Annotated in this window: 113 protein-coding genes and 3 pseudogenes (2 of these 116 running past the window's edge); 47 read left to right on the plus strand and 69 right to left on the minus strand. The window is 68.2% G+C overall.

Going from position 1 to position 114,659, the window contains the following annotated elements; genetic code table 11:
• Positions 1-256 carry the end of an EI24 domain-containing protein gene (locus C5E41_RS10880; protein WP_104375847.1) on the plus strand. 521 nt of this gene lie to the left of the window's left edge, so only the last 256 of its 777 coding nucleotides appear in the window; its start codon lies off the left edge, out of view; its stop codon occupies positions 254-256.
• Positions 257-329: 73 nt separating this feature from the next.
• On the opposite strand, the gene C5E41_RS10885 is transcribed toward C5E41_RS10880, so the two are convergent.
• Positions 330-779 (minus strand): GNAT family N-acetyltransferase, encoded by a 450-nt coding sequence (locus tag C5E41_RS10885; RefSeq protein ID WP_104375697.1) that lies wholly within the window; start codon positions 777-779, stop codon positions 330-332.
• Positions 780-800: 21 nt separating this feature from the next.
• Positions 801-2,366, minus strand: coding sequence for a malate dehydrogenase (quinone) (gene mqo, locus C5E41_RS10890; RefSeq protein WP_104375698.1), 1,566 nt, complete (start codon positions 2,364-2,366; stop codon positions 801-803).
• Between the two features lie 141 nt (positions 2,367-2,507).
• Here mqo and C5E41_RS10895 point away from each other — a divergent pair, with 141 nt between their 5' ends.
• The gene (locus C5E41_RS10895) at positions 2,508-3,521 is read left to right on the plus strand and encodes an alpha/beta hydrolase (protein ID WP_258080891.1); all 1,014 of its coding nucleotides are present in this window, start codon (positions 2,508-2,510) and stop codon (positions 3,519-3,521) included.
• Positions 3,522-3,548: 27 nt separating this feature from the next.
• Here the strand turns inward: C5E41_RS10895 and C5E41_RS10900 are convergent, their stop codons facing one another.
• From C5E41_RS10900 to C5E41_RS10920, 5 genes are all read right to left on the minus strand, one after another.
• Positions 3,549-4,109 (minus strand): hypothetical protein, encoded by a 561-nt coding sequence (locus C5E41_RS10900; protein WP_104375699.1) that lies wholly within the window; start codon positions 4,107-4,109, stop codon positions 3,549-3,551.
• A 155-nt stretch (positions 4,110-4,264) separates the two neighbouring features.
• Positions 4,265-5,827, minus strand: a complete 1,563-nt coding sequence (locus C5E41_RS10905) for a cobyric acid synthase (RefSeq protein WP_104375849.1) — start codon at positions 5,825-5,827, stop codon at positions 4,265-4,267.
• A 31-nt stretch (positions 5,828-5,858) separates the two neighbouring features.
• Positions 5,859-6,722, minus strand: a complete 864-nt coding sequence (gene map, locus C5E41_RS10910) for a type I methionyl aminopeptidase (protein ID WP_104375700.1) — start codon at positions 6,720-6,722, stop codon at positions 5,859-5,861.
• A 60-nt stretch (positions 6,723-6,782) separates the two neighbouring features.
• Complete coding sequence (locus C5E41_RS10915; RefSeq protein ID WP_258080892.1) at positions 6,783-7,214, minus strand: hypothetical protein; 432 nt, start codon at positions 7,212-7,214, stop codon at positions 6,783-6,785.
• Between the two features lie 280 nt (positions 7,215-7,494).
• Positions 7,495-8,109: a TetR/AcrR family transcriptional regulator gene (locus C5E41_RS10920; RefSeq protein WP_104375701.1), complete on the minus strand. Its 615-nt coding sequence runs from the start codon at positions 8,107-8,109 to the stop codon at positions 7,495-7,497.
• 75 nt (positions 8,110-8,184) lie between these two features.
• Here C5E41_RS10920 and C5E41_RS10925 point away from each other — a divergent pair, with 75 nt between their 5' ends.
• Positions 8,185-8,739, plus strand: a complete 555-nt coding sequence (locus C5E41_RS10925) for a peroxiredoxin-like family protein (RefSeq protein ID WP_104375702.1) — start codon at positions 8,185-8,187, stop codon at positions 8,737-8,739.
• A 26-nt stretch (positions 8,740-8,765) separates the two neighbouring features.
• Here C5E41_RS10925 and C5E41_RS10930 read toward each other — a convergent pair.
• Positions 8,766-9,047 (minus strand): annotated as a pseudogene (locus C5E41_RS10930) (pirin family protein); the annotation flags it as partial.
• Positions 9,048-9,225: 178 nt separating this feature from the next.
• On the opposite strand from C5E41_RS10930, the gene C5E41_RS10935 reads away from it, so the two are divergent.
• The gene (locus tag C5E41_RS10935) at positions 9,226-10,089 is read left to right on the plus strand and encodes a helix-turn-helix domain-containing protein (RefSeq protein WP_104375704.1); all 864 of its coding nucleotides are present in this window, start codon (positions 9,226-9,228) and stop codon (positions 10,087-10,089) included.
• 21 nt (positions 10,090-10,110) lie between these two features.
• On the opposite strand, the gene C5E41_RS10940 is transcribed toward C5E41_RS10935, so the two are convergent.
• Complete coding sequence (locus tag C5E41_RS10940; protein ID WP_104375705.1) at positions 10,111-10,932, minus strand: ABC transporter permease; 822 nt, start codon at positions 10,930-10,932, stop codon at positions 10,111-10,113.
• A complete protein-coding gene (locus tag C5E41_RS10945) occupies positions 10,929-11,762 on the minus strand; it encodes an ABC transporter permease (protein ID WP_104375706.1) in 834 nt (277 codons plus the stop codon). The genes C5E41_RS10940 and C5E41_RS10945 overlap by 4 nt, the downstream gene beginning before the upstream one ends.
• A gap of 180 nt (positions 11,763-11,942) precedes the next feature.
• On the opposite strand from C5E41_RS10945, the gene C5E41_RS10950 reads away from it, so the two are divergent.
• Positions 11,943-12,476: a peroxynitrite isomerase gene (locus tag C5E41_RS10950; protein WP_104375707.1), complete on the plus strand. Its 534-nt coding sequence runs from the start codon at positions 11,943-11,945 to the stop codon at positions 12,474-12,476.
• Between the two features lie 152 nt (positions 12,477-12,628).
• Positions 12,629-12,784, plus strand: coding sequence for a hypothetical protein (locus C5E41_RS33800; protein WP_156055460.1), 156 nt, complete (start codon positions 12,629-12,631; stop codon positions 12,782-12,784).
• A 116-nt stretch (positions 12,785-12,900) separates the two neighbouring features.
• Here C5E41_RS33800 and C5E41_RS10955 read toward each other — a convergent pair whose 3' ends face one another.
• The 3 genes from C5E41_RS10955 to ispG (C5E41_RS10965) form a co-directional block, all read right to left on the minus strand.
• Positions 12,901-14,706 (minus strand): penicillin-binding transpeptidase domain-containing protein, encoded by a 1,806-nt coding sequence (locus C5E41_RS10955; RefSeq protein WP_104375708.1) that lies wholly within the window; start codon positions 14,704-14,706, stop codon positions 12,901-12,903.
• Positions 14,707-14,787: 81 nt separating this feature from the next.
• Positions 14,788-15,648, minus strand: a complete 861-nt coding sequence (locus tag C5E41_RS10960; RefSeq protein WP_104375709.1) for a GNAT family N-acetyltransferase — start codon at positions 15,646-15,648, stop codon at positions 14,788-14,790.
• 108 nt (positions 15,649-15,756) lie between these two features.
• Complete coding sequence (ispG, locus tag C5E41_RS10965; RefSeq protein WP_439956396.1) at positions 15,757-16,890, minus strand: flavodoxin-dependent (E)-4-hydroxy-3-methylbut-2-enyl-diphosphate synthase; 1,134 nt, start codon at positions 16,888-16,890, stop codon at positions 15,757-15,759.
• Positions 16,891-17,153: 263 nt separating this feature from the next.
• Between ispG (C5E41_RS10965) and nfi the strand changes: the two genes are divergently transcribed.
• The 4 genes and pseudogenes from nfi to C5E41_RS10985 all read left to right on the plus strand — a co-directional run bounded on the left by nfi (position 17,154) and on the right by C5E41_RS10985 (position 20,462).
• A complete protein-coding gene (gene nfi / locus C5E41_RS10970; RefSeq protein ID WP_258080893.1) occupies positions 17,154-17,927 on the plus strand; it encodes a deoxyribonuclease V in 774 nt (257 codons plus the stop codon).
• Between the two features lie 514 nt (positions 17,928-18,441).
• A complete protein-coding gene (locus C5E41_RS10975; RefSeq protein WP_104375711.1) occupies positions 18,442-18,702 on the plus strand; it encodes a three-helix bundle dimerization domain-containing protein in 261 nt (86 codons plus the stop codon).
• Between the two features lie 46 nt (positions 18,703-18,748).
• Positions 18,749-19,009, plus strand: a pseudogene (locus tag C5E41_RS10980) (SulP family inorganic anion transporter); the annotation flags it as partial.
• Between the two features lie 67 nt (positions 19,010-19,076).
• Positions 19,077-20,462, plus strand: a complete 1,386-nt coding sequence (locus C5E41_RS10985; protein ID WP_104375712.1) for a diacylglycerol/lipid kinase family protein — start codon at positions 19,077-19,079, stop codon at positions 20,460-20,462.
• Here C5E41_RS10985 and C5E41_RS10990 read toward each other — a convergent pair.
• Entirely contained in the window at positions 20,446-21,669 is a 1,224-nt protein-coding gene (locus C5E41_RS10990; RefSeq protein WP_104375713.1) for a M50 family metallopeptidase, read from the minus strand. The two genes, C5E41_RS10985 and C5E41_RS10990, sit on opposite strands and share 17 nt — an antisense overlap.
• Before the next feature lie 21 nt (positions 21,670-21,690).
• The gene (dxr, locus tag C5E41_RS10995; RefSeq protein ID WP_104375852.1) at positions 21,691-22,830 is read right to left on the minus strand and encodes a 1-deoxy-D-xylulose-5-phosphate reductoisomerase; all 1,140 of its coding nucleotides are present in this window, start codon (positions 22,828-22,830) and stop codon (positions 21,691-21,693) included.
• Between the two features lie 162 nt (positions 22,831-22,992).
• On the opposite strand from dxr, the gene C5E41_RS11000 reads away from it, so the two are divergent.
• Positions 22,993-23,277 carry a DUF2631 domain-containing protein gene (locus C5E41_RS11000; protein ID WP_104375853.1) on the plus strand — a complete coding sequence of 95 codons (285 nt, stop codon included), beginning with the start codon at positions 22,993-22,995 and terminating at the stop codon, positions 23,275-23,277.
• Between the two features lie 47 nt (positions 23,278-23,324).
• Here the strand turns inward: C5E41_RS11000 and C5E41_RS11005 are convergent, their stop codons facing one another.
• Positions 23,325-24,059 (minus strand): LysR substrate-binding domain-containing protein, encoded by a 735-nt coding sequence (locus tag C5E41_RS11005; protein WP_104375714.1) that lies wholly within the window; start codon positions 24,057-24,059, stop codon positions 23,325-23,327.
• A gap of 193 nt (positions 24,060-24,252) precedes the next feature.
• Here C5E41_RS11005 and C5E41_RS11010 point away from each other — a divergent pair, with 193 nt between their 5' ends.
• From C5E41_RS11010 to crcB (C5E41_RS11020), 3 genes are all read left to right on the plus strand, one after another.
• A complete protein-coding gene (locus tag C5E41_RS11010; protein ID WP_219823136.1) occupies positions 24,253-24,900 on the plus strand; it encodes a phosphatase PAP2 family protein in 648 nt (215 codons plus the stop codon).
• 191 nt (positions 24,901-25,091) lie between these two features.
• Positions 25,092-25,610: a fluoride efflux transporter CrcB gene (crcB, locus tag C5E41_RS11015; RefSeq protein ID WP_104375716.1), complete on the plus strand. Its 519-nt coding sequence runs from the start codon at positions 25,092-25,094 to the stop codon at positions 25,608-25,610.
• The gene (crcB, locus tag C5E41_RS11020) at positions 25,607-25,969 is read left to right on the plus strand and encodes a fluoride efflux transporter CrcB (RefSeq protein ID WP_104375717.1); all 363 of its coding nucleotides are present in this window, start codon (positions 25,607-25,609) and stop codon (positions 25,967-25,969) included. Before crcB (C5E41_RS11015) ends, crcB (C5E41_RS11020) begins: the two co-directional genes overlap by 4 nt.
• A 12-nt stretch (positions 25,970-25,981) precedes the next feature.
• Here crcB (C5E41_RS11020) and C5E41_RS11025 read toward each other — a convergent pair whose 3' ends face one another.
• Complete coding sequence (locus C5E41_RS11025; RefSeq protein ID WP_104375718.1) at positions 25,982-27,199, minus strand: PucR family transcriptional regulator; 1,218 nt, start codon at positions 27,197-27,199, stop codon at positions 25,982-25,984.
• 104 nt (positions 27,200-27,303) lie between these two features.
• On the opposite strand from C5E41_RS11025, the gene hpnC reads away from it, so the two are divergent.
• From hpnC to C5E41_RS11085, 12 genes are all read left to right on the plus strand, one after another.
• Positions 27,304-28,158 (plus strand): squalene synthase HpnC, encoded by an 855-nt coding sequence (gene hpnC, locus C5E41_RS34985; RefSeq protein ID WP_104375719.1) that lies wholly within the window; start codon positions 27,304-27,306, stop codon positions 28,156-28,158.
• A gap of 2 nt (positions 28,159-28,160) precedes the next feature.
• Positions 28,161-29,063 (plus strand): presqualene diphosphate synthase HpnD, encoded by a 903-nt coding sequence (gene hpnD / locus C5E41_RS11035; RefSeq protein ID WP_308706049.1) that lies wholly within the window; start codon positions 28,161-28,163, stop codon positions 29,061-29,063.
• Positions 29,060-30,571: a hydroxysqualene dehydroxylase HpnE gene (gene hpnE, locus C5E41_RS11040; protein ID WP_104375721.1), complete on the plus strand. Its 1,512-nt coding sequence runs from the start codon at positions 29,060-29,062 to the stop codon at positions 30,569-30,571. The genes hpnD and hpnE overlap by 4 nt, the downstream gene beginning before the upstream one ends.
• Positions 30,568-31,584 carry a polyprenyl synthetase family protein gene (locus C5E41_RS11045; RefSeq protein ID WP_104375722.1) on the plus strand — a complete coding sequence of 339 codons (1,017 nt, stop codon included), beginning with the start codon at positions 30,568-30,570 and terminating at the stop codon, positions 31,582-31,584. Before hpnE ends, C5E41_RS11045 begins: the two co-directional genes overlap by 4 nt.
• 2 nt (positions 31,585-31,586) lie before the next feature.
• Complete coding sequence (gene shc / locus C5E41_RS11050; protein ID WP_104375723.1) at positions 31,587-33,554, plus strand: squalene--hopene cyclase; 1,968 nt, start codon at positions 31,587-31,589, stop codon at positions 33,552-33,554.
• Positions 33,555-33,558: 4 nt separating this feature from the next.
• Entirely contained in the window at positions 33,559-35,034 is a 1,476-nt protein-coding gene (gene ispH / locus C5E41_RS11055; protein ID WP_104375724.1) for a 4-hydroxy-3-methylbut-2-enyl diphosphate reductase, read from the plus strand.
• The gene (gene hpnH, locus C5E41_RS11060) at positions 35,035-36,036 is read left to right on the plus strand and encodes an adenosyl-hopene transferase HpnH (protein ID WP_104375725.1); all 1,002 of its coding nucleotides are present in this window, start codon (positions 35,035-35,037) and stop codon (positions 36,034-36,036) included.
• A gap of 64 nt (positions 36,037-36,100) precedes the next feature.
• Positions 36,101-37,894 carry a 1-deoxy-D-xylulose-5-phosphate synthase gene (locus C5E41_RS11065; protein WP_104375726.1) on the plus strand — a complete coding sequence of 598 codons (1,794 nt, stop codon included), beginning with the start codon at positions 36,101-36,103 and terminating at the stop codon, positions 37,892-37,894.
• Entirely contained in the window at positions 37,891-39,009 is a 1,119-nt protein-coding gene (gene ispG / locus C5E41_RS11070) for a flavodoxin-dependent (E)-4-hydroxy-3-methylbut-2-enyl-diphosphate synthase (RefSeq protein ID WP_104375727.1), read from the plus strand. The genes C5E41_RS11065 and ispG (C5E41_RS11070) overlap by 4 nt, the downstream gene beginning before the upstream one ends.
• A gap of 96 nt (positions 39,010-39,105) precedes the next feature.
• Positions 39,106-41,358: an iron uptake transporter permease EfeU gene (efeU, locus tag C5E41_RS35715; protein ID WP_104375728.1), complete on the plus strand. Its 2,253-nt coding sequence runs from the start codon at positions 39,106-39,108 to the stop codon at positions 41,356-41,358.
• A gap of 36 nt (positions 41,359-41,394) precedes the next feature.
• On the plus strand, positions 41,395-42,630 hold the full coding sequence (efeB, locus tag C5E41_RS11080) for an iron uptake transporter deferrochelatase/peroxidase subunit (protein WP_104375729.1): 1,236 nt from the start codon (positions 41,395-41,397) through the stop codon (positions 42,628-42,630).
• Between the two features lie 194 nt (positions 42,631-42,824).
• Positions 42,825-43,247, plus strand: a complete 423-nt coding sequence (locus tag C5E41_RS11085) for a hypothetical protein (RefSeq protein ID WP_219823137.1) — start codon at positions 42,825-42,827, stop codon at positions 43,245-43,247.
• Here C5E41_RS11085 and rlmN read toward each other — a convergent pair.
• Entirely contained in the window at positions 43,202-44,311 is a 1,110-nt protein-coding gene (gene rlmN, locus C5E41_RS11090; protein ID WP_104375730.1) for a 23S rRNA (adenine(2503)-C(2))-methyltransferase RlmN, read from the minus strand. The genes C5E41_RS11085 and rlmN overlap by 46 nt on opposite strands.
• A 135-nt stretch (positions 44,312-44,446) precedes the next feature.
• On the opposite strand from rlmN, the gene C5E41_RS11095 reads away from it, so the two are divergent.
• Positions 44,447-44,794: a LapA family protein gene (locus C5E41_RS11095; protein WP_258080894.1), complete on the plus strand. Its 348-nt coding sequence runs from the start codon at positions 44,447-44,449 to the stop codon at positions 44,792-44,794.
• A gap of 1 nt (position 44,795) precedes the next feature.
• Here C5E41_RS11095 and C5E41_RS11100 read toward each other — a convergent pair whose 3' ends face one another.
• The 7 genes from C5E41_RS11100 to C5E41_RS11130 form a co-directional block, all read right to left on the minus strand.
• Positions 44,796-45,716, minus strand: coding sequence for a phosphatidate cytidylyltransferase (locus C5E41_RS11100; RefSeq protein WP_439956397.1), 921 nt, complete (start codon positions 45,714-45,716; stop codon positions 44,796-44,798).
• A gap of 70 nt (positions 45,717-45,786) precedes the next feature.
• Entirely contained in the window at positions 45,787-46,344 is a 558-nt protein-coding gene (gene frr, locus C5E41_RS11105) for a ribosome recycling factor (protein ID WP_062962886.1), read from the minus strand.
• A gap of 63 nt (positions 46,345-46,407) precedes the next feature.
• Positions 46,408-47,142 carry a UMP kinase gene (pyrH, locus tag C5E41_RS11110; protein WP_030513088.1) on the minus strand — a complete coding sequence of 245 codons (735 nt, stop codon included), beginning with the start codon at positions 47,140-47,142 and terminating at the stop codon, positions 46,408-46,410.
• Positions 47,143-47,480: 338 nt separating this feature from the next.
• Complete coding sequence (gene tsf, locus C5E41_RS11115; RefSeq protein WP_104375732.1) at positions 47,481-48,305, minus strand: translation elongation factor Ts; 825 nt, start codon at positions 48,303-48,305, stop codon at positions 47,481-47,483.
• Between the two features lie 123 nt (positions 48,306-48,428).
• Positions 48,429-49,307, minus strand: coding sequence for a 30S ribosomal protein S2 (gene rpsB, locus C5E41_RS11120; RefSeq protein WP_030513085.1), 879 nt, complete (start codon positions 49,305-49,307; stop codon positions 48,429-48,431).
• A 268-nt stretch (positions 49,308-49,575) separates the two neighbouring features.
• Complete coding sequence (locus C5E41_RS11125; RefSeq protein WP_104375733.1) at positions 49,576-49,941, minus strand: DUF202 domain-containing protein; 366 nt, start codon at positions 49,939-49,941, stop codon at positions 49,576-49,578.
• A complete protein-coding gene (locus tag C5E41_RS11130) occupies positions 49,938-50,300 on the minus strand; it encodes a YidH family protein (RefSeq protein ID WP_104375855.1) in 363 nt (120 codons plus the stop codon). Before C5E41_RS11130 ends, C5E41_RS11125 begins: the two co-directional genes overlap by 4 nt.
• Positions 50,301-50,968: 668 nt before the next feature.
• On the opposite strand from C5E41_RS11130, the pseudogene C5E41_RS35000 reads away from it, so the two are divergent.
• A pseudogene (locus C5E41_RS35000) lies at positions 50,969-51,418 on the plus strand (M23 family metallopeptidase); the annotation flags it as partial.
• Positions 51,419-51,472: 54 nt separating this feature from the next.
• Here C5E41_RS35000 and C5E41_RS35005 read toward each other — a convergent pair.
• Positions 51,473-52,243 carry a siderophore-interacting protein gene (locus C5E41_RS35005; protein WP_258080895.1) on the minus strand — a complete coding sequence of 257 codons (771 nt, stop codon included), beginning with the start codon at positions 52,241-52,243 and terminating at the stop codon, positions 51,473-51,475.
• Positions 52,244-52,391: 148 nt separating this feature from the next.
• Between C5E41_RS35005 and C5E41_RS11145 the strand changes: the two genes are divergently transcribed.
• Complete coding sequence (locus C5E41_RS11145) at positions 52,392-52,904, plus strand: DUF1990 family protein (protein ID WP_104375736.1); 513 nt, start codon at positions 52,392-52,394, stop codon at positions 52,902-52,904.
• Positions 52,905-53,133: 229 nt separating this feature from the next.
• Here C5E41_RS11145 and C5E41_RS11150 read toward each other — a convergent pair whose 3' ends face one another.
• The 21 genes from C5E41_RS11150 to ftsY form a co-directional block, all read right to left on the minus strand.
• Entirely contained in the window at positions 53,134-54,057 is a 924-nt protein-coding gene (locus tag C5E41_RS11150) for a tyrosine recombinase XerC (RefSeq protein ID WP_104375737.1), read from the minus strand.
• Between the two features lie 196 nt (positions 54,058-54,253).
• Complete coding sequence (gene dprA / locus C5E41_RS11155) at positions 54,254-55,423, minus strand: DNA-processing protein DprA (protein ID WP_104375856.1); 1,170 nt, start codon at positions 55,421-55,423, stop codon at positions 54,254-54,256.
• Positions 55,424-55,717: 294 nt separating this feature from the next.
• Positions 55,718-57,226 carry a YifB family Mg chelatase-like AAA ATPase gene (locus tag C5E41_RS11160; protein WP_104375738.1) on the minus strand — a complete coding sequence of 503 codons (1,509 nt, stop codon included), beginning with the start codon at positions 57,224-57,226 and terminating at the stop codon, positions 55,718-55,720.
• Positions 57,226-57,582 (minus strand): YraN family protein, encoded by a 357-nt coding sequence (locus C5E41_RS11165; RefSeq protein WP_104375739.1) that lies wholly within the window; start codon positions 57,580-57,582, stop codon positions 57,226-57,228. Before C5E41_RS11165 ends, C5E41_RS11160 begins: the two co-directional genes overlap by 1 nt.
• 145 nt (positions 57,583-57,727) lie before the next feature.
• Positions 57,728-58,033: a DUF2469 domain-containing protein gene (locus tag C5E41_RS11170; RefSeq protein WP_011210678.1), complete on the minus strand. Its 306-nt coding sequence runs from the start codon at positions 58,031-58,033 to the stop codon at positions 57,728-57,730.
• 70 nt (positions 58,034-58,103) lie between these two features.
• Positions 58,104-58,805 (minus strand): ribonuclease HII, encoded by a 702-nt coding sequence (locus C5E41_RS11175; protein WP_258080913.1) that lies wholly within the window; start codon positions 58,803-58,805, stop codon positions 58,104-58,106.
• A 111-nt stretch (positions 58,806-58,916) separates the two neighbouring features.
• Positions 58,917-59,753 (minus strand): signal peptidase I, encoded by an 837-nt coding sequence (gene lepB, locus C5E41_RS11180; RefSeq protein ID WP_258080896.1) that lies wholly within the window; start codon positions 59,751-59,753, stop codon positions 58,917-58,919.
• A gap of 153 nt (positions 59,754-59,906) precedes the next feature.
• Positions 59,907-60,248 (minus strand): 50S ribosomal protein L19, encoded by a 342-nt coding sequence (gene rplS, locus C5E41_RS11185; protein ID WP_030513071.1) that lies wholly within the window; start codon positions 60,246-60,248, stop codon positions 59,907-59,909.
• A 176-nt stretch (positions 60,249-60,424) separates the two neighbouring features.
• Positions 60,425-61,387, minus strand: a complete 963-nt coding sequence (locus tag C5E41_RS11190) for a hypothetical protein (RefSeq protein ID WP_104375740.1) — start codon at positions 61,385-61,387, stop codon at positions 60,425-60,427.
• 141 nt (positions 61,388-61,528) lie between these two features.
• Positions 61,529-63,982 (minus strand): Tex family protein, encoded by a 2,454-nt coding sequence (locus tag C5E41_RS11195; RefSeq protein ID WP_104375741.1) that lies wholly within the window; start codon positions 63,980-63,982, stop codon positions 61,529-61,531.
• Between the two features lie 269 nt (positions 63,983-64,251).
• A complete protein-coding gene (gene trmD, locus C5E41_RS11200; RefSeq protein WP_104375859.1) occupies positions 64,252-64,935 on the minus strand; it encodes a tRNA (guanosine(37)-N1)-methyltransferase TrmD in 684 nt (227 codons plus the stop codon).
• Between the two features lie 44 nt (positions 64,936-64,979).
• On the minus strand, positions 64,980-65,519 hold the full coding sequence (rimM, locus tag C5E41_RS11205; protein ID WP_104375742.1) for a ribosome maturation factor RimM: 540 nt from the start codon (positions 65,517-65,519) through the stop codon (positions 64,980-64,982).
• Entirely contained in the window at positions 65,520-65,762 is a 243-nt protein-coding gene (locus C5E41_RS11210) for an RNA-binding protein (protein ID WP_036503663.1), read from the minus strand.
• Positions 65,762-66,202 (minus strand): 30S ribosomal protein S16, encoded by a 441-nt coding sequence (gene rpsP, locus C5E41_RS11215; RefSeq protein ID WP_062962501.1) that lies wholly within the window; start codon positions 66,200-66,202, stop codon positions 65,762-65,764. The genes C5E41_RS11210 and rpsP overlap by 1 nt, the downstream gene beginning before the upstream one ends.
• Before the next feature lie 320 nt (positions 66,203-66,522).
• Positions 66,523-67,623: an amidohydrolase family protein gene (locus tag C5E41_RS11220; RefSeq protein WP_258080897.1), complete on the minus strand. Its 1,101-nt coding sequence runs from the start codon at positions 67,621-67,623 to the stop codon at positions 66,523-66,525.
• Between the two features lie 254 nt (positions 67,624-67,877).
• On the minus strand, positions 67,878-69,461 hold the full coding sequence (gene ffh / locus C5E41_RS11225; RefSeq protein ID WP_104375743.1) for a signal recognition particle protein: 1,584 nt from the start codon (positions 69,459-69,461) through the stop codon (positions 67,878-67,880).
• 132 nt (positions 69,462-69,593) lie between these two features.
• Entirely contained in the window at positions 69,594-69,905 is a 312-nt protein-coding gene (locus C5E41_RS11230) for a hypothetical protein (protein ID WP_063018393.1), read from the minus strand.
• Between the two features lie 203 nt (positions 69,906-70,108).
• A complete protein-coding gene (locus C5E41_RS11235) occupies positions 70,109-72,547 on the minus strand; it encodes a [protein-PII] uridylyltransferase (RefSeq protein ID WP_104375744.1) in 2,439 nt (812 codons plus the stop codon).
• Positions 72,548-72,629: 82 nt separating this feature from the next.
• Positions 72,630-72,968: a P-II family nitrogen regulator gene (locus tag C5E41_RS11240; RefSeq protein ID WP_030513058.1), complete on the minus strand. Its 339-nt coding sequence runs from the start codon at positions 72,966-72,968 to the stop codon at positions 72,630-72,632.
• A gap of 4 nt (positions 72,969-72,972) precedes the next feature.
• Positions 72,973-74,382, minus strand: a complete 1,410-nt coding sequence (locus C5E41_RS11245; protein WP_104375745.1) for an ammonium transporter — start codon at positions 74,380-74,382, stop codon at positions 72,973-72,975.
• Positions 74,383-74,586: 204 nt separating this feature from the next.
• On the minus strand, positions 74,587-76,158 hold the full coding sequence (gene ftsY / locus C5E41_RS11250) for a signal recognition particle-docking protein FtsY (RefSeq protein WP_439956392.1): 1,572 nt from the start codon (positions 76,156-76,158) through the stop codon (positions 74,587-74,589).
• A 205-nt stretch (positions 76,159-76,363) separates the two neighbouring features.
• On the opposite strand from ftsY, the gene C5E41_RS11255 reads away from it, so the two are divergent.
• A complete protein-coding gene (locus tag C5E41_RS11255; RefSeq protein WP_030513055.1) occupies positions 76,364-76,753 on the plus strand; it encodes a DUF2237 family protein in 390 nt (129 codons plus the stop codon).
• Positions 76,754-77,028: 275 nt separating this feature from the next.
• Positions 77,029-77,265 (plus strand): hypothetical protein, encoded by a 237-nt coding sequence (locus tag C5E41_RS33245; RefSeq protein ID WP_146097518.1) that lies wholly within the window; start codon positions 77,029-77,031, stop codon positions 77,263-77,265.
• A gap of 47 nt (positions 77,266-77,312) precedes the next feature.
• Here C5E41_RS33245 and C5E41_RS11265 read toward each other — a convergent pair whose 3' ends face one another.
• A complete protein-coding gene (locus C5E41_RS11265; protein WP_258080898.1) occupies positions 77,313-78,149 on the minus strand; it encodes a TetR/AcrR family transcriptional regulator in 837 nt (278 codons plus the stop codon).
• Between the two features lie 62 nt (positions 78,150-78,211).
• Here C5E41_RS11265 and C5E41_RS11270 point away from each other — a divergent pair, with 62 nt between their 5' ends.
• Positions 78,212-79,114 carry an NmrA family NAD(P)-binding protein gene (locus C5E41_RS11270; RefSeq protein WP_104375748.1) on the plus strand — a complete coding sequence of 301 codons (903 nt, stop codon included), beginning with the start codon at positions 78,212-78,214 and terminating at the stop codon, positions 79,112-79,114.
• On the opposite strand, the gene smc is transcribed toward C5E41_RS11270, so the two are convergent.
• Together smc and C5E41_RS11280 are read right to left on the minus strand one after the other, a co-directional pair.
• Positions 79,111-82,719, minus strand: coding sequence for a chromosome segregation protein SMC (smc, locus tag C5E41_RS11275; protein ID WP_104375749.1), 3,609 nt, complete (start codon positions 82,717-82,719; stop codon positions 79,111-79,113). The two genes, C5E41_RS11270 and smc, sit on opposite strands and share 4 nt — an antisense overlap.
• Before the next feature lie 88 nt (positions 82,720-82,807).
• Positions 82,808-83,245, minus strand: coding sequence for a hypothetical protein (locus C5E41_RS11280; RefSeq protein ID WP_104375750.1), 438 nt, complete (start codon positions 83,243-83,245; stop codon positions 82,808-82,810).
• A gap of 195 nt (positions 83,246-83,440) precedes the next feature.
• Here C5E41_RS11280 and C5E41_RS11285 point away from each other — a divergent pair, with 195 nt between their 5' ends.
• Complete coding sequence (locus tag C5E41_RS11285) at positions 83,441-84,673, plus strand: acyl-CoA dehydrogenase family protein (RefSeq protein ID WP_104375751.1); 1,233 nt, start codon at positions 83,441-83,443, stop codon at positions 84,671-84,673.
• Between the two features lie 3 nt (positions 84,674-84,676).
• Positions 84,677-85,801, plus strand: a complete 1,125-nt coding sequence (locus C5E41_RS11290) for an acyl-CoA dehydrogenase family protein (protein WP_104375752.1) — start codon at positions 84,677-84,679, stop codon at positions 85,799-85,801.
• Positions 85,802-85,978: 177 nt separating this feature from the next.
• On the opposite strand, the gene thpD is transcribed toward C5E41_RS11290, so the two are convergent.
• The 6 genes from thpD to C5E41_RS11320 all read right to left on the minus strand — a co-directional run bounded on the left by thpD (position 85,979) and on the right by C5E41_RS11320 (position 90,911).
• Positions 85,979-86,860, minus strand: a complete 882-nt coding sequence (thpD, locus tag C5E41_RS11295; protein WP_104375753.1) for an ectoine hydroxylase — start codon at positions 86,858-86,860, stop codon at positions 85,979-85,981.
• 27 nt (positions 86,861-86,887) lie between these two features.
• Positions 86,888-87,280 carry an ectoine synthase gene (locus C5E41_RS11300; RefSeq protein ID WP_030513045.1) on the minus strand — a complete coding sequence of 131 codons (393 nt, stop codon included), beginning with the start codon at positions 87,278-87,280 and terminating at the stop codon, positions 86,888-86,890.
• A 2-nt stretch (positions 87,281-87,282) separates the two neighbouring features.
• Positions 87,283-88,545, minus strand: a complete 1,263-nt coding sequence (ectB, locus tag C5E41_RS11305) for a diaminobutyrate--2-oxoglutarate transaminase (protein WP_030513044.1) — start codon at positions 88,543-88,545, stop codon at positions 87,283-87,285.
• Between the two features lie 12 nt (positions 88,546-88,557).
• Positions 88,558-89,106: a diaminobutyrate acetyltransferase gene (gene ectA / locus C5E41_RS11310; RefSeq protein WP_104375754.1), complete on the minus strand. Its 549-nt coding sequence runs from the start codon at positions 89,104-89,106 to the stop codon at positions 88,558-88,560.
• A 70-nt stretch (positions 89,107-89,176) separates the two neighbouring features.
• Positions 89,177-90,214, minus strand: coding sequence for a HAMP domain-containing sensor histidine kinase (locus tag C5E41_RS11315; protein WP_104375755.1), 1,038 nt, complete (start codon positions 90,212-90,214; stop codon positions 89,177-89,179).
• A complete protein-coding gene (locus C5E41_RS11320; RefSeq protein ID WP_104375756.1) occupies positions 90,201-90,911 on the minus strand; it encodes a response regulator transcription factor in 711 nt (236 codons plus the stop codon). Before C5E41_RS11320 ends, C5E41_RS11315 begins: the two co-directional genes overlap by 14 nt.
• A 348-nt stretch (positions 90,912-91,259) precedes the next feature.
• Between C5E41_RS11320 and C5E41_RS11325 the strand changes: the two genes are divergently transcribed.
• Positions 91,260-92,492, plus strand: coding sequence for a L,D-transpeptidase (locus C5E41_RS11325; RefSeq protein WP_104375757.1), 1,233 nt, complete (start codon positions 91,260-91,262; stop codon positions 92,490-92,492).
• 51 nt (positions 92,493-92,543) lie between these two features.
• Here C5E41_RS11325 and C5E41_RS11330 read toward each other — a convergent pair whose 3' ends face one another.
• From C5E41_RS11330 to kdpF, 4 genes are read right to left on the minus strand one after another with little or no spacing between them, the layout of a single operon-like run.
• Positions 92,544-93,452 (minus strand): potassium-transporting ATPase subunit C, encoded by a 909-nt coding sequence (locus C5E41_RS11330; protein WP_104375862.1) that lies wholly within the window; start codon positions 93,450-93,452, stop codon positions 92,544-92,546.
• A 16-nt stretch (positions 93,453-93,468) separates the two neighbouring features.
• Positions 93,469-95,622, minus strand: coding sequence for a potassium-transporting ATPase subunit KdpB (gene kdpB / locus C5E41_RS11335; RefSeq protein WP_104375758.1), 2,154 nt, complete (start codon positions 95,620-95,622; stop codon positions 93,469-93,471).
• A 1-nt stretch (position 95,623) separates the two neighbouring features.
• A complete protein-coding gene (gene kdpA / locus C5E41_RS11340; protein ID WP_104375759.1) occupies positions 95,624-97,294 on the minus strand; it encodes a potassium-transporting ATPase subunit KdpA in 1,671 nt (556 codons plus the stop codon).
• Complete coding sequence (kdpF, locus tag C5E41_RS35010) at positions 97,295-97,381, minus strand: K(+)-transporting ATPase subunit F (protein ID WP_128145776.1); 87 nt, start codon at positions 97,379-97,381, stop codon at positions 97,295-97,297.
• Between the two features lie 374 nt (positions 97,382-97,755).
• On the opposite strand from kdpF, the gene C5E41_RS33805 reads away from it, so the two are divergent.
• The 9 genes from C5E41_RS33805 (at position 97,756) to C5E41_RS11380 (ending at position 104,852) form a co-directional block, all read left to right on the plus strand.
• Complete coding sequence (locus tag C5E41_RS33805; RefSeq protein ID WP_181063200.1) at positions 97,756-97,902, plus strand: hypothetical protein; 147 nt, start codon at positions 97,756-97,758, stop codon at positions 97,900-97,902.
• Positions 97,899-100,421, plus strand: a complete 2,523-nt coding sequence (locus C5E41_RS11350; RefSeq protein ID WP_104375761.1) for a sensor histidine kinase — start codon at positions 97,899-97,901, stop codon at positions 100,419-100,421. The genes C5E41_RS33805 and C5E41_RS11350 overlap by 4 nt, the downstream gene beginning before the upstream one ends.
• Positions 100,418-100,564, plus strand: a complete 147-nt coding sequence (locus C5E41_RS33810) for a hypothetical protein (protein WP_181063201.1) — start codon at positions 100,418-100,420, stop codon at positions 100,562-100,564. The genes C5E41_RS11350 and C5E41_RS33810 overlap by 4 nt, the downstream gene beginning before the upstream one ends.
• Positions 100,561-101,268, plus strand: a complete 708-nt coding sequence (locus C5E41_RS11355; RefSeq protein WP_308706047.1) for a response regulator — start codon at positions 100,561-100,563, stop codon at positions 101,266-101,268. The genes C5E41_RS33810 and C5E41_RS11355 overlap by 4 nt, the downstream gene beginning before the upstream one ends.
• Before the next feature lie 117 nt (positions 101,269-101,385).
• Complete coding sequence (locus tag C5E41_RS11360; RefSeq protein WP_104375864.1) at positions 101,386-101,901, plus strand: OsmC family protein; 516 nt, start codon at positions 101,386-101,388, stop codon at positions 101,899-101,901.
• Entirely contained in the window at positions 101,898-102,179 is a 282-nt protein-coding gene (locus C5E41_RS11365) for an acylphosphatase (protein ID WP_030513032.1), read from the plus strand. The genes C5E41_RS11360 and C5E41_RS11365 overlap by 4 nt, the downstream gene beginning before the upstream one ends.
• Positions 102,180-102,203: 24 nt before the next feature.
• Positions 102,204-103,196, plus strand: coding sequence for a hypothetical protein (locus C5E41_RS35015; RefSeq protein ID WP_258080900.1), 993 nt, complete (start codon positions 102,204-102,206; stop codon positions 103,194-103,196).
• Positions 103,197-104,363: a glutathionylspermidine synthase family protein gene (locus tag C5E41_RS11375; protein WP_104375762.1), complete on the plus strand. Its 1,167-nt coding sequence runs from the start codon at positions 103,197-103,199 to the stop codon at positions 104,361-104,363.
• Positions 104,364-104,399: 36 nt separating this feature from the next.
• On the plus strand, positions 104,400-104,852 hold the full coding sequence (locus C5E41_RS11380; RefSeq protein ID WP_104375763.1) for a DUF350 domain-containing protein: 453 nt from the start codon (positions 104,400-104,402) through the stop codon (positions 104,850-104,852).
• A 24-nt stretch (positions 104,853-104,876) separates the two neighbouring features.
• Here the strand turns inward: C5E41_RS11380 and C5E41_RS11385 are convergent, their stop codons facing one another.
• From C5E41_RS11385 to C5E41_RS11415, 7 genes are all read right to left on the minus strand, one after another.
• Positions 104,877-105,902 carry a PHP domain-containing protein gene (locus C5E41_RS11385; protein ID WP_104375764.1) on the minus strand — a complete coding sequence of 342 codons (1,026 nt, stop codon included), beginning with the start codon at positions 105,900-105,902 and terminating at the stop codon, positions 104,877-104,879.
• Positions 105,902-106,483 (minus strand): dihydrofolate reductase family protein, encoded by a 582-nt coding sequence (locus tag C5E41_RS11390; RefSeq protein ID WP_104375765.1) that lies wholly within the window; start codon positions 106,481-106,483, stop codon positions 105,902-105,904. Before C5E41_RS11390 ends, C5E41_RS11385 begins: the two co-directional genes overlap by 1 nt.
• 63 nt (positions 106,484-106,546) lie before the next feature.
• Complete coding sequence (gene mutM, locus C5E41_RS11395; RefSeq protein WP_104375766.1) at positions 106,547-107,404, minus strand: bifunctional DNA-formamidopyrimidine glycosylase/DNA-(apurinic or apyrimidinic site) lyase; 858 nt, start codon at positions 107,402-107,404, stop codon at positions 106,547-106,549.
• Complete coding sequence (gene rnc / locus C5E41_RS11400; protein WP_104375767.1) at positions 107,404-108,159, minus strand: ribonuclease III; 756 nt, start codon at positions 108,157-108,159, stop codon at positions 107,404-107,406. Before rnc ends, mutM begins: the two co-directional genes overlap by 1 nt.
• Before the next feature lie 23 nt (positions 108,160-108,182).
• Positions 108,183-108,365, minus strand: coding sequence for a 50S ribosomal protein L32 (rpmF, locus tag C5E41_RS11405; protein ID WP_030513024.1), 183 nt, complete (start codon positions 108,363-108,365; stop codon positions 108,183-108,185).
• Between the two features lie 2 nt (positions 108,366-108,367).
• On the minus strand, positions 108,368-109,027 hold the full coding sequence (locus C5E41_RS11410) for a YceD family protein (RefSeq protein WP_181063202.1): 660 nt from the start codon (positions 109,025-109,027) through the stop codon (positions 108,368-108,370).
• A gap of 96 nt (positions 109,028-109,123) precedes the next feature.
• Positions 109,124-109,870, minus strand: coding sequence for a DivIVA domain-containing protein (locus C5E41_RS11415; RefSeq protein ID WP_104375768.1), 747 nt, complete (start codon positions 109,868-109,870; stop codon positions 109,124-109,126).
• 256 nt (positions 109,871-110,126) lie between these two features.
• On the opposite strand from C5E41_RS11415, the gene C5E41_RS11420 reads away from it, so the two are divergent.
• The 3 genes from C5E41_RS11420 (at position 110,127) to coaD (ending at position 112,489) form a co-directional block, all read left to right on the plus strand.
• Positions 110,127-110,636: a GtrA family protein gene (locus C5E41_RS11420; protein ID WP_258080901.1), complete on the plus strand. Its 510-nt coding sequence runs from the start codon at positions 110,127-110,129 to the stop codon at positions 110,634-110,636.
• 299 nt (positions 110,637-110,935) lie between these two features.
• Positions 110,936-111,958 (plus strand): hypothetical protein, encoded by a 1,023-nt coding sequence (locus C5E41_RS11425; RefSeq protein ID WP_258080902.1) that lies wholly within the window; start codon positions 110,936-110,938, stop codon positions 111,956-111,958.
• Positions 111,959-112,003: 45 nt separating this feature from the next.
• Positions 112,004-112,489, plus strand: coding sequence for a pantetheine-phosphate adenylyltransferase (gene coaD / locus C5E41_RS11430; RefSeq protein ID WP_030513019.1), 486 nt, complete (start codon positions 112,004-112,006; stop codon positions 112,487-112,489).
• 158 nt (positions 112,490-112,647) lie between these two features.
• Here the strand turns inward: coaD and rsmD are convergent, their stop codons facing one another.
• Together rsmD and C5E41_RS11440 are read right to left on the minus strand one after the other, a co-directional pair.
• Complete coding sequence (gene rsmD / locus C5E41_RS11435; RefSeq protein ID WP_104375770.1) at positions 112,648-113,205, minus strand: 16S rRNA (guanine(966)-N(2))-methyltransferase RsmD; 558 nt, start codon at positions 113,203-113,205, stop codon at positions 112,648-112,650.
• Between the two features lie 156 nt (positions 113,206-113,361).
• Positions 113,362-114,659: the 3' end of a pyruvate carboxylase gene (locus tag C5E41_RS11440; protein ID WP_104375771.1), read on the minus strand. 2,107 nt of this gene lie beyond the right edge of the window; the window shows 1,298 of its 3,405 coding nt (coding positions 2,108-3,405); its start codon lies beyond the right edge, outside the window; it ends in the stop codon at positions 113,362-113,364.

Genomic DNA, 114,659 nt, shown 5'->3' on the forward strand with positions numbered 1-114,659 from the left:
GGCCGGGTTCTTCCTGGCCCAGGAACTGACCGCGGTCGCGATGCTGCGCCGCGGAATCGAGTTGCGCGACCATCTGACGATGCTGCGATCGCATCGAATGCTCGTGTGGGGCTTTGGCATTCCGCTGGCGGCCGCATTCCTCGTGCCGTTCGTAGCCGTGGTCCTCATGCCGGGCGCGGTCGCCGGCGCCACGATGCTCGCCCGCGAATTGTGCGGCGCGGACAGCGATCCGGCACCGAATTCGTTGCACGACTGACGCGCCGCGACACGAGAGGGCCCCGCGCCCGACGAAGGGTACGGGGCCGAAATCTCCGTGGTGGATTCGCCACTCAGCCCCGGCGCATGGGGATGTGCGCGATCCCGTCCTCCTCGTACTCCTCGCCGTCGGGCTTGAACCCGTGCTTGGTGTAGAGGTCGACCAGATAGGTCTGGGCGTTCAAACGCACTGTCGCCGAACCGGCTTCGGCGATGGCGGCCCGCAGCACCCGGGTGGTGTAGCCGTGACCACGCGCCTCGGGAGTGGTACACAACCGGCCGATGCGGAACGACTTCACGCCGTTGTCGTGCTCCTCCAGCAACCGCAGGGTGCAGATGATCTCACCCTCGTCGTCGAGCCAGAAGTGACGTGTCTCGGGGAGCAGATCGAGCCCGTCCAGTTCCGGATAAGCGCATTTCTGCTCCACGACGAACACTTCGACGCGCAGTTTCAACAGCTTGTACAGCGTCGCGGTATCGAGATCCGCGGCCCACGACCGTTTGAGCGCAACCGTTGACATCATCGCGTCTTGCTATCACATGATTCAGCTGTGCGCGACCCCTGCGGCGATCGGCGTGTTGTCGGCCCGGCCGCTGCCGTTGAGATGGAGCGCCTTGGTCGACCAGTCCCACACCTCGTGGAACAGCGCCTGGTCCTCCGACAGCTTCACACCCAGCGACGGCACCATTTCCTTGAGTTTCGGTGTCCAATCGGCGTATTCGCGCGGGAAGCAGCGCTGCAGCACGTCGATCATCGCGCTGACACAGGTGGAGGCGCCGGGCGAGGCGCCGAGCAGTCCGGCGATGGAACCGTCACCGGCGGCGATCACCGCGGTGCCGAGCTCCAGGACGCCGCCGGCGCCCTTGCGCCGGATGATCTGCACGCGTTGACCGGCGGTGATCAGCTCCCAGTCGTGACCGTCGGCCCGCGGGATGAACTCCTCCATGGTGTTCACCTTGCCCGCCGGCGACTTCAGCAGCTCGCTGACGAGGTACTTCACCAGGCCGAGTTCGGTGACGCCGACACCCAGTATCGGGGTGACGTTGCCGGGCCGCACCGACTTGAGCAGATCGCTGAACTTACCGTCCTTGAGGAACTTCGGGGTCCAGCCGGCATAGGGGCCGAACAGCAGGCCCGGCTTGCCGGCGATGACGCGAGTGTCCAAGTGCGGCACCGACATCGGCGGCGCACCGACGGCGGCCTTACCGTAGACCTTGGCTTCGTGCTTGGTGATGAGTTCGGGGCTGGTGCAACGCAGGAACTGGCCGCTGACCGGGAACCCGGCGAAACCCTGGATCTCCTTGATGCCGGACTTCTGCAGCAGCGGCAGTGCGTATCCGCCCGCGCCGACGAAGACGAACTTGGCGTTGATCGTGCGCGAGGTCCGGGTGCGGGTGTTGCGGACCTTGACCGTCCAGCTGCCGTCGGACTGCTTGGACAGGTTGCGCACCTCGTTGCCGAACGCGATCTCCACGCCCGAGGAACCGAGGTAGGCCAGCAACTGCTTGGTCAGCGATCCGAAGTCGATATCGGTACCGGTCTGGGTCCAGTTCAGCGCGACCGGCTCGGAGAAGTCGCGGCCGCGGGCCATCAGCGGCAGGCGGCGGGTGAACTCGTCCGGGCTGTCGATGAATTCCATGCCCTCGAACAGCGGGTGCCGCGCCAGCGCCGCGTGGCGCTTGCGCAGATACTCCACGCCGTCGGCACCGTGGCAGAAGCTCACGTGCGGAATGGGATTGATGAAGCCCGACGGGTCGGCGAGCACACCGTTCTCGGCGCCGTAGGCCCAGAACTGGCGCGACACCTGGAAGCGCTCGTTGATATCGATCGCCTTCGTGATGTCGACCGAACCGTCGGCGGCCTGCGGCGTGTAGTTCAGCTCGCACAGCGCCGAGTGGCCGGTGCCCGCGTTGTTCCACGGGTCGCTGCTCTCGGGCGCAGCCGCGTCCAGCCGCTCGAACATGGTGATCGACCAGTCGGGCTGCAACTGGCGAAGCAGTGCGCCCAGAGTGGCACTCATGATGCCGGCACCGATGAGGACTACATCGGTCTTTTCAGTCATCGCAGCGTTCGGCACGGGGTGATCGACTTCCTTGTCCAGCGCGGGCATGTTAGGCGGGTAATGAGGTTACCCGCCGTTCACTTCAACTTGATTCTGCCCCTCACCATGCCCGTTTCCGAAACCATCACACACGCACGCTCGGAACGGCTCGCCGTGCAGGCCCCTGAGCGGGTCGAATATCGTGAAGCTGTGACGAACGAGACGCCGCTGGCCCCGTCGACCACCCACGCCTGGCAGCCCGATGTCCTGGGCGAGGGATACCGGCAGCTGACCATTCCACTCGGCCCCGATCCCGACGGTGAGGGCGTCGTCGAGGCGACCCTGGTCCGCCACGAGCCCGCTATCGCCGAGCCGGCCGCCGGCGCCGTGCTGTACGTGCACGGTTTCACCGACTACTTCTTCCAGAAGCACCTCGCCGAGCACATGAGTGCGCGCGGATACCGCTTCTACGCCCTCGACCTGCGCAAGTGCGGGCGCTCCCGGCGCCCCGGGCAGACCGCGCACTACGTCAGCGACCTGCGGCTCTACGACGCGGAACTGGACCGCGCGGTCGAGATCGTGCGCGAGGAGACCGGGTTGCCGGTGCTGCTGATGGCTCACTCCACCGGCGGTCTGGTGCTACCGCTGTGGCTGAACCGCCGCGACGCCGCAGCCCAGGACATCACCGGACTCGTGCTCAACAGCCCCTGGTTCGATCTCCAGGGCCCGGCCTACTACCGCCACATCGGCACCGCCGTGATCGACGGCGTGGGCCGGTTGCGCGCGATGACGCGCCTGCCCGGCGGTGAGCTGAGCACCTACGGCGATAGCCTGCACACCAGCGTCTCCGGCGAATGGGACTACAACCTGGATTGGAAGCCGCTGGGTGGGTTCCCGGTCCATCTAGGCTGGTTGCGCGCCATCCGCAGGGGCCATGCGGAGCTGCATCGCGGGCTCGATGTCGGCGTTCCCGCGCTGATCCTGCGTTCGAAGGTGACGAAGTTCATGCGCCAGTACGGCCCCGCCGCCGATGTGTCGGATGTGGTGCTCGACGTTCGCCAAATTCAGCGCTGGTCGGGATGTCTGGGCGGTCGCACGAATATCGTGCCGATCGAGGGCGCCCGCCACGACGTGTTCCTGTCGGCACCGCAGGTGCGCGCACACGCTTTCACCGAACTGGACGCGTGGCTGGGCTGGCTGCGGGATTTCCGCGACGCACACTGAATCACGCAGCGGCACAAGCGGTCACGCTCACCACAGACCGGAGCGCAGTACGATCTCGGTGGCGAATTCGTGATCGGCTTTGATCGGCACGTCGGCGGTGTCGACCTGGGTGACGCGGAACTCGCCGAAGACGTGGCGACCGCAGGAATCGGCGACCGCCCGCGGCAGGTCATCGGTGGCGATGACGGTGGTGGGCAGCTCCACGGCCGGGCAAGTGGCGTCGGCAACGGTCCCGTCCACGGCGACGGCCGGATGCGGTCGCCCGGCCACCACCAGTCCGACGAAGCGGCCGAAACCACGCGCGCCCAGCTGCCAGGCCAGTTCCGCACCCGCGCCGTAACCGGCCAGGTTGGCCCAGGCCACGCCGAGATCGTCGAGGATCGCATAGACCGCGGCCTTGTCCAAGCCGTCGATCGACTCCACCGTGATGGTGCGCAGATCGGAATTGTGCAGTCGCTCGCACACCTGGTCGTAGACGTCGGCCGGAGCTCCGGCGTCGGGTAGCAGCAGCACCGTATGCCTGGACTCCGGCCCGCCGACTCGTACGGTCCAGGCGCGGTCACCGACCGCGATTTGCCGGGTCTCCATGCCGATCAACGCTACACGGGAGCGAGCGGGCGCACGCCATGTCCTCGGCGACGTTCATCGCCCGGTGATGACTCCGATCGCGGCGCTGTGAGGTGGGCGGCGCAAGCCCCGGGATCCGGTCCGCGGCACACCCGGCGGCCGGTCGCCGGCCGTGTTCAGCGGCCCACGGTCAATGTGGGCAGGCCCGCGGGCGCCCCGCCGCTGATCAGCCGCTCGAGAGCCGCGACGTCGAGATGTTTCTCCATAAGATCGGCCAGCAGGTCCAATTGCGCGGTCCGCACCGCCTCCACACTCGTGTCCGGCGCGACGACGAATCCGGTGCGCCCGGCTTGCTCGGCGGCCTCACGCAGCCAGGCGCGGCGGAACTCGTCGGATTCGAGCAGCCCGTGCAGGTGAGTGCCCCGCACGGCACCGCACACGCTGCCTTCCGCGTCGCCGCGACGGTCGGCGTCGGAGGCGGCTCCGGCTACCTCGACCCAGGCCGGATCGCCGCTGCGCCGGACGCGGCCGTGGTGAATCTCATAGCCCGACACCGGAATTCCAGCCACGTCGCCACCGGTTATCGCGCCTCGGCCGGCGCTGCGCCGCAGCACCTTGGGTTCGGCGAACTCGATCTCGAGGTCGAGCAGCCCGAGGCCCGCGACCTGCCCGGTCGAGGACTCGACCTCGTCGTCGATGCGGCGACCCAGCATCTGGTATCCGCCGCAGATCCCGAGGACCGGCTTGCCCGACGCGGCGTGGGCGCACACGGCATCGGCGATTCCGGTGCGGCGCAACCAGTTCAGGTCCGAGACCGTGGATTTGCTGCCGGGCACGACGACGACGTCGATACCGGTCAAGCGCGACGGATCGCTCACCCAGCGCACCGCGACCCCTGGCTCACACGCCAAAGCCTCGATATCGGTGGAATTGGAGATGCGCGGCAGCCGGATCGCGCCGACGGTCAGCCATTCGGTGCCCACCGGCGGACGAGGCCGGCCGACCGGGGCGTCGGCGACGGTGCCCAGGGAGTCCTCCGCGTCGATCCACAGCTCGTCGCTGAAGGGCAGGACACCGAGTGTGGGGCGGCCGGTGAGCGCGGTGAGCTGGTCCAGGCCCGGGCGCAGCAATTCCGCGTCGCCGCGGAACTTGTTGACGATGTAGCCCGAGATCAGCTGCTGATCCTCGGGTTCGAGAATCGCCACGGTGCCGAACAGATGCGCCAGTACCCCGCCGCGATCGATATCGCCCACCAGCAGTACCGGCAGCTGCGCCGCCCGCGCGAGACCCATGTTCGCCAGATCGGTTGCGCGCAAATTGATCTCGGCGGGCGAGCCGGCGCCCTCGCAGATCACGACATCGAATTCGGCGCGCAAGGCGGCCAGTTCCCCGGCGACCACCTCGCGCAACCGCCGCCGGTGCCGGAAATAGTCGCGGGCTCCCACGGTGTCGACGGCGATGCCCCGCACCACCAGCTGTGAGCGCCGATCGCTGCCGGGTTTGAGCAGGACCGGATTGAACCGCACGCTGGGTTCGAGTCCGCAGGCGCGCGCCTGCAATGCCTGCGCCCGTCCGATCTCGCCCCCGTCCAGGGTGACAACCGAATTGTTGGACATGTTCTGCGCCTTGAACGGCGCCACCCGCACGCCGCGCCGCGCCAGCATGCGGCAGATCCCGGCCACCACCACGCTTTTTCCGGCATCGGAGGTGGTGCCGGCGATCAACAGCGCGCCGTTCACCGGACCACCGCGGCGACCACACCCGCGCACCTCATGGGAGCGTGAGGATTTCGGCGCCTTCCTCGGTCACGACCAGCGTGTGCTCGAATTGCGCGGTCCACTTGCGGTCCTTGGTGACCACGGTCCAGCCGTCGTCCCAGATCTCGTAATCTATGCCGCCGAGGTTGATCATCGGCTCGATGGTGAAGGTCATGCCCGGCTCGATGACCGACTCGATGGCGGGCTGATCGTAGTGCAGGATCACCAGGCCGCTGTGGAAGGTGGGGCCCACGCCGTGGCCGGTGAAGTCGCGGACGACGCCGTAGCCGAAACGGTTCGCATACGACTCGATAACGCGCCCGATCACGTTCAGCGCCCGCCCCGGTCGCACCGCCTTGATGGCCCGCATGGTGGCCTCGTGGGTGCGCTCCACCAGCAGCCGGGCCTCCTCGTCGACGTCACCGGCGAGGAAGGTGGCGTTGGTATCGCCGTGCACACCGTTGACGTAGGCCGTGACGTCGATATTGACGATGTCGCCGTCCTCGATCACGGTGGAGTCCGGAATGCCGTGGCAGATCACCTCGTTCAGCGAGGTGCAGCAGGATTTGGGGAAGCCCTTGTAACCCAGGGTCGACGGGTAGGCCCCGTGATCGCAGAGATATTCGTGCACGACCGCGTCGAGGTGATCGGTGGTGACGCCCGGGGCGACGGCTTTACCGGCCTCTTGCAGCGCCTGGGCGGCCAGTTTGCTCGCCAGCCGCATCTTCTCGATGGTCTCCGGCGTCTGCACCCACGGCTCGCGGCCCTCGTTGACGGTCTTCTTCCAGGCGTACTCCGGCCGCTCGATCGAGCGCGGCACCTCGCGGACGGGCGAGAGCGTTCCGGGGACGAGCGGCTTGCGGGTGCGCACAGACATGTATTCAGACTATCCGCCCCCGGAGGCGGCCACGGCGGCGACGCCCGCTGTGCGCTGCGGTTACCGGGCGGGCGGCGTGGCGACGCCGCTGACGAGGTCGGTGTAGCCGTCGACCAGTTCGGCGAGGTGGTACCAGTGCTTGTGGGTGGTGTCGCTGCGGGCGCCGTCGCGGTCGATGGCGCGGTTGGCGGCGACCCAGCTACCGGCCATGCGATCGACCATCGGCCCGAGGACATCGGTGCGCAGCGCGACCCCGGTGCGATAGCCCGGCAGTTCGCGTTCGACCCATTCGTTGATGTCGTCGATGAGTTCACCCCGGCGGCAGTCGATTTCCGCGATGAGAATCGGGTCGGCGACCTGCGCGCGCCGGGTGTGCAGTTCGGCCAGCGCCCGGGCCGATCGCAGCAGTTCGCGGTCCTGGAATCGCCGACCTTGGAAGGCGCACAACAATTGCGGGGCTGCGGGTAACGCACTGGCAATCGAAGTCGTCATCGTCGCACCGTCATCACTGATCTCCGGATTTCGCTTGTCCGTACGTCGGATCGAATGTGGCGAATTCAAGGGTAGATCGGATTCTGCTCTTGCATATGCAAGAACGCAAGATTGCGTCCGCATTGCTGGAATCACGGTGTGGTCACAGTCTTCCCGATGTCAGGATACGCCCGCGACATGCAGTGATGCCTCGAGAACGACTGTGCTGGCAATCATTTCACGGGCCTGCCGTGCGTGGCCGGAACCCGCGACGGCGCGTCGGCGCGGTCTCGCGTCCCGCTCAGCCCGTCGCCAAACCACGCAAAACGATCTCCATACCGCCGCGAAATTCCTCCTCGGCCGAGATTTCCCGAGCCTGCGTGGCGGTTTCGACGAGGTACGGATAGTCGGCCGACGGCAACGTCGCGATCGCCGCGGTACCCGCCCCGCCGATCGCCGCATAGTGCTCGTTCTCCAGACAGCCGAGCAGGAAGGCCACCAGCGTCCGCTGAGCTATCACTCGCTCCCGGCCCGTGAAACCACCCGCGGTGAGTGCGGCGAGGGTGGCGTCCATCCATCGCAGTGCGGCCGGACTCGCGTGCCGATGCCGCGGCACCAGCGGGACCGTCGCCGGGTGCGCCGCGACCGCCGCCCGCATGCGTTCGAGCAGTAACGCGAGTTTCGCCAGCCACTGCCCGTCGACGGGGGTGGACACGTCGATCTCACCGAGCACCCGGTCGACGATCAGCACTTCGAGGGCCTCACGGTCGGCGACGTAGCGATACAGCGCCATGGTGGCCATGCCCAATTCGGCGGCCACCGCACGCATGGTCAGACCGGGCAAGCCTGCGCGGTCGATGACCGCCAGCGCCGCCGCCGACAGGTCCGCGGCGGTCAGTGAACGAGGACGGGGCACGGATTGACAGCGTACAAGATACGCGCATACTGATCGTAGGCGTACGAGGTACACCTACAAACTTAGGGAGCTTTCATGTCGGTACCCACCACCGTCGCGAGCCGGACCCTGACCGCGGTCACCGGCACCGAGATTCCCGTCCCGGATCCCGACCGCCTGATTCACCTGCAATTCCGCCGGTTCGCCGGATGTCCCATCTGTCACCGGCATCTGCGCACCGTCATCACCCGGCACGCCGAGATCGCCGCCGCCGGAATCCGCGAGGTCGCGGTATTCCATTCCCCGGCGGACGAATTGACCGACTACGCCGCCGATATCCCGCTGGACCTGATCGCCGATCCGGACAAGACGCTGTATCGCGAATTCGGTGTGGAATCCGCACCTCGCGCACTGCTGCACCCGCGGGCGTGGCCGGGGATCGCGCTGGCGGTCGGCAGTGCCGTCGGCCCGCTGGCACGCGGCGAACAACCCACGCCCCGCGGCACGCCACAGGGCGGTCGTCTCGGCCTGCCCGCCGATTTCCTCATCGCCTCCGACGGCTCCATCGCCGCCGCCCATTACGGCTCACACGCCGACGACCAGTGGTCGGTCGACGAATTGCTCTCCTACGCAGGGAATTACCGCCGATGATGACCATGTCGGCGGCTGCGGCGGTCCGGACGGATCAGCCCCGAATGGTGTTCCGAATCCTGATGCACCACAGTGCCTTCCAGCACCCAGGTCACGATCTCGGTATTCAGATGCTGATGGGTGTCGAAACCCGCACCGGCCTCGACGACATCCTCGTTGTGCACCAGCAACATTCCGTGCGCATGGGCGGCGAGATCGAAATCCCCGGTCGCGGGAAACGACTGCCGGGAATCGAGCCATTCGTTCCTCCAGCCGTATCGCTGGTCGGACCGTATGATCCGCACCGCCTCCACTGCCGTCGGCGACATGGCGATCGACCTCCGTTCCACCTGCGTTCTGCTGCTGCAATCCCCGGGCAATCGCCGATATTCCCGTGCGGGGACGATCGCGCCGGAACCTGCGGAGCGGGCGGTATGCTCGCCCGACCGTTCCCGTATCCGTGGAACGTGCTCGAGCGTCCCGAATCTCACAAGGAGTACGCGCCCGATGGCAGGTAAACGCACGGTGCTGACGGTTCAGTTGCGGCGGCTGGCCGCACTGCTGTCGGAGATGCGTGAGCAGGCGGGGATCAGCAAGGAGGTGGTCAGCTCCCGCACCGGCATCAACGTCACCACGCTCTACCGGATCGAAACCGCGCAGGCGCGCCCGCAGCGGCGCACCCTCACCGCGATGCTCGACCTGTACGGCATCGGCGAGCCGCAACGCTCCGATGCGGTGCAGTTGCTCATGGAAGCACAGAAACCGGGCATGTCGCGTCCGTTCGAGGCGGCCGTCTCGGAGGTGTACGCCGCCTACATCAATTTCGAGACCGAGGCGCTGTCGGCGCGACTGTTCCAGACCTCGTTCATCCCCGGCCTGCTGCAGACCGAACGCTACGCGTGGGCGGTCCTGGACACCGCGATGCCCAAGGTCGAGACGTCGGTGATCGAGCAGCGCCTGCGGGCCCGGGTGGAGCGCTCGAAGGTGCTGACCCGCGACGGTAATCCACTGGAGTTGTGGGTGGTCCTCGACGAGGCCGCGATCCGGCGGGTGGTCGGCGGGCCCGAGGTCATGCGCGAACAGTTGCTGCGGCTCACCGAGGACACCGACAAGCGCAATGTCATCCTGCAAGTGCTGCCGTTCGGCGCGGGTGCGCACCCGGCGATGGTCGGGTCCTTCGTCGTCCTCGACTTCCCCGATCCGGCCGACCCCGAACTGGTCTACGTCGAAGGGATCGCCGGCGACGATATCCTGGAGGGCCACAACGAGATTCGCCGCTTCGGCGTGATGTTCGACCAGCTGCGCGCGATGGCACTGAGTCCGCGCGACTCCGCGGAGATGATCAACGAGATCGCCGAGGGCCTGCGCTGAGCGACGCCGGCGCGGCGCCGTTCACTGCCTGCTGGCGCGCCGGAATCCGACCGCCGCCGGCACGGCGAAGACGACCATCGCACCGACCGACCATCCCCCCGTCGCCCACAGCGGCCCGCGCGCCGGCTCGCCGAGCGCCAGCGCGCGCATCGAGTCGATCGCCACGGACATCGGCTGATGCGCCACGATCGGCTGCGCCCAGTCGGGATAGGCGGCCAGCGGAACGAATCCGGTGCTGAAGAACATCAGCAGCGACGATCCGAGCGAAATGGCCTCCACCACGAACGTCTTCGCCGAATACACCGCCACCGCCGTCACCATGGTGGCGAATCCGAGTCCGTAGAGGATCGGCACCCCGAGCACCGCGATCGCGGCCGCGGGCCGGTGGAACCGGAAACCGAGTGCCATACCCACCGCGAACAGCACCAGCGTGCACAGCACGATCCGGGCGACCTCGGCGAGCAGCCGGGACAACAGCCCCGAGGCACGATGTACCGGCAGCGCCCAGAAGCGTCCCAGCAGGCCCGCATCACGCTCGCGCCCCAGCGTGACCGCCCCGGCCAGCGAACCCCCCATCACCGACACCACCGTCACCATCGGCACCGAACCGTAGAGCGCGTTCACACCGGAGAAGGCCGAGATCTGGCGTCCCAGCACGGTATTCAGCATCACCAGCAGCAGCGCCGGGAAGACCAGGATCTGCGCCGTCGTGAGCGGATCGCGCCGCCACCGCCGCAACAGCCGACCGGTCTGCACCAGGGTCTGCGGCAGCAGATAGCGCCCACGCTCGGTATCCGCGTGCACGGTCGCCAACTCGCGCACTGCGGTGTCCGCCCGTGTCATCGCTGCCGCCGCACGGCCAGCACCACCGAACTACCGCCGAAGACCAGCAGGCCGCCAACCGTCCACACCACACCCGGCCCGATCGTCGACCGGTCCACCGCCGTCGCGAACCCTGGTTGGTCACCCGCGAGCGCCCGCATCGTGTCGACGAACTGCGATATCGGCTGATTCCGCGCGAAACCTTGGATCCACGGCGGGAATTGCGAGGCCGGGGCGAACCCGGTGGACACCATGCCGAGGATCAACTGCGGCAGCATCAGCACCTGAGTGGTCGCCTCCGGCGATTTCGACAAAGCACCCAGCAGATCGCCGAACAGTCCGAGCGACACCCCCACGGAGACCGCGAACAAGACGAACCCCAGCGTTTCCCATGGGCTTCCGTAAAATCGGAAACCGATCACGTGGGCCGCCAGCAGCGCCGCCACCAAGGCGATCACGATCCGGTACCCGGTGGCGGCGGTGCGAGCCGCCAACGGCGCGATCGGTGGAATCGGCATGGTCGCCAGCCGGGCATCGAGACCGTCGCGGGCATCGACCGCCGCGCGAAGCGCTGCCGCGGTGGCACAGAACGACACCGCCTGCATGACGATCATCGGCATCAGGAATTGGGCGTAGCTGCTGGCGCCGTGCCCGGCGAAACTCATCACGCGATTCAGCGGCACGTAGAAGCCGAGGGTGAACACCGTCGGCGCCAGCACCGCGGTGAGTACCTCGCCGTTGCGCAGCGAGGGCCGGATCTGGCGCCGGGTGAGCACCCAGCACGGCAGCAACCAGCCGCGCAGCACGGCATGCGTGCTCCGCCGCGGCACCGGCTGGATTCGCACTGTCATCGCACGCTCCGTTCGCACGCGGTCGGCATCTGTCCATCACACCAGACGCCGAGCCGCCGCGGTGCGATCTCGGCACGAGCGGGGTCCGATTCGCGACGTATGTCGCGGACTAACCGGTCTCGTCCCGGACGAACCGGGCCTCGCCGCGTGGTCCCCCCACCCTCGGCGCCGCGGGGAACTATGCTGTGCGCCGTGCTCGAACCCCAGCCCGCCGTCGCGCCCCATCCGGATATCGCCCATCTGGCTCCGCTGCTGGGCACCTGGCGCGGCTCCGGTCACGGGGAGTATCCGACCATCGAGCCGTTCGACTATTACGAGGAAATCCGGTTCGGCCACGTCGGCCGGCCGTTCCTCACCTATCGGCAGCGCACCCGCCACGCCGGCGACGGTCGCTCGCTGCATGCCGAAACCGGCTATCTGCGCTCGACGGGCGCGGACCGGGTGGAGCTGATCCTCGCCCACCCCACCGGTATCACCGAGATCTGCGAAGGGCGGATCGCCGTCGCGGAGGACGGGCTGCGACTCGAGCTCGATTCCACTCATATCGGCACCTCGAGTACGGCGAAATCGGTCACCGCGCTGAGCCGCTCGATCCATCTGTCCGGGGACACGATCGACTACACGCTGCGAATGGCGGCCGTCGGGCAATCAACGCACCATCACTTGTCGGCCAGCTTGCACCGAGCTGAACAGAACGAGAAATTGACGGTGTAACCGGGCTTTTCATGGCCTTTTCCGCTGTGCGTTCCGGCACAGGGGGTTGTCGGCGCGCGGTTCTCCGGTTTACGGTTTTCCGGGTCGGCTAATAGTCGGCGAACCGATGGCTCGATGCCAGTGGCTCTCACTCACCGATAAGGGAGAAGACCATGAAGCGTTCGACGCTCACGCTGATCACCGCGGGGATGATCCTCGCCGGGACCGGGGCCGTGGAGATTCTGGGAGACGGTTCGGCCGGGGCTTCACCCCCGACCGAGCACGCGACCTCGGCCACCGTCGGTGGAACGGAGGTGCAGGGACAATAAACGGCGCACGAACTTCACAGTTTTCACCCCCGTGACCGGACGCCACCGAGCGTCCGGTCACGTGTATTCGGGAGGCTCGCCGAAATTTTCGACCGCACGGCGCGCACATGCCCGGCTCAGGCGCTCCCTGGCGGCAGAGCTGCCAGCATATCCCTGGTCACCGCGACCGCATTGTCGGAACTCCCGCCGCGTACCAGCAGCGTCGCCCAGGCGAGATCGCCGCGATATCCGATGAACCACGAATGCGATCCGCCGTCGACCTCCGCCTCACCGGTCTTGCCGAACACCTCGCCCTGGTCGGCGATCCGCTCGGCGGTACCGCCGGTGACCACCTTGCGCATCATCGTCCGCAGGCCCTCCACCACCTGCGGCGACAGGCTCGGCCGGTCGCCGTGAACGGCCGTCTCGTGCCCGGAGATCAGGTACGGCGTCGGCGCCGATCCGTGCGCGACCGTCGCCGCCACCAGCGCCATGCCGAACGGGCTGACCACCACCTTGCCCTGGCCGATCCCGTCTTCGGTGCGAACCACCTCGTCGTCGGCGCGCGGCACCGAACCCGACACGGTCGGCAACCCGGCGACGGTGTAGTCCGGGCCCACGCCCATCCGCGCCGCCGCGTCGGTCAGCGCCGTACCGGGCAGTTCGCTGGCCAGTTTCGCGAAGGCCGTATTGCACGAACGCTCGTACGCCGTCGACATCGGCACATCACCGAGGGAGAACAGGTCGTAGTTGGGAATTGTCCGCTCCCCCACCACGATCCGGCTCGGACACGGCACGACGGTGTCCGGGTTGGCGATGTCCGCGGTCATCGCGGCGGCGGCGGTGACGGTTTTGAAGGTGGAGCCGGGCGGATACAGCCCGGTCGTCGCGACCGGGCCGTCGGTATCGGCGGCCTCGTTCTGCGCCACCGCGAGAATCGCTCCGGTGGAGGGCTGGATCACCACCATCATGGTCTGCTCGCGGCGCGGGTCGACGGCCCGCTGCGCGGCGTTCTGCACGGTGCGGTCGATACTCAGCGAGAACGACGGCGCCGGTTGCGGCACAACCTCTTTCAGCACATCGGTATCGACGCCGTCGGCATTGACGGTGACCACACTCCAGCCCGCCTTGCCGTCGACCTCGTCGATGACGGTCTGGCGGATCTGCGTCATCAGATCGGGCGCGAAATGCCGGTCGGCGGGAAGAAGGTCCCACTGCCGGTCGGTGCTCACCCCGGGCAGGCCCAGCAACTGTCCGCTGACCTGGTCGAATTCCCAATCGCTCAGGCCCAGGACGAGGCTGGGCCCGTGTTGTTTCCGGGCGGCGGCCAGGAGAGCGTCGGTGGTCAGGGTGTCGTCGAACTGTTTCAGCGCGGCCGACAGTGCACCGGCCACATAGCCGGGGTCCGGGGCGTCGGAGACCGTGAACGAAATCCGGTGCACCACACCCGGAACCAGGACGTCGCTGCCGGACCGTTCGTTGACCCGAGCCCGCGGAGCGGGGGTGGTGCGTAGGTGCAGGCTCTGGGTGTCACCCAGCTTCGGATGGATGTCGGAGGCGCTCCAGCGCACCTTCCACTGCCCGCCGCTGCGGCCCATCTGCAGCTGGCCGGAGTAGCTCCAGACGCGGTCCTTCGGAAGGGTCCACTCGTAGGTGTAGTCGACGGTGGCGGTGTCGCCGGTGACGCGCGCGGCTCCGGTGTGCGCGGTCAGATGCTGCGCCTGCAGGTTCTGCCACGCCGAACCCAATGCCGCCGAGGCCTTCTCGGGCTGTGTGGTCAGATCGCCGGCGTGCGCCGCGTCCTGCCGGGCGAAGGCGGACAGGAAGGAGTCGGCGGCGGCGACCGGACCCCGCGGTCCGGACGAACACGCGCTCGCCGTCACGACGACGGCGGCGGCCGCACCCAGCACCAGTGCGCGCGGCGCACATCTCGACTTCCACATCGCCACCGATGGTAGCCAGCCGGTCGCTGGTAAATGTTGCGACACACTGGTTTTGCACGGTGGGCAAAGACACCCGGGCGCTCAGTCCACGAGGATCGTCGCGAATGTCGCGACCTGGTGGAAGCCGACCTTGGCGTAGGCGCGGCGCGCGACCTCGTTGTAGGAGTTCACGTACAGGCTCGCGGTCCGCCCCGCCGCGACCACGGCGTCGGCGACCGCGGCCGTCCCGGCGGTGCCCAGACCGCGACCACGCCACTGCGGATGGACCCACACGCCCTGGATCTGACCGGTCCGCCGCGACATCGCCCCGACCTCGGCCTTGTAGACGACCTGACCGTCCTCGAAGCGTGCCCACGCGCGGCCGGCTTCGATGAGGCTCGCCACCCGGCGCCGGTATCCACGCCCACCGTCGCCGGCCCGCGGATCGACGCCGATCTCCTCGGTGAACATCGCGACCGCGGCGACCAGATAGCGTTCCAGCTCGTCACTGCGCACGCGGCGCACCTTCGGATCGGGGACGGCGTGCGCGCGGCCGTCGAGGGCCAGCAGCGGCTGATCGGAGCGGATCTCACGCGGCGGACCCCACCGCTGTTCCAGTGTCTCCCACAGCGGCAGCGCCAACTCCTGGCGGCCCACCACCGAGGAGCACACCCGCGGCCAGCGTGCCGCGCGGTCGGCGAAGGCGCGCATATCGTCGGTCGTCCCGCGCAGCGGCACCAGATTGGCGCCGGAGAAACACAGCGAATCCGCCGGGGTGCCCCGCGACCACAGCTCCCCGCCACCGCGGTTGTCCAGGCCGTATTCCTGCAGGCGCGCGGCGACCATGCACCCGGCCACCGGATCGGTGTCCAGCACCTCCAGCACTTGCGCCAGATCGCGATCCGCGAGCTGACGAGCACCGGAAATACGTGACCGGCGCGACGGTTCCAGCACACTCCGCACGCTCCCAGCCTGCCATGAACGACGCCTGCGTGCGGGGACTTTGCTCGGCTCCAAGGGCAGAATGCGCCCGACGCGGGACACGCCTGCTCCCCTATCCGCGTCCGGCGGTCAGCCGACGGTCACGACGGGCTCGCCGGTCTCGGCGTCGGTACCCATCTCGTCGGCGATGCGCATGGCCTCTTCGATCAGCGTCTCCACGATCTGGTGTTCGGGCACGGTCTTGATGACCTCGCCCTTCACGAAGATCTGCCCCTTGCCGTTGCCGGAGGCGACACCCAGATCGGCCTCGCGCGCCTCACCCGGACCGTTGACCACACAGCCCATGACCGCCACCCGCAGCGGCACCTCGAGGCCCTCCAGACCCGCGGTGACCTCGTTGGCGAGGGTGTAGACGTCGACCTGCGCACGTCCGCAGGACGGGCAGGACACGATCTCGAGTTTGCGTGGACGCAGATTCAGCGACTGCAGAATCTGCCCACCGACCTTGACCTCCTCGGCGGGCGGCGCGGACAGCGAGACCCGGATGGTGTCGCCGATGCCCTCGCTGAGCAGGGCGCCGAAGGCCACCGCCGATTTGATCGTGCCCTGGAAGGCCGGCCCGGCCTCGGTGACGCCCAGGTGCAGCGGGTAGTCGCACTGTGCGGCCAGCTGCCGGTAGGCCTCGACCATGACCACCGGATCGTTGTGCTTGACCGAGATCTTGATATCGCCGAAGCCGTGCTCCTCGAACAGGCTCGCCTCCCACAGCGCCGACTCCACCAGCGCCTCGGGGGTGGCCTTGCCGTACTTCTCGAGCATGCGCTTGTCCAGCGAGCCCGCGTTGACGCCGATCCGGATCGGGATCCCGGCGGCACCGGCGGCCTTGGCGACCTCCTTGACCCGGCCGTCGAACTCCTTGATGTTGCCCGGATTGACGCGCACGGCGGCACAGCCGGCATCGATCGCGGCGAAGATGTAGCGGGGCTGGAAGTGGATGTCCGCGATCACCGGGATCTGCGACTTCTTCGCGATCATCGGCAGCGCGTCGGCATCCTCCTGCCGCGGGCAGGCCACGCGCACGATGTCACAGCCCGACGCGGTCAATTCCGCGATCTGCTGCAGCGTGGCGTTCACGTCGTGGGTCTTGGTCGTGGTCATCGACTGGACGGAGATGGGGTGATCACTGCCCACTCCCACTGTGCCCACCATCAGCTGGCGCGTCTTACGCCGCGGTGCGAGGACCGCCGCCGGTGTGGCCGGCATCCCCAGAGTGATGGCTGTGCTCACGTTCGGCTGCCTACTTTCGTCTGCGTCTGGTGCACCCGTTCGTTGCCGAGTCTAGTGCGGGCTGTAGAAGAGCGATCTGTGAGAGCACCGACACCACGGCCGGTGCGGGAGGCACTCGCGGTCCACCACCACCGGGAACGACTGTGACCAGGACCGCACTGCCCTCGGGCCGACCTGCCCGGCACACCCGGTATGCCCGCTCATCCGGGTTTTTCCACTCGGATGCCGAGGTGGCTACCGTGGATGAGCCGAAGACCGGCAAGCACCGTCGCGTTCAGGAGGATTCACCGAATGTACATCCCGCGACCACATGTCGGGCGGCGCTGACCGTGCGCTTGGCGATGACTCCCGAACTGCCCGCCGACCCGGAAGCGGCTGCGGCACTGCAGGAACGATTGCGCGATTCGGTGCTCACACGGGACCAGCGGCCACCGCAATTTCGCACCGTGGCCGGCCTGGATTCGGCGTACGACGAGTCCGGCGCGGTCGTCGCCGCCGTCGTGGTCCTCGATAGCGACACCATGGAGACCGTCGACACCGCCGTCGCCCACGGCACGACGCGGTTTCCGTACGTGCCGGGCCTGCTCGCGTTCCGGGAACTGCCGACCACCCTGGCCGCGCTGGAACGCCTCGGAACCACCCCCGACCTGCTGGTGTGCGACGGCCAGGGCATCGCCCACCCGCGGCGCTTCGGGCTGGCGTGCCACCTGGGGGTGCTGACCGGCCTGCCGTCGATCGGTGTCGCCAAGACGGTGTGGGGTGCATGCGACGAGCCCGATGCCGCGCGGGGTTCGGTCTCCGACATCACCGTGGACGGCGAGGTGGTCGGCCGGGCGCTGCGCACCCAGCCCTGCATCAAACCGGTGTACGTGTCGGTGGGCCATCGCATTTCCCTCGACACGGCATGCGCCCAGGTTCTCGCGCTCGCGCCGACGTACCGCCAGCCGGAAACCACCCGCCGCGCCGACCATCTGTGCCGAGCCCTGTTGCGCGACACCGTCGCTCGCGGCTAGGGAACCGTCCGCGCACATACGGCGACCAGCGCCGGGCGGCAGCATCGAAAGATCCCGCGATGACTACGTTCGGCAACTTCATCGCTAATTGGCGATCCGCGTTGTACGCACCCGCGAGACACGCCGAACGCCACCGCTACCCGAGGCGCCGGACCCACCCCCTTCCGGGTGCGCCAGAGGCGAATGGCACCTTCTTTCGAATATTCGGTCTCGAATGACCATCGCACTCGATGCGGCCGATTGATTCTCGTTTCCTCGCACACGATCGAAGTAGCCGGAATGGGATCACGATTCGCCCATCGCCACCGGACGCGAACCCTTTACTCCGATCCGCGACGGCGACAGCCGATCGCTACGAACACCGCGTACGGAGCCGAATACCGCAGATCAGAAGGTATGACAGAGGAACGGCACGAGAGGCGGATATGACGAACCACGAAAGAGCAAGGCACGGTCGAATTTCGCGCCCAATTCGTGCCTTGACGACCATCGCCGCCGGGCAGACGATAGACCGATGACCGGCGATGAGGAATTGATTCAGGTCGAACAAGTCATCGAGCGACTGATCGCACGTCACCCGTCCGTCCCGCCCGGGGACATAGAACTCATCGTGCGCGACATCCACAAGCGCTTCTCCGATGCGCGAGTACACGACTTCGTCCCTCTGCTCGTCGAGAAGGCGGCGTGGCAAGCGATCAGCATCCGGGCAGCAGGAACACCGGCACCCTCGTCTCGCACCCGTCCGCGCGGCACCCACGCAGTGACGGTCATCTGAGGAGACGAGTGCGTGGGGAAGAAGTCCCGCCACGACGAGCGCCGGTCTGATCGGGCCCGCGGCGGGTATCGCGCTGATCGCCTTCGCCGGCAGCGGCGTCCTGCCGCGCACGTTCGCCTCGCGCCACGGCGAGGATGTCGGCGGCAGTACCGAAATGACAGCGATCGGCGTCGCCGATGTGGCCGGCGGGCGGTTCGGCGGATTTCCCGTCTCCGCGAACGGCTCTCGCACCCCGGGCGCCGAACACAACAGCGCACATACGCAATCGGCGGTGGTGATCGTCGCGGCCACCGCCTTGATCGATGTTCGCAGCCCGGTCTGAATGTGCTCTAGATCACACAAGCGATACCTGAGCGCCCGGGCGGAGGCCTGCCATGAACCACAGCTACGCCGACGAGCCACATTCGCACCGTCGATCCGCCGGCGCTACCAACGACGGTCGCGAACTGCGCGGCCGATCACGCTGGGCGCGAACAGCATTCGTCTTCGCCGGCGCGGTCGTCGTGGTGCCGGTCGTATTCGCCGGCGTGCTGGGCACACTCGCGCTGCTGAGCATCGGTGCGGGCGGGGCGGTGGTGACGGTGGCCGCGCTGTACTGGTTCGTGAGCGACCGTGGGGCCATCCGCTGGATGTCGGCGATCGTGGCGGTGGCGGCGCCGATCGTGGTTCTCGTGATGTTCGTACGCGCCGGCCTGCTGTGGGTCGTCCTGGTGACAGGTGCGCTGGCCTTGGCATCCATGTTCTGTGCTCGCGCCGCGCTGCGGCCACGCGACTCCCACACGACGGCGATCGAATACTCCGCACCGCCACCGCGACGACCGTTCCTGATCATGAATCCCCGCTCCGGTGGAGGGAAAGTCGCGAGGTTCGACCTGCGGCGCCGGGCCGAAGAGCTCGGTGCAGAGGTTGTGCTGATGGAGGGCCGCGTCGATGTCGCCGCCCTGGCTCGGGAGGCCGTCGAACGAGGTGCGGACCTGCTGGGCGTCGCGGGCGGCGACGGAACCCAAGCCCTCGTGGCCGGTGTCGCCGCAGCGCACCACCTGCCGTTCCTCGTGCTCAGCGCGGGCACGCGCAATCATTTCGCGCTGGACCTCGGCCTAGACCGCACCGATCCGGCGACCGGACTCGACGCCTTGCGCGACGGCGTGGAGATGCGCGTCGACCTGGGCCGGATCAACGGCCGGCCGTTCGTCAACAACGCCTCGTTCGGTGTCTACGCCGAGATCGTGCGCAGCCCCGCCTATCGCGACGACAAGACCGCGACTGTCCTGCGCCTGCTCCCCGATCTGCTCGCCGGCCACAGCGGGACCCCGCTGGTGGCGCGGATCGGTGCCCTCACCGTCGCCGGCCCGCAAGCGGTGCTGGTGAGCAACAATCCCTACGGGACCAGCGATCTCGCCGGGCTGAGCCGCCGTGACCGGCTCGACCGGGGCGTGCTCGGGGCGGTCACGGTCTCGGTCTCCGATACCCGTGCGGCAGTGGGGCTGATCCGTCGCACACACAGTCGCGGGCTGACCCAGCAAACCGCGTCCGAAGTCGTCGTCGAGGCCGGGAGCTCACCGATCCCTGTCGGCGTCGACGGAGAATCGCTGCTGCTCGACACACCGGTGCGCTGTGTCGTGGAACCGGGCGCCCTGCGCGTGCGCGTTCCGCGCAATCGCCCCGAAACCCGCCCCGTAGCAGCCGCCCTGGACTGGCTGCGCCTGCGCGATCTGGCGCTCGGTCGCGCGCGCACCTCATCCGCTACGGGAACAGTTTGATCGGGTTCACGATGTCGGCGACCAGGGTGAGGATCATGTACGCCCCGCCGATCACCACCACCACGTAGGTGGCGGGCAGCAGTTTCATGTAGTCGACCGGAGCGCCGTTGGGCAGACCCTTGCGGTTGCGCCACAGGTTGCGCAGCTTCTCGAAGATCACCACCGCGATATGGCCGCCGTCCAGCGGTAGCAGGGGTAGCAGGTTGAACGCGCCGAGGAAGAAATTCAGACTGGCCAGCACCAGCACGAACATGTTCCAGTATCCGTGTTCGGCCGTCTCGCCGCCGATCTTGCTGGCGCCGTAGACGCTCACCGGTGTGTCGGCGTCACGCTGGCCGCCGGTCACGGCGTGCCAGAGACTGACCACTTTGCCCGGCATCTGCGCGAGCGAGGCGAAGGTACGGCCGAACATATCGCCGGTGAAGGCCGCTGACGCCGGAACCGCCGCGATCAGGTTGTACTTCACCGGGCTGTACACATCCTGTGCCACACCGACTTTGCTCACGTACACCGGCGTGGTGACACGCTCGGAACTGTCGGTGGACTTCAGCGGATAGGTCGCCACGCGCTCCGGGGTCACCGGAATTTGCAGGGTCTGGTCGTCGCGTTTCACCGTGTAGACGACCGGACCGTTGGCGTTCTCGGTGATCGAGCGAAAGTCGTTCCAGGTCTTCACGGGCTTACCGTCGATCGCCGTCACCAGGTCGCCGCGCTTCAGACCGGCGCGTTCGGCCGGGCCGGGACCAGTGCACTTCTGCATCGACCCGTCGGGGTTCTGCGCGGGCACGCAGCCGGCCGGATAGATCTGGGTGGCGGGCGGCGAATCCAGCCGCGGCAGCCCCCAGGCCACCGCGAGCACCATGATCAGCAGGAAGCCCAGGATGAAGTTCATCGCGATGCCGCCGAACATCACCACCAGCCGCTTCCAGGTGGCCTGCCGGTACATCGCGCGATGCAGATCCTCGGGTGGGACCTCGTCCAGCGCGGTCATACCCGCGATATCGCAGAAACCGCCCAGCGGCAGCGCCTTGAGGCCGTATTCGGTCTCACCGCGGCGGAATGAGAACACCTTCGGCCCGAAGCCGACGAAGTAGCGGCGCACCTGCATGCCGGTGGCCTGCGCCGCCCACATGTGGCCACATTCGTGTAGCGCCACCGATACCGTGATGCCGAGGGCGAACAGCACGAATCCGATCGCGAAGCCCATGCGGTATGGAACCCTCCTGAATCAGTTGCTCACGAGCGTGCGCGCACGCTGTCGCGCCCACGCATCCGCCGCGAGCACCTCGTCCAAGGTACTGGGTTCTGCGGCCCAGCGGTCGGCCGACTCGACCACCCGCGCGACCGTGCGCACGATATCCGGGAATCGCAGCCCACCGTCGAGGAATGCCTGCACCGCGATCTCGTTGGCGGCGTTGTACACCGCGGTGACGCTGCCGCCGGCCTTGCCCGCCGCGCGAGCCAGTTCGACCGCGGGGAAGATCTCGTTGTCGACCGGCTCGAATTCCCAGGTGAACGCGGTGCCGAAGTCGATCGGGGCGAGGGCGCCCGGGACTCGCTCGGGCCAGCCCAGGGCCAGCGCGATCGGCAGCTTCATATCGGGCGGGCTGGCCTGTGCGAGCGTGGAGCCGTCGGCGAAGGTCGCCATCGAATGCACGATCGACTGCGGATGCACCGTGACGTCGATCTTGTCGTAGTCGATGCCGAACAGCATGTGCGCCTCGATCAGTTCGAGGCCCTTGTTCACCAGCGTGGCCGAATTGAGGGTGTTCATCAAACCCATCGACCAGGTGGGATGAGCCTTGGCCTCGTCGGGGCCCACCGATTCCAGCATCTCGGCGGTCCAGCCCCGGAACGGGCCGCCGGAGGCGGTGAGCACCAGCCGCGCGACCTCGTCCGCGCGCCCACCGCGCAGGCACTGTGCCATCGCGGAGTGCTCGGAGTCGACCGGGACGATCTGCCCGGGAGTGGCGGCCCGGGTCACCAGGCTGCCGCCCGCCACCAGTGATTCCTTGTTGGCCAGGGCCAGGCGCCGCCCCGATTCCAGAGTCGCGAGCGTCGGCCGCAGCCCCAGCGCGCCGACCAGGGCGTTGAGCACCACATCGGCGTCGGTGCGACGCACGAGTTCGGTCACCGCGTCCGGACCGGCCAGGGCCACACCAAGTTTCGCGGCCGCGGCCGGATCGGCGACGGCCACGTTGTCGGTACCGGTGGCGCGGATCTGCTCGGCCAGCAGGTCGGTATTGCCGCCGCGCGCGGCCAGTCCGACCACCTGGAATCGGTCCGGATTGGCGGCGACGACCTCCAACGCCTGGGTGCCGATGGAGCCGGTGCTGCCCAGCAGCAGAACTTTCACGATGTCGGACACGCACTCATTGTCCACGGTGAATCGCCGCAGACGTCACCCCGCTGGCTACGACGCCCGGTCGTATGCAAACATATTCTCGACAGTCACCTTCACGACCTGCGGACCTCGCGGTGCACTCCGCGCACCCGAACCGCAGCGAACACGGAAATGATGGGAGCGAACGTGGCCGCCACGGAACTGGAACCCGCCAAGAGCGCCGGCGTCGTCACCAAGGTCGATCCCGCCGAGGTTCCCTCCGCCGCCTGGGGCTGGAGTGGTGAATCGCGGCGCGCCTTCCGTATCGCCGGATGGGTCGTCGTCCTGCTCCTGCTGGCCATGCTGTTCGAGAATCAGCAGGGCCACACCTCGGGCACCGGCTACACCGGGTACATCTTCCTGATCGGTTTCGCCGTCGCGCTGGCGGCCGTGCTGATCCGCGATTCGATCATCCGGCGCAAGCCGCGCTGAATCATCGTCGCGCAGTCCATCGTTCGACCGGCCGCTGAGGTGCTACCTCAGCGGCCGCGTCGTTTCCGCGGGCCGCCGGCCTTACCCGCCCGTCCCGGCTTCGCCGCGCTACCCCGGCGCGCGGCCGGTTTCGCACCACCGTCGCCCCGGTCCCTACCGCGCTGTGCCGCAACGCCTTCGGCGCGCGCACCGGAATCCTGCCGGCCGCGCCGATCGCGTTCGCCGGCGGTCCGGGAACTGCGTGCCGTGCGGCCACGCACGACGCCGATGAATTCCTCGGCGAGTTCGACCGCGTCCTCGGTCGGCCACGACAGCGCGATCTGCGTCGGATCGACATCGGTGAGCGGACGATAGATCAGGTCGCGGCGGTGATGCAGCCGTGCCAGCGATTGCGGCACCACCGCCGCCCCGCCGACCGCGGCCACCAATTCGACGGTATCGCCCACGGCGTCCAGATCGGTCGCGTCCTGCATCCGCTCGTCTTCCAGATCGGCCAGGCTCACCTCGTCGAACAGCCCGATCGGATGATCCTTCTGCACCACCGCCACGGCGACCTCGTGGTAGAGCGGAATCGCGTGCAGCCCGTCGCGATCGATCGGCAACCGGACGAAGCACATGTCGACCCGCCCCTGTACCAGGGCGTCGCGCTGCCGCGCCTGCGGCACGGCGAGCAACTCGAGCGGGACATCGGGGAACCGTTCGGCCCACACCCGCGCCCACTTGGCTACGGTGACGCCCGGGACGTAGCCGATGCGCAGCGCGGCGGGAGCAGACTCGGTCATGCGGCCAGCGTATGGCACCGAGCGGTCCGGTCCGGCATCCACCGCGAACCACGGCGGCCTGATACACGATCGAGGTGACGCGGAGTTCGACGGCAGTGGTCGAAACCGTGCCCACCGGGCGAACACGGTAGAAATGATCGCAGTACGTTTCCCATCCTCCCCGGCGTTCCGGGCAGACCAGATCGGATATGCGTTGACGACCCCCTCCCCGGCCCCGATGGCATCCGGCGGCCCCGGATTCGATCGGCCGCTGTTCACCGCCATCACCGATTTCGCCGACCACACCCGGTGGCTCAACGACGCGATGCTGTGGTGGACCGATGCCGGTTTGGCGGTGTTCGCGGTGCTGATGGTGATCGGGTGGTGGCAGGCCCGCCGCCGCGACGACCGGTCGATGGCGCTGGCGCTGCTGGCTCCGGTCAGTGTGGTGGTCGCCTATCTGGTCGCCGAGGTGGTGAAGGTGATCGTCGCCGAACCGCGCCCGTGCCGGGGCGTGCCGACCGCCTACATCATCGAGACCTGTCCGGTACCGAGCGACTACTCGTTTCCCAGCGGTCACACCACAACCGCCGCCGCGACCGTCGCGGCGCTGTTTCTTCTGAATCGGCGGCTGGGCTGGATCACGGCCGTATTCGCGGTCGTCCTGGCCTTCAGCCGGATCTACGTCGGCGGTCATTACCCGCACGACGTCGTGGCGTCGGCGATCCTGGCCATTCCGGTCGCCGCTGCCGTCAGTCTGCTGCTGGCCCGCCCCGCCACGGCGGTAGTGACGCGCATGCGGTCCTCCGCACTGGCGCCGCTGGTCGCCGACACCTCGACGACACCGGCATCCCGGGTGTGAGCATCGCGAAGGAAGTTCTCGGTGAGGCCGCGCACAGCCCCGGTAACCGTCGGACGTCATTCGCTATTCTGTCCGACGTGGCGGTGGGGCTCGCCACTTCGGCGCAGCGGCCGGAGCAACCGTGATCGGACGATCGCCAACAGTCCCTACTCGAGGTACCACCATGTTCGTGTTCGAGTAGGAGTCCGTCGTTGACCGAGCTACGCCGTGAGGAGCCCCGGCCCGGTGAGTCCGCCGACCGGCCGGTCGATCCCGATGTCGATCTGCACGTCCCGTCGCAACGCCGCGAACTGCTGCGCGAACACGGCGCGGTGCTGGCGGTGATCGGGCTGGGTGGCGGATTGGGCGGTCTGTCCCGCTACGGCCTCAGCCAGCTCCTGCCGACTCGCCCCGGGCAGTTCCCGTGGGGCACCTTCACCGCGAATGTGCTCGGCTGCCTCGCGATCGGCGTGCTGATGGTGCTGATCACCGAGGTGTGGTCGGCGCATCGACTGGTGCGGCCGTTCCTCGGGGTCGGATTTCTGGGCGGGTTCACCACCTTCTCCACCTACGCTGTCGAAATCCGCAATCTGCTGCAACCCGGTTCGGCCGTGACAGCGTTCGTCTATCTGGCCGCGACCCTGCTGAGCGCGCTGCTCGCGGTGCTCGCCGGGGTGACGGTGGCGCGGATAACGCTGCTCCGCAAGGTGATTCGAGCGGAGGCGCGATGACCGTAGTCCTGGTCTTCGTCGGTGCGGTGCTCGGCGCCCCGGCCCGCTACCTCACCGATCGGTTCGTACAGGCACGCCACGACAGTCTGTTTCCCTGGGGCACGCTGACCGTCAACATCGTCGGCTGCCTCATCCTGGGCGCGCTCACCGGCGGTGCGGCCGGCAGTCCGGTGCTGGCGTTCGCCGGCACCGGATTCTGCGGAGCGCTCACCACCTACAGCACCTTCGGCTACGAGACCATTCGGCTGCTCGAACAGCGCGCCGTGTTCTACGCCGCGATGAACGTGGTGATCAGCGTGATCGCCGGACTCGGCGCCGCACTGCTCGGCTATGCCGTGACGCACGCGCTGCTCGGCTGAGATGTCGCGTACTCAACCGGCTCGTCCGTGCGGCTGGTCCCAGACCAGCGCCAGATACATCCGGGCCCGCTCGCGCGGCGAATCCAGGCGCTCTCCGAGCAGGTCGTGCAGCCGGTCCATGCGATAACGCACGGTCTGCGGGTGGATGTGCAGATCGTCGGCGACCGCATGCCGGTCGCCCATGTTCCAGAGCCAGCTGCGCAGCGTTTCGACCAGCCGGTCGCGTTTACCGTCGGGCAGTTCCCGAAGTGGTCGCAGCACTTGGGCGCGCAGCGTTTCCAGCAGCCATTCGTCGCGATTGGCGATGATGGTGTCGAGTTCGTCCGCGACCACCACCGGCGACCCGGACAGCACGCCGGCCTTGCGCAACCGCAGCGCGGTGCGGGCGATCCGCATACCGGTCGGCAGCAGATCCAACGTGAGCGGATGACCGATCACGGCGTCACAACCCCGCAGCGCGGCGATCAACCGGGTGATCCGCCCGCCCAGCATCGGACTGGGCACGATCGCCCCGACCGCGTCGTCGCGGCGGATCGGCAGGCAGTGACCGCCGAGATGTTCCACCACGCCGCGGGAGCGCGCATCGGCCGGATCGGCGAGCACCACCGCGACCTCGGGAGGCAGTTGCCAGCCCGCGCGTTCGGCGGCCAGCCGGATTCCGATGGTGTCGGAACGTCCGGAAAGCAACATTTCGGCCAATTCCTCGCGGTGCCGTTCCCGGGCCGCACTGGATGCGGACTGTTCGAGCACATAACCGTGCGCGGAGGCCGCGGAGAATTCGTCGACGAAGGCGAAAACGGCCTCCGCCAGCACCGCGAGCACCTCCGGTCCGAGGTCGAGTTTCAGCGCTGTTTCCGCGACGTGATGCCAGGCCGCGCGGGCGCCGACCTGGTAGGCGCCGAGCAGATCGGACAGGTCCGCGCCGTCCTGCAATTGCTGGCGGCCCACCTGCTCGAAGACCAGCTGAGTCGGCGGCGGAACGCCCTCACCGGCGGAATCGCCTGTGCGCGGGCCGTGTTCGGCCAGGTCCAGGAGCCGATGGACGAACAACACCCCGACCTCGGCGACCTCGGGGCGGTGTTCGTCGAGATAGCGCGCGTAGTCGGGCCACTCGGCAGCGAGCAGATCACGGACCTCGTCCAGGAGATCGGGCATCCTAGCGTCGAGCTCGCCCGAAAGCTGCTCCAATGCCTCCGGTGTTATCGGAATTTCATTATGGGAATCGCTCATTCGAGTCCTTTCCGACTCGATTATCTTCCGGATACAAAAAACGCCAACCGGAATCACCTCGGCGGTTGAAGATTTGCGCCCTGTGTTGCGTTCACCATCGAATCATGGACGCGGCGACAGCTCCGGCCCGCTGGCTGCGGGCCCGTGAAAAGGACGAGAACTTTCCCGTGGCGCTGCGGTGGTTGCCGCGCGAACCACGCCGACACCTGCACGCGGTCTACGCAGCCACCAGGTTAATCGACCAGGTCGGCGACGAAGCCCCCGGCGATCGTGTGTCGCAACTGCTGACGCTGCGTGCCGACCTCGCCGGTCTCTACCAGGGTCGCACGCCCGACGATCCGGTGCTCCAGATGCTCGCCCCCACCGTGGCGGCGTGCGATCTGCCACAGGAGGCGTTCCAGGAACTGATCGAGGCGAATCTGCTCGATCAACGCGTCGGCCGCTACGCCACCTTCGAGGATCTGCTCGGCTACTGCCGGCTGTCGGCGAATCCGGTGGGCCGCCTGGTCCTGGCGGTCTTCGATCAGGCGACTCCGGACAGGCTGGCACTGTCGGATCGGGTGTGTTCGGCACTGCAGGTGCTCGAGCACTGCCAGGACGTGGCCGAGGACCACGCGGCCGGACGCATCTACCTGCCGCAGGACGATCTGGCCGCGGCCGGGGTGGCGGAAGCGGCGCTGGCCACCGGCGGACCGGGCGATCCGGCGTGCCGGGCGGTGGTGCTGACCCAGGTCGAACGCTGCGAAGCGATGCTCGGCGAAGGAGCCCCGCTGGTCGCCCGGCTCACCGGATGGGCCCGGCTCGCGGTCGCGGGATATCTCGCGGGCGGATGCGCGACCGCGCGGGCGCTGCGCGTGGCCGAGGGCGACGTGTGGACCCAGCCGGTGCGGCCCCGCCACGTCGACACCGTGGCCTCGATGGTCACGCTACTCGGCAAGGCCACGGTGGTGCCGCAGTGAGCATCATCGCGACCGGGCCGACCACCGCGGCGGCCTACGACACCTGTGAACGGATCACCCGCACCGAGGCCAAGAATTTCTACTACGGCATCCGGCTGCTGCCCCCGGAGAAGCGCTCGGCGCTGTGCGCGCTCTACGCGCTGGCCCGCCGCATCGACGATATCGGCGACGAGCGGGGCGAACCGGCCGCCAAAACCGAGGCTCTGACGCTGTTGCGCAAGGAACTGGACAAGGTCACCGGCGGCGCCGGCACCGATGATCCGGTGCTGTTCGCCGTCGCCGACACCGCGCGGCGCTATCCGGTGCCGCTCGGCGCGTTCGGCGAACTGATCGACGGGGTGCAGGCCGATGTCGACGGCGTCACCTACGCCGACTTCGACGAGCTGACCCACTACTGCCGCTGCGTGGCCGGGGCGGTGGGCCGCTTGTGCCTGTCGATCTTCGGCTCCGGCGGCGATCCGTGCGCGCCGCTGTATGCCGATCAGCTCGGGATCGCGTTGCAGCAGACCAATATTCTGCGCGATATCCGCGAGGACCTCGGCAACGGCCGGGTCTATCTGCCCCGGGACGAGCTGCGGCGCTTCGGCGTCCGGCTGGAACTCGACGCCGGTGGAGCGCTCGACGATCCCAACGGCGGACTGGCCGCCCTGATCCGCACCGGCGCCGAGCGAGCCGAGAACTGGTATTGCCTGGGACTGCGGCTGATTCCGCATTTGGACGGCCGCAGCGCCGCCTGCTGCGCGGCGATGGCGGGCATCTACCGGCGGCTCAACGAGCGCATCCGCGCCAATCCGGTGGCCGTCTACGACCGGCGGCTGTCGTTGAGCGCCCGGGAGAAGACCCGCGTCGCCTCCGGCGCCCTGCTGCAGTACTCGATGACGGCATTCGGGTGGGGCCAGCGATGACGGGGCGGGTGGCCGTGGTGGGCGGCGGGCTCGCGGGGATCACCGCGGCCCTGCGTTGCGCGGACGCCGGATATGCGGTGCGGCTGTCCGAATCCCGGCCCTGGCTGGGCGGTTTGACACATTCGTTTCCTCGTGGCGATCTGTGGATCGACAACGGACAGCACGTATTCCTGCGGTGTTGCGACCGCTATCTCGCACTGCTGGATCGGCTCGGCATGCGGGATGCGGTCCGGCTGCAACCGCGCTTGGACATCCCCGTCTCCGGTGGTGGCCGTGCGGGCAGGTTGCGGCGGCTGCCGTTGCCGGCACCCTTACATCTGAGCTGGGCGCTGCTGCGCTATCCGTGGTTGTCGCAGGGCGCGCGGTTGCGGTTCGTCCGGGCCGCACTGGCCCTGCGGGCGGTCGATCCCGCCGATCCACGGACGGACGCGACCAGTTTCGGGGACTGGTTGCGGGCGCACGGCCAGGATCGCGACGCCGTGGACAGTCTGTGGGATCTGGTCGGCATCGCCACCCTCAACGCGCGCGCGGACGACGTATCGCTGGCGCTGGCCGCGACCGTCTTCCAGATCGGCCTGCTCACCGATGCCGATGCCGCCGATATCGGGTGGTCGCGGATCCCATTGCGGCAGTTGCACGGTGAGGCCGGGCTGACCGCCCTCACCGCGGCCGGGGTCACGGTCGTCCACGAGCGGGTCACGGCCGTCCGGCGGGAAGCGAACGGATGGGCGGTGTGTACTCGGGACGGCGAGTGCGCCGCCGACGCCGTCGTCTCGGCTGTGCCCCCTGCCGCGGCACAGGCGCTGTTGCCCGCCGGCGCAGTGGATCTGCCCGCGAATTGGGCTGTGGCCCTCGGTAGTTCGCCGATCGTCAACATCCATGTGATCTACGACCGGCCGGTGATGGACGAACCGCTGCGCGCGGGCGTCGGCTCGGTCGTGCAGTGGGTCTTCGACCGCACCGACGCCGCGGGACTGCGCGCGGCGTCGGGTCGCGGCAGCGCGGACGTCGCCGGCGGGCCGGAAAACAGTCCGGTGCTGGTCGAGACTGCGGCGGCCGCACCGGGCACATCGGTAGCACCTGCCCAGTTCCCTGCCGGCGCGCAGTATCTGGCTGTCTCCGTCTCCGCCGCCGACGCGTTCGTCGATCGCCCCGTCGCCGAGCTGCGCCGGGAATTCCTGCCCGCCCTCGAACAGCTGCTGCCCGCCGCCCGCACGGCACACGTGGTCGACTTCTTCGTCACTCGCGAACGCCATGCGACGTTCCGGCCCGCACCGGGCAGCGCGCGGCTGCGCCCGCCCGCGGCCACCGCGTTGCCCGGCCTGGCGCTGGCCGGGGCGTGGACCGACACCGGCTGGCCCGCGACCATGGAGGGCGCCGTCCGCAGTGGGGAATCCGCTGCGGCCGAGATCATTTCGCATCTGGCGGGGATTCGCCCCCGCGCCGGTGCCGCCGAGCGCACCGGTATGCCCGAACCCCGCACGCGGATATCGGAGGTGATCAGATGACGGTAACCATCCTGTCCACGGTCGACGCCGACGGCCAGGCCGTCCGGTCGGCGCTGTCCGACGCCGTCGGACGGCTCGACGATGCGATCCGGCCGGTGGTCGCCTATCACCTCGGCTTCTGCGACGAACACGGCCGCCCGGCCGTCGCCGACAGCGGCAAATCGGTGCGGTCGCGGCTGACCATGCTCGCCGCTCACGCCGCGGGCGGTGACGGACTCTGCGGGATTCCGGGCGCGGTGGCGGTCGAACTCGTGCACAACTTCTCGCTCGTGCACGACGACCTGATGGATCGCGACGCCACCCGCCGCCATCGGCCCACGGTCTGGGCGGTGTGGGGCGATCCGGTCGCCGTGCTGGCCGGCGACGCCATGCTCTCGCTGTCCCACGAGGTGCTGCTCGATTCCGGCTCACCGCACGCGGTGGCGGCGGCCCGGCTGCTCGGGAAGGCGACCCAGGACCTGATCATCGGCCAGGCCGCCGACGTCGACTTCGAACACCGCAACGACGTGACCCTCGCCGAATGTATCCGCATGGCCATGGGCAAGACCGCGGCGCTGCTCTCGGCGAGTGCCGCGGTCGGCGGTGTACTGGCCGGGGCGCCGCCGGCGACAGTCGCGGCGCTGCACACCTACGGCGACAACATCGGTCTGGCCTTCCAGCTCGTCGACGATCTGCTCGGCATCTGGGGCGATCCGGCGGTGACCGGCAAGCCGGTGTTCTCGGATCTGCGTTCGCGCAAGAAGTCGCTGCCGGTCACCTGGAGCGTGGAATCCGGCCGCCCGGCCGGCCAGGCGCTGGCGCAGTGGCTCGCCCAATCGGGCGAGCCGAGCGAGAACGATCTACGGGCCGCCGCCGACATGGTCGAGACCGCGGGTGGCCGGCGCTGGGCCCGCGCCGAGGCCCGGCGGCGGGTGCGCACCGCGCAGCAGGCCCTCGCCGCGGTAACCATCACCCCCGAATACCGCCGGGAGCTCTGTGACCTGGCGGATTTCATCGTGGAACGGAGTGCATAGGAATGACAGTCACCCAAACCGGCAATGCGGCAGCGCACCGCCGAGCAGCGGTCGATCCGGCGCGCGGCGCCGACGAACTGAGCGCGGTCCGCGCGGCCACCGACGCGGCGGTGCGGCTGTTGCGCTCGTCCCAGCACGAACAGGGCTGGTGGAAGGGCGAATTGACGACCAACGTCACGATGGACGCCGAAGATCTGCTGCTGCGGGAGTTCCTCGGCATCTCCACCCCGGACGTGACAGAGCCGGCGGCGCGCTGGATCCGATCACAGCAGCGCCCCGACGGAACCTGGGCGACCTTCCACGGTGGCCCCGGCGATCTGTCGACCACCGCCGAGGCGTGGGTGGCTCTGCGACTCGCCGGTGACGACCCGGCCGCGCCGCATATGCGCGCCGCGGCCGAGTTCGTGCGCGCCGAGGGCGGGATCGAGGCGTCGCGGGTCTTCACCCGAATCTGGTTGGCGCTGTTCGGCTTGTGGTCCTGGGACGATCTGCCGAATCTGCCCCCCGAGCTCGTGCTGTTCCCGTCCTGGTTCCCGCTCAACATCTACGACTGGGGATGCTGGGCCCGCCAGACCGTGGTGCCGTTGACCGTGGTCGCCACGCTGCGGCCGTGTCGCCCACTGCCGTTCGGCATCGACGAGTTGCGTACGGGCGCGCCCGCGCCCCGCCGCGCGCCGATCACCTCCCTCGCCGGAGTGTTCCAGCGCGTGGACACGGTGCTGCACACCTACGCGCGACTGCCGCTGAATCCGCTGCGCGATCTGGCGATGCGGCACGCCGCGGAGTGGATTCTGGCCCGCCAGGAGGCCGATGGCGGCTGGGGCGGAATTCAGCCGCCGTGGGTGTATTCGCTGCTGGCACTGCACCTGCTGGGCTATTCGCTCGATCATCCGGCAATGCGCGCGGCCATCGCGGGCCTGGACGGATTCGTCGTCCGGGAACACACCCCGGACGGTGAGGTACGGCGGCTCGAGGCCTGTCAGTCACCGGTGTGGGATACCGCGTTGGCGGCGGCCGCGCTGCTGGACGGCGGGGTGGCGCCGGACGATCCGGCGGTGCTGCGGGCCACCGACTGGCTGCTGGGTGAGCAGATCACCGCCGGCGGCGACTGGCAGGTTCGCAGGCCACATCTGGAACCCGGGGGCTGGGCGTTCGAATTCGCCAACGACGTCTACCCCGACACCGACGACACCGCGGAGATCATCATTGCGCTGCACCAGGTTTCGCACCCGGATCGCACGCGGCTGGACGCGGCGATCGAGCGCGCGGTGCGCTGGACGATCGGCATGCAGTCCGCCGACGGCGGGTGGGGCGCCTTCGACGCCGACAACACCTCGATCCTCCCGACGAAACTGCCGTTCTGCGATTTCGGCGCCGTCACCGATCCGCCCTCGGCCGATGTGACCGCGCACGTAGTGGAGATGCTGGCGGTGCTCGGCCGCGGCGGCGATCGCGCATGCCGCCGCGGTGTGCGCTGGCTGCTCGACCATCAGGAATCCGACGGGTCCTGGTTCGGCCGCTGGGGCGCCAACCACATCTACGGCACGGGTGCGGCGGTTCCGGCATTGGTCGCGGCGGGCACGAGTCCGCGGTCCACGGCGATCCGGGCGGCGGTGCGCTGGCTGGAGGCTCATCAGAACGCCGACGGCGGATGGGGTGAGGATCTGCGCTCCTACCGGGAGCCGGAATGGGTCGGCCGCGGCGACTCCACCGCCTCGCAGACCGCGTGGGCACTGCTGGCCCTGCTGGCCGCCGAGGAGCACGACTCCTCTGCCGTGCGCCGCGGCATCGACTGGCTGGTGCGCACGCAGCGACCCGACGGCGGCTGGGACGAGGACCTGTTCACCGGCACCGGTTTCCCCGGCGATTTCTATATCAACTACCACCTGTACCGCTTGGTGTTCCCGATCTGGGCGTTGGGGCGGTACCTGCGGCGTCGAACGGCCACTGCCGATCGAAGCGGGAGCTGACGGCATGCCCCGTCCCGGAACGGTCTGTGCCCCATTGCGTTCGGAGTGGGCCGCGTTGCGCGGTGCCGCCACGGCGCCCATGGTCCACACCGGGCGCGGTCCGCGGCGGCGCTACGACGCCGCCGCGGCCGGTCCGGTCGCGGTCGCGGGAGTCGCGGGTGCGCTGACCACGGAGCTGCGCCCCGGTGATCTCGTGGTGGCCAGCGAGATCCGGCGCGACGGTACCGAATTGCCCAGTCCCGCAGCGGTATTGCTGCACGGTGAACTGCTGCGACTGGGGCTGCCCGCACGGCTCGGGCCGGTGTACTCCGCCGAGCGCGTCGTCACCGGCCGGGCGCGCGCCGAACTGGCGGAGTCCGGTGCGCTCGCGGTCGACACCGAAACGGCGTTCCTCGCCGCCGATGCCCCCGACGGGCAGGCCGTCGCACTCCGGGCGATCGTCGACACCCCCGACGCGCCGCTGCTACGCCCGGGCACGATGTGGCGCGGAATGCGGGCACTGCGGTCGCTGCGGGCGGCGGCGCCGGCGCTGGACCGATGGTCGGCGGCAACCGGCGAGCGCGAGATACTGCTCGCCGGTCCGCGCTCGTTCTGCGCCGGGGTCGAGCGAGCGATCGAGATCGTCGAGCAGGCGCTGCTCCGCTTCGGCGCACCGGTGTACGTGCGGCGTCAGATCGTGCACAACAGCCACGTGGTGGGCGAATTGGCCGGCCGCGGAGCGGTTTTCGTCGAGGAGCTCGATCATGTGCCCGAGGGCGCGGTGGTCGTGCTCGCCGCGCACGGCGTGACCCCGGAGGTCCGCCGCCAGGCCGAACGCCGCCGCCTGCGCGTGGTCGACGGCACCTGTCCGCTGGTGTCGAAGGTGCATGCGGAGGTGCGCACCTTCGCCGCCGCCGACAAGACCGTCTTCCTGATCGGGCACGCCGACCACGAGGAGGTGGTGGGCACCCGCGGCGAGGCGCCCGGCAACGTGATCGTGGTCGCCGATCCGGACGCGGCCGCCCGGGTGTCGCCACCGGATCCCGAGCGGGTCGCCTACGTCACGCAGACCACCCTGGCCGTCGCGGAGGCCGAGGCCACGGCCGCCGTTCTGCGGCAACGGTTTCCGGCGTTGAGCGGGCCGCGCAGGGACGACATCTGTTACGCCACCACCAACCGCCAGCAGGCGGTGCGGGCGGTGGCCCGGGAATCGGACCTGGTGCTCGTGCTGGGTTCGCGCAACTCCTCCAATTCGCTGCGGCTGGCCGAGGTCGCCGCGGCCGAGGGTGTGGCGGCACATCTGGTGGAGGACGCCGGCGAGGTCGAATTGAACTGGCTGGCCGGCACCCGCCGCATCGGCGTCACCGCCGGCGCGTCGGCACCGCCGCATCTGGTGGACGACCTGGTCGAGGCCCTGTCCGGGCTCGGCGCCCTCCGGGTCCGCCACACCACCGTGACCGAAGAGAGTATTCGATTCAACCTGCCTCGGGAGGTGAGCTGAATGGCCATGCCATTCCGTCAATCCGTACGTCTGGGAGCGTATCTCGCAAAACAGAAGCTGCTGCGTCGCGAGAAGTTCCCCATCCTGGTCGAATTGGAGCCGCTGTTCGCCTGCAATCTGAAATGCGCGGGCTGCGGCAAGATTCAGCATCCGCATACGCTGCTCAAACAGCGCATGCCGGTCGAACAGGCCGTCGGCGCGATCGAAGAATGCGGCGCCCCGATGGTCTCGATCGCCGGTGGCGAACCGCTGATGCATCCGCAGATCGACGAGATCGTGCGGCAACTGCTCGACCGTAACAAGATCGTCTTTTTGTGCACGAATGCCGTACTGCTGCCCAAACATCTGCACAAGTTCACCCCGCACCGCAATTTCGCGTGGATGGTGCATCTGGACGGACTGCGCGAACGCCACGACGCCTCGGTCTGCAAGGACGGTGTCTTCGATCAGGCCGTGGCTGCTATCCGCGAGGCCAAGGCCGCCGGATTCCGGGTGATGACGAATACCACCTTCTTCGATCTGGATTCGCCACAGGACGTGATCGACATCCTGGACTATCTCAACGACGAGCTCGAGATCGACCACATGCAGATCGCGCCCGGTTACGCCTACGAGAAGGCCCCCGATCAAGAGCACTGGCTCGGGGTGAAGCAGACCCATCAGCTGTTCGCCAAGGCCTTCGCCGACGGGCGCCGGAAGAAGTGGCGGCTCAACCACTCCCCGCTGTACCTGGACTTCCTCGAGGGCAAGGTCGACTTCGACTGCACCGCCTGGGCGATTCCGTCGTATTCGCTCAAGGGATGGCAACGGCCGTGTTATCTGCTCGACGACGGCTATGTCTCCACCTATCGGGAATTGATCGACGACACCGACTGGAGCGCCTTCGGCCGCGGCAACGATCCGCGCTGCTCGAATTGCATGGCGCACTGCGGATACGAGCCGACCGCGGTGGTCGCGACCCTGGGTTCACTGAAGGAGACGATCCGCGCCGCCGTCAACTGAGTCGAATCAACACCGGGTCGAATCAACACGGGGTCGAATTTTCACACCGGAAGGTGAGTCACGCATGAAACCCTCGCCGCGCGGGCCGGACCCGCTCGCCGCCCTCACCGGACCCGACGCGCTGGCCGCGTTGTCCGACGACGAACTGCCCGCGCTGGCGCAGCGGTTACGCGATCGCCTCGTCGAAACCGTCACCGGAACCGGCGGGCACCTCGGCGCCAGTCTCGGGACGGTGGAACTGACCATCGCGCTGCATCGCGTATTCCGTTCGCCCACCGATGTTCTCGTCTTCGACACCGGACATCAGAGTTATGCGCACAAGTTGCTCACCGGGCGATCGCACACCTTCGACACGCTGCGGAAGGCCGGTGGGATCGCGGGGTATCCGAATCGCACCGAATCCGCGCACGACTGGGTGGAGAACTCCCACGCCTCGGTCAGCCTGGCGTGGGCCGACGGCATCGCCAAGGCCTTTCAGCTGCGCGGCGAACACGACCGGCGGGTGGTGGCGGTGATCGGCGACGGCGCGCTGACCGGCGGTGTGGCCTGGGAAGGCCTGAACAATCTGGGCGCGGGCGGGCGGCCGGTCGTGGTGGTGCTCAACGACAACGGGCGCTCCTACGATCCGACCGTCGGTGCCCTGGCCGGCCACCTCACCGGACTGCGCGACGGCGACACCGTCTCCGGAAATCTGTTCGACGCCTTGGGTTTCACCTATCTGGGCCCCGTGGACGGCCACGATATCGTCGCCTTGTGCACGGCCCTGCACAAGGCGGCCGAACTCGCCAAACCGGTTGTCGTGCACGCGGTGACGGTGAAAGGCCGCGGCTTCGGCCCGGCCGAGGCGGACGAGGCCGACCGCATGCACGCGTGCGGGGTGATCGATCCGGTCACCGGTGTGCCGCGGAAACAGCCCGTCCCCACCTGGACCGATATCGTCGAATCGGAACTGGCCGCTATCGCCCGCGACCATCCGGGTGTGGTCGCCATGACCGCGGCGATGCGGCTGCCCACCGGACTCGGCGAATTCTCCCGGAGCGCCCCGGAGCGGGTGTTCGATTCCGGGATAGCCGAACAGCACCTGCTGGCCTCCGCCGCGGGATTGGCGTCGGCCGGTATGCATCCCGTGGTGGCGGTGTACTCGACCTTCCTCAACCGCGCGATCGACCAGGTACTGCTCGATATCGCGCTGCACGAACTGCCCGTCACACTGGCCGTGGACCGCGCCGGCGTCACCGGTCCGGACGGGCCCAGCCATCACGGGATGTGGGATCTGGCGCTGCTCACCTGCGTGCCGGGGATGCGGATCGCCTGCCCGCGCGATCCCGGCCGGGTCCGCGAACTCCTGCGCGAAGCCGTCGCCACGGCCGGGCCCACCACTGTGCGTTATCCGAAAGCCACTGCCGGAGAGAATATTTCGCCGCTGGCACGGATGGACGGGATGGATATTCTGCACCGCGGGCCACGCAGTCCGCTCGATATTCTGCTGGTGGCGATCGGGCCGATGGCCGGGCCGTGCCTGCGCGCCGCGGAACTGCTGACCGACAGCGGTTTCGGCGCCACCGTGGTCGACCCGCGCTGGGTGTGGCCGATCAACCCGGGGCTGCCGGCGATCGCGGCCCGGCATCGGCTCACCGTCTGTGTGGAAGACGGCATCGCCGCCGGCGGGATCGGCTCCCACCTCGTCCACGCGATCGCCCGCGACCCCGACGCCACCCCCGTCCACGCGCTCGGCCTGCCCACCGCCTTCATCGCCCACGCCTCCCGCGACAGCATCCTGGCCGAGTACGGCCTCACCGGCGAGGGCATCGCCGCCGCCTGCGCGGAGTGGTTACCCGCGACCGAGAGGATCTCATGACCGCCGTATTCCTGTCCGAGCCCGCGACTCCGACGCTGCGACCGCGCCGGGAGAGCCGGCGCATCCAGGTCGGCTCGGTGCCGGTGGGCGGCGGCGCACCCATTTCGGTGCAGTCGATGACCACCACCGTCACCGCTGATGTCGAGGCGACGCTGCGCCAGATCGCCGAATTGACCGCTGCCGGTTGCGATATCGTCCGCGTGGCGGTGCCCACCCAGGACGACTGCGCGGCACTGCCGACGATCGCCCGCCGCTCGGCCATCCCGGTGATCGCCGATATTCACTTCAATCCGCGGTACGTCTTCGCCGCCATCGACGCCGGCTGCGCCGGAGTGCGGGTGAATCCGGGCAATATCCGCACCTTCGACGACAAGGTCCGCGAGATCGCCGCCGCGGCCGGTGCTGCGGGGGTGCCGATCCGCATCGGCGTGAACGCCGGTTCCCTGGATCGGCGCATCCTGGATCGGCACGGCGGTCGCGCGACGGCCTCCGCACTGATCGAATCGGCGCTGTGGGAGGCCCGGCTGTTCGAGGAGCACGGTTTCACCGATCTGAAGATCTCGGTGAAACACAACGATCCGCTGACGATGATCCAGGCCTACCGGCTGCTCGCCCAGCGCTGTGACTATCCGCTGCATCTCGGGGTCACCGAGGCCGGTCCCCCGCTGCAAGGGACCGCGAAATCGGCCACCGCGTTCGGAATCCTGCTGTCCGAGGGGATCGGCGACACGATCCGGGTCTCGCTGTCCGCGCCGCCGGTCGAGGAGATCAAGGTCGGTCACCACATCCTGGCCGGGCTCGGGCTGCGGCCCCGCACCCTCGACATCGTGTCGTGCCCGACCTGCGGCCGCTGCCAGGTCGACGTCTTCGAGTTGACGAAGAAGGTCGAGGCGGCTTTCCGGGACTTCCCCGCCCCGCTACGCGTCGCGGTGATGGGCTGCGTCGTCAACGGTCCCGGCGAGTCGCGGGAAGCCGACATCGGGGTCTCGGCGGGCAATCACAAGGGTCAGATCTTCGTCCGCGGCGAAGTGGTGCGGACCGTGTCGGAATCGATGATCGTGGAGGCGTTGCTCGAGGAGGCGCTGACTCTGATCGAGGATGCGCCGGAGAGTTAGTTCAGCCCGGCAAATCCGTACATTATTCGCATATCGCCCCACCTGCGGTAACGGCTACTCGCTACAGGCATGCAGGATTGGACCTGGGGTATAGGTATGCCTTACCTTTGGACGGTGAGCTGGGCCGAGGCTGTACCGAATCTACTGATCTGCCTGCGGGAGGGCCTCGAGGCGGGACTCGTGGTGACGATCCTGCTGGCTGCCGTGCGCAAGACGTCGACCCCGCAGCGTCCGGTCTCCTCGACCCCGGTCTGGCTCGGCCTGCTCGGGGCGGTATCGGTGGCGGCCAGCTTCGCGGCGGTGCTCACCTATTCGACGAGCGTGCTCTCCAACTCCGGCCAGGAAATCGTCGGCGGCACCCTGAGTGTGATCGCGGTCGGTCTGGTGACGGCGATGGTCTTCTGGATGCGGCGCACCGCCGCGTCACTGTCGGGCCAGCTTCGCGGTGAGGTCGCCCGTGCCACCGCGATCGGGGCGGGAGCGCTGGCCATCACGGCCTTCATGGCCGTCGGGCGCGAAGGCCTGGAATCGACGCTGTTCGTGTGGACCGCGGTGAAAGCCTCGGGCACCACCGTTGCCCCGCTGGTCGGCGCCACGCTCGGTTTCGCGGCCGCGGTGGTGCTGTGCTGGCTGCTCTACCGGCAATCGGTGAAACTCAACCTCGGCGTGTTCTTCAACCGCACCGCGCTCGCGCTGATCGTGATCGCCGCCGGCGTGCTGTCCTACGGCCTCGGCGATCTGCAGGACGCCGGAATTCTGCCCGGCCGCCACTGGGTCGCCTTCGACCTGTCCGCGCATATCGACCCGAACTCCTGGTGGGTCTCGATCATCACCGGCATCACCGAATTGACCCCGCGGATGACCGTGCTGCAGGTCGTGGCGTGGGTGGTTTACCTGGCCGTGGTGATCCCGCTGTTCATCCGTGCGGGACGCCAGGCGCCCGCGAAGCGTCCAGAGCAGGCCGCGCCCGCCACGGCGGATGCGAGCGCCGGGGCCGCCACGGCGAGCGGCTCCGGCGCCACCGGCTCCGGCGCGAGCGCGGACGATTCCGGTTCGACTCCGTCACCGGCAGCCGCGCCGGCCGAGGCGGCAGCCGCCGTCGCTTCGACCCCCGTGGCGACGTCGAATGCGGCGCACGCCGTCCCCGAGCACACGCCCGACTGGTGGGAGCGGGTCGCCGGGCCGCGACCGTTGCTGGTGGGTGCGGTGCTGGTGCTGGTGCCCGCGGTGGCCGCCGGGGTGGCGATCGCGCTGCTGCCGTCGAGCGGTTCCGGTCAGGCGCAGGCGGTGTCGGTCACCGACAGTTCGTGCGCCTCGGAATGGAAGTCCGGGCGGGCCGGCACGCAGACGTTCGAGGTGCAGAACAAGACGTCCAAGGCCGGGGAGATCAACCTGGTCGATTCCGGTGGCGCGGTCGTCGGCGAGATCGAGACGATCGGCCCGGCGACCACCGCCACCCTGACCGCCACCTTGAGCAACGGCAGCTACACCGTGCAATGCCTGATGTCCGGAAAACCGGTGACCTCGTCGGCGGCAGTGCAGGTCAGCGGCGAGGCGGGCGACACCCCGCCGGCCGTCAAACGCGTCACCGAGGACGATCTGCGCGGACCCAACGACGCCTATCAGGCCTACGCCGGCGGCGTGCTGACCCGGCTCTCCGACGCCGTCACCGCGATCGGCAACGATCTGCGCGGCGGCAATATCGCTGCCGCACAGGCGGATTGGCTCAACGCCCAGTTGGAATGGGAACGGGTCGGCGCCTCGTACAACAGCTTCGGCGACGCCGGCACCGCGGTCTCGGGTCTGCCCGACGGCCTGCCGGGTGGGGTGAACGATCCCGGATTCACCGGTCTGCACCGGCTGGAATACGGCCTGTGGCACGGACAGCGGCCGGATCAGCTGCTGCCGGTGGTCGATCGGCTCGGTGGCGATATCGCGAACATCCGCAAGAACCTCGGCAGCGACGACCTCGCCGGCGATCCGAAGAAGCTCCCGCTGCGGGCGCACGAAATCCTGGAAGACGCCCTGCGCGATCATCTTTCGGGCATCGACGACCAGGGCGCGGGGGCCGCGTATCCGATGACACTCGCCGACATCGACGTGACTCGCGCGGTCCTCGATCAGCTCGGCCCACTGATCGACGCGCGGGCGCCACAACTGCGCGCCACCCTGCGCACCCGCCTCGACGAGTTGCAGGCCACCCTGCTCGCCACCCAGGACCACGGACACTGGCAGTCGCCGGACCGGACCCCGCCGGCCGCCCGGCAAGCTGTCAACGCACGCCTCGGCGCCGCCCTCGAGGATCTCGCCAAAGTGCCGCGATTGCTCGAAGTGCCGATCTCCCACTGACATGCCGAACCACCGACCGACCAGTAAGGCTTCACGATGAACGTCAGCCGCCGCCGCTTCCTCTCCGGCGCCGCCGCCGGTGCCGCCGGAACCGCGCTGACCGCGGGCATCCTCGCCGAGGGCGCCCGCCAGGACGCCGACGCCGCCACCGTGGGGACGCCGAAGGCCGAGCCGACCTACCCCTTCCACGGCAAGCACCAGTCCGGCATCCTCACGCCCGGCCCGTCCGCCAAACAGAACGCCGCCTGCTTCGCCGCCTTCGACGTCACCACCGCGAACCGCGCGGAACTGGTCGAGGCCATGAAAACTCTCACCGCGCGTGCCCGCTTCCTCACCGCCGGTGGAACGCCGACGGACCTCGGCCTCGGTCAGCCCCCGTCCGACAGTGCGGTTCTCGGCCCCGAGGTGATCGCCGACGGGCTCACCGTCACCACCGGTGTGGGCGCGAGCCTGTTCGACGGCCGATTCGGTCTGGCCGCGGCCAAGCCCGCCCGGCTCACGCCCATGCGGACCTTCCCCAATGACACCCCAGACCCGGCCTGGATGCACGGCGACCTGCTGATCCAGCTGTGTGCCCACCATCCCGACACGGTCCACCACGCACTGCGCGACATCACCCGCCAGACCCGCGGTGCATTGCAACTGCGCTGGAAGATCGACGGCTACAACTCCCCGCCGCGCCCCTCCGGCACCGGCCGGAACCTGTTGGGCTTCAAGGACGGAACGGCCAACCCGACCGGCGCCGATGCCGAATCGCTCATCTGGACCGACGGCGGCGGCGAACCGGAATGGACCCGCGGCGGCACCTACCAGGTGGTCCGGCTGATCCGCATGCTGGTCGAGTTCTGGGACCGCGTCTCGATCAACGAGCAGGAGAACATGTTCGGGCGCCGTCGCGACTCCGGCGCACCGCTCGACGGCAATCAGGAATTCGACACCCCCGACTACGCCGCCGACCCCGAGGGTTCGGTCATCCCCCTGGATTCTCATATCCGGCTGGCCAATCCGCGGACTCCGGAAACCGCCCGCGAGCAGCTGGTCCGCCGCTCCTACAACTACGACCTCGGCGTGGAGCGCAACGGCAACATGGCCTCGGGCCACATCTTCACCTGCTTCCAGCAGGACGTCGCCCGCCAGTTCGAGGCCATCCAGACCCGGCTGATCAACGAACCCCTCACCGACTACGTGCAGCCCTTCGGCGGCGGATACTTCTTCGCCCTGCCGGGGGTCCGGGACGAGAAGGACTGGTACGCACGGGCTTTGCTGAGCTGAGCGGCGAGCGCGCCCGCCCCCCGCGACCCGAATCGACTGGCCGTCCGCGAATGCGCGGAGTACGGATGACGATCGACCCTGCCGATGGGTGAACATGGGGTTCGCCGGGCCCAGCGGGATGAAGACCGACCTCGGCATGTCGGAGACCGCGTTCGGATTCGCCTCGGGCATCTTCTTTCACCGCTGTCCCCTATGTGATCGGCGCGGCCGCGATGGTGTGCTGGGGCCGCCACGGCGATCGCACCGGCGAACGCCGCCGGCACGTCGCCCTGCCCGCGATCATCGGCGGCCTCGCCATTCCGGTCGCGTTGTCCCTGGACAATCCCCTGCCGAGCGCATTCCTGTCCGAAGCCGCGGCGGCAGGCGGTGTCGCCCTGGTCAATTCGCTCGGTAATGTCAGTGGGTTCGCGGCACCGTATCTCACCGGCCGGCTTGCCGACCTGACCGGGACTCAGCGCGCGGGCCTGTGGGTCGTGGGGGCGTCGATGGTGCTCGCGGGTCTCGGCGTGTTCGCCCTGCGAGCCGGAAGCGACGGCCGCGACCCTACCGGCTCGACCGACAGCGCACCGAGCTACCCCTCGGCCGCCAACTGCCCGCAGGCCGCGGCGATCTCCTGACCCCGCGTATCGCGCACCGTGCACGGCACGCCCTGGGCCTCCACACGCCGGACGAATTCGCGCTCCACAGGTTTCGGCGAAGCGTCCCACTTGGAGCCCGGCGTCGGGTTGAGCGGGATCAGGTTCACGTGCACGCGAGAACCCAGTGCCTTGTGCAGTTTCGAGCCCAGCATGTCGGCGCGCCACGGCTGATCGTTGATATCGCGGATCAGGGCGTATTCCACCGAGACCCGGCGGCCGGTCTTGTCGGCGTAATACCGTGCGGCGTCGAGAACTTCGGCGACCGGCCAGCGATTGTTGACCGGCACCAACGTATCTCGCAATTCGTCGTCCGGCGTGTGCAGGGAGACGGCCAGCGTCACCGACAGGCCCTCGTCGGCCAGTTTGCGGATCGCGGGCGCCAGGCCGACGGTCGACACGACCACGTTGCGCTGCGAGATACCCAGGCCGTCCGGGGCGGGCGAGGTGATCCGCCGGACCGCCGCCACCACCCGCTTGTAGTTGGCGAGCGGCTCACCCATCCCCATGAACACGATGTTCGACAGGCGGCCGACCCCTCCGGCCACCTCGCCGTCGCGCAGTGCCGCGGCGGCCGCGCGCACCTGGTCGACGATTTCGGCGGTCGAGAGGTTGCGGTTCAGACCGCCCTGCCCGGTCGCGCAGAACGGACAGGCCATACCGCAGCCGGCCTGGCTGGAGATGCACAGCGTGTTGCGGTCGGGATAGCGCATCAGCACGCTCTCGAGCAGGGTGCCGTCACCGGCGCGCCACAGGGTCTTGCGGGTAGTGCCCTCGTCACAGACCACCTGCCGCACCTCGCTGAGCAGCGGCGGAAACAGCGCCTCCGCGATCTTCTCCCGCATCGGCTCGGGCAGATCGGTCATCTGCCGCGGATCGGCCTGCAACCGCGCGTAGTACTGCCGGGCGATCTGGTCTGCCCGGAACTTCGGCAGTCCGAGTTCCTCCACCGCCTGCCGCCGCTGGGCCGAATCGAGGTCGGCGAGATGCCGCGGCGGCATTCCACGGCGCGGAGCATCGAAAACGAGCGGCAGGGAGGTAGTCATAACCTTTCCAGTGTCGCATTGCCGCTGCGGGTCCGCCGCGACCGGGCAGGGATAACCCGATCACAGTTACGACGCGGGCGAACGGGTATTCCGGAGATGCACCTATCCGCGATAGCGATCGGGAATGATCGACATATGACCAGCGACGCAGTACCGAGCCACGGACCGGATCCGGTCCCGCACACCGATCCCCCGCGCGTCGACACTCCGCCTTCGACCGCACCCGCCCGCCGCAACCGAGCTCTGAAGACCCGCGCGGGCTACACCTGGGTGGCGCTGGTGGCGGCGGCGGTCATCGGGATTCTGCTGTTGATCTTCATCCTGCAGAATCTCGATCAGGTGCGGATCCACCTGTTCTTCTGGCAGTTCAACCTGCCGCTCGGCGTCACGCTGCTGCTGTCGGTGATCGCCGGAGCGCTGGTGATGGCGCTGGCCGGCGGCTGGCGGATCATGCAGTTGCGGCGGGCGGCGAAGCGGCGCTAATTCAGAGCAGAGCGGTCAGCACCAGCCAGGAGACGAACGCCGAGGGCAGCATCGAGTCGAGGCGATCCATGATGCCGCCGTGTCCGGGCAGCAGCGTGCCCATATCCTTGATGCCCAGCTCGCGCTTGATCTGCGATTCGATCAGATCACCGCAGGTCGCCACGAGCACGACCGCGATGCCCAGCAGCACGCCGATCATCGAATTGGCCTGCAGCAGCAGCGTCACCGTGAGCAGGCCGCCGATGATGCAGAACACCAGCGATCCGGCGAAACCCTCCCACGACTTCTTCGGGCTGATGGCGGGCACCATCGGATGGCGGCCGAACAGCACCCCCGCCACGTAACCGCCGACATCGGAGCAGACCACCAGGATCATGAAGGTCAGCACCCGAAGATTGCCGTCGTCCTGTTGCAGCATCAACACCGCGAACGAGGCCAGCAGCGGGATCCAGGACACCACGAACACCGTGATCGCGGTGTCGCGCAGGAAGTTTCGCGGCGTGGCTGCCAGGCCGTGGTCGAACAGCCGCCAGACCATGCACACCAACGCGGTCGCCGCGAACCCACCCGCCACGCCCTCGGTGCCGTAGGGCCAGGCCAGCCAGATCATCGCCTGCCCGCCGACGATCAGTGGCACCCTCGGCACCAGGACATCGGCCTCACGCAGCCGCTTGGCGACCTCCCAGGTGGCGATCGCCATCGCGACCGCGATGACTCCGATCAGAACCTTCGGAACGAACAGCAGGATCACGATCAGCGATGCGCCGAGGCCGACACCGACCGCCAGCGCGGCCGGTAAATTGCGACCGGCGCGTGAGGGCTTACCACTCGGCTGCACCGAGGGCGTGTCGGGAGCCGGTGTTGCACCGGCCGGGTCGCTCACCGGCATCGTCTCGCCGGCTGCGGCGTCTTCGGCCACGATTGTCCCGTCGCTCACTTATTCGTCCACTCCATCCCCGGGCCCGTGCCGCATCGTCGCGCCGGGCCGAGTCTCACACCTCGAGCAGTTCCGATTCCTTGTGCTTGACCAGCTCGTCGATCTGGGCAACGTACTTCTGGGTGGTCTTGTCCAGTTCCTTCTCGGCGCGGCCGACCTCGTCCTCACCGGCCTCGCCGTCCTTCTGGATGCGATTCAGCTCGTCCATCGACTTGCGCCGCACATTGCGGATGGCGATCTTGGCGTCCTCACCCTTGGATTTCGCCTGCTTCACCAGTTCCCGCCGACGCTCCTCGGTCAGCTGCGGAATCACCACGCGAATGATCGTGCCGTCGTTGGTCGGATTCACGCCCAGATCCGAATTGCGGATCGCGGTCTCGATCGTCTGCAACTGCCCCTGCTCATAGGGCTTGATGACGACCATGCGCGGTTCGGGCACGGTGATGCTGGCCATCTGGGTGATCGGCGTCGGCGAGCCGTAATACTCGACCACGACCCGGTTGAACATGCCCGGGTTGGCGCGGCCGGTCCGAATACCTCCGAGGTCGTCCTTCGCCACCGAGACGGCCTTTTCCATTTTCTCCTCGGCATCGAAGAGCGCTTCATCAATCACGACCGTTTCCTCCACAGCATCGTTTCTGGGCTCGGAATTCGCGAGGACCGATCCCCGCAGGGTTCAGGACCGAACCAGTGTGCCGATTTTCTCACCGGCCACCGCGCGGGCGATATTGCCCTTGATCAACAAATTGAACACCAGCATCGGCATCTGGTTGTCCATACACAAACTGAACGCGGTGGCATCGGCCACCTTGAGTCCGCGCTCGAGGACTTCCTTGTGGGTGATCTCGGAGAACATGATCGCCTCCGCCTCGACCTTGGGGTCGGCGGTGAAGACGCCGTCGACGGCCTTGGCCATCAGCACCACCTCGGCCCCGATTTCGAGCGCGCGCTGCGCCGCGGTGGTGTCGGTGGAGAAGTACGGCATGCCCATACCGGCGCCGAAGATCACCACACGCCCCTTCTCGAGATGCCGCTTCGCGCGCAGGGGCAGATATGGCTCCGCGACCTGTCCCATGGTGATAGCCGTCTGCACCCGGGTGTCGACGCCCTGCTTCTGCAGAAAGTCTTGCAGCGCAAGGCTGTTCATCACGGTGCCGAGCATACCCATGTAATCGGAGCGGGCCCGCTCCATGCCGCGCTCCTCGAGTTCGGCGCCGCGAAAGAAGTTGCCGCCACCGATGACCACTGCCACCTGCACGCCGGTCGAGACGACCTCGGCGATCTGCTCGGCTACGGTCTGGACCACATCCGGGTCGAGCCCGACCTCGCCGCCGCCGAACATCTCCCCACCCAATTTGAGGAGTACTCGGCGATAGCCCTTGCGGTCGGGCGCCGTATCCGGGTCCGTCATCGGTCTCCTAGTCCTCGGCAGTCGAGCGAGCGCACGCATGGAAAATCACCCTCCCGGGCGCGATTGTTCGCGCGGGACGGTAACACGCTGCGTCTATCCTGCACCACACGAGGCCGCGCCGGTGAGCCGACCCTCGAATATGACGCAGTTCTCGCTGCCAACTGCAAAACATTGATGTTCCAAATAAGGTGCAGGCGCATGAGCAGAACTCGACAGACGGTCGGATCCTCTGCGCCGCGGCCGTACTCGGTGCGGGCCACCGCGGCACCGGCGGGTGATCGATACCGAAAGGCCCCCGCCGCAACGGAATTCGTCGCACCGGGGGCCTTTGCGATGTATCAGGCCTGACCGACCTCGAAGCGGGCGAACCGGGTAACGGTGACACCGGCCTCGTCCAGCAGCTGCTTGACGGTCTTCTTGCTGTCGGTGACCGACGACTGCTCCAGCAGGACGACGTCCTTGTAGAAGCCGTTCACCCGGCCCTCGACGATCTTCGGCAGCGCGGCCTCCGGCTTGCCCTCTTCCTTGGCGGTCGCCTCGGCGATCTCGCGCTCCTTGGCGACGACCTCGGCCGGGACGTCCTCGCGGGTCAGGTACTTGGCCTTCAGCGCGGCGACCTGCATCGCGGCGGCGCGAGCGACCTCGGCGGCGGCGTCGCCCTCACCCTGGTATTCGACCAGCACGCCGACAGCCGGCGGCAGATCCGAGGACCGCTTGTGCAGGTAGGTCGCGACCGGGCCGTCGAAGGACACGACGCGACGCAGCTCGAGCTTCTCGCCGATCTTGGCGGCCAGCTCCTGCACCACCTGGTCGGCGGTCTTGCCGTTGACGTCGACGGCCTTGAGCGCCTCCAGATCGGCCGGGCGCACCTTGGCGGCGGCGTCGACGATGTCGCCGGCGGTGTTCTGGAACTCGTCGTTCTTGGCGACGAAGTCGGTCTCGGAGTTGAGCTCGATCATCACGCCGTTCTGCGCGGCGACCAGACCCTCGGCCGTGGCGCGTTCGGCGCGCTTGCCGACATCCTTGGCGCCCTTGATCCGCAGGACCTCGACGGCCTTGTCGAAGTCGCCGTCTGTCTCCTCCAGGGCCTTCTTGCAGTCCATCATTCCGGAGCCGGTGAGCTCGCGGAGCCGCTTCACATCCTGGGCGGTGTAGTTCGCCATCGTGGCGAGCCTCCTCGAAGATTTACGAAAGTTGTCAGGTCTCTTAGCACCACCATGCCGACCGCTTCCGAACAGGAAGGGCCGGCAAGGTGAACAGACAATCGCGGTGGGAACCGCGCCGGATCAGAAGTCGGCCGGGGTCTTGGTGGCCGGTTCTTCCTTCAGCTCCGCCTCGGCGGCGGTCTCGACCGGAGCCTCGGCGGCAGCCTCGCCACCCTCGGCGGCCGGGGTCGCCTGCGCCAGCAGTTCCTGCTCCCACTCGGCGAGCGGCTCGCCGGCGCCGGCTTCGGGCTTCACATCGCCCGAGGCGCGGGAGGCACGGGCCTGCACGCCCTCGGCGACCGCGGAAGCGACAACCTTGGTGAGCAGCGCGGCCGAGCGGATCGCGTCGTCGTTACCCGGAATCGGGTAGTCGACCAGGTCGGGGTCGCAGTTGGTGTCCAGGATCGCGATGACCGGGATGTTCAGCTTGCGAGCCTCACCGACGGCGATGTGCTCCTTGTTGGTGTCGACGACCCAGATGGCCGAGGGCACCTTGGCCATATCGCGGATACCGCCGAGGGTGCGCTCCAGCTTGTTCTTCTCGCGGGTCAGCATCAAGATTTCCTTCTTGGTGCGGCCCTCGAAACCACCGGTCTGCTCCATCGCCTCGAGTTCCTTCAGGCGCTGCAGCCGCTTGTGCACGGTGGAGAAGTTGGTGAGCATGCCACCCAGCCAGCGCTGGTTGACGTAGGGCATCCCGACGCGAGTCGCCTCGGCCGCGATCGACTCCTGGGCCTGCTTCTTGGTGCCGACGAAGAGAACGGTGCCACCGTGGGCGACGGTCTCCTTGACGAACTCGTAGGCCTTGTCGATGTAGGTCAGCGTCTGCTGCAGGTCGATGATGTAGATGCCATTGCGGTCGGTGAAGATGAACCGCTTCATCTTCGGGTTCCACCGCCGGGTCTGGTGACCGAAATGTGCGCCGCTGTCGAGCAGCTGCTTCATGGTTACGACAGCCATAGCTGTGTATCCGCCTTTCAATGCCGGTTGACGCAGAAACCGAGGGTCGATCTCTGCCCTGGCGTCCGTGGCCGCCGGACCTTCCGGAAAATTTTCGGGAGGACCAGCCGACGGCACCGTGATCGGACGCGCGAAGTCGATCCGCGTACAGCGAACCGCCTGGCCAGTCTACGACCAGCGCAGGTGAGAACATAAACAGGGTGGTCAGGGCCCGGTTTCGCGGGTCGGCTCAGCGGATGCCGGGCAACCCGCCGATCCGCTGGTCAGCTCACCGATACCAGCCGGGCATCGACTCCAGCAACGCCACGACAAGCGCCGCCAGCGCCACCACGCAGATCGCCGCACTCGTCGTCGACATCGCGATCCGCCCGTCGCTCCATCTCCCCCACGCGTGGGTGTGCAGGGTCCGACTGCGCGCCACGCACACGGTGGCCACCACCCCCAGCGAACCGATCGCCACCAGCGCGAGCGCGAGGGCCGCACGGTCGCCGCTGGTCAAGGCCACGTGCAGGAACAACAGTGCGTTGGCCATGGCCCCCACGGCGGTGCGCCACCACGACAACGCCGTCCGCTCGGCCTGCAAACCGCGGTCGGACGGCACGGCGGGCGGGCGATTCGGCGGGATCGAGGTCATGACAGCAGCAGTCCGATGCCGGCCAGCACGGCGATCACGGCGATGCCGATCGCCAGAATCGGGACCATCACCGTGTGCGGGAGCGGACGGCCCTCCCGCATCGCCGCCCCCACCAGCCGCCAGCGACCGAAGGCCCCCAGCGCGATCACGGCCGCCAGCACGATGCAGCTGATCGCCAGCACCGATCGGATGTCGCGATGCCCGAACGGCTGCACCAACTCGTGCACCGCGACCCCACCGGCGAGCAGGCCGAGGGACGTGCGAATCCAGGCCAGGAAGGTGCGTTCACCGGCGAGGGTGAAGCGATAGTCGAGATCGGGGCCCTCGGTCGCAGCAGATGGTCCGCGGTCACCATCCATACCGTCCCGGGCGGAGCGGGCCCCGTCGGGCGCCGACGACGCGGCATCGGGGCCACCGGACAGGTCCGGGCCCGCGGAGCGCGGGTCCGGCGGGGTGGCGGCCGGGCCGGATTCGGGCGTCTCGGCGCTCATGATCCGGACCACCGGCGAACTCGCTCCACGGCGGGGGCGCCGAGCAGGCAGTCGGTGGCTGCGGACGGGGCCGGTGTGCCGGTGACCACGGTGACCAGTGCGGTCGGGGTTCGGCTGTCGACGTGCGACAACGGAGGCGCCGCCGGCACGCACGACTCGGGAGTCGGTAGGCAGACCGTCGCTGGAGACACCCATCGCCTCGCTCGCACGGACCGGCCGATCACTCGCCCGGTATCGATCGATTCATCGGGCGCTGCAGGGATTTCCGCGACGTCGACGACATAGAACGCATCGGTTTGCGGACTCTGGAAGGCCGCGACCGATTCGGCGGAGTCCCGACACACGACCATCGATCCGCACCTTCCTCGGGCGAGTCCCACACGCCGAAGCGACCACCGCGACGTCCACTGGGAACGCTCCCTGTTCACATGCTTCCGAGTTGTCCACACACGCCGACACCGATCTTTCCATGCCCACCGGTTCGGGCGAGGGTGGGACGCATGCGCTTGATGTCGGCACTTCTCCTGGCGGCGGCGATGGTGGCTGCGAACTGCGGCGCCACCATGGCGAACGCCGCGCCCCCGGCCGGATTCGGCTGGCCGTTGCAGCCGCGTCCGGCCGTCGTGCGCGGTTTCGACAAACCGCCGCACGACTGGCTACCGGGCCACCGCGGAGTGGATCTCGCCGGCGCCGACGGCCAGCCGGTACTCGCCGCCGGTGCCGGAATCGTGGTCTTCGCGGGGGAGGTGGGCGGCAAACCGGTCGTCTCGGTCGACCATGCGGGCGGACTGCGCACGACCTACGAGCCGGTGCGACCGGATGTGCCGGTCGGTCGCCGGGTCGAGCGCGGGGCGGTGCTGGGGACGCTGCAATCCGGACATGCCGGTTGTCCCGGCGTCTGTCTGCATTGGGGTCTGCGGCGAGGCCGTGACTATCTCGACCCGCTCGGCCTGGTGCGCCACGCCCCCGTGCGCCTGAAACCGGTGCGACCGCCGGCACCCTCGGAGACTCGCCCAGGCCCGGCGGAGGCCCGCGCCGACCTAGCGGACGGCCTCGGCGGCAGCGGATTCCTGTTCGGACAGTTCACGTTTCCACTGCCGGAAGCCCTCCTCGGTGCGCCCGCGCCGCCAGTATCCGGAGATCGAGGCCCAATCGGCCGGCACCCCGCGCTCGGTGCGGACGTAGCGTCGCAGATCGTGCATGACCTTGTCGGCCTCACCGTGGATGAAGACGTGCACGCGGCCGTCGCGCCAGGGCTCGGCACGGACCGCGGCGGCCAGTGCTTCGCCGGGGGCGCGATCACCGCGATGCACCCACTCGAGTTCGACCGCCGCAGGTCGCGGAAAATCCAATTCGTCCGCAGGACCGGCGATTTCGACGAACACCCGGCCGACGGCATCGGACGGCAGGACGGCACACGCCGCGGCGATGGCGGGCAGAGCCGCCTCGTCACCGGCCAGCAGATGCCAATCCGCCTCCGGCTTGGGGGAATACGCACCGCCCGGACCGAAGAGTTCGATGCGGTCACCCGGTCGTGCCGCGGCCGCCCACGGCCCGGCCACCCCCTCGTCCCCGTGGTAGACGAAATCGATCGCGATCTCTTCGGCCTCGGGGTCGACGGCGCTCACGGTGTAGGTGCGCATCGTCTCGCCGTCCGGACCGGGGAACAGCAGTTTGACGTAGGCGTCGGTGAATCCGTTGGGCTGAAAACCGGCGAAACCCGGGCCGCCCAGGTATACCCGGATCAAGTGGTCGGTCAGGCGTCGCGTGCGCCTGACCTCGAAGGACAGTTTGGTACGAGTACGAGCCACAGTACGATACCTCCGATATTAGGGTTACCTAAGGTAGCGTAGCACGACTTATCTCCGATAGCTCGAAGTATATCGACGAAAAGCGTCGAGTGGCGGTATCGCCTCGATGCACCTGTCGCGCCACTGCGCTGCGGGTAAGGATGGTGTTATGGCGAACTCCGCGGCCGCCGAGCCGTTCACCTATCCGGAAGTCGGAGCGACCGCCGGAGAATTCCCGCCCGGCTATCACCACTTCCGGCTGCGCCGCCGCATCGGTAGCGGACGGGCGCTGTTCGAATCCGCCGGCGATCAGATCCTGGCCTACCGCATGCAGCGCGGTACCGGCATTTTCGAACACGCCGATACACCGGTCGCCGAACCAGGGACGGCTCTGACAGTGCGACTGGGCATCGCCGGTATCGGCATCTCGGCGCCATGCCGGGTGATCTACGTCGTCGACGAACCGACCCGCCGCGGCTTCGCCTACGGCACCCTGCCGGGCCACCCGGAAATCGGTGAGGAGCTCTTCGCGGTGGAATACGCCCCTGCCGACGAGACGGTCTACGGCGTGGTGGCCGCATTCTCGCGTCCCGCCGTCTGGTACACGAAACTTGGCGGCCCCGTGGTCCGTGCTGTGCAGCACCTCATCGCGGGCCGCTACATCGCCGCCATCCGGCCATAGGCGACTTCCGTGATCGGCTCGCCGGTCTCTGCGGAGCGTGGGACATAACGCGGCCCGGCACAGACCGGCGCCCTCGCGTCGCGACGACACAACGTAACCGACCGCTGGTCGCGCAGCCGAATTATTCTGCACGACAACGCGTTCCGTATCAGCAGTCCACCGAGCACGGCCACCCTACGGCGGGCCCACGGTCGCACCGCGCCGCCACCTCGGCCCGCGATTACGCCCCTCAGGCGCGGGGATGGGCCTGGTCGTGCACCCGTTTCAGCCGTTCGATCGAGACGTGGGTGTAGAGCTGGGTGGTCGCCATACTGGCGTGACCGAGCAGTTCCTGGACCACGCGCAGGTCGGCTCCGCCTTCCAGCAGATGGGTCGCGGCGGTGTGACGCAAGCCGTGCGGACCGAGGTCCGGGGCTCCCGGGACGGCTGAAACAACCTCGTGGACAACGGTTCTGGCCTGGCGCTGGTTCAGCCGGCGGCCGCGTCGGCCGAGCAGCAGCGCTCGCCCGGATTCGGCGGTGGCCAGGTGCGGGCGCCCGAAGTTCAGCCAACTCTCGAGTGCCCGGTCGGCGGGCAGGCCGAACGGCACCGAGCGCTCCTTGTTGCCCTTGCCCAATACCCGGACCAGCCTCCTGCCCCGGTCGACGTCATCGATGTCGAGTCCGCACAGTTCGCTGACCCGGATTCCGGTGGCGTACAACATCTCCACGACGAGCCGATCCCGCAGGGCCATCGGGTCACGCTGCGCCGCACCGGATTCCGCGGCGTTCATGGCCGCATCGGCCTGATCCTTGCCCAGCACCGCAGGCAGCACCCGGTGCGCACGGGCCGAGCCCAGCCGCGGGCCTGGATCGGCCGCGAGGCGACCGGTGTGGGTCAGCCAGGCGGTGAACGTCCGCGCCGCCGAGGCACGCCGCGCCATGGTGGTCCGGGCGGCGCCCCCGGCCGATTGTTCGGCCAGCCACGATCGCAACAGCGGCAGATCGATCTCTCCCACCGCGGCATCGGCCGCCCGGCCACACAGATGCTCCAGCAGGGATCGCGCATCCCCGAGATAGGCCCGCACCGTGTGCGCGGACCGGTTGCGTCCCAGCAGCAGGTGCCGTTCGTACTGCTCGAGCAGATCCACGAGATCGCCCGGTAATCCGTCCATTTCTCCACGTTCACCGGCGCCCGGCCCACGCGCAAGCCACCGCGCCGACAGCAGTGCGGAAGGACACCCACCCCCACCCGCCTCGGCCGGCATTCGTGTGGCGCCGGTCGGCCAGTCCCTCTTCTCTCGACCGAAGTGCCCGCCCCCACCGACCGGCAGCCCCACCACCGCCGGCCACACACGTCGTATTCGCCTTTCACGCCTCCTTTCGCACGGTGCGGAACCATCCCGAACTGTCCGACCCGACCAGCCCGGCGACCTCGAGGGCAACCAGTGCCGCGCGCACCGCGTGGATGGCGAGGCCGCTCTCGTCGGCGATCTGTTTCGGCAGGCGCGAACCGGCCACCGGCAGTTCGGCGAAGACGGCCGCCTGGTCCCCGGCGAGATCGGCACCGGCTTCGCGCGTGGGCAACGACAGTCGCAGCGGCCCGACCTCGTCGTGAATGTCGTCGACCCGGGTGACGAGGGTCGCTTCCCCATCGCGGATCATGCGGTGGCAGCCGACCGACGCCGCGGCGGTGATCGGCCCTGGCACCGCGAGGACCGGACGGCCCAGCCGCCGCGCCCATTTCGCGGTATTGCGCGCACCGCTGCGCATGCCCGCCTCGACCACCAGCACCCCGTCGGACAGGGCGGCGATCAAGCGGTTCCGGGCCAGGAACCGGTATTTGTAAGCGGCTGCGCCAGGCGGATATTCGCTCACCACCACACCCGTTTCGGCGATCTCGGCCAGCAAGCGTTCGTGCTGAGCGGGATAGGGCCGGTCGATCCCGCAGGCCAGCACAGCGATGGTGGAGCCGCCGACGGCCAGCGCAGCGCGATGTGCCATCCCGTCGATGCCGAAGGCAGCTCCGGATACGATCGTCCAGCCGTGCGCGGCCAGTTCTCCCGCGAGCTCGGCGGTGACCTGTTCGCCGTATCCGGAGGAGCAGCGGGCACCCACTACAGCGAGGGCCTGTTCGGTGTACTGCTGCAACGACAACGGACCGCGGGCCCACAACACCAGCGGCACCGCGGCGTCGGCGTCGCGGGCCGGGTCGAGCTGCGTCAGGCCCAGCAGACGCCACTGCGGCCACTCCGGATCGTCCGGAGTGATCACCCGTCCGCCGATACGCGCCATCAGCTCGAGATCGCGCTCGGCACGGTCGATGTCACGCCGGCGTTCGGTCGGACCGCGCAGCGATTCCGGCAGATCGCATTCACGCACCGCACGCGCCGCCTCCACCACGCCGACTCGTGCGATGAGCGCCGACAACGCCGGACACGGGCCCTCCACCACACGGGACAGATAGACCCACGCCAGCCGCTGTGCGTCCGCGTCGGCGGTTACCAGCGACGCGACACCACCACCCGAGTCGCCATCCATGTCGACACCGTGACCGGTCACCGCCACACCTCCGCCTCGCCGCCGCGACTGCCCGTGTGTCGGCGATGTCGCCGAACTCGACATCCCGGCGCCGGGATCGTGTCGTCCCCCGCCCCGCGAAACACACTGTGCTTGTCCGCTCGTTCTCGCGTCCGATCGCGTTCGGCGACCACCATCCCCGCACGGGCCATCGATCTACCGATCATCAATTTCCCTCCCTTACTGCGCATTCCGTCATCCCGTACCCACGCCCCACACCCACACGATGAGCGCCGACAGACAACACTCGACGACTCAGGACACGCCGCGTTGCCGAAAGTTCAATGCCTGCAGCACGTCCTGCGCCGACGGCACGTCTCCCCCGCGCAAGTCGCAGACGGTCCAGGCAACTCGGATCGCCCGGTCCGCACCCCGGGCGGACATCCGGCCCTGCCGCAGCGCACTCTCCACCGGCGCCAGCGCATCGGCCGGTAGCCGGAAGCGCTGGCGCAGCACATGTCCCGGCACCTCGGCGTTGACGGTCCACCCGTCCTCGGACCAGCGCCGCGCCGCGGCCCGGCGCGCCATCTCGACCCGTTCCCGCACGACCACACTGGATTCGGCGGCAGAGGGAGTGAACGTCCCGGCGGCGTGCGCATGCATCTGGACCCAGATGTCGATGCGATCCATGAGCGGGCCGGACAGTTTGCCCAGATATCTGCGCCGGGCCAGCGGTGCACAAATGCAGTCGACGTCGCGGGCCGGAGCGCACGGACACGGATTCGCCGCCAGAATGAGCTGGAAACGTGCCGGATATCGCGCTACGCCGTCGCGGCGGGCGATGCGAACCTCGCCCTCCTCCAACGGGGTTCGCAACGCCTCCAGCACCTTGGTGCCGATTTCGGCACATTCGTCGAGAAAGAGGACACCGCGATGCGCCCGGCTGACAGCACCGGGGCGCGCGGTTCCGGAACCACCGCCGACCATCGCCGACACGGAGGTCGAATGGTGCGGTGCCACGAACGGTGCCGTCGTGATGAGCGGATGATCGTCCGACAGCGTCCCGGCCACCGAATGGATGGCGGTGACCTCCAGCGACTCCGATTCCGTCAACGCCGGCAACAGTCCCGGAAGCCGTTGCGCCAACATGGTTTTGCCGGTGCCGGGCGGGCCGGTCAGCAACAGATGGTGGCCGCCGGCCGCGGCCACCTCCAACGCCCAGCGAGCCTCGTCCTGTCCGACCACCTCGTTGAGATCGCCGATACTTCGCCGCGGGGCGGAATAGCTACCGTCCGGCACCGACAGCTCGCCGTCACCACGCAACCAGTCGATCAGTGCGCGCAGTGTGGGCGCCCCGAGCACGGTGATCCCGTCCACCAGCCCGGCCTCCCCGAGCACCGACTCGGGCACCACGACGGTCCTGCGACCGGCGGTCCGTGCCGCCAGCACGGCGGGAAGAATGCCCCGCACCCGCCGCACCCGGCCGTCGAGGGCCAGCTCGCCGAGCAGGACCGTACCGGCGAGCTTCGATCCGGGCACCGAATCACCGGCATGCAGGACGGCCGCGGCCAATGCCAGGTCGTACACGCTGCCGACCTTCGGCAGCGTGGCGGGCGACAGGGCAAGAATGACGCGGCCGTCAGGCCACTTCTCGCCCGAATTCGCGACCGCGGCTCGGACCCGATCCCGCGATTCCTGCAAGGTGGTGTCCGGGCGTCCGACCAGGTGCACCGACGGCAACCCCTGCCCGATATCGGCCTCGATCTCGACGAGTTGTCCGTCCACCCCGGTCACGGCCACCGAATGAGCGCGTCCCAGGGCCATCAGAACGCCGCCCGGACGTGCTCGATCTGCGGGTCCCGGCCGGGGAGCAGCAGGACCGACACCACATCGAAGCGGACCCGCCGCCACGGTCCGCTCTGTTCAGCCAGCCACAGCAGCGCGAGCCGGCGAATACGCTGCTGTTTCGCGAAGGTCACCGACTCGGCCGGTGTGCCGAACCCCAGCCCCGAACGGGTCTTGACCTCGACGAAGGCCGTGGTATCGGCTTCCCGGGCGATGAGATCCAATTCGCCGTAGCGACACCGCCAATTTCGTTCGACGATCCGCATCCCGGCCCCCTGCAGGAACTGCGCGGCCAGTTCTTCTCCGTGGGCGCCGAGCGCCAGATTGTGTGCCACCCGCTCAGCATGCCGTCGGCGGTACTGCGGTCCGCGGGTCTCACCTGTGGAAACAGAAAGCCTGTGGATGAACCCCGGACTGTGGATCAACGCCGGGGCCGGCGACTGATTTCCCCAGGTCGGACCCGCTCTCGCTACCTGCGCGCTATTCGGGGAGGCGCAGGTCCGGCTTCTCCAGTTCCTCGATGTTCACGTCCTTGAACGTGATCACGCGGACGTGTTTGACGAAGCGGGCGGGCCGATACATATCCCACACCCACGCATCCGACATCCGCACCTCGAAATACACCTCACCGTCGGCGTTCTGCGGGCGCAACTCGACAGAATTGGCCAGATAGAAGCGGCGTTCGGTCTCGACGACGTACGAAAATTGACCGACGATGTCCTTGTACTCGCGATACAGCGAGAGTTCCATCTCGGTTTCGTACTTCTCGAGGTCCTCGGCGCTCATGCCTCGCTCCGCTCGCTCATCGGGTGGAATATCCTCCTCTATCGCCACGAACGCGTGTAGCGTGCTCACATCATCCCGCATGGGCCGTATCGGCAGCCACCCGCCCGGTGTCCGCGGCCTCGGTGCCCCGGACGTTGCGCCACGACCGGCGATGTTCGTCACTGGGTCCGAGCCGCTCCAGCGCCGCCAGATGCTCGGGAGTGTTGTAGCCCTTGTGCGCGGCGAAGCCGTATCCGGGCAGGTCACGATCCATCTCGACCATGATTCGGTCGCGCGTGACCTTGGCGAGGATGCTGGCTGCGGCGATACAGGCCGCCGCCGCGTCACCACCGATCACCGGCAGCGACGGGACGCTGATACCCGGCACCCGGAAGCCGTCGGTGAGTACGTAGCCGGGCCGTACCTCCAGACCCGCTACCGCCCGGCGCATGCCCTCGATATTGGCGACATGGATGCCGATCGCGTCGATCTCCCAGGCGGGAATCACCACGACCTTCCAGGCCAGCGCCCGGCGCAGGATCACCGGATACAGCTGCTCGCGCACGGCCTCGGTCAGCTTCTTCGAATCGTCCAGTCCCGCAAGGGAATCGTAGGCCTTGGGCGCGAGCAGGCAGGCCGCGACCACGAGCGGTCCGGCGCAGCATCCCCGACCCGCCTCGTCGACACCCGCGACGGGCCCGAGGCCGCTGCGGATCAGCGCCGCTTCCAGTGTGCGCAGGCCACCGGCCCGCCGCATCACCACTCGCGGCGGCCAATCCCCAGTGCGAACCACCGGCCGGATGATCTTGCCGCCCTTACCGTTGCGCGTCGTGCGTCGCGATGTCTCCGCCACTGCACCTACCGTTCGACTATCCCGTGCCTCGATTATCTCGCGCCGCGCGCCTCAGTTCGTCTGCGGGTTCTGTGACCGGACCGGGCCGATCCGGTTCGGCGGCCAGATCTTGAACACCGCCTTTCCTCGCACATCGTCGATCGGCACGGTGCCGGAGTACTCGTCGTCGACATGGGCGCGCGAGTCCGCGGATTCGTTGCGGTTGTCCCCCATCACCCACAGATTGCCGTCGGGCACCTTGACCGGGCCGAATTCGCGGCCGCGCGGGTCGATCGACAGGCCGCCGGCCACCTTGGTCGCATAGGCCAGCCCCGGCTGATAGGGATAGATGTAGTGCGCGTACGGCTCGTCGAGCGGTTTACCGTCGACCATCACCCGGCCCTGCGCATCGCAGCACTGCACGGTCTGGCCGCCGGTCGCGATCACACGCTTGACCAGGTCGTTCTCATCCGGCGGCACCAGTCCGAAGAACGAGAAGAAGTTCTGCACACCGCGCACGGCGACATTGCTGGAGCGGTTGGAGTGGTAGGACTTGTTCCACGAACCGCTCGGGCCGACGAACACCACGACGTCGCCCGGCTTGGGATCACCGAAGTCGTAGCTCAGCTTCTCGACGTAGATCCGGTCGCCCGTGCAGCCGGCGCAGCCGTGCAGGGTCGGTTCCATCGACTGAGACGGGATCACATACGGCCGGCCGACGAAATTCACCACGAGCGCTGCGATTACGGCGGCGATGACGATCAGGATCGGCAGTTCCTGCCAGAAGGGCCGCTGCTTACGCTTGCGCCTGCCGCGCCGGCTGCGCGATGCGGACTCGTCTTTGCGTTCGCCACCGGCACGTTTGTCATCGGCCCCGGGCACCGCCACCGACTCGCTTTCGTCTGCCACGCCGAACAGGTTATCCCGCAGCCATGTTCGTCGTCGCCCCGGCGCACCCTGCGTGCCGAGAAGGCGGGCATCTCGGGCATATCCCGGCCGGTAAAAGGAAAACCCCCGGTCGCGAGGACCGGGGGCGGGCGTGAACGGGCAGAGCCCTGATGTTCAGCGCTTCTCCTTGATCTTGGCGGCCTTGCCGCGCAGATCGCGCAGGTAGTACAGCTTGGCCCGGCGGACGTCGCCGCGGGTCACCACATCGATGTGGTCGATGTTGGGGCTGTGTACCGGGAAGGTGCGCTCGACACCCACGCCGAACGACACCTTGCGCACGGTGAAGGTCTCGCGGATGCCGCCGCCCTGGCGGCGAATGACCGCACCCTTGAAGACCTGGATGCGCTCCTTGTTACCTTCGATAACCTTCACGTGCACGTTCACCGTGTCACCCGGGCGGAAGTCCGGGATGTCGGTGCGCAGCGACTTTTCGTCGACGAAGTCGAGGGTGTTCATTTCCGTCCTTTGGAAGTTCGCGTGAACAGAGGAACCTGGCGGCAACTGCTCGGCCGGTTCGTGCTCCGGATATTGGGCGGTGCGCCGGGTCGAATGCGCCCAGAGCAACCTGAGCATTGTGCCAGATCAGGCCGCTGTGGGAAAAATCGCCCCCCGGAGTCCGAACTCTCCCGGCGTCAATGTCCGGAGTGCTGGGGGTGGGCCGCCGTCAGGTCGCCCGCATCGGCCGGTCCCGGTGTATCCACCGCTGGCGGCGCGTCGGCAGGGCCTGTCCGGTCCGATCCGTCGTGCAGGGTGGCCCGCATCGCTCTGGTCCGCAGGTGGGCGGGCGGAGCGGGGACCACGGTACGCGCCAATTCTTCCTCGGCCGCACTGCGAACGTGCGCGACATCGGGTTTGCCGGCGACCAGGTCCTGCACGAAGATCTTGGCCCGGATCACCGGCCGCCGGTATCGGCGTTCGCGTACGACCGCCCGGTACATCAGGCGGCGGCGCTCGCCGTAGCGCCAACGCGCCCACGGCGCACCCGGCCGGCTCAGCCGCAGCGCGCCCACGACCAGCAACGGCAGGAAGAACATGCCGAACAATCCGGTCCAGATCTTGCCCTTGGCGATGACGATCGCGGCCAGCACCAGATTCACCAGCGCGAAAATGCCGAGGAAACTGCGTCCCGCGACGCTGTTGTCGTGCCGGATGTCGTTGACGTCGAGCAGCCACAGCGGGTGGAAGCCGAGCAACAGCAACCCGGTGACCGCTACCGCGACGAACACCGCGTCGACCGAGGTTCTGCCCTGTTCCTCCCAGTACACGTCGCGCAGGTAGTAGATCAGCGCGAATTCGTCGAGCACCAGCGCCGCGCCGACACCGAACGTCGAGGCGAGCGCGGAGATCGTGCCGACTCCGCTGTTGTAGGTCGCGACCAACCCCAGTCCCGACGCCAGAACCAGCACCACGCCGAACACCATGTGGTGAATGTGCACATTGCCAGCGCGCAGGTTGCCCGGCCACCAGCGCACCTGCTTGCGAATCATCCGCACACTGAGCCGGATCAGCAGGAACCCGACGATGAAGCCGAGCAGGAAGCACAGCAACGGCAGGCGTCCCTCCGCGAGGATCGCATCGTCGAACCAGCGCCGCACAGCCGTCGTCCCCTCACTAGGAACCGGGGTCGGGTAGTGATGCCCGGCGAGGCCGATCACCGAGATCGGACCCCGGGACTCCATTGTCCCGTACCCGGCCGCCGCAGTAGGGCCAAACCCAAATGCGGCGGCCGCCGAGGCTTACCGCCCGAAACCGGCGCGGCGCAGCGCATCCGCCATCGCGCCCGACGGTTCGGGCGCGCTGCGACGCTGCTGATTTCGGCCCTGCCCCTTGTTCTGGCCGCCGCCACGGTTCTGTCCGCCGCGCTCCTGACCGCCGCGGCCCGGATTGCTCTGGCCGCCGCGTGGCTGACCACCACGGCTCTGCCCGCCGCGCTGCCCCGCGCCACCCTTCTCGGGTTTGCCCGCGCCGGGCTCGTCGTCCAGACGCAGGCTCAGGCCGATGCGCTGGCGGGCGACGTCGACCTCCAGCACCTTCACCTTCACCACGTCACCGGATTTCACGATCTCGCGGGGATCGCGGACGAACGAATGCGACATGGCCGAGACGTGGACGAGGCCGTCCTGGTGGACACCCACATCGACGAAGGCGCCGAAGGCGGCCACGTTCGTCACCACACCTTCGAGCACCATGCCGGGTTCGAGGTCGGCGACCTTTTCCACGCCGGCGGCGAATTCGGCGGTCTTGAACTCCGGGCGCGGGTCACGGCCGGGCTTTTCGAGTTCGGCGATGATGTCGGTGACGGTCGGCACACCGAATTTCTCGTCGGTGAATTCGCCCGGCCGTAGTGCCCGCAGGGCGGAGGTGTTGCCGATCAGGCCGGGCACATCGCGTCCGGTCGCCTCCAGAATCCGGCGCACCACCGGATAGGCCTCGGGGTGCACGGCCGACGAGTCCAGCGGGTCGTCGCCGCCGCGGATGCGCAGGAAGCCCGCGCACTGTTCGAATGCCTTGGGGCCCAGCCGCGGAACCTCCAGCAGCGCGGTGCGACTGCGGAACGGTCCGTTCTGATCACGATGCGCGACAATCGATTCCGCGACCGAGGAGGCGATGCCGGAGACGCGCGACAGCAGCGGCACGGAGGCGGTGTTGACGTCGACACCGACCGCGTTCACCGCATCCTCTACCACCGCGCCCAGCGACCGGGCCAGCAGTGTCTCGGAGACGTCGTGCTGGTACTGGCCGACGCCGATGGACTTCGGCTCGATCTTCACCAGCTCGGCCAGCGGGTCCTGCAACCGGCGCGCGATCGAGACCGCGCCGCGCAACGAGACGTCCAGTTCCGGCAGCTCCTGCGACGCGTACGCGGAGGCGGAATACACCGAGGCGCCCGCTTCCGACACCACGATCTTGGTCGGCTTCCGCGCACCGGGCGTCGCACCGATCCGCGAGATCAGTTCCGCGGCAAGGGCATCGGTCTCCCGGGAAGCGGTGCCGTTGCCGATCGCGATGAGCTCCACGTCGAACCGCGCCACCAGCGCCCCGAGCACCGCCAGCGACTTCTCGGTCTGGCCCTGCGGTTTGTGCGGATAGATCGTCTCGGTGGCCACCACCTTGCCGGTGCCGTCCACCACGGCCACCTTCACGCCGGTCCGGTAGCCCGGGTCCAGGCCCATGGTGGCCCGGGTGCCGGCGGGTGCGGCGAGCAGCAGGTCACGCAGGTTGGCGGCGAAGATATCGACGGCGTCCTTCTCCGCGGACTGCCGCAGCCGCATCCGGATATCGATGCCGAGGCTGACCTGCAGCTTGGTCCGCCACGCCCAGCGCACGGTGTCCAGCAGCCAGGTGTCGGCCGGGCGCCCCTGGTCGGCGATGCCGAACTTGTGCGCGATCCGGCCCTCGTAGATGGTGCGCTGCCCCGGCTCCGGTTCCTCGGTATCGGGTTCGAGCGACAGGCTCAGCACATCTTCCTTCTCGCCGCGCAGCAGCGCCAGGATGCGGTGCGAGGGTAGTTTGGCGAACGGTTCGCTGAACTCGAAGTAGTCGGCGAATTTGGCCCCGGCCTCTTCCTTGCCGGTCCGGACCCGCGAGGTGACCTGGCCGCGCTCCCACATCAATTCGCGCAGTTCACCGACGAGGTCGGCGTCTTCGGCGAATCGCTCCACCAGAATCGCGCGGGCACCGTCGAGCTGTTCGGCGGTGTAGCCGGACGGATCGGTGGTGGGGTCGCCGATGAGGGCGTCCGCGACCGGTTCGTGCCCGGCCTCACGGGCGATCTGCGCCTTGGTGCGCCGCTTCGGCTTGTAGGGCAGGTAGATGTCCTCGAGGCGGGCCTTGGTCTCCGCGAGCATGATCTGCTGTTCGAGCGCGGCATCCAATTTGCCCTGTCCGCGAATGGATTCCAGGATCGAGTTCCGGCGCTCGTCGAGTTCGCGCAGGTAGTGCAGCCGCTCCTCCAGTTGCCGCAGCTGCGCGTCGTCGAGCCCGCCGGTCACCTCCTTGCGGTAGCGGGCGATGAACGGCACGGTCGACCCGCCGTCGAGCAGCTCTATGGCGGCACGGACCTGTTCGTCACGGACCGAGAGCTCCTCGGCGATCCGCCTGCCGACACTGGCCAGGCGGACCTTTCCAGGGGCGGCGGCTTCCGTGCCGGTGGTTGCATCGGTGCTGACGGGTTCGGAGGCTGTCGTCACGCTGGCTGACACTACCGTCGGCCTCCGACAGCGGACCAGGTGGAGCGCCCGGTGCGTACGCAGCCGCACCCGGTGCCCTCGCGCCGCGAACGGAAATGGGTCGAAAACCGGCTGGCCACAGCCTCGCCGATCGCATGACCGCCACCGAACTCGGCAACCTCGGCGAACGAACATCCGCACCCCGTCACGGGCGCGTCGGGCACGCGATACCGACGGCGCGGCGAATGCGACACCTCGGCCGGTGAAGTCCTGTCGCGCAGAGTTTTCGACTACTCCGGCGGCAGCAGATCCGGGCGACGCTCCCGGGTCCGCCGCAGTGACTGTTCCCGGCGCCACGCTTCGATCCGCGCGTGGTTGCCCGACAGCAGAATCTCGGGCACATCGAGTCCGCGCCAGCTCACCGGCCGGGTGTAGCTGGGGCCTTCGAGCAGTCCGTCGGAGAACGAATCCTGTTGGTGGGAGGCCTGATTGCCCAGCACGCCGGGGATCAGGCGCACGACCGCCTCGGCCATCACCAGCACGGCGGCCTCCCCGCCGATCAGGACGTAATCGCCGATGCTGACCTCTTCCACCCGGACCCGGCGGGCGGCATCGTCGAAAACGCGCTGATCGATCCCCTCGTAGCGGCCGCAGGCGAACACCAGATGCGATTCGGTGGACCAGCGTTGGGCGGTTTCCTGGGTGAACGGCACTCCGGCCGGCGTCGGCACGACGAGCAATGCCTCGTCCGGGCACACCTCGTCGAGCGCATCACCCCACACCACGGGTTTCATGACCATGCCCGGCCCGCCGCCGTAGGGCGCGTCGTCGACCGACTGGTGCACGTCGTGGGTCCAGCGCCGCAGATTGTGCACGCCGAGCTGAACTATGCCCCTCTCGATCGCCTTGCCCAGCAACGCGGTTCGCAGCGGCTCGAGATATTCGGGGAAGATGGTGACGACGTCGATGCGCAGAGCTGACGAGCGCTGCGCGGGATCGTCGGCTCCGGTGCCCATCACTACTCCTCGTCCAGCAGGCCTTCGGGTGGGTCGATCACGATCAGGCCCTCGGCGACCGACACCGTCGGCACGATCGCGGTCACGAAGGGCACCAGAATTTCCCGACCGGCACGCCCGCCGGCGCCCGCACCGGCCCGGATCGACAGCAATTCGCCCGCGGCCGAATGCAAGACCTCGTTCACGGTGCCGATCTCGGTCCCGTCCGCGAGCCGCACGCTCAGACCTTCGAGTTCGTGGTCGTAGAACTCGTCGGGGTCCTCCGACGGCGGGAGTTCGGCGGTATCGATGAGAAAGAGGGTGCCACGCAACGCATCCGCGGTGGCGCGGTCGCCGACACCCTCGAGACGGACGAGAAGCCGGCCCGAATGCTCTCGGGCCGACTCCACCGTGAAAACGCCCACCGCATCGCTTCGCGGCGCCCGGCCACGCAGGCGAGCGCCGGGAGCGAAGCGGAGTTCGGGTTCGTCGGTACGTACCTCGACCACGAGTTCGCCACGCACACCGTGCGATTTGGCGACCCGCCCGACTACCAGTTCCATCTACTGATCGGTATCGACCACGTCGACCCGGATACCGCGGCCACCGATGCCGGCGACCAGGGTGCGCAGCGCGGTCGCGGTACGACCGCCGCGGCCGATCACCTTGCCCAGATCATCGGGGTGGACGTGGACCTCGACGGTGCGTCCACGCCGGCTGGTGATCAGATCGACGCGCACATCGTCCGGATTGGCGACGATGCCGCGCACCAGGTGCTCGACGGCATCGGCGACGACCGCACTCATTACTCGGCAGCCTCGGTCGCGGCCTCGGCCTCACCTTCACCCTCGGCGGCCTTGGACTTCTTCTTCTTGGGGGTGACGGCCTCGGCGACCGGTTCGCTGTCGGCGGCGGCCAGGGCAGCGTTGAACAGGTCCAGCTTGCTCGGCTTGGCGGCCTTGACCTTCAGGGTGCCCTCGGCGCCCGGCAGGCCCTTGAACTTCTGCCAGTCGCCGGTGATCTCCAGCAGACGCTTGACCGGCTCGGTCGGCTGCGCGCCGACGCCCAGCCAGTACTGCACGCGCTCGGAGTCGACCTCGATCAGCGAGGGCTCTTCCTTCGGGTGGTACTTGCCGACGTTCTCAATGGCGCGGCCGTCGCGGCGGGTGCGCGCGTCGGCGACGACGATGCGGTACTGGGGGTTGCGGATCTTGCCCAGACGAGTCAGCTTGATCTTGACAGCCATGGCTGTATCAATGCCTTTCGGTGGCGGCCGCCCGAGGGCAGCCTGAGTGGTCACGGCGCAATTCAGCAGCCCACACAGGATGCGGACCCGGTTTTGCGTTGAGTGTGTGACCGCCGCGCGGTACGTAACCGGAGACGGGCTGACACTGTCCCCGAATACGGAACCGCGAGCGAGTCGGGGTCTTCGACGAGGACGGTCGTTCATTGTGCCAGACGCGCCCGCACCCGGAGAAATCGCCCCGAATCGAGCGGACCGTCTCGCCGAGCACGCGGAGATCGGTGACCAGCGCCGCTGCCGGGCCGTTCGTCGCGCCGACGGCCCTACCGATGTCCGGTGACCGGATCCCGGCCCGGGTACACCCGCCCACGCAGCACGACGAATGCCGGCGCGCCGAGCGCATCGCGGCTCGACCGCGGATCGGTGCGATAGACGACCAAATCGGCCGGTGCGCCGTCCTCGATACCCGGTCGGCCGAGCCACTCACGGGCCCGCCACGAGGCAGCGGCCAGCGCCTCGTGCCGCGACAGCCCGGCCCCGGCCAGCGCATCGATCTCGTCGGCGATGCGGCCGTGCCGGATGGAACCACCGGCGTCGGTGCCGGTGTAGATCGGCACCCCCGCCGCGTGGGCGTTCGCGACGGTGTCGCGGACCCGGCGGTGCAGATCGCGCATATGGGCGGCGTAGATCGGGAATTTGGCCGCGCTGTCGGCGATATCCGGGAAGGTGTCGATATTGACCAGCGTCGGCACCAGGGCGGTGCCGTGTTCGGCCATCATCTCGATGGTGTCGTCGGTGAGTCCGGTGCCGTGCTCGAGGCAGTCGATGCCGGCGTTGATCAGGCCTGGCAGCGCGTCTTCGCCGAAGACGTGCGCGGTGACGCGGGCGCCTTCCCGGTGAGCGGCGTCGATGGCCTCCTTCAGGACCGCGTCGCTCCACAGCGGCCGCAGATCACCGACGGACCGATCGATCCAGTCGCCGACGATCTTGACCCAGCCGTCGCCGAAACGTGCCTGCTCGGCGACGATATCGGGTAGGTCGCGCTCGTCGTCCAGCTCGATCCCGAGTTCGCGGATATACCGCTTGGGGCGGGCGATGTGGCGGCCGGCGCGGATGATCTTCGGCAGTTCGTGGTGGTCGTCGATGAAGCGGGTGTCGATGGGCGATCCGGCATCGCGCAGCAGCAGCGCCCCCGCATCGCGTTCCACCTCGGCCTGGGCGATCGCCCCCTCACGATCCTCGTGCCCGCCGCCGTAGCGAATGCCGACGTGGCAGTGCGCGTCGACCAGGCCGGGCACGATCCACCCTGTGTCACACAGGGTTTCGGCGTCGCGCACCGGCTGGTAGGAGATCACCCCGTCGCGAACCCACAGATCGCGCACCTCGTCGCCGGGAAGGACCACCCCGCGCAGATGCATCCGCATACCGTCTCCTGATCCCGTCGCCCGCGTCGATCTCGCCTCGACCCCAACCTACCGCCGCGATTTCCTCGAGGCACGCACCGGCCGGATGCGCACCGAACAGGCACACATCGACGAGACGTACACCCTGGTCGGTCTCGGCCCGCGTCGATTGTGGAGCGACGGAGGGAGGGAGCGCAGCGACTGACCGGAGGAGTGGCCCGGCCAACGGTGCGGGCAGTACCACCAGGCACCGCCCGCACCGCTCGCCGCAAACCTCAGTTCTTCGGGAACTTCAGCTTCGACAAATCGAACCCCTCCAGCCCGGGCGGCAATTCATCCAGCCCCGCGGGCATATTCGACAGATCCGGCATCCCCGCGGCGGGCATCCCCGGCATTCCGCCCGGCATACCCGGCATCCCGGGGAACCCGCCGCGCATGCCCTTCGGCGGGGTCGGTCCGCGCCCACCCTTCTTGCCCTTTTTCCCCTTCTTGCCCTTGGCATTGCGCCGCGCGCCCGGCAGGCCCATCTGCCGGCCCATGGCGGCCATCATCTTGCGAGCCTCGAAGAAGCGGTCGACCAGCTGGTTCACGTCGGAGACGGTGACGCCGGAACCATTGGCGATACGCAGGCGGCGGGAGGCGTTGATGATCTTGGGGTTGGCCCGCTCGGCGGGGGTCATACCGCGGATGATGGCCTGCACCCGGTCGAGTTGCTTGTCATCGACCTGGGCCAGGACATCCTTCATCTGGCCGGCGCCCGGCAGCATGCCGAGCAGGTTGCCGATCGGGCCCATCTTGCGGATGGCCAGCATCTGATCGAGGAAGTCCTCGAGGGTGAGCTCGCCGGAACCGATCTTGCGGGCGGCCTCCTCGGCCTGCTGCTGGTCGTAGACCTGTTCGGCCTGTTCGATCAGGGTGAGCAGATCGCCCATGCCGAGGATGCGGCTGGACATGCGGTCGGGGTGGAAGACGTCGAAGTCCTCGAGCTTCTCACCGGTGGAGGCGAACAGGATCGGGACGCCGGTGACCTCGCGCACCGACAGCGCGGCGCCACCGCGGGCGTCACCGTCGAGCTTGGTGAGCACGACACCGGTGAAGCCGACGCCGTCGCGGAATGCCTCCGCGGTGCTGACGGCGTCCTGGCCGATCATGGCGTCGAGGACGAACAGCGTCTCGTCCGGGTTTACCGCGTCGCGGATGCCGGCGGCCTGACGCATCAGCTCCTCGTCGATACCGAGGCGACCCGCGGTGTCGACGATGACGATGTCGTAGTGCTTCTGCTTCGCTTCCTCGACACCGGCCTCGGCGACCCGGATCGGGTCGGCGGCGGTAACGCCCAGGGCGTTGTCGCCGCCGCCGATCGACGTGCCCGGATGCGGGGCGAACACCGGCACACCGGCTCGTTCGCCGACCACCTGCAACTGGGTGACGGCGCCCGGCCGCTGCAGGTCACAGGCCACCAGCAGGGGCGTATGTCCTTGGCCCTTCAGCCATTTCGCGAGCTTGCCCGCGAGTGTGGTCTTACCGGCACCCTGCAGACCGGCGAGCATGACCACCGTGGGCGGGTTCTTCGCGAACTGCAGGCGCCGGGTCTCGCCACCGAGGATGCCGATCAATTCCTCGTTGACGATCTTCACGACCTGCTGCGCGGGGTTCAGCGCGGCCGATACCTCGGCACCCTTGGCGCGTTCCTTGACGCGGGCGATGAACTGCCGCACGACAGGCAGCGCCACGTCGGCCTCGAGCAGGGCGAGCCGGATCTCGCGCGCGGTCGCGTCGATATCGGCCGGTGACAGACGCCCCTTGCCACGCAGATCCTTCAGGGCACCGGTCAACCGGTCGGAAAGGGATTCGAACACCGATCGCGCTCCTGGTCTCGTCGAGGGACGTCACTCGGGTTACCAGGGTACGGGCAACTGCGCGATCGGTGGATTCGCCCTAGTCGAAGCCCTGCCACGGGCCCGTCGCCGGGCCCGTCGACGGGACTGTGGTCAGGACAGCGCGCTGTGCCGCGGCCGCGGGGCCCGGCTGAAGTCGTGCTGTTCGTAGGCCACCAGATAGACCGCCTCGCGCCCGGTCAGACCCAGTGGCAGTGCCATGGCGTCCAGGGTCGCCCAGTCGGCGTCACCGGGTGCGCCGTCGACGAGCGCGCCGGCCAGCTTCATGGCCGCCACCGCCTGCCCGCCGGTCAGCGTACGGCCCGGAAGCCAGGACACCACCCAGTGGTCGCCGCCGACACAGCGAGCGATGTGGTGGGTCGAATCGCTGGTGATCATGGATGAGGACACGACTTCGTTTGCCATCGACCTGCTCCCCTCAACGCACCTAACTCGCCGGACAGGTACAGCAACAGCTCGAACAGCTTGCGATCACGATCAACTTCACGATCCACACGATCGTAGGGTGGCGGACATCACATCCAGCAGAGGTTGCCGCAACGATCTGGTTACCGCATTCCGGACCAAACGACCAGGTTGCCCCGATAACCGGCCGAAGGTTGGTAAACCTAACCGGCACCGGCGGCAGTGTCCGTTTCGCTCGGTTTCTTCGGCTCCTGATGCGGGACGACCCCCAGTAGCGCCGCCTCGATGGCACGGCGTCGCGGCGGGGTGTCGTCCTCGCCCAGATCGAGGCCGAACGAGTCGACCACCACCGAGCCCATCGTGTCGGCCTTCGCCCACCGCACATCCGCGCCCAGGGCGGCCAATGCCGCGGCCAACCGGCTGAGCAGGCCGATGCGATCCTCGGCACGCAGTTCGAGGACCACCTCACCGGGCCGGTCGACCTCGATCCAGAGCAGCCTCGGCTCGGCCTGGGCGTACGGACTGGTTCGAGCCGCCGCCTCGCGCTCCTTGTCCGCGAGCACCGAGGCCAGCTTCAGATCACCGTTGATCGCGCGGATCAGCTCCTGGCGCAGCAGTCCGGCGTCGGGCGGATTGCCGAAGGTCGGTGTGACCACGAAGGTGTCGATCGCGGTGTCACCGGAGGCCGCCAGGGTCGCGGACAGCACCCGCAGAGAATGCACGGCGAGCACCCCGGCCGCCTCCGAGAGCAGGCCGGGAGTATCGGGAGCGACGACCGTGACGACGTGGATGTAGCGTCCGTCGCCGGGCGTCAGTTCCACGTGCACACCACCGGCCGCGGCCCTGTCCAGCACGGCCGCGTCAACCACCGCCGGGGTCGGCGAAACCCGTTGTGGTGCGGGCTCTCCCGCCATCGCGGCGTGTCCGCGGCGCACCAGTTCCGCGATCAGGGAAGCCTTCCACTCCCCCCATACGCCCGGACCGGTCGCCAGCGAATCGGCCTCGGCGAGGGTGTGCAGCAGATCCAGCAGCTGCCGGTCACCGCCCAGCGCCTCGACCACACCGGCGGCGGTCGCCGGATCGTCGAGATCGCGCCGGGTCGCGGTTTGCGGCAGCAGCAGATGATGCCGCACGATTGCCGCCAGGCTGTGCACATCCTCGGGCCACAGGCCCAGCCGGCGGCCGATCCGGTCGGCCAGTTCGGCACCCACCACGCTGTGATCCTCGGTGCGCCCCTTGCCGATATCGTGCAGCAGCGCACCCAGCAGCAGCAGATCCGGCCGGGCGACCCGGGTGCTCAGCGCGCCGGCGTAGGCCACGGTCTCGACCAGGTGGCGGTCGACGGTCCAGGTGTGTACGGCATCGCGGGGCGGCAGATCACGCACCGCTCCCCATTCCGGAAACAGCCTGCCCCACAAGCCCGTTCGATCCAACGCCTCCACCGCATCGATGGTGCCGCGGCCGGCGCCGAGCAGCACCAGCAGATCGTTGAGCGCCTCGCGCGGCCACGGTTCACGCAGTTCCGGGGCATCCTCGGAGAGGCGGCTGAGGGTGGTGGCCGACATCGGCAGGCCGGTGCGCGCCGACGCGGCGGCGACCCGCAGGATCAGGCCGGGATCGCGCTGCGGCCGGGCATCGCGAGCCAGCACCACCTCACCGGCGTGTTCGACCACGCCCTCGTCGAGCGGGCGGCGCACGGGCAGGCGCCGCAATCGGGCCAGACCGCGGCGCGGCAACGCGTTGGCGGCGGTGCGCAGGCCGACGTCGACCGAATAGACGACCGTGCGCGCCGCGTCGCTGAGCGTGCGCGCCAGATCGAATCGATCGCCGATGCGCAGGGCGGCGCCGATTTCGTCCGCGTCCTGGGCGCGCAGCTGATCACGGGAACGCCCGGCCACCCGGTGCAGTTCGGTACGCACGTCCAGCAGCCGGCGATGGGCGGCCTCGAGACCACCGCCGGGAACGTCGGGTCCCAGGCCGGGCATGGCGTCGGTCAGCTGGGCGATGGCCAGCGCGTCGAGCAGCTGAATATCGCGCAGTCCGCCGCGCCCGTTCTTGAGGTCGGGTTCGGCCCGGTGCGCGATCTCGCCGTTGCGCTTCCACCGCGCGTGCGTCTGTTCCACCAATTCGCCGAAGCGGGAACGGATTCCGGTTCGCCATTCGCGGCGAACGCCGCCGATGAGCAGATTGCTCAACTCAGCGTCGCCGACGATGTGGCGGGCATCGAGCATGCCGAGCGCGGCGGTGAGATCGTCGGCGGCCACCCGCAGCGCCTGCGGCACGGTCCGCACGCTGTGATCGAGCTTGATATGGGCGTCCCACAGCGGATACCAGAGCCGGTCGGCCACCTCGGCGACCCGCGCGGGGTCGACATCGTCGTGCAGCAACACCAGATCCAAATCCGAATACGGCAGCATCTCGCGCCGTCCCAGTCCGCCGACCGCTATTACGGCCAGCCCGCTGTCGGCGGTGATGCCCAGCTCCGCACCCTTCGTGGTCAACCACAGCTCATGCAGGTCGACCAGCGCCTGCCGCAGCGCCTCGGCGCTCAGCCGGGGCCGCCGGGGATCACCACCGTCGAGCAGTTGATCTCGTGCGGCCACCAGATCCTTGGCGCCCTCGGACAATCCGTCTGCACTCATACCCGCAACCACCACCCGTTCATGCGAGCAGCCCCGTCCCCGGCCGGCGCCAGGGAGCGGGGCTGCCCGAATCCTTCATCTCCTATAGTGCGTCGGCACCGCGTTCACCGGTTCGGACCCGGATCACCGATTCGACCGGGGTCACCCAGACCTTGCCGTCACCGATCTTGCCGGTGCGCGCGGCCTCGACGATCACCTCGACCACCTTCTCGACCGAGGCGTCGTCCACGACGACCTCGACTCGTACCTTCGGCACGAAATCGACCGAGTACTCCGCGCCGCGGTAGACCTCGGTGTGCCCCTTCTGGCGGCCGTACCCCTGGACTTCGCTGACCGTCATTCCCAGCACACCGGCCTGCTCGAGCCCGGACTTGACGTCCTCGAGTGTGAACGGTTTGACGATTGCAGTGATCAGTTTCATTGCGTCATGCCTCCTTGACGGCGGTACGTGCCGTGCCACCCACAGCAGCGAAATCGTATGACGTCTCCGCGTGCTCCGACTCGTCCATGCCCTTGAACTCGTCTTCCTCGGAAGCACGAATGCCGATCGTGTACTTGATGATCAGACCCAGAATCAGCGAGACGACGAAGGAGAACGCCAGCACGGTGAAGGCACCGACGGCCTGCTTGCCGAGCTGATCGAATCCGCCGCCGTAGAACAAGCCCTTCGCGCCGCCGGAGGCCGCGCCCGATTCCGGGGTGAGGAACAGACCGATCAGCAGCGTACCGACCACACCGCCGACCAGGTGCACGCCGACCACGTCGAGCGAGTCGTCGAAACCGAGCTTGAACTTCAGGCCGACCGCCAGGGCGCACAGCACACCGGCCACCGCGCCGATCACCAGCGCGCCCAGCACGTTCACCGACGAGCAGGACGGGGTGATCGCGACCAGGCCGGCGACGATGCCCGAGGCGGCGCCGAGGCTGGTGGGCTTGCCATCGCGGAACTTCTCCACGACCAGCCAGCCGAGCATCGCGGCGCAGGTGGCGAAGGTGGTGGTCAGGAAGGTGGAACCGGCCAGCCCGTTGGAACTCACCGAGGAACCGGCGTTGAAGCCGAACCAGCCGAACCACAGCAGACCGGCGCCGAGCATGACGAAGGGCAGGTTGTGCGGGCGCATCGGCGTCTTCGGCCAGCCCTTGCGCTTGCCGAGCACCAGGCACAGCGCCAGGCCCGCGGCACCGGCGTTGATATGCACCGCGGTACCACCGGCGAAGTCGATGGCCTGCAGTTTGTTCGCGATCCAGCCGCCGTGGTGGACGATGTTGCCCGCGGCGTCCTTGACGTCGAAGTCGAAGACCCAGTGCGCGACCGGGAAGTAGACGATGGTCGACCAGGCGATGGCGAAGACCACCCATGCTCGGAACTTCATGCGATCGGCGACCGCACCCGAGATCAGGGCCACCGTGATGATGGCGAACATCAGCTGGAAGGCCACGAACACTGTCATCGGGATGGTGCCGGCCAGCGGAATGTTCACCTGATCCACCGCGGACGCGCCGGTCGACGGGTCGGCCGGGCTGGCCTTGACGGCGTTGGTGCCGATCAGGCCCTTGAGCCCGAAGAACTGGGCTGGGTTGCCGATCAGGCCTAGTTTGTTGTCACCGAATGCCTCGGAAAAGCCGTAGAGCGACCACAGCACGCCGACGATGCCCATCGCGCTGATGCTCATCATGATCATGTTGAGCACGTTCTTCGAGCGGACCATGCCGCCGTAGAAGAACGCCAGTCCGGGGGTCATCAACAAAACGAGCGCGGAGCTCGCCAGCATCCACGCGGTGTCGCCGGTGTCGGGCACACCGAGCAAGGGATACGCCACCTTGTTCCTCCTCATCTCGGGCCCGGCCGAACTGCGGCAAACGAGCCTGCACAGAAGGGTCGCGATCGGGTGTTTCGTCCGTGCCGCCGTGATGTTTCGCATGCGTGAACGGATCTGCTTCCTGTGTTGCTACCAGGTTTCAGCGCGCACACAGCGCATGTCGGCGCACTGTGAGGACCGTGTCGAAATGAGGAGGAACTGCCGTTTTGCCTCTCGCCGCTACCCGAGGAGGGCGTCGACGAATGCGGACGGTTCGAAGGGGGCCAGATCGTCGGCGCCCTCGCCGAGGCCGACCAGTTTCACCGGCACGCCGAGCTCGTGCTGCACCTGGAAGACGATGCCGCCCTTGGCGGTGCCGTCGAGTTTGGTGAGTACGACGCCGGTGATGTCGACGACCTCCGCGAAGACCCGGGCCTGGGTGAGCCCGTTCTGCCCGACGGTCGCGTCGAGCACGAGCAGGACCTCGTCGACGGCGGCCTTCTTCTCCACCACGCGCTTGACCTTGCCCAGCTCGTCCATCAAACCGGTCTTGGTGTGCAGGCGGCCCGCGGTGTCGACCAGAACCACGTCGACACCCTCCTCGATACCGGTGCTGACCGCGTCGAAGGCCACCGATGCCGGATCAGCGCCCTCGCGGCCGCGGACCGTGTCGGCGCCGACGCGTTCGCCCCAGGTCTGGAGCTGGTCGGCGGCGGCGGCGCGGAAGGTGTCGGCGGCGCCGAGCAGCACGCGACGGCCGTCGGCGACGAGCACGCGCGCCAATTTGCCGGTGGTGGTGGTCTTACCGGTGCCGTTCACGCCGACGACCAGCAGAATCGACGGGTGATCGGCGTGTGGCAACGCCCGGATCGAACGATCCAGTTCCGGGCGCAGAGCCTCGATCAGCACGTCCCGCAGCACCTGCCGGGCCTGTTCGGAGGTGCGCACGCTGCGCGCGGCCAACTCCTCGCGCAGTCGCTCGACCACGGTCGTCGTGACCGAGGTGCCGAGGTCGGCCATGACCAGGGTGTCCTCGATCTCTTCCCACGAGTCCTCGTCGAGGTCGCCACCGCCGAGCAAACCGAGCAGGCTCTTGCCGACCGCGTTCTGCGACCGCGAGAGCCGCCCGCGCAGGCGGGTGAGGCGACCTGCGGTGGGTTCGATCTCCTCCACCGCAGTGGGCTCGGGCGCCGGCGCGGCGGGCGCCGGCGCGGTCGGGGCCTTTGGCGGGGCCGAATCCGCCGGAGCGGTCTCGGGCGTCTCGACGGGCGCGGGTGTGACCGTCGCGGCGGCGCCGTCGGTCGAAGGCGGCGCGGTGGGAGCTTCGGCCGGTGCTTCCACCGGAGCCGCATCGGCCGGAGCTTCGGGCACGACCACGCCGTCGCCGGGCGTTTCCGTCGTTTCCGGCTCGACGGTCGGCGCGGTCGCGCTCGCCCCGTCCGCCGGGCGGTCGGCCAGGGTTTCCGGTTCCGGCAACCGCACGTCGGTGATGGTCCGGCGCACCGAGTCGCGCGGGATGGCGGCATCGTCGCCGACGTGCGGCTGACCCTCGTCGTCGGTGCGTTCGATCGGGACCGGCTCGGGGCGCGGTGGCGTCAGCGTGCCCGAGCCCGCACCGCCCTGACTGAAGTTGAAGCCACCGGCTGCGGTGTAGCCACCCGACCGATCGGTCAGCTGCTTGTCCTGCTCCTCCGCCGGCGTGATGCTCACTCGGCGGCGCTTGTACAGGACGAATCCGGCAACGAACGCCACCAGTAGTACGGCGACGATCGCGGCGATCAGAATCCAGGCTTGCGCAGTCACGGTTCCCATCCTGTCAGAACCCGCGAACGCCCCCGCGTGGCGGCAGGCGGGTGTTGCGCCCACGGCGGTACGGGTGATTCGTCACTATCCGCGCACGCCCGACACGCCGTCGACGTCGGACGATAAGGCGTTCGGCCACGCATCACCGGCAACCGTCCCGATACCAACCGCCCAAGGCGCGGCGAATCCGACACAGAGACAATAGGATCGGCTCGTGACCGATCGAAATGTGCTTGGGGGACCGCTGGAGGAGTGTGGCACCGATCCTCTCACCGGCTTCTACCGGGACGGCTGCTGCAGCACCGGCCCCGAGGATCTGGGTAGCCACACCGTCTGCACCGTCGTGACCCAGGAGTTCCTGGAGCACCAGAAATCGATCGGCAACGATCTGCTCACCCCACGTCCGGAGAACAACTTCCCCGGACTGCAACCGGGCGACCGCTGGTGTGTGGTCGCTGTGCGGTGGCTGCACGCCCACGAGGACGGCGTGGCCGCGCCGGTCGTTCTGGCCGCGACCCACGAGAACGCACTCGAGGTCGTGCCGATGGAAACGTTGCGCAAATACGCCGTCGACGTCCCCGACGACGTCAGCGATCTGTTGTGATCGTTCGCCGGCCCGTCGATCGAGCCGGAGGCATCGTGCTCCCGGCGACCGAGACGTCCGGCGAACGGCGACCGTCAGGCAAGGGCGAACAGGCGGACCGTGGTATTGCGCAGCCCGATCGCCGGACGCGATCCCGGCACCATCAGCGCCGATGCGAATCGAATCCCTCGATGCGCCGCGCCGATCCGTGTTCGACGGTTCGCGTCCGGGGCCGTCGAGCTGAATCGACCGGCACACTGCCGTCCGGATGCCCGCAGACGAGTACCGTCGATCCGGTGACATGGTGGCGGGGGCGGGTACGCGCAACACCGGGGCGGCCACGCGGCGCGGAGATCGACGAACTGTTCGGCCCGTCGCGCAAACACATTCACGAGCGCAAGGAGTGGGTGGCGATCGCGAAGGTCGACGACCGTCTCGCCGGCGACGACCCGATTGTGAACCTGCCCGCGGGGACCGTCACCCTGTCGCCCCAGCGACGCCCGGCACACGAGCATCCCGGTACCGAAGCGTAAGGGTGGAACCCCTTCGCCGGTCTGGCGAATTGCCGTGCGCCCGTCGATCACTCGACGGCGACCGGATCCCTTCCCGACGCACGCGCGGCCCGGCGCAGCCGGTGGGCTTTCTGCCGGCAGGCGGACGAGCAGTATCGGGCAGGACGTCCGGTCTCCGCATGGGCCAATTCCGCCCCGCAGATCGGACAACTCCCACCGTCACGATTCCCGTTGTCCACCACGGTTTCGTTACGCAAGAGCGAGGAATTTTCCGGTTTCGTTACGGCCGATTCGGCGCGCATCGCCGCCAGCAGCATGGCGGCGGGGCGGGACAGTTCGTCACGCGTGTTCGAAACGCGTTGCATGGCAACACATCCGGTGAAGATCGCGAGGACGTCGGCCATGGTGAGGTCGGCGCGTACCCCGCCCGTGCGCCGCGCGGCCTCCAGCAACTGCCCGAGGGCGAGGTGAAATCGCTCCCCGGCGTCGCGCAGCAGCGTCCGCGGCCAGCCGTCATCGGCGTCGAGCAGATCGCACATCGCCTTGTTGCCGGGCGTGCGGGTGACGACCTCCGCACAGAACCCCAGGAAGGCCGCGGCGGGATCCGGATCGTCGCGCAGTGTCAGCGCCCGGGCGGTGAGCCGATCGATCCGTTGCTGCAGCACGGCCTCGAGCAGGTCCGTCTTGGTCGGAAAATGGCGATGCACGGTGCCGGCCCCGACACCGGCTCGGCGGGCGATCTCGGCCAGCGAGACCGACGTTCCGGATTCGGCGAAGGCCCGCTGGGCGGCGGCGAGGACGCGAGCCCGGTTGCGGCGAGCGTCTATTCGAGTGCCGGGCGCTCCGGGCGCCGGTGCGCGCACGCCGTAACGAAACCCCGCGTCGGCGGATGGCGGAGACGACAACGCTGTTCCTATCGTGCGAATACGGGTCAACCGACCCGATTCTATCGAAAGGTACCTCCGACATGACCGTCCACGACAACCTCGTTCTCGTCACCGGCGCGACCGGCAAGCAGGGCGGCGCCGCGGCCCGTGCGCTGCTCTCCCGCGAGATCCCGGTGCGTGTCCTGGTGCGTGATCCGGCCGCCGCGGCGGCGCGCGAACTCGCCGAACTCGGCGCGGAGCTCGCCGTCGGCGACTTCGACGACACCGCCACCCTGACCGCGGCGGTATCCGGAACTCGCGCCGTCTTCCTCGTTCCGCCGGCGGCGTTCGGGCCCGACGGCTGGGATGTCGACGTGGAAGCGAACCGCGGTCTCGCCCTGATCGATGCCGCCCGGCGCGCCGGAACCGACCATATCGTCTTCACCGGCGTAGCCTCCTTCGACAACGAAATCCCTTGGGGCAGCGCCGGAAAGCGTCAGATCGAGCAGGCACTGGCCGACAGCGGCATGCGCTACACCGTGCTGCGCCCGGTCCGGTTCATGGAGAACTACCTGGCACAGGGTATGCCGCTCGACGGCTTCGTCGACGGGGTGAACATCCACCTGTTTCCGGCCGATCGGCCGGCACAGATGATCGCGGTCGACGATATCGCCGCGGTGGCCGCGCTGGCTTTCGCCGATCCCGAACGATTCTCCGGGCAGACATTCGAACTCGCCGGCGACGCCGTAACCCCCGCTGCCGCCGTGGAACTGATCTCCCGCGCGACCGGATATCCCGTGCGGTATCGCGAAATCACCGAGGCGGAGGCCGACGAACTGGGCGAACAGATCGGCAATACCTGGCGCCTGGCCCATCAGGGCCACGGCTGGCATGCCGATATCGAACAGATCCGCTCGATCCACCCCGGCCTGCAGAGCCTGGAAACGTGGCTGGCCACCACCGGCGCCGCGGTCCTGAAATCCCGGTTCGCGGCGGGCGACTAGGTCGTCGCACCCACAAGATTCTCCCCGCGCAGTCGCTGCGAGATGACCTGCGTGATGCCGTCGCCGCGCATGCTGACGCCGTAGAGCGCGTCGGCGATCTCCATAGTCGGCTTCTGGTGGGTGATGACGATCAGCTGCGACTTCTCCCGCAACTGTTCGAACAGGCCGATGAGGCGGCGCAAATTGGTGTCGTCCAGGGCCGCCTCGACCTCGTCCATCACGTAGAACGGAGAAGGGCGGGCCCGGAAGATCGATACCAGAAACGCCACGGCCGCAAGGGATTTCTCGCCGCCGGACAGCAGCGACAACCGCTTCACCTTCTTACCCGGCGGACGCGCCTCCACCTCGATACCGGTGGTGAGCATATCGCTGGGGTCGGTCAGCAGCAGCCGTCCCTCACCGCCGGGGAAGAGCCGGCCGAACACCTGCACGAATTCGCGTTCCACGTCCTCGTAGGCCTCGGTGAACACCTGCAGGATGCGGGCGTCGACCTCGGCCACCACATCGAGGAGGTCCTGGCGGGCCTTCTTGACGTCCTCGAGTTGGGTGGACAGGAAGTTGTAGCGCTCCTCCAGCGCCGCGAACTCCTCCAGCGCCAGCGGATTCACCTTACCGAGGGTGGCGAGATCCTTCTCGGCGCGTTTGACGCGGCGCTCCTGGGTGGCGCGGTCGTAGGGCATTTCCTGCGGTGCGCTCACCTGGTCGCCGCGGTCGCGGGCCTGCTCGTACTCCTGCATCTCCAGGGCGGTCGGCGGCATCGGCACGTGCGGACCGTATTCGGCGACGAGTTCGTCCAGCGCGATGCCGAACTGCTCGGCGATGGTGGTCTCCAATTGTTCGATGCGCAAAGCGGATTGGGCCCGCGCCACCTCGTCGCGATGCACGGCGTCGGTCAGCTGCGTGAGTTGCGTGCTCAGCGCCCGCACCCGCTCCTTGATCTGATCCACCTGCCCGGCGCATTCGGTACGCCGGCGGACCAGTTCGTCGCGCCGCGCGGCCGCCTCGCCCACCACGGTTTCCAGCTCCGCGGCGATCCGCTCGGCCGATTCGGCGACCACGGCCGCCACCTCGGCGGCACGGCGGCGGGCGGCCTGGGCTCGTTCGGCCCGGGCTCGGGTCTCGCGTTCGGCGCGAGCCGCGCGCCGCAGCGAATCCGCTTTGCCCCGTACCGATTCCGCGCGCTCCTCGGCGGTGCGCACCGACAGCCGGGCCTCCACCTCCATGGCACGGGCCTCGGCCAGCGCCGCGGCGGCCTGTTCGCGCTCCTGCCCGGCGGTGTCGGTGCCCGCGTCGGCGTCGGAATCCAGATCGGACTGTTCGGATTCGGCATGACGCAGCCGGCCCTCGAGTTCGGCCAGGGCCGTCAGATTCTGGTCGCGCGCGGTTTCGGCCTCGGCGCGCTGGGTCAGCAGCCGCTCGTATTCGGACTGGGCGCTGCGCGCCGTCGCACCGAGACGACCCAGCCGGTCGTAGATCGCGACCAGCGCCTGATCGGATTCGTGCAAGGCCAGCAATGCCTGGTCGACGGCCTGTTTGCGATCGCTCTGCTCGGCCAGGGCACCTGAGAGGGCGGCCTCGACCTCCTCGGCCTGCCGCTGCCACGACACCAGTTCGGCGGCGGCGGCATCGATCTCGGCCTGCACCTCGATCTGGCTCGGCGCGCGGTCCGAGCCGCCGAGCACCCAGCCCGAACCGCTCAGATCGCCGTCGCGGGTCACCACCCGCAATTGCGGCCGGGCGGAGAGGACTTCGGCCGCCTGCGCCAGGTCGTCGACGACCACAGTGCGGGCAGTGAGAGCCGCGACCGCGCCACGCAGCCGGTCGGGACAATCGACCACCTCCACGAGCGGGCGCACTCCCGCGGGCAGATCACCGATCTCACCACCGGGTTGCGCCGCACCGCCGTAGACGACGGCCGCGCGGCCACCGTCGGCCTCCTTCAGCGCCCGCACCGCCGCCTGCGCGGTGGGGTGCGCATCGGCGGCGATGGCGTCGGCCAGCGGACCGAGCGCGGCGGCCACGGCGGCCTCGAATCCGCTGTGTACCCGAACCATTGCCGACAGCCGGCCCTGCAATCCGTCGGCGCGGTTGTCCAGCAGCCAGGCGCCGCCGTCCTTGCGGGCCAGGCCCATGGTCAGCGCCTCGATGCGTGCGGTCAGCGAGGCGACCTTCTTACCGGCCTCCCGGTCGCGTTCGCGCAGTTCGGTCACCCGCGCATCGGCCAGTTCCAACGCCTGGGCGGCGTGTTCGTAGGCGGCGTCGAGCCCTTCCTCACCGGCGTCGAGTTCGCTCAATTCGGTTTGCACGGCCTCGAATTCGGCCTCGGCGGCATCCCCGCGCTGCCGGGCGGCGGCCAGCGACTCCGACAGCCGGGCGATATCGCCGTCGGCCGATTGGGCGCGGTGGCGCAGCGTATCCACCTGACCGGCAAGGCGAGCCAGGCCCTCACGCCGGTCGGCGATGGCGCGCACCGCGGCCAAGTGGGCCTGTTCGGCGGCCTTGGCGGCCTGTTCGCGGTCGAGCAACTGATCGCGGGCGGCCTCCAGGGTCGCGGTGGCCACCTCGACCGCCTCGAGCAGTTCGGCCTCCTCGGCCTGCACCCGATCCGCCTCGGCCTCGAGCTGTTCGGGATCGCGGCCGGTGCCGGTGGGCTGTTCGATGGTGAGGTTGCGGGCCCGGTCCCGGGCGATCCGGATGGTCGCGTTGACCCGCTCCACCAGCGCCGAGAGCTGGAACCAGGTCTGCGCGGCCGCCTCGGCGCCGGGAGTGAGCCGGGAGAGCTGGAATTCCTGCTGCGCCAGCGCCGCATTGGCGGCATCCAATTCCGCCTGCACATTGATCTGCTGTTCGCGGGCGAAGGCTTCCTTGCTCTGCTGACTTTCCAGTTCACGCCGGCGCGCCACCAGATCGTCGGCGGCCAGTCGCAGCCGGGCATCGCGCAATTCGGCCTGGACGGTGGCCGCGCGCCGGGCGACCTCGGCTTGGCGGCCCAGCGGTTTGAGCTGACGGCGCAGTTCGGTGGTGAGGTCGGTCAGACGGGCCAGATTGGCCTGCATCGCATCGAGTTTGCGCACCGCCTTCTCTTTGCGCTTGCGGTGCTTGAGCACGCCCGCGGCCTCTTCGATGAAGGCGCGGCGGTCCTCGGGGCGCGATTCCAGAATCGCCGACAGCTGGCCCTGGCCGACGATGACGTGCATTTCCCGGCCGATACCGGAGTCCGAGAGCAGTTCCTGGACATCCATCAGCCGGCAGGAGTTGCCGTTGATCTCGTATTCACCGGCGCCGTCGCGGAACATCCGGCGGGTGATCGAGACCTCGGAGTAGTCGATGGGCAGCGCGCCGTCGGAATTGTCGATGGTCAGAGTGACTTCGGCGCGGCCCAGCGGCGCCCGTCCGGCGGTGCCGGCGAAGATGACGTCCTGCATCTTGCCGCCTCGCAGCGCCTTGGCGCCCTGCTCCCCCATCACCCAGGTCAGCGCGTCGACGACGTTCGATTTGCCGGAACCGTTCGGCCCCACCACACAGGTGATGCCGGGCTCGAGCCGCAGCGTCGTCGAGGACGCGAAGGATTTGAATCCCTTCAGCGTCAGACTCTTCAGGTGCACAGTCGGTCAGGCTACCCGGTCGGGCCGCGTTGCCGGTCGGATGCCGGGCGAACGTGTTCGCCCGGCATCCGACCGATCGGGACCGGAATCAGGCGGCGGTGACGGTCAGCGTGTAGTCGCTGGGCGAGCCGTCGGCGGAGGTGACGGTGATCTGGTAGTCGAGGCCGTTGGCGACGATCTCGGCGTGCGGAACCTCGGTGGCGGCCATCGGGCCGACCAGCGGGCCGACGTTCACCCGGGCGTTGCCGTTGTTCGAGGTGACGTCGAAGATCAGCTTCTGCCCCTGCGCGGACGCGATGGAGTAGTTGTCGAACTTGCCCTCGGCCACGGTGCCGCTGCCGCCGGTGCTGTTCTGCCCGGGGGCGATCACCAGGCGGGTGACGGCGCCGGGCAGCGCGGGCACGCCCGGCAGCGGCTGAGCGGAGGCGACGCCACCGGCGACCGCGAAGGTGGCCGCGGCGATCAGCGTGACGAGCACGGCCGGGACGGCGCGCACGAACAGACGAAGTACTCGGGATGCGTACATGGACCCACATCTTTCCTCACACCATGCGCAGGATCGCAAGTCCCGGCACGGGTTTCGCGTTCCGACACGCCGTAGCCCACCTACCCGGAACCGCCTCGGCACACCGCTCGCGATCTCGATAAGTTAACGACCATTTGCGCTCGACCCGAAGTAAATGAGAAGGTAGAGGCCCGTTTATCGCACAAGGAGTCCTTCGTGAATCTGGACTGGTCGCCCACCGATCTGGCGTTTCGCGACGAGGTGCGGCGCTTCCTGGACGAGAATGTGACCCCGGAACTACGTCGCGCCGGTCAGCTCGCCACCAGCGTGTACCCGGATCACGAGGCCAGCATGCAGTGGCAGCACATCCTGCACGCCCGTGGCTGGGCCGCGCCGGCCTGGCCGGTCGCCCACGGCGGCTGTGACTGGAGCATGACGCAGCACTACATCTTCGATCGTGAATCCACCCTCGCGGGCGCGCCCGCACTCTCGCCGATGGGCATCCGGATGGTCGCGCACGCGATCATCGCCTTCGGCACCCCGGAACAGAAGGACTACTTCCTGCCGCGCATCCTCACCGGCGAGGTGTTCTTCTGCCAGGGCTATTCCGAACCGGAGGCCGGTTCCGATCTGGCCTCGCTGACCATGGCCGCGGTCTCCGACGGCGACGATCTGGTGTGCACCGGTTCCAAGATCTGGACTACGCACGCCACCGAGGCGAACTGGATCTTCGCGCTGGTCCGCACCTCGAAGCTGGAACGCAAACAGCAGGGCATCACCTTCGTGCTGATCCCGATGGACACCCCGGGCATCGAGATCCGCCCGCTGGTCATGACCTCCGGCGAACAGGTCCAGAACCAGGTGTTCTTCGATCGGGTGCGGGTGTCGAAGACCAACGTCATCGGCCGCATCGACGAGGGCTGGACGGTCGCCAAATATCTGCTGAACTTCGAGCGCGGCGGTTCGGCCTATGGCCCGGCGTTGCAGGTGCTGGCCGAATCGCTGGCCGAGCACGCCGCCGGACAGCCCGGTTTCGCCGGTGGCAGTCTGCTCGACGAACCGGCCTTCGCGGCGAAACTGGCCGATGCGCGCATCCGCGCCGACGTGCTGGAGATCCTGGAATACCGCACCATGTCGGCGATTTCGCGGGGCAAGGATCCGGGTCCGGCGGCGTCCACGATCAAGATCCTGGGCACCGAACTGAGCCAGCGGCTCACCGAATTGGCCCTCGAGGCCGCCGGTCCGCGCGGGCGCGCCTACCAGCCGCACGCGGCCATGCCGGGCGGTCCGGTCGCCGACTTCGTCGCTCCCGCCGACGGATATCTCAGCGGCGAACCGTGGCAGGCCGTCGCGCCGCTGCGGTACTTCAACGACCGCGCGGGCTCGATCTACGCGGGCAGCAACGAGATTCAGCGCAACATCATCGCCAAGGCAACCCTGGGACTGTGAGAGATGGACTTCGAATTCACTGCCGAACAGCAACTGCTTCGTGACACGGTCACCGAATTTCTCTCCGCCCGTTACGATGTGGAGAAGAGCCGGGCTGCGGCGCGAGTCGGCGTCGGCCACCAGCCGGAGATCTGGCGCGGCTTCGCCGAGGAGATCGGCATACTGGGGGCGAGCCTGCCCCAGAGTGTCGGCGGATTCGACGGCGGCGCCATCGAGACCATGATCATCGCCGAGGCGCTCGGCGGCGCGCTGGTGGTCGAACCCTATGTCGACACCGCCGTCCTGGGCGGCGGACTGCTGCGCCGCGCGGGTGGCGCCCGTGCCGAGGAACTGCTGCGCGGCATTGTCGACGGCTCCGTGATCACGGCCTTCGCCGCGCTGGAAGCCGACTCCGGCTACGACCTCGCGCGGGTCGCCACCACCGCCCGCCGCGACGGCGGCGAGTGGGTGCTCGACGGCGCCAAGGTGGTGGTGACGAGTGCGCCGCTGGCCACCCACCTGCTGATCACCGCACGCACCTCCGACGCGTCGGGGCTGTCGCTGTTCGTAGTGCCGGCCGATGCGGCCGGTCTGACGCAGCACCCGTATCGCACGATCGACGAACGCCGCGCGGCCGATCTGGTTCTCGACGGCGTGCGCGTTCCCGCGGATGCGCTGCTGGGCGCCGAGGGCGCGGCCGACGAGTCGGTCGAGCGCGCGATCGACGAGGCGATCGCCGCCATCTGCGCCGAGGCCGTGGGCGGGATGCGGCGGGTACTCGCCGACACCGTCGAATACAGCAAGCAGCGCCGCCAATTCGGCGTGCCGATCGCCAGTTTCCAGGTGCTGCAACACCGCATGGTCGATATGCACCTGGAACTCGAACAGGCCGTGGCCGCCACCTACCTGGTGACGCTGAAACTCGACGCCGAACCGACGGTCCGCGCGCGGGCCGCCGCCGCGGCCAAGGCCACCGTCGCCCGCGCCGCCGGCTTCATCGGCCAGCACGCGGTGCAGTTGCACGGCGCGATGGGTATGACCGAGGAACTCGCGATCGGGCATTTCTTCAAGCGGCTCACCGCGATTCGCACCGAATGGGGTTCGGCGGACCAGCACATCGCCCGCTACGCCGCGCTGACGCGGGCCTGAGCGGAGCGCACGATCGCCGGGGCACGGTCCCATACCACCGAACGCCCCGGACATGTTTTCGGCCGGAATCCAATCGGATTCCGGCCGAAAACGCGCCGGGGATGCCGGGCTCGCCCCGCCACCGTCGGGAGCGAACCCGCGCCGATCATCGGTCCCGACGTGATCGGGTCACCCCGCTCAGCGCAAGGGGGTGAAATCGCGCGAGGCGATGTAGGTCGGCCGCGGATGCGCGGCCGAATACGGTTCTTCGAGAGTGTTCTCCACGCTGTTGAACACCAGGAAGACGTTCGAGCGCGGGAACGGCGTGATGTTGTTCGCGGAGCCGTGCATGATGTTGGAATCGAACAGCAGCGCCGAACCGCGCGCACCGGTGAACTGCGCGATGCCGTACGTGTCGGCCAGGTGGGCCAGATCCTCCTGCGCGGGCACACCGATCTGCTGCTCGCGCAGCGATTCCCGGTAGTGCTCGTCGGGAGTCTCACCCTGGCACGGCATGAACACCCGGTGCGAGCCCGGCAGCAGCATCAGACTGCCGTTGAACGGGTAGTTGTCGGTCAGCGCGATCGACAGGCTCACCGCACGCGGGGAGGGCATCCCGTCCTCCGCATGCCAGGTCTCGAAATCCGAATGCCAGTAGAAGCCGGCACCCTCGAATCCGGGCATGCAGTTGACCCGGCTCTGGTGGATGTAGACCTCGGAGCCGAGGATCTGGCGAGCCGGGCCGACGATCCGCTCGTCGCGCACCAACTCCGCCACCACGGCACTGATCTTGTGCACCTCGAAGATCGAACGGACGCTGTTCGACTTCTTCTCGATGATCACCCGCTCGTCGGAACGCAACACCGGATCGGCGGCCAGCCGATCGATGTCGGCGGCGATATCGGCCACCTCCATCGGGGTCAGCAATTCGTCGATGATCGCGTACCCATCGGCATCGAAATTCTGCAGCTCCGGCGAGGTGACCGCGCCCCACACCGTGGGGTCGGTGCGCTCCACCGGCGGTACCGCTACGGCCGTTCTGGTCCGGTAGCGGTCGATTCGACTCTCCGCCAACGTCATCGCGGCGTCGTCCTCCTAACTACATCACTACTCGCCTACGGCCACCAACGGGTAGACACCGTTCTCGTCGTGTACTTCCTTGCCCGTGACCGGAGGATTGAACACACACAGCATCCGCATCAGCGTGCGGGTTTCGACCCGGTGCCGCTCGTGCCCGTTGAGCAGGTACATCGTTCCCGGCGCCAGGTCGTAGGTGACGTCGTTGGTCAGGTCCGTGAGCGTGCCCTCGCCCTCCACCAGCCACACCGCTTCCACGTGGTTCTGGTAGTGGAACTCGTGCACGGTGTTCGGCTGAATCGTCGTCTCGTGGAAGGAGAAACCCACCCCGTCGCCGCCGAGAATAATCCGCTTGCTGCGCCAGTCCTCGGCCGCGACGTCGCGGTCGGTTCCGGTGATCTCGGCAGTGGTACGCACGATCATGGTCAGTTGCCTCCTCGGGCCATGTCGACCGCCCGGTCCAGGATGCCCAGGCCGTGGTCGAGCTCGTCGTCGGTAATGGTCAACGGTGGCAGCAGCTTGACCACCTGGTCTTCGGCGCCGGAGGTCTCCACCAGCAGGCCCTCCTCGAAGGCGATGCTGCTGACCTTGCCCGCCTCCGAGGCGTCGTCGAATACCAGTCCCTGCACCAGCCCGCGTCCGCGGGTCGAGACACCCTCGAAGTTCTCCGAGAGCGCCTCGAACGACTTTCGGATCTTCTCGCCCTTGGCGGCGGTGGACGCCTCGAGACGGTCGTCGGTCCAGTAGTGCTCGAGCGCCACGCGGGCGGTCACGAACGCCGGGTTGTTGCCGCGGAAGGTGCCGTTGTGCTCACCGGGCGCCCACTGGTCCAGCTCGCGCTTCATCAGCACCAGCGCCAGCGGCAGACCGTAGCCGCCGATCGACTTGGACAGCGTGACGATGTCCGGGGTGATGCCGGCGATCTCGAAGGAGAAGAACGGGCCGGTCCGGCCGCAGCCCATCTGGACGTCGTCGACGATGAGCAGAATTCCGCGCGCGGCGCACAACTCCGACAGGTGCCGAAGCCACTGCGCCCGAGCGACGTTCACGCCGCCCTCGCCCTGCACGGTTTCCACGATCACCGCCGCGGGCTTGTCCACACCGGAGGAATTGTCATCGAGGACCCGCTCCATCCACGCCAGATCGTCGGTACCGTCCAGATACCCGTCGTAGGGCATCGGATTCACGTGATTCAACGGTACTCCGGCACCCGCGCGCTTGGTCGCGTTACCGGTCACCGAGAGCGCACCGAGAGTCATGCCATGGAATGCGTTGGTGAAATTCAGGATCGACGTGCGGCCGGTCACCTTGCGGGCCAGTTTCAGCGCCGATTCCACCGCGTTCGCACCGGTGGGGCCGGGGAACTGGACCTTGTAATCGAGGCCGCGCGGATCCAGCAGAACCTTGTTGATCGTCTCCAGCAATTCACGCTTCGCGACGGTCGACATATCGAGTCCGTGCGTAATTCCGTCACGGGCGATGTAATCGATCAATGCTTCTTTGAGGACGGGATTGTTGTGTCCGTAGTTGAGCGCTCCGGCGCCCGCGAAGAAATCGAGGTAATCACGTCCGCTACCGTCGCGCAGCCAGGCGCCGGAGGCGGTGTCGAACAGCGTGGGCCAGGAACGGCAATATCCACGGACATTCGATTCGAGCGATTCGAAAACGGTCATCTCAGCGGTGGTCATCGATGATCCTTCCTATCGTTTTGCGTCACCCTGCAGTGGCGCGATCCGGTACAGGTCCTCCGATTCGTGCCCGTCCGGAAAATCTTCTGGCTCGAACAACTTCTCTCGCGTCATTTCCGCGTCACGGCGCCGGGCCAGTGACGCGAACATTGCCAGCGAGGCTTCGTTGTCCGGCGAAACGGTTGTCTCCAACTTCGAAACACCTTGGTCGGCAACGTCTTCGACGAGCCGATCCAGCATTGCTACGCCCACTCCGCGGCCGCGGAAGGCGTGATCGACGGCTACCTGCCAGATGAACAGCGTGTCCGGCGATTCCGGGCGCAGATATCCGGTGACGAATCCTGCTATCTCCGAGTCGATTTCGGCCACGACGGTGGTCGAGGCGAAGTCACGACTCCAGAGCAGATACGCGTAACTCGAATTGGCGTCGAGCACTTGGGAATCCACTGCGATTCGCCACATCCGCGCTCCGTCGTCCACCCGCGGCCGGCGAATCAGCGTCTGGGTCGAAACGGTCCGACGGCCGTTCGACTCGTCGGTTGCCGGAGAACTGAATGACATACTCCGCGTTCGGGTCTGCATCACCTCTTCAGAATTACCCGCGAACGTTGAGGTCTATCGTGCGACTACTTTACGGTCGTGTTACAGAAGTATGATCAGTGAATTTCGTCACGGTGGGCAACCACACCATGAATCGCGCCCCGCCGCCGGGACGGTCGTCACATTTCACACGGCCGCCGTGGGCGGCCACGGTCTCGGCCACCAAAGCCAATCCGATGCCGGTGCCCGACCGTTTCCCGCGGCGGACGGTCACGAATCGTTCGAAGATGCGTTGCCGATCCTGCGGGGCGACTCCCGGACCGGCGTCGTCGACCGTGATCACCATTTCGTCGCCGGCGCGTGCGACGCCCACCGCGATCACGCCGCCACCGTGCCGCTGCGCATTCTCGAGCAAATTCACCAGTGCACGCTCGAGTTCGAGCTTTCGCCCGGTCACGATTCCGTCGTCGGCGACGGTCAGCAGTTCCGGTGAATAACGCATTTCCGCGAGGGTGTGGGTGAGCAGTTCGCGCACCGACAGCGGTTCGGCGTCGGCGCCGTGCATGCGCGCCTCGGCCCGGGCCAGCGCCAGTAGATCGTCGAGCAATCTGCGCAGATGGTCGAGTTCGGCGCGGACCAGTTCCAGCGCCCGCCGCGACCGTTCCGGGAGTTGATCCTCGTAGCGCGACATCACTCCCACGCTGGTGGTGAGCGTGGTCAGCGGGGTGCGCAACTCGTGGCTCACGTCACCGACCAGCCGGCGTTCGCGATCGATGCGGTTCTGCAGCGAGTCGACCATGGTGTTGAACGCGTCCACGGTCGGGGCGAGATCGGGGTCGTCGGTATCAGGTAACCGGGTACCGAGCTCACCGGAGGCGATCTTGGCCGCGGTGCCGGTGACCTGGCGCAACGGTTCCAGCAAACGGTGCGACAACGAGATTCCGAAGATCGCGCCGATCACGGTGCCGCCGAACGCGCAGGCCAGTGCGGTGCGCCACCCGCCGCCGTCGATCTTCGCGATCAGCACCGCCAGCAATGCCGAGACCAGCCCCGTGACGGTGAAAGCGACGACTACGCGACCGCGCAGAATCTGGCGGCGGGGCAGGCGCGGAAATCTAGCGCTGCACATCGAGGCGGTAGCCGAGCCCGCGCACGGTTACCACGATCGCCGGCTCCGACGGGTCGCGCTCGATCTTGGTCCGCAGCCGTCGGACATGCACGTCCACGATCCGCTCGTCGCCGAAGAACCCACGGTCCCAGACCCTTTCGAGCAGGACGCTGCGCGACAGCACCCGCCCGGGAGTCTCGGCCAGTTCACACAGCAGCCGGAATTCGGTGAGAGTGAGGTGCAACTCCTCGTCGCCGCGGTGGACTGTGCCGCCGTCGGCCGAAAGCACCAGCGGCGCTTCGGGATAGGCGTCGAGCACGACCTCCTGCGGAGCCGGTGGCTCCACGGTTTGCTGGGCGCGGCGGCGCAGGGCCCGCATCCGGGCGGTGATCTCCTTGATCTCGAACGGCTTGGTGACGAAATCGTCAGCGCCGGCCTCCAGCGCGGCCACCACGTCGTGCGTGTCGTCCCGCGCGCTGACCACGATGATCGGCACGTCGTGATCGCGACGAATCTCACGAATACAAGTGAATCCGTCCATCTCCCCCAGCATCAGATCCACGATCATCACATCCGGTGCGCCGTTGTCACGCAGATGTTCGAGCGCATCCTCGGCCTCCTCGGCCTCGGCGACGTCGTAGCCCTCGTCTTCCATGGCCAGCCGCAGCGCACTGCGGACCCGGTCGTCGTCCTCTACGATCATCAAACTTGCACTCATCGTCACACCTCGTCCAGCTGCGCGTCATCGGAGCGTGGTTCCCCGACCCGTCCGTTCGTCAGCAGTGCGAGCGGCCGCGCAGCCTGTGGTCTCGCACCGTTCTCTCATAACCACACATCCCTTGACAGGCGTCGGTGGCGGACCACCCGCCGCCGGCCGATCGGCCCCTGAACGCCCACCGGGCACACAACAGTAACTGGAGTACCCGGCGCGACGATGCGTAAACACGGGGCAACACCACCGAGGTGCAAGCACCTGAAAAAGCCCCGTAAACTACGTACCGAGACAGTAAGGCGATTGGTGCGCTGCGGGGGCTTGCCCAGGCGCACGGCTAACGCAGGAGACACCATGTCCACTCGCCGCTGCCGATTCAGTGTCGCGCTCGGGGTTATCGCCCTGGTGACGACGCTGATGGCCGCGTGCTCGTCATCCCCGGATCCCGCGTCGAATCCGACGCGGGGCACCCCGGGGCCCGCCGCGCCGGCCATTGCGATGGTCCCGGCCACGGGTAGTGCCGACGTCGATCCGCTCGGCACCATCGAGGTGAGCGCAACCGACGGCATCCTCACGGATGTGACGTTGACCAATGAAGAAGGCAAACAGGTCGACGGCACGCTCAATCCGGAGCGGACCGCGTGGAAACCGAAGGTTCCGCTCGGCTACGGCCACAACTACACCATGACCGCGAAGGGCATCACCGTCACCGGCCCCAGTGGTCCGATGACGTCGTCGTTCGCCACGCTCACTCCCAGCAACCAGGTCAAGGCGTATCTCACCACCACCGGTGGGCAGCCGCTGGCCGAGGGCGGAACCTACGGTGTGGGCACGGTCATCGTCGCTCACTTCGACGAGGCCGTCAGTGACCGCGCGGCGGCTGAGAAGCGGCTCTCGGTCACGACCGAACCGCAGGTCCAGGGCTCGTGGTACTGGCTCGACGACAAGAACGCGCACTGGCGCCCGCGGCAGTACTGGCAGCCGGGCACCAAGGTCACCGTCGCGGCGAACATCTTCGGCGCGCAGCTGGCGCCCGGCCTGTTCGGCCAGGAGGACTCCAAGACCAGCTTCACCATCGGCGACTCGCACGTCTCCATCGCCGACGACAACACCCACGAAGTGCAGGTGTTCGAGAACGGCAAGCTGATCCGCACCATGCCCACCTCGATGGGTCGCGGCGGCAGCGAGCAGGTCGGCGGCAAGACGATCTACTTCAACACCCCCGCGGGCATCTACACCGTGATGGGCAAGGGCAATCCGGTGATCATGGATTCCTCCAGCTACGGCCTGCCGGTGAACTCGCGGCTGGGCTACAAGGAGGCGATCGGCTGGGCCACCCAGATCAGTGGCGACGGGATCTACCTGCACCAGCTCGACTCGACCGTCTGGGCGCAGGGCAATACCGACACCTCGCACGGCTGTCTGAACCTGAACCTCGAGAATGCCCGCTGGTTCTACAACTTCGCGGTTCCGGGTGACGTGGTCGAGGTTCGCAACACCAGCGGCCCGCCGCTGCCCTCGTGGAACAACGGTGACTGGATCGTGCCGTGGGATCAGTGGGTGGCCGGCAGCGCGCTGCACTCCTGATCGCCACCGGCACCGATCGCCACGGCGCATCGTCTCCGCGGGCACCGAACCTCAGCGCCGCAACGGGTAGCGCTGGTCCAGCTCGAGATTCAGACCGAGGACGTCGACCTTGGGCTCTCCCAGGAAGCCCAGGTCACGACCGTCGGAATGCGTCACCACCACAGCGGCGACCTGTTCGGCCGTGATACCCCGCGCGGCCGCCACCCGCGCGCTCTGGATCTGCGCGTAACGCGGTGAGATGTGCGGATCCAGTCCGGACCCCGACGCGGTGACCGCGTCGGAGGGCACCGGGGTGTCGGCCGGCGCGTCACCTCGGACGGGGACGATCAGTCCGGCCGAATAGTCCGTCCCGGGCTGGGCACAGTCCACCCGGACCCCGCGGTAGGCGTCCTGGAACGGCGTCGCCGGGCACGCCTCGTTCACGCTGACGACCTTCGTCGGGGCGGTGACCTGCCCGTAGCTGTCGCGGGGACCGAAGACCGCCAGCACCGCACCAACCCCGCCGGGTGTACAGAACGGTCGCGCCCCGGAGACGCCCTCGCGCTCGCCGATCTGTTTGCTGCGCGTGCAGACCGTGGTCAGCAAACCGGTCTTCGATTGCGACGGGTCGGCGGCCAGGGTGTCGACGACGTCCTCGGGACCTTTGTTGCCGAAGCCGGTGTTGGTGGGGTCGTAGCCGTCGGGGCGGCTGCCGTCGGCCGGGGCGGAATTCGACGGGCGGGTCTGGAAGTACTGCGGCAGCGCCGCGCCGTTGCCGTCGGTGAACGCCTGACCGATGAGGCTGCTACCCACCAGCTTTCCGTCGCGGTGGACGAGCGAACCCTCGGCCTCGTCGTGCAGGCCCGGCAACTGCGCGACCGCGAAAACGGCCAGCGGATAGGCGATTCCGGTAATAACCGTCAGCACGAGCAGTGCCCGCACGGCGGCCAGATGCTGGCGGAACCAGGTGGTGTATCGCATCGAGAACGAAGGCATATCAGGACATCCCAGGCAGGAAGCGGACGACAAGGTCGATGAGTTTGATGCCGATGAACGGGGCGACGATGCCGCCCGCTCCATAGATGGCGAGGTTGCGGCTGAGCAGTTTCGACGCACTCGAGGGGCGATAGTCGACGCCGCGCAGAGCCAGCGGGATCAGCGCCACGATGACGATCGCGTTGAAGATCACCGCGGAAAGGATCGCCGACTGCGGGCTGTGCAAACGCATCACGTTGAGCACGTCCAAACCGGGGAACAACGCCACGAACAGCGCGGGAATGATCGCGAAGTACTTGGCGACGTCGTTGGCGATGGAGAAGGTCGTCAGCGCACCCCGGGTGATCAGCAACTGTTTGCCGATCTCGACGATCTCGATCAACTTGGTCGGATCCGAATCCAGATCGACCATGTTGCCGGCTTCCTTGGCCGCCGACGTTCCGGTGTTCATCGCGACGCCGACATCGGCCTGCGCCAGCGCCGGAGCGTCGTTGGTGCCGTCGCCGGTCATGGCGACCAGGCGCCCGCCGGCCTGTTCGCTCTTGATCAGCGCCAGCTTGTCCTCGGGAGTGGCCTCGGCCAGGAAGTCGTCGACCCCGGCCTCATCCGCGATCGCCTTCGCGGTCAGCGGATTGTCGCCGGTGATCATCACGGTGCGAATCCCCATGCGGCGCATCTCGTCGAAGCGCTCCCGCATGCCCTGTTTCACCACGTCCTTCAGATGAACCACACCCAGCAGCCGGGCTTGCCCGTCGATCAGTTCGCCGACCACCAGCGGTGTGCCACCCGAGGCCGAGATGCCGTCCACGGTCCGCCCGACGTCCTCCGGCACCGAACCACCGTGGGCCCGAACCCATTCCGTGACCGCGCTCGCCGCGCCCTTGCGCAGCTGGTGCCCGTCCCGCAGATTCACCCCCGACATCCGGGTCTGGGCGGTGAACTCCACCCAGTTCGCGGCCGCGAGTTCGCCCGGGGTGCGTTCGCGTTTGCCGTACGCGGATTTCGCGAACACCACGATCGAGCGGCCCTCGGGTGTTTCGTCGGCAAGGCTGGAAAGCTGCGCGGCGTCGGCCATCTCGTCCTCGGTGACCCCCGGCATGGCGACGAAGCCCGAGGCCTGCCGGTTGCCGAGGGTGATGGTGCCGGTCTTGTCGAGCAGCAGCGTGTTCACATCGCCCGCCGCCTCGACCGCGCGACCCGACATCGCCAGCACATTGCGTTGCACGAGGCGGTCCATGCCCGCGATGCCGATCGCGGACAGCAGCGCGCCGATCGTCGTGGGAATCAGGCAAACCAGCAGCGACACCATGACGATGCCGGTGATGCCGTGCACGTTCAGCGCCGCGCTGTCACCGACTCCCGGATTGTTCACCTTGGAGAAGATCGCCGGCGGCTGCAACGTCACGACCGCGAACACGAAGATGATCGTCAACGCGGCCAGCAGGATGTTCAGCGCGATCTCGTTGGGTGTCTTCTGCCGGCTGGCGCCCTCGACCAGCGCGATCATCTTGTCGATGAAACTGCCGCCCGGCTCCTGGGTGATCTCGACGACGATGCGGTCCGAGAGCACGGTGGTACCGCCGGTGACCGCGGACCGGTCGCCGCCGGATTCGCGGATCACCGGCGCCGACTCACCGGTGATCGCCGATTCGTCGACCGAGGCGATGCCCTCGACGACGTCGCCGTCACCCGGAACCACCTGCCCGGTCTCTACCACCACGTGGTCGCCGCGCCGCAGTTCGGGTGCGGGGACCCGCTCCTCGAGCGGCGCCTCGGCGCCCGGATGCCAGTTCACCAGCCGCCGGGCGACGGTGTCGGTCTTGGCTCTTCGCAATGTATCGGCCTGCGCCTTGCCGCGGCCCTCGGCGACGGCCTCGGCCAGGTTGGCGAAGATCACCGTCAACCACAGCCAGATCACGATCGCCCACGCGAAGACCGTGGGATGGACGAGGGCGAGGATCGTGGACCAGAGTGCGCCGATCTCCACGATCAGCATCACGGGATTGCGCCACAGCGTGCGCGGATCCAGTTTGCGCAGAGCCTCGGGCAGTGACCGCTTCAGCAGCGCCGGATCGAACATGCCCCGGGAGCTGCCGCGCGCGGACGGTTTGCCGCCGCGCGGCGCGGTCACGGAATCGGTTGTCGGAGCGGCCATTTCAGTGGATCCCTTCGGCGAGCGGCCCGAGCGCCAGCATGGGCAGGAACGTGAGAGCGACCAGGATCAGGGTCACGCCGGCGACCATGCCGACGAACTGCGGCCGGTGCGTCGGCAGCGTGCCGATCGACTCGGGCGTATGCCCCTGGTGGGCCAGCGATCCGGCGAGCGCGAGCACCAGAACGATGGGGATGAATCGGCCGAATACCATCGCCAGGCCGAGGGCGGTATTCCACCACACGGTGTTGCCGCTGAGCCCGGCGAAGGCCGAGCCGTTGTTGTTGGCGGCCGAGGTGAACGCGTAGAGCACCTCCGACAGGCCGTGCGGACCCGAATTCGCCATGGCCGCGCGCTCCCCCGGCAATGCCATCGCGACAGCGGTGCCCACCAGCGCGATCAGCGGGGTTACCAGGAAATACGATGCGGCGAACTTGATTTCGCGTGGGGTGATCTTCTTGCCGAGATATTCCGGCGTGCGCCCGACCATCAGCCCGGCGACGAATACGGTGATCACCGCCAGGATCAACATGCCGTACAGGCCCGACCCGACACCGCCGGGCGCGACCTCGCCGAGCTGCATGTTCACCATGGTCATCATGCCGCCGAGGCTGGTGTAGGAATCGTGGGCGGAGTCGACGGCACCGGTGGAGGTCAGCGTCGTAGACGTGGCGAAGGTCGCGGAATCCGCGACGCCGAACCGTGTTTCGACTCCCTCGAGCGCCGAGCCGACCGCCGTCGGCACGGTGCCGTGATGGCGCAGCTGCAGGAAGTTGGTCAGCGTCACGCTGATCAGCGCGAGCACGCCCATCACCGACGCGATCGCATAACCCTGCTTGGTGCTGCCCACCATGCGGCCGAAGGTTCGCGGCAGTGAGAAGGCGATCAGCAGGATCAGGAAGATCTCGAGCCAGTTGGTCCAGGCAGTCGGGTTCTCGAACGGGTGCGCGGAGTTCACATTGAAGAAGCCGCCACCGTTGGTACCCAGCAGTTTGATGCTTTCCTGCGAGGCGACCGGCCCGCCCGGAATCGTCTGCGTCGCCCCCGTGATCGTCTGCGCGACCTGATCGTGCAGATGGACGTTCTGGATCGCACCACCGGCGACCAGCACGATCGCGAACACGAACGCGATGGGCAGCAGGATCCGGAGGGTGCCGCGCACCAGATCGACCCAGAAGTTGCCGAGATCGCCGGTGTGGCGGCGAGCGAACCCGCGTACCAGCGCGACCGCGACCGCCAGCCCGACCGCGGCCGAGACGAAGTTCTGCACAGCCAGGCCCGCCATCTGGACCAGATGTCCCTGCGTCGACTCACCGGCATAGTTCTGCCAGTTGGTGTTGGTGACGAAGCTGATCGCGGTATTCCACGCCAGCGCCGCGGTCATCTCGGTCCCGGGCTCGTGCAGATGCAACGGCAGGTGGCCCTGAATCAGTTGCAGGAAGAACAGCGCCAGGACACTCACCGCGGAGAAGGCCAGCACGCTGCGGGCGTAGACGCCCCAGGTCTGCTCCACTCCGGGCTGGACCCCGATGGCGCGATAGACGATGCGCTCGGCCCGCGAGTGTTTCGTGCCCGAATACACCCGGTACATGTAGTCGCCGAGCGGAATGTGGACCGCCGCGAGCGCGACGATCAGGGTCGCCACGAAGACGACCCCGGCAGTGGTTGTGCTCACCTAGAACCTTTCCGGGAACAGCAGCGCCGCGACCATGTAGACGGCGACGCCGAGCGCCAGGATCAGACCGACGATGTTCTCGATCACAGCCGTTCCACCCCCCGTTGGAGCAGGCCGAGTAGGGCGAAGATCGCCACGGTCACGACGGTGAACACCGCGACAGACATAAATGCAAACCTCTCTGTTGACGGCATCCGGAGCGGATGCGCCGCCAGCGAGTCAAGCGTCTCGAACGGTCCGTTTTCGACGGCCTTGACGGCTTCTTAGCGGCGTGGACGACGGCTTTGACGAGGTGCTTACGTCCCCTCCAGCGTCCGCGAACGCGCCGTCAAAGTCAGCACCGGCCTCGTCAAGAAAGCGTCAAGATCGGCAAACGACCACCCGCGCAGGTGCACAGTGTGTTGTCCGGTTCGCCCAGTCGACCGGCACAGCGGCAATCACCGGGTCGTGAGGAGAAGACAGTGCCGGATTTCGCGGTCGCGGCGATGGTGATCATCGTCTTCGTCAGCTGCGCGCTGGGTCTGCGCGTGGCCGGCGGGCGCACCACTCGGGTCGTCCGAGTTTCGCGCCGTCCACATCGGCCGAATCGCGCGATGATGGACCTGTGAAGCGCGGACAACTACGCATCTACCTCGGGGCCGCGCCCGGCGTGGGGAAGACCTACGCGATGCTCGGCGAGGCGCATCGGCGAATAAGCCGTGGCCGCGACGTGGTAGCCGCGGTGGTGGAGACCCATGGCCGCAACAAGACCACGGAACTGCTCGAGGGCATCGAGCGGATACCGCCGGCGATGCGCACCTACCGCGGTACAACCCTGCCCGAGCTGGATCTCGACGCGGTGCTGCGCCGGGCGCCGGCCGTGGCCCTGGTGGACGAACTCGCGCATACGAACGTGCCGGGATCGAAGAACGAGAAGCGCTGGCAGGACGTCCACGAACTGCTCGACGCCGGTATCGATGTCATCTCCACGGTCAACGTTCAGCATCTGGACAGCCTCAACGACGTCGTCGAGCAGATCACCGGCGTGGTGCAGCGCGAAACCGTCCCGGATTGGGTGGTACGCGGCGCCGACCAGGTCGAACTGGTCGACATCACCCCGGAGGCGTTACGGCGCAGGCTCTCCCACGGCAACGTCTACACCGCCGACAAGGTCGACGCGGCCCTGCGCAACTACTTCCGGCCCGGCAATCTCACCGCGCTGCGCGAGCTGGCCCTGCTGTGGCTGGCCGATCAGGTCGACGCGGCGCTGGCCAAATACCGTGCCGACCACAAGATCACCGCGACCTGGGAGGCGCGCGAACGCGTGGTCGTCGCGGTGACCGGCGGGCCGGAATCGGAGACGATCGTGCGGCGCGCGAGCCGCATCGCCACCAAATCCAGTGCCGAGCTGATCGTCGTGCACGTCGTGCGCGGCGACGGACTGGCCGGAGTGTCGGCGCAACGGCTGCACCGGTTGCGTGAGCTTGCCGCCGGACTCGGTTCCAGCCTGCACACGGTGACCGGCGAGAACGTACCCAACGCCCTGCTGGATTTCGCCCGGCAGGTCAACGCCACCCAGCTGGTGGTGGGCACCTCCCGGCGCTCGCGCTGGGCACGGATTCTCGACCAGGGCATCGGCGCGACCGTGGTGCAGCGCTCGGGAACCATCGACGTCCACATGGTCACCCACGAGGAGGCGCAACGGGGACTGCGCTGGTCGGCCCTGCTGCGGCGGCAGCGACCGACCGCGTCGTGGCTGGCCGCGCTGGTGGTGCCCACTCTGATCACGCTGGTCTGCTATCTGTGGCTGGATTCGCGACTGGATCTGGCCGGGGAGAGCGCGATGTACTTCATCGGCGTGATCGCGGTCGCGCTGCTCGGCGGTGTCGCACCGGCCGCGCTGTCGGCGGTGCTGGGCGGATTGCTGCTGAACTGGTTCTTCACCACCCCGCGCCACAGCCTCACCATCGCCGAACCCAACAATTTCCTCACCATCGTCGTGATGGCGGCGGTCGCCGTGGCGGTCGCGGCGCTGGTCGACATCTCCGCCAATCGCACCCGCGAGGCACGCACCGCCTCGCGCGAAGCCGAGTTGCTGACCCTGTTCGCCGGCGCGATCCTGCACGGCGCCGACCTGCCCGATCTGCTCGAGCGCGCCCGCGAGATCTACCGTCAGCGGGCGGTGAGCTTTGTGAGCGATGCGGAGGTGATCGCCTGCGTCGGTGACGATCCGGCGCGCACACCCGGCGCCGCCGATACCGCGATCGGGGCCGGCGACGAGGAACACTGGCTGCTGCTCAGCGGGCGCGCGCTGACACCCGGTGACCGCCGGGTGCTCGCCGCGGTCGCCGGGCAGGCGGCCGGGCTGGTGCGCCAGCGCGAACTCGCCGACCAGGCCCAGGCGGCTGCCGGTGTGATGGCGGCCGACCGGCTGCGCCGGGCGTTGCTGTCGGCGGTCAGCCATGACCTGCGCACGCCGCTGGCCGCGGCGAAGGCAGCGGTCTCGAGTCTGCGCAGTGAGGACGTGCAGTTCTCCCCCGCCGATACCGCCGAATTGCTGGAAACCATCGAGGAATCCACCGATCAGCTCACCGCGCTCGTCGGCAATCTGCTCGACTCCTCGCGGCTCGCGGCCGGCGCCGTGGAACCCAATCTCAAGCAGGTCTACCTGGAGGAGGTGGTCAACCGCGCGGTCGTCGGCGTCGGGATGGGAACCCGCGGTGTGCGGCAGGCGGCGATGGACCGGGTGAAGGTCGAGGTCGGCGAGGTGTCGGTCTACGCCGACAGCGGCCTGCTGGAACGGGTGCTCGCCAATCTGATCGACAACGCGCTGCGCTACTCGGCGCCGGCCGGAACGGCCGTCCCCGACACACCGGTGCGGGTTGGCGCCGAACGCGACGGCGGCCGGGTATCCATCACAGTGGTCGACTACGGTCCGGGCGTTCCGACCGGACTCGAGGAACAGATGTTCGAGCCGTTCCAGCGATTGGGCGACCGCGACAATTCGACCGGTGTGGGGCTGGGCCTGTCGGTGGTCCGCGGATTCGTCGAGGCGATGGGCGGGACCGTACACGCCGAACCGACGCCCGGAGGTGGGCTGACCATGGTGATCGAGCTGCCGGCCGATGAGACACAGGAGGCGTCGTGAGTCACACTGCGCAGCCCGCTCGCGACGCCGACCGGGTGCGGGTGTCCCGCGAAAACACAGGAGGCGTCGTGAGTCACACTGCGCAGCCCGCTCGCGACGCCGACCGGGTGCGGGTGTCCCGCAAGATGGAGGAGGCGTCGTGACATCGGCCGAACGACCGCCGGCCGCGATCCGGGTGCTGGTCGTCGACGACGAACCGCAGATCCTGCGCGCACTGCGGATCAACCTGTCGGTGCGCGGCTACGAGGTGATCACCGCCGCCACCGGCTCGGCGGCCCTGCGGGCGGCCGCGGAGAAACATCCCGACGTGGTCGTGCTGGATCTGGGCCTGCCCGATATCGACGGCGTCGAGGTACTGGCCGGAATTCGCGGCTGGAGTTCGATGCCGGTGATCGTGCTGTCCGCCCGCACCGATTCCTCGGACAAGGTGCAGGCCCTCGACACCGGAGCCGACGACTACGTCACCAAACCGTTCGGCATGGACGAACTGCTGGCCCGCCTCCGGGCGGCGGTGCGGCGTTCCGCCTCGACGGCCGAGGAGTCGGCGCCGATCGTGGAAACGTCCTCGTTCACCGTCGATCTCGCGGCGAAGAAGGTCATCCGCGGCGGCCGCGACGTCCACCTCACGCCCACCGAATGGGGTGTGCTGGAAATGCTGGTGCGCAATCAGGGCAAGCTGGTGGGCCGCCGGGAACTGCTGCGCGAGGTGTGGGGCCCGACGTATGCGACCGAAACCCACTATCTCCGGGTGTATCTGGCGCAGCTGCGGCGCAAGCTCGAAGACGACCCTTCCCAGCCGAAACATCTGCTCACCGAGGCCGGTATGGGGTACCGATTCCAAGCCTGATCCGAGCCCGGACACGCCCGGCAGAACCGGTGATATCGGACACAACGGCCTCCACACGCCGTGGTGAAAGCCGGTGTGCGGTGCGGATACGCCGGGCACGATGGCAGGATCGACGGTATGTCCGAACAGACCACCACCTCCGCCGCACCCACCGCCGCCGCGGCGCAGCCCGCGACCGTCGCGGCCGCCCCGCAGACCAAGGCGCCGAAGCCGGTGACCGAATTGTGGGTGGAGCGGACCGGCACGCGCCGCTACACCGGACGCAGCTCGCGCGGAGCCGAGGTGCTCATCGGCTCCGATGGCGTCGAGGGCGTGTTCACCCCGGGTGAGCTGCTGAAGATCGCGCTGGCCGCCTGCACCGGGATGAGTTCGGACTTCCCGCTGTCCAACCGGCTCGGGGAGAACTACGACACCACAATCCGCGTCTCCGGCGACGCCGACCGCGAGAACGAGGTATATCCGGAACTGAACGAGATCGTCGAGCTGGACCTGTCCGAGCTCGACGAGGCCGGGCGTCAGCGCCTGCTGGTCACCGTGCAGCGCGCCATCGACAAGGTGTGCACGGTGGGACGGACGCTGAAGGCGGGCACGACGGTGAACCTGACGTTCCAGATCGACAAGATCGACTCGTGAGTCCCGACCCCGTCCGGCTCAGTGCCTGGGTGCACGGCCTGGTTCAGGGCGTCGGGTTCCGCTGGTGGACGCGAGCGCGGGCGCTGGAGCTCGGTTTGGTGGGCCACGCCCGCAACACCCGGGACGGGCGCGTGCACGTGGTGGCCGAGGGTCCGCGACCGGCGTGCGAGCGTTTGCTGGCATTGTTGCGGTCGGGTGACACTCCTGGTCGAGTCGACCTGGTTGTGGAAAACTGGGGCGCCGCCCTCGGCGGAATCACAGGCTTCGAGGAACGGTAGCGGCGGGGATACAGGAGTCGATCGTTGGCAACACATGAGCCGGGCGGCGGACCCGGGGATCGGGATTCGCACGACCCCCGCGACGCCCCGTCCGTGGGGGAAGACAGCACCGGTGGCGGCACGGAATCTGGCGAGTCGAAAGAAATCGGCGCCTCGGATCCGACGGTGCGTTTCGGCGCACAGCCCGGTGGCGAGCGCGAGACCGGCGCATCCGAGGCGGAACCGACGAGACGCCTGGGCGAACCGGACCCCACCCTCCCGAATCCGCGGACCGCGCCGACGCTCCCCGGCACGCCCATCCTGCCGGGCTTCCCCGACCCGGCCTCGACGATTCCCGGCCTGGCCACCCCCGGTGCACCGAACCCGCTGTCGGACAACGCTTTCGGCGCCGATGCCGGTGGCTCGACGGAGTCCGAGGGTGAGAACCCCGGCGCCGCAGGCGAATCCGGCGCACCCCGGCGCATGCGCGGGAGTATGCAGCGGCAGGAAGCCGGCGTCACCCAGCCTCGCCCGCCGACGGTGGCCGAGGCGCGGGCGCGCGACAAGGCCCGTAAACGCGCCGAAGAGGCGGAGCGGGCCGCGGCGGAGGCCGCGGAAACCAAGCGGCGCAAGCGCAAGCGGCTGCTCATCGGCGGCGTGGCGGTGGCCGGCATCGCCGCGGTGGTCGGCACCGGATATCTCGCCTACCAGGCCGCACATCGGCCCGCGAACGTGACCGCCTACTGCATCACCGACGACAACGGGCAGCAGCAGGTCGTACCCGATGACGACTGTGTGCGCGCCCAGTCCTACGCGAGTACCGGCGGCTATTACGGCGGCGGCGGCCTCGGTCCCGGCATCTTCCTCTACAACGGCCACCAGTACCGCTACTACTACGGCGGCAACAACGCCGTCGGGCGCGCGCCCGTCGGCGGCAGCACGGTCGCGCCGAAGAAGGCCACCGTCAGCACCAAGAGCGGGACCGTCGTACGTGGCGGTCTCGGCAGTAAATCCGGTTCCACCAGTGGAGGCTCCTAGATGCGTCGGATGCGCAACCGGCAACGTCCCGGCTGGCAGAAGATCATCGCCGATCAAGGGCTGGTATTCGGCTCGCCCGGCCGCGACGCGAACGGACAGTCGCGCCCGTACTGGGATGAATCGGTGCACTACGAATTCGATCTCGACGAAATCCTCGCGCTCGAGGCCCAGGTGGAAGTGCTGCATTCGATGTGCCTGCACGCGGTCGAGCAGATCGTGCTCACCGAGCGCTTCGCCGATTTCGGTCTGCCCGAGTGGAGTTGGGAGCCGATCAAGAAGTCGTGGCAGCGCAGCGATCCGTACGTCTACGGACGTTTCGATCTGCGCTACGACGGCCGCGGTCCGGCGAAATTGCTGGAGTACAACGCCGATACCCCGACCTCGCTGCTGGAAGCGGCCATCGTGCAGTGGCACTGGCTCACCGACGTCTACCCCGACGACGACCAGTGGAATTCGCTGCACGAGCGCCTGGTCGAGCGCTGGGGCGAGCTGCTCGACCAGCTGCCCACCAACCAGCTGCACTTCACCTGGTCCTCGGCCGACGCCTCCGGCGAGGACAACGTGACCACCGCGTATATGCAGGAGACCGCCGCCGAGGCAGGTTTCGACACCATCGCGCTGCCGATCGAGGAGATCGGTTTCGATACCGAGCTGGAGCGTTTCGTCGATCTGGCCGAGGCGCCGATCGGTTCGATCTTCAAGCTGTATCCGTGGGAGTGGGCGCTCGACGACGATTTCGGCAAGCGCGTGGTGGACTCCATTCCCGAGACCGCCTGGGTCGAACCCCTCTGGAAGACACTGCTGTCCAACAAGGCGCTGCTGGCGGTGCTGTGGGAGATGTATCCCGGGCACCCGAATCTGCTGCCGGCCTATCTCGACGATCCGCACGAACTCACCGAGTACATCCGCAAACCGAAGCTGGGCCGCGAAGGCGCCAATATGACCATCGTCGGCGCCGGGATGGAAACCTCGACCGGCGGCGTGTACGGCGAAGAGGGGTTCGTCTATCAACTTCTCGATCCGCTACCGGATTTCGACGGCCTGCGGCCGGTCCTGGGCGCCTGGATCGTCGGCGACACCTCGGCCGGTCTCGGCATCCGCGAATCCCCCGGCCTGATCACCGATGACGGCGCCACCTTCGTTCCGCATCGCATTCCGACCAAGTAGCATTCAGCGACTCGATCAACATCACCGGAGGAATCTGTGTCGTCCACCCTCGCGCTCGAATCAGGGTATTGGAGCTCCGTCGGACACGGCGTCGGCGCGATTGCGCTGTACGCGGTGCTGGGTCTGGTCCTGATGCTGATCGGATTCCAGGCCATCGACAGTTCCACGCCCGGACCGCTGCGCAGGATGGTCGCCGCCGGTAATCCGAACGCGGTCGTCATCGCCTCCGCGGGCATGGTGAGTATGGCCTTGATCGTGGTGCTGGCGATCTACTCCTCCGGCGGCCGGCTCGTCGAGGGCCTGATCGCCACCGGCATCTACGGGCTGGTGGGCATCGTCGCGCAGGTGATCTCCATCCGGCTGCTCGAATGGCTGGTCGGCCTGCACATCGGCGATCTGCTGAAATCGTCCACGTACCAGATTCAGTCGCTGCTGGTGGCCGCCGCGCATCTGGCGATCGGCATGGTCGTCGCGTTCGCGATCCTCTGAGCGGGCCCGGTTCGCCGCGAGGTGTCACCGCGCGGTGAACGCCAGGAGTTCGCCCAGTGGCAGGCTGTTGATGATGCGGTCGGCCGGGACCTCGTTCGCCGCCGCACGTTCGCAGCCGTAGCCCTGCCAATCCAGCTGCCCGGGGGCGTGCGCGTCGGTATCGATGCTGAAATGGCAGCCCATCTCCACGGCCAGGCGTAGCAGCCGGCTCGGCGGATCGAGCCGTTCGGGACGACTGTTGATTTCCACGGCCGTCCCGTAGCGGCGACACGCCTCGAAGACGAGTTCGGCATCGAACGACGATTCCGGCCGGATGCCGCGATTACCGGCGACCAATCGCCCGGTGCAGTGGCCGAGTATATCGACATTCGGATTCGCCACCGCGTACACCATGCGTTTGGTCATGATCGCCGAGTCGGCGCGCAGGTTCGAATGCACGCTGGCCACAACGACATCCAGGCGGGCGAGCAGCTCGGCCTCCTGGTCGAGAGTGCCGTCGTCGAGGATGTCGACCTCGATACCGGTGAGAATGCGAAACGGTGCGAGCCGCTCGTTGAGTTCGGCCACCACGTCCAACTGGCGGCGCAGCCGCTCCGCGGAGAGTCCGTTGGCGACTTTCAGCCGCGGGGAATGATCGGTCAGCGCACAATATTCGTGGCCCAGCGCCTGCGCGGTGCGCATCATCTCCTCGATCGGGCTGCCGCCGTCGGACCAGTCGGAGTGGGTGTGCAGATCGCCGCGCAGCAACGCGCGGACCTCGCCACCGGCGGGTGCGATCGGCCGTGCCGCGGAACGCAATTCGGCCAGTCGCTGCGGTACTGCGCCGGCGCAGGCCTGTTCGATCACCGCCGCGGTCTTCGGTCCGATACCCGAAAGTTCCTGCCAGGCACCGGATTCGCGGTAACGCTCGAAATCGGCGTCCGACAGCTCGGCCACCACATCGGCCGCCCGTCGGTAGGCCTTGACCCGATGGGTCTGCGCGCGATCGCGTTCCATCCAGAACGCGATCTCGCGCAGTGCGGCCACCGGATCCGGAATCTGGCCGCCCACTAGGGCATCCGGCTGTATTTGATGAACGCCACTCCGTCCTCGAACACCCGGCCCGTGAGCACCCGGAACAGCGCCGGCTCGGGCAGCCGTGGTCCCGCGCCGAACAGCGGCCGGCCGTGCCCCAGCACGATCGGATACAACTTGAGGAAGATCTGGTCGATCTCCGGTAGCAGCGCCTGTGCCAGTTCACCGCCGCCGCACAACCAGATACCCGCCCCCTTCTCCTGCTTGAGTCCGCGCACGCGCCCCAACGGGTCGGAGGTGATCAACTCGACGTCCGGATCCGGAGCGCCGGGCAGGGTGGTCGAGACGACGAACTGCCGCAGATGTGAATACGGGCTCGACGTGCCGGTCCGCACCCCGAAATCGTGGGTTTTGCGGCCCATGAGCACGGTGTCGAAACTTTCGCCCGGGCTGTCGATCCCGAGTGATTCCCGGATCTTGGTCGGTAGCGTCTCCGGATACTGCGCGGTGATGGCCGGGCCGTGGTCACCACCTACCGGAAAGAAATCGACCGATCCGTCCGAGGTGGCGATATACCCGTCGATGGTCGAGGCCACGAAGTAGGTGAGCTTGCGCATCCGTTCTCCCTTCGTACGAAGTGGCGTTATCGGACACACCGCAAATTTAGCGCGTGCTCGCCACTATCGCCGGGGCTTCGGCTGGCAGCGCGGACAGGAGTAGGACGAGCGGTTCATGAACTTCTCGCGGCGGATCGGGGCGCCGCAACGACGGCACGGTTCGTCCTCGCGGCCGTAGGCGGCCAGCGACCGCTCGAAGTATCCGGAATTGCCGTTGACGTTGACATACAGCGCGTCGAAGGAGGTGCCGCCGGCGTCGAGGGCCGCCCCCATCACCGCCTGCACCTCGCTCAGCAGCCGCCGCAGTGCGGGCCGGGTGAGCGCCGCGGCGGGGCGTTCACCGTGGATGCGGGCTCGCCACAACGCCTCGTCGGCGTAGATGTTGCCGATGCCCGAGACCACCGTCTGATCCAGCAGCACCCGCTTGATCTCGGAGGATTTGGTCCGTATACGCGCGACCACGGCCTCGGTGTCGAAATGGGGATCGAGCGGATCGCGCGCGATGTGGGCGACCGATTCCGGCAGTTCCTCACCGTCGTGAGCGATGAGCCGATTCAGCGCCCAGCCACCGAAGGTACGCTGATCGACGAAGCGCAGCTGGGTGCCGTTGTCGAGTCCGGCGACGATATGCGCGTGTTTCTCCAGCGGCGCCTGCGCGGACTGCACGAGCATCTGCCCGCTCATCCCCAGATGGACGACGAGTGCGGCATCGGGATCGTCGAAGGTCAGCCAGAGGAATTTGCCGCGGCGGCGGGCGGATTCGATCCGCAGGCCCGCCATCCGGGCGGCGAGATCGTCACCGCCGAGTTCGTGGCGGCGCACCGACCGCGGATGTTTGACCAGGACCGATTCCACGACGTGGCCGACGACGTGCTCCTCGAGTCCGCGCCGGACCACCTCGACCTCGGGCAGTTCGGGCATCAGTCACCGGCTTCGGCGGAACCGTCCGCGGTGAGCGCCTGCCACGCAGCGCCCGCGGCCTTCTGCTCGGCTTCCTTCTTCGACCGGCCGACGCCCTGCCCATAGGCCTGGCCACCAATCACCGCGGTGGCGGTGAATTCCTTGTCGTGGTCGGGACCGGTCGAGGTGATCTCGTAGCTGGGCACGCCGATGCCGCGTTCCGCGGTGAGCTCCTGCAGACTGGTCTTCCAGTCCAGGCCGGCGCCCATCCGGGGACCGCGCTCGAGCAGTTCGGCGAACAGCCGCAGCACGACTCCGCGCGCGACCTCGATGCCGTGTTGCAGATGGACCGCGCCCAGCAGCGATTCCATCCCGTCGGCGAGAATGCTCGCCTTGTCCCGGCCGCCGGTGAGCTCCTCGCCCTTACCGAGCAGCAGATGACGGCCGAGGCCGCCCTCACCCAGGCCGCGCGCGACCTCGGCCAGCGCGTGCATGTTCACCACACTGGCGCGCAGTTTGGCGAGCTCGCCCTCGGATTTCTCCGGATGCTCGAGGTACAGGCGCTCGGTGATGCTCAGACCGAGAACCGAATCGCCCAGGAATTCCAGGCGTTCGTTGGTCGGCAGACCACCGTTCTCGTAGGCATAGGAACGGTGGGTGAGCGCCAGCCGGAGCAGATCCGGGCGCACCTCCACGCCGAGCGCTTCCAGAAGGCTGGCGTGGTCAGCGGCCTCGCCCGCTGCGGGTGCGTCCGCTTCGTCCTTACCGGCGGTCACTTTGCGGCTACCCGATCGGCAGATCAGATGGCCGAGGTGACCTGGCGGCCCTTGTAGGTGCCGCAGTTCGGGCACGCGATGTGCGGGAGGGTCTTCTGACCGCACGCCCGGTTCGGGCAGGTGATCAGGGTCGGCGCGGTGGCCTTCCACTGGCTGCGCCGCGAGTGGGTGTTGGCACGAGACATCCGGCGCTTCGGAACGGCCACGACTACTTCTCCTCTGTCGTCGAACTTGCCGAACCATGGCGGTCGGCAAGGGATCGGTCTACGTCTGATGGGGCGTCGGAGACGCCGGAGCTGGGGGTTTCGCTCGCGAATTTCGCAAGCCCCGCCCAGCGAGGGTCCAGTATCTCATGCGTGTGATCCGGACCCGCAATCGCCATCCGGACACCGCATTCCGGGCACAGCCCGGCACAATCGGGTTCACACAGCGGTTGCAGCGGCAATTCCAGACCGACGGCGTCGGTGACCACCGGCTCGATGTCGATCATGTCGTCGACGAGCCGGTAGATCTCGTCTTCCTCGGTGGTCTGCTCGGTCGCGCTGTCCGGATAGGCGAACAGTTCGGTGATCTCGAGTTCCAGATCGTCGGTGAACGACTCCAGGCAGCGCGAGCACTCCCCCTCGATCGGCGCCGACACCGAACCGGTGACCAGCACACCCTCCGAGACCGCCTGCAGGGTCAGATCGAGGTCGATCTCGGCACCGGCCGGGATCGCGATCAGGTCCAAGCCGATCTTCTCGGGCGCGGTGACGACCCGATGCACCTGCCGAATCGAGCCCGGGGCACGCCCCAGACTGCGGGTGTCCAGCAGGAAATCCGCGTCCGTCTGACGACGACGCGTACCGGAACCGGACTGGGCGGACATCGGACACTCACTCACGTTTCGAGGGGGTTTGGGCAACCACTCCACAGTACGCGAACTGCGCCGATCCCCCCAAATCCCGGAACGAACGCGGGCAGATCAGCGCCGGAAGTCGGCGGCGTAGTCCGGAACGCCGGTGCCCGAACGCAATTGCTGACGACCGCGGCCGACCGTCCGCAGCGTCGAGTGCAAAGTCTCCTCGAAATCGGCCAGTTGGGAATCGACGTAGTGGTCGCATTCCTCGCGCAGCCGGTCGGCCTCGGTCTGCGCGGCGTCGATCAGCCGCGCGGATTCGGCGTGCGCGGCCCGCACCACCTCGGTCTGCGAGACCAGTCGCTCCTGTTCGGCCTGCCCCTCGGCCACCGATCGGTCGTAGGAGGCCTGGCCCGCCGCGATCATCCGCTCCGATTCGGTGCGGGCGCGGCCGGTGAGCGCCTCGTACTCGGCCTTACCGTCGGTCACGATCCGGTCGGCCTCGGCCTGCGCGGTCGCGACCAGGTGATCGGCGTGCGCGCGGGCCTCGGCGACCATCCGGTCAGCGTGCGCCTTGGCGTCGGCCAGCAGCCGGTCGGCCTCCTCGCGGGCGCCGGCGACGGTCTGTTCGGCCTGGTCGTTCGCGCCGGTCACCGTCGCCTCGGCGGTATTGCGGGCATCGGAGACGATCTTGTCGCGGTGGTCGAGCACGTCCTGGGCGTCGTCGAGTTCGCCGGGCAGCGCCTCACGCACGTCGTCGAGCAGTTCCAGCACGTCACCGCGAGGCACGATGCAATTGCGGGTCGGCGGGATACCCCGCGCCTCTTCGACGATCGCGACCAGTTCGTCGAGTGCCTCGAATACGCGATACATCCTGCTGACCCCACTCTCGTGCCGAACTACTGCTCTCGGCCCAGTGTGCCCGCATCCCGCGTGTCTGCCCAGATCACCATCGGTGTGTCGGATGGTGTTTCCTATCCCACACAAATCAAGTGGAGGAAATCTCTCCGCTTGGTGCTATCTTTTCTACCGAGCGGTAGACCAGCCGGAACACGTCGCCTTCGGCGTCCGGCACTGTGCGATCGGAACGACAATGGTTGTCCTTTATCCGGCACCTCCGGGTATGTGGGTGAACCCACAGCCCGATCCGGGTGTATCCATCGGGCACAGCGAACTGCTGGCCGAGACGCCGGAGCCGCAACAGTCCCCGCCCGCCGTCCGCCGTCTCGCCTCACGCTTTGCCAACTACCTGCGCGGTGACCACTGGCTGTCGCAACTCGTCCGGTTCGCACTGGTCGGCGGCTTCAGCAATATCGGCTACTTCCTGCTCTTCCTGGCCTGCTACAGCGGTGGACCGCAGCTCGCCAACCTGACCGGATCGATCGTCAGCACGGCACTCGCCAACGAACTGCACCGCCGCCTCACCTTCCATGCCGCCGACCGGGTCGGCTGGCTCACCGCTCAACTCGAGGGCGGTGGACTGGCGCTGGCCGGACTCGCCATCACCTCGGGGGCGCTGGCGGTGCTCGATATCGCGGCGCCCGGACTCGACGACGTCGCCGAGGCGATCGCCGTCATCGGCATCACCGCCGGAGTCGGTGCGCTGCGCTTCCTGACGCTGCGGCTCTGGGTGTTCTGATCGCCTGACGCTCCGGGTGTTCTGATCGCCCGGCGTTCCTGCACGGGGTGCGGCTGCAACCTGGTCATCTGTGCAAGGAACCGAGTCTTCTTACCCCACGTCCTAACTCAGCAAACGTCGTTGCGAGTTCTCATCGTGGGAGGTTCGGCAATGCACCACCGTTCGGAGAACCACTGTCCGGGAAGTCCCACCCTCTGGCGGGCGGGTCTGCGTTCGGCCACGTCCCCGCGCCCGCGGGTACCGGTTCCCTGTCCTCTTCTCCCCCACCCGCGCCGCACCCGTCGGCACCAGGACCCGCAATGACGCACCGCAACGGGCGTGCCGAAACCGTGTGCCGCGCAAGCCGACCGGCGGCGCAACAGGATGGGGTCGCCGGGCTGCACCGGCGCCGAGACGCGGTGTCGGCAGGGGTCGGCGACGACGAGATCCGGCGGCGGTGCGCGATCGGGAGCTGGCGGCGGGTGCGGCGCGGGGCGTACGCCGAGGCCTCGTTACTCGCGGAGTTGGACGACGTGGCGCGGCACCGGCTGGCGGTGGCGGCGCTGCTGCCGGAGATGGCGGCCGATGCCGTGGTGAGCCACCAATCGGCGGCGGTCATGCTGGGTGCGCCGATGTCCCCGGCACTGCTGGACCGCGTCCACGTGACGCGCAATCGACGCCACGGCGGGCGCATCAAACCGAATCTGAAGGTCCACTGCGCACCGGTCACCGTCGTGGCCGAACGGCAGGGGCTGCTGGTCACCAGTCCCGCCCGTACGGTCATCGATCTGGCTCGCACACTTCCGTTCGAATCAGCGGTGGTCGTCGGCGATGCCCTCGCCCGCGAATTCGGCGTCACCGCACCGGCATTGGCACGCGAACTGGCCTGCGCCCGGGGTCGGCGCGGCGTCGACGGCGCGCGGCACGTGATCGGTTTTCTCGATCCGCGCAGCGGCGGAGTCGAGCACTCCCGGATCCGCGTGCTGCTGCGGTTGCTCGGGTTCCCGCCGGCGGCCGCGGGTGGAGTGATCCATGCCGACGACGGGAGAGTGCTGGGGACGGCCGATCTGTATCTCGGCCGAACCGGAGTGGTGCTCGAGGTCGACGGGCACCGGCCGATCAGAGCGCGAGCCCATGGCGGGCCGTCGCGCCGAACGCCGGATGCGGTGTTGCGGCGCTATGGATTTCAGCTGGTCCGCACCACCTGGCGCGGTTTGAGTGCGGGAGGCACCGCGGAGCGCGTGCACGCCGCGCTGAGCCGGGCCCGCGAGCAGCGGCCCCGGGGCTACATCCGCCCCGCACCCCTCGAAGCGCCGACGCCACTGCGGCTGCGTGCGCTGTGACGACCACGATCGGCTCGGCCCGCCCCGACCTGTTAGCGTCGCTGCATGGCTGGAGCACTGTGCCCCGGGTCCTTCGATCCGGTGACCAACGGGCATATCGACGTCATCTCGCGCGCGGCCGCGCAGTTCGACGAGGTCGTCGTGACCGTGATGATCAACAAGAGCAAGCAGGGCATGTTCAGCGTCGACGAGCGGATCGAGATGTTGCGCGAGGCGACCGCCGATCTGCCCAACGTGCGAATCGAATCCTGGTACGGGCTGCTGGTCGATTTCGCTCGCGAACAGGGCATCACCGCCATGGTCAAAGGTCTGCGCGATGCCACCGATCTCGGATACGAGATGCAGATGGCCCAGATGAACAAGCACCTCTCGGGCGTCGACACCTACTTCCTGGCCACTAACCCGGCCCTCAGCTTCCTGTCCAGTTCGCTGGTCAAGGAGGTGGCGACCTTCGGTGGCGACGTCACCGGGATGTTGCCGCCGGCCGTGCACAAACGCCTGCTCGCGCGCATCGCCGAACGCCGCGGCTGAGCGGGAGGCCGCGCCGAAAAGGCGCCACGCAGTAGAAGGCTCGGTGTAGAAGGCACGGTGCAGAAGGCCCGACAAAGACGAATCCCACGGCGGCGAGGTCGCCGCTGTGGCGGACGTTGTCACCGAGCAACGGCTGCCGGGTCCGAGCACGAGCCGGATCAACCGTGGTATTCGGCGAGGTCGATGCGAGTCTCGCCGTAGCGACGGGGCTTCAATGGCGAATACCCCGGCGGCCACGCGGTTTCCGGTGACCGGGCCGAGCGCTCCACGACGATCAGGGCGTCCTCGTACAGCCAGCCGTTGGCCGACAAGGCCCGCAGGTCGGCCTCGACAGCGGCGTCGCCAACCGCGTAGGGCGGGTCGGACAGCACCAGGTCGTATGGCTCGGCCGGTGCTGTCGCCAGCACGGAAGCGACTGTGCCCGGGCGCAATTCGGCGCCGGGCACATCCAGATCCGCGATATTTCCGCGAATCACCGCGGCCGCCTTGCGATCGGATTCGACCAGCAGCGCATGGGACGCACCGCGCGACAGTGCCTCCAGACCGAGGGCCCCGGAACCGGCATAGAGGTCGAGTACCCGGATGCCGTCGACATCCATGCGCGCGGTGAGCGCGTTGAACAGCGCTTCCCGCACCCGGTCCGAGGTCGGCCTGGTCCCCGTGGGCGGAACCCGCAGCCGCCGGCCGCCGGCCACGCCCGCGACGATCCGGGTCACCGCGATGCCTCCGCCACGGCAAGCCGAGGGCGCGCGGCCGTGTGGGCGGGTCGGCCCCGCCCACACGACGACATCGACCGGTCCACCGGCATACGGTGTGCGTGACCGATCACTGCCGGCCCTCGCCCCGCGCCCCACTGTGGCTGACCGGCATCGTCATTCGGCCGATGTCTCGTTCATGCGCAGTTCCACCAGCAGGTCGCCGCCTTCGACCTGCTGCACCGTGCCGATCGCGACCCGGGCGACGACGCCGGCGCGGGGTGCGGTGATGGCGGCTTCCATCTTCATGGCCTCGATGGTGCCGACCGTGTCGCCGGCGGCGACCGTGTCGCCCTCGCCGACGGTCAGCGTGACGACACCGGCGAAGGGTGCGGCGATGTGACCGGCGTTGTTCTTGTCGGCCTTCTCCGCCACCGGAACCTCGCTGGCGATCGAGCGGTCGCGCACCTGTACCGGACGCAGCTGCCCGTTGAGGATGCACATCACCGTCCGCATACCGCGCTCGTCCGGCTCCGAGATCGCCTCGAGGCCGATGAGCAGGGTGACGCCCTTCTCCAGTTCGACGCGGTGTTCCTCACCGTGGCGCAGACCATAGAAGAACTGGTTCGCAGACAAGCCGGTGGTGTCGCCGTACTTCTCCCGATGCGCCAGAAATTCCGCGGTGGGAGCGGGAAACAGCAACCGGTTCAACGTCTCTCGGCGCTGCTGGGACGAACCGTCCAGTGCCGCGGCGTCTTCGGCGGTCAGCGGCACTTCCGGCTTCGCCGGGCCGCGACCTTCGAGAGCGCGGCTGCGGAAGGGTTCGGGCCAGCCACCCGCCGGGGTGCCGAGTTCGCCACGCAGGAAACCGATAACCGAGTCCGGAATGTCGTAGCGCGCCGGGTCGGTGGCGAAATCCTCCACGTCCACCCCCGACCCGACCAGTGACAACGCGAGGTCACCGACCACCTTGGAGGACGGGGTGACCTTCACCAGCCGGCCCAGCAGCCGGTCGGCGGCCGCGTATTTCGCCTCGACCTCCTCGAACCGATCGCCCAGCCCGAGCGCGATGGCCTGCTGCCGCAGATTCGACAGCTGCCCGCCCGGAATCTCGTGGTGATATACCCGGCCCGTCGGCCCCGGCAACCCGGATTCGAAGGGCGCGTACACCTTTCGCAACGCCTCCCAATACGGCTCGAGGTCGCAGACCGCATCGAGGCGCAGCCCGGTGTCGTAGGGCGAATGCGCTGCCGCGGCGACGATCGCCGAGAGCGCGGGCTGGCTCGTGGTGCCGGCCATCGGCGCGCTCGCCCCGTCCACGGCGTCGGCGCCGGCCTGCCAGGCGGCCAGGTAGGTGGCGAGCTGGCCGCCCGGGGTGTCGTGGGTGTGCACGTGCACCGGCAGATCGAAGTTGCTGCGCAGCGCCGTCACCAGCGTGTGCGCCGCCGGCGCCCGCAACAGCCCGGCCATGTCCT

It is taken from the genome of Nocardia nova (assembly GCF_002933465.1).
In the GTDB taxonomy this organism is placed as follows: Bacteria; Actinomycetota; Actinomycetes; order Mycobacteriales; family Mycobacteriaceae; genus Nocardia; species Nocardia nova_B.

Excerpts from the sequence above, each read along its gene's own strand:
- C5E41_RS10950 (WP_104375707.1), top strand. The coding sequence starts at position 11,943 with ATGCTGTGCGCCGTGCTCGAACCCCAGCCCGCCGTCGCGCCCCATCCG.
- C5E41_RS11360 (WP_104375864.1), top strand. The coding sequence starts at position 101,386 with ATGTCCGAACAGACCACCACCTCCGCCGCACCCACCGCCGCCGCGGCG.
- C5E41_RS11410 (WP_181063202.1), bottom strand. The coding sequence starts at position 109,027 with ATGTCCGCCCAGTCCGGTTCCGGTACGCGTCGTCGTCAGACGGACGCG.
- C5E41_RS11415 (WP_104375768.1), bottom strand. The coding sequence starts at position 109,870 with ATGTATCGCGTATTCGAGGCACTCGACGAACTGGTCGCGATCGTCGAA.
- C5E41_RS10975 (WP_104375711.1), top strand. The coding sequence starts at position 18,442 with ATGACCGGCGATGAGGAATTGATTCAGGTCGAACAAGTCATCGAGCGA.
- C5E41_RS11375 (WP_104375762.1), top strand. The coding sequence starts at position 103,197 with ATGCGTCGGATGCGCAACCGGCAACGTCCCGGCTGGCAGAAGATCATC.
- mqo (WP_104375698.1), bottom strand. The coding sequence starts at position 2,366 with ATGCCCGCGCTGGACAAGGAAGTCGATCACCCCGTGCCGAACGCTGCG.
- hpnH (WP_104375725.1), top strand. The coding sequence starts at position 35,035 with ATGGCCATGCCATTCCGTCAATCCGTACGTCTGGGAGCGTATCTCGCA.
- C5E41_RS10935 (WP_104375704.1), top strand. The coding sequence starts at position 9,226 with ATGGCAGGTAAACGCACGGTGCTGACGGTTCAGTTGCGGCGGCTGGCC.
- rpsP (WP_062962501.1), bottom strand. The coding sequence starts at position 66,202 with ATGGCTGTCAAGATCAAGCTGACTCGTCTGGGCAAGATCCGCAACCCC.
- C5E41_RS11045 (WP_104375722.1), top strand. The coding sequence starts at position 30,568 with ATGACGGTAACCATCCTGTCCACGGTCGACGCCGACGGCCAGGCCGTC.
- C5E41_RS11280 (WP_104375750.1), bottom strand. The coding sequence starts at position 83,245 with ATGTACGCATCCCGAGTACTTCGTCTGTTCGTGCGCGCCGTCCCGGCC.
- C5E41_RS11325 (WP_104375757.1), top strand. The coding sequence starts at position 91,260 with ATGTCCACTCGCCGCTGCCGATTCAGTGTCGCGCTCGGGGTTATCGCC.
- C5E41_RS11315 (WP_104375755.1), bottom strand. The coding sequence starts at position 90,214 with ATGTGCAGCGCTAGATTTCCGCGCCTGCCCCGCCGCCAGATTCTGCGC.
- C5E41_RS11005 (WP_104375714.1), bottom strand. The coding sequence starts at position 24,059 with ATGACCGAGTCTGCTCCCGCCGCGCTGCGCATCGGCTACGTCCCGGGC.
- C5E41_RS10940 (WP_104375705.1), bottom strand. The coding sequence starts at position 10,932 with ATGACACGGGCGGACACCGCAGTGCGCGAGTTGGCGACCGTGCACGCG.
- C5E41_RS11210 (WP_036503663.1), bottom strand. The coding sequence starts at position 65,762 with ATGAGTGCGGTCGTCGCCGATGCCGTCGAGCACCTGGTGCGCGGCATC.
- rpsB (WP_030513085.1), bottom strand. The coding sequence starts at position 49,307 with ATGGCTGTCGTAACCATGAAGCAGCTGCTCGACAGCGGCGCACATTTC.
- tsf (WP_104375732.1), bottom strand. The coding sequence starts at position 48,305 with ATGGCGAACTACACCGCCCAGGATGTGAAGCGGCTCCGCGAGCTCACC.
- ectB (WP_030513044.1), bottom strand. The coding sequence starts at position 88,545 with ATGACCACCGCTGAGATGACCGTTTTCGAATCGCTCGAATCGAATGTC.
- C5E41_RS11230 (WP_063018393.1), bottom strand. The coding sequence starts at position 69,905 with ATGGCAAACGAAGTCGTGTCCTCATCCATGATCACCAGCGATTCGACC.
- C5E41_RS11145 (WP_104375736.1), top strand. The coding sequence starts at position 52,392 with ATGGCGAACTCCGCGGCCGCCGAGCCGTTCACCTATCCGGAAGTCGGA.
- C5E41_RS10945 (WP_104375706.1), bottom strand. The coding sequence starts at position 11,762 with ATGACAGTGCGAATCCAGCCGGTGCCGCGGCGGAGCACGCATGCCGTG.
- C5E41_RS11300 (WP_030513045.1), bottom strand. The coding sequence starts at position 87,280 with ATGATCGTGCGTACCACTGCCGAGATCACCGGAACCGACCGCGACGTC.
- C5E41_RS10900 (WP_104375699.1), bottom strand. The coding sequence starts at position 4,109 with ATGGAGACCCGGCAAATCGCGGTCGGTGACCGCGCCTGGACCGTACGA.
- C5E41_RS11095 (WP_258080894.1), top strand. The coding sequence starts at position 44,447 with ATGACCAGCGACGCAGTACCGAGCCACGGACCGGATCCGGTCCCGCAC.
- hpnE (WP_104375721.1), top strand. The coding sequence starts at position 29,060 with ATGACGGGGCGGGTGGCCGTGGTGGGCGGCGGGCTCGCGGGGATCACC.
- C5E41_RS11220 (WP_258080897.1), bottom strand. The coding sequence starts at position 67,623 with ATGCGGATGCATCTGCGCGGGGTGGTCCTTCCCGGCGACGAGGTGCGC.
- C5E41_RS33800 (WP_156055460.1), top strand. The coding sequence starts at position 12,629 with ATGAAGCGTTCGACGCTCACGCTGATCACCGCGGGGATGATCCTCGCC.
- C5E41_RS11160 (WP_104375738.1), bottom strand. The coding sequence starts at position 57,226 with ATGGCCCTGGGACGCGCTCATTCGGTGGCCGTGACCGGGGTGGACGGA.
- C5E41_RS11025 (WP_104375718.1), bottom strand. The coding sequence starts at position 27,199 with ATGAGCGATTCCCATAATGAAATTCCGATAACACCGGAGGCATTGGAG.
- C5E41_RS11170 (WP_011210678.1), bottom strand. The coding sequence starts at position 58,033 with ATGAGCGCCGAGGACCTCGAGAAGTACGAAACCGAGATGGAACTCTCG.
- ispG (WP_439956396.1), bottom strand. The coding sequence starts at position 16,890 with ATGCCGGCCACACCGGCGGCGGTCCTCGCACCGCGGCGTAAGACGCGC.
- C5E41_RS11150 (WP_104375737.1), bottom strand. The coding sequence starts at position 54,057 with ATGGACGGATTACCGGGCGATCTCGTGGATCTGCTCGAGCAGTACGAA.
- C5E41_RS10990 (WP_104375713.1), bottom strand. The coding sequence starts at position 21,669 with ATGGGCTTCGCGATCGGATTCGTGCTGTTCGCCCTCGGCATCACGGTA.
- C5E41_RS11425 (WP_258080902.1), top strand. The coding sequence starts at position 110,936 with ATGACGCACCGCAACGGGCGTGCCGAAACCGTGTGCCGCGCAAGCCGA.
- C5E41_RS10925 (WP_104375702.1), top strand. The coding sequence starts at position 8,185 with ATGTCGGTACCCACCACCGTCGCGAGCCGGACCCTGACCGCGGTCACC.
- kdpB (WP_104375758.1), bottom strand. The coding sequence starts at position 95,622 with ATGGCCGCTCCGACAACCGATTCCGTGACCGCGCCGCGCGGCGGCAAA.
- dprA (WP_104375856.1), bottom strand. The coding sequence starts at position 55,423 with ATGGATGGCGACTCGGGTGGTGGTGTCGCGTCGCTGGTAACCGCCGAC.
- C5E41_RS11125 (WP_104375733.1), bottom strand. The coding sequence starts at position 49,941 with ATGACCTCGATCCCGCCGAATCGCCCGCCCGCCGTGCCGTCCGACCGC.
- efeB (WP_104375729.1), top strand. The coding sequence starts at position 41,395 with ATGAACGTCAGCCGCCGCCGCTTCCTCTCCGGCGCCGCCGCCGGTGCC.
- ispH (WP_104375724.1), top strand. The coding sequence starts at position 33,559 with ATGCCCCGTCCCGGAACGGTCTGTGCCCCATTGCGTTCGGAGTGGGCC.
- ftsY (WP_439956392.1), bottom strand. The coding sequence starts at position 76,158 with ATGGGAACCGTGACTGCGCAAGCCTGGATTCTGATCGCCGCGATCGTC.
- C5E41_RS11320 (WP_104375756.1), bottom strand. The coding sequence starts at position 90,911 with ATGAGTGCAAGTTTGATGATCGTAGAGGACGACGACCGGGTCCGCAGT.
- efeU (WP_104375728.1), top strand. The coding sequence starts at position 39,106 with ATGCCTTACCTTTGGACGGTGAGCTGGGCCGAGGCTGTACCGAATCTA.
- C5E41_RS10985 (WP_104375712.1), top strand. The coding sequence starts at position 19,077 with ATGAACCACAGCTACGCCGACGAGCCACATTCGCACCGTCGATCCGCC.
- C5E41_RS11245 (WP_104375745.1), bottom strand. The coding sequence starts at position 74,382 with ATGAGGAGGAACAAGGTGGCGTATCCCTTGCTCGGTGTGCCCGACACC.
- C5E41_RS11130 (WP_104375855.1), bottom strand. The coding sequence starts at position 50,300 with ATGGATGGTGACCGCGGACCATCTGCTGCGACCGAGGGCCCCGATCTC.
- rplS (WP_030513071.1), bottom strand. The coding sequence starts at position 60,248 with ATGAACACCCTCGACTTCGTCGACGAAAAGTCGCTGCGCACCGACATC.
- C5E41_RS11065 (WP_104375726.1), top strand. The coding sequence starts at position 36,101 with ATGAAACCCTCGCCGCGCGGGCCGGACCCGCTCGCCGCCCTCACCGGA.
- C5E41_RS11330 (WP_104375862.1), bottom strand. The coding sequence starts at position 93,452 with ATGCGATACACCACCTGGTTCCGCCAGCATCTGGCCGCCGTGCGGGCA.
- pyrH (WP_030513088.1), bottom strand. The coding sequence starts at position 47,142 with ATGACGGACCCGGATACGGCGCCCGACCGCAAGGGCTATCGCCGAGTA.
- C5E41_RS11390 (WP_104375765.1), bottom strand. The coding sequence starts at position 106,483 with ATGCGCAAGCTCACCTACTTCGTGGCCTCGACCATCGACGGGTATATC.
- rlmN (WP_104375730.1), bottom strand. The coding sequence starts at position 44,311 with ATGACTACCTCCCTGCCGCTCGTTTTCGATGCTCCGCGCCGTGGAATG.
- C5E41_RS10915 (WP_258080892.1), bottom strand. The coding sequence starts at position 7,214 with ATGACGACTTCGATTGCCAGTGCGTTACCCGCAGCCCCGCAATTGTTG.
- ispG (WP_104375727.1), top strand. The coding sequence starts at position 37,891 with ATGACCGCCGTATTCCTGTCCGAGCCCGCGACTCCGACGCTGCGACCG.
- mutM (WP_104375766.1), bottom strand. The coding sequence starts at position 107,404 with ATGCCCGAACTGCCCGAGGTCGAGGTGGTCCGGCGCGGACTCGAGGAG.
- C5E41_RS11240 (WP_030513058.1), bottom strand. The coding sequence starts at position 72,968 with ATGAAACTGATCACTGCAATCGTCAAACCGTTCACACTCGAGGACGTC.
- map (WP_104375700.1), bottom strand. The coding sequence starts at position 6,722 with ATGTCTGTGCGCACCCGCAAGCCGCTCGTCCCCGGAACGCTCTCGCCC.
- C5E41_RS10955 (WP_104375708.1), bottom strand. The coding sequence starts at position 14,706 with ATGTGGAAGTCGAGATGTGCGCCGCGCGCACTGGTGCTGGGTGCGGCC.
- ectA (WP_104375754.1), bottom strand. The coding sequence starts at position 89,106 with ATGTCATTCAGTTCTCCGGCAACCGACGAGTCGAACGGCCGTCGGACC.
- thpD (WP_104375753.1), bottom strand. The coding sequence starts at position 86,860 with ATGACGTTGGCGGAGAGTCGAATCGACCGCTACCGGACCAGAACGGCC.
- hpnC (WP_104375719.1), top strand. The coding sequence starts at position 27,304 with ATGGACGCGGCGACAGCTCCGGCCCGCTGGCTGCGGGCCCGTGAAAAG.
- coaD (WP_030513019.1), top strand. The coding sequence starts at position 112,004 with ATGGCTGGAGCACTGTGCCCCGGGTCCTTCGATCCGGTGACCAACGGG.
- C5E41_RS11235 (WP_104375744.1), bottom strand. The coding sequence starts at position 72,547 with ATGAGTGCAGACGGATTGTCCGAGGGCGCCAAGGATCTGGTGGCCGCA.
- rimM (WP_104375742.1), bottom strand. The coding sequence starts at position 65,519 with ATGGAACTGGTAGTCGGGCGGGTCGCCAAATCGCACGGTGTGCGTGGC.
- C5E41_RS10885 (WP_104375697.1), bottom strand. The coding sequence starts at position 779 with ATGATGTCAACGGTTGCGCTCAAACGGTCGTGGGCCGCGGATCTCGAT.
- shc (WP_104375723.1), top strand. The coding sequence starts at position 31,587 with ATGACAGTCACCCAAACCGGCAATGCGGCAGCGCACCGCCGAGCAGCG.
- C5E41_RS11290 (WP_104375752.1), top strand. The coding sequence starts at position 84,677 with ATGGACTTCGAATTCACTGCCGAACAGCAACTGCTTCGTGACACGGTC.
- crcB (WP_104375717.1), top strand. The coding sequence starts at position 25,607 with ATGACCGTAGTCCTGGTCTTCGTCGGTGCGGTGCTCGGCGCCCCGGCC.
- C5E41_RS11270 (WP_104375748.1), top strand. The coding sequence starts at position 78,212 with ATGACCGTCCACGACAACCTCGTTCTCGTCACCGGCGCGACCGGCAAG.